Raw genomic sequence first — 111,832 nt, 5'->3', positions numbered from 1 at the left:
CGAACCATAGTGGCCACTGCGGCAGGCAAACGCATGGGCGCCGGCCTCAACGGCACGCCAGTCGTTGCCAGTGGCGACGATCAGCGGGTCGATGCCGTTCATGATGCCCTTGTTGTGGGTGGCCGCGCGGTAGGGGTCGACCGCCGCTAAGGCGTAGGCGTCGAGGATGCCTTCGATCACCGCCTCGCCGCTGAACTCAGCCGTTTTAAATTGTTCCGGGGTGATGCGCACCTGGGCCCGAGCCAGGCGCAGGTCGGCCAGGTTGGACAGAATGCGCAGGCGTACCTGGCCCCCGGTGATCGCTTCCATCAGCGGCGCCACGGCCTCGGCCATGGTGTTGACGGTGTTGGCACCCATGGCATCGCGCACATCGACGATCAGGTGCGCCACCAGCATCGGGCCGCGCGGGGTATCGGCGAAGGTGTGTACTTCGATATCGCGGCAGCCACCGCCGAGGCTGTTGAGCAACTGGTCCTTGCGGTTGGCCAGCTCAATGATTTCGTCCTTGCGCCGCAGCAGGCTCAGGCGTGCATTGAGTGGGTCCTGGATGCCGACGATCTGTACCTGGGCGCGCATCAGCGGGGCGCTGCTGGAGGTGATGAAGCCGCCATTGGCGCGGGCCAACTTGGCCATGTACGAAGCCGCGGCGACGATGGAGGGTTCTTCCACCACCAGCGGCACCAGCACATCATGGCCGTTGACCTGGAAGTTGCTGGCCACGGCAAAGGGCAGCTCGAAGGTGCCGATGACGTTTTCGATCATGCCGTTGGCGATGTCCATCGGCAGGGCGCCGGCGTTGGCCAGCAGGCTGACATCGCCGTGGCTCAGGCCAAGTAGCTGGCCGATATGATCCAGGCGCGCGGCAGGGGACAGGTTGCGGAAAGCGGGCAGGCGGGAGTCGAGGCTCATGAAGGCTCCGTTGGAGTCATTGTTGTTGGGCGGCCGCTTGAGCGCGTCGCCGGCTTGGTGCTAAATGTGCAGCCACTGTGCCCTTGATTAAAGGTACAGTTTTGCCCAACAGTACCCAGACTGTACCCATGGCCGCCCAGGAGCCCGCCGATGCCCCGTGTCACCCTTGCCCAGCAGGTCGCCGATGCGGTTGAGCAGCAGATCCGTACTGGGGTGCTGAAGGTCGGCGATCGCCTGCCATCGCTGCGCGAATACATGCGCTTGCACGGGCATTCGAAGAATACGGTGATAACCGCTTACGAGATCCTCGCCTCCAAGGGGCTGGTGGAGGCGCGCCACGGCCAGGGCTTTTTCGTGGGCGCGCAGGTGCAGGCCGCCGAAGTGGATGAGACGCCGCCTTACACCCGGGCAATGGACACTATCTGGATGATGCGTCAGCAGTTCGTTCGCGAACCCGGGCTGGCGCCGCTGGGTGAAGGTTTTGCGCCGGTGGCCTGGCTGCAGGACATGCGCCTCGACAAATTCACCCGGCAGGCAATGCGCAGTGGCGCTGGCAACCTGTTCCGCTATGGCAACCGCCTGGGCAACCCGGGCCTGCGCCAGAGCCTGGTGCGCAAGCTGGCCAGCTACGCCATCAGTGCCACGCCCCGGCAGATCGTGACCACCCACGGCGCCAACCATGCGCTGGACCTGATCATCCGCCGCTTCGTGGTACCGGGCGACGCGGTGCTGGTGGAAAACCCGGGGTACTACCCGCTGTTCGGCAAGCTGCAACTCCACGGCGCGCGGCTGCTGAGCGTTCCGCGTCTGGCGGATGGGCCGGACATGGACGCGCTGGAGTCCATGCTGCGTGTCGAACGGCCCCGCTTGTTCTTCATCCAGTCGGTGTGCCACAACCCTACCGGCTCGGATATCTCCCCGGCCAAGGCCCACCGCCTGCTGCAACTGGCCGAGCGGCACGACTTGCTGCTGGTCGAAGACGATGCCCTGGCCGACTTCAAGCCCAGCTCTGCGCTCAAGGTGGCGGCGCTCGACCAGTTGCGCCGGTCGCTGTACATCGGCAGTTTTTCCAAATCGGTGTCGGCGGCCTTGCGGGTGGGTTACATCGCGGGCAGCAAGGAGGCCATCGACGAGTTGGCCGACCTGCAGATGATGCTGCACACCAGCTGTTCGGAACTGTGCGAGCGCACGGCGGATGTGATCCTCAGCGAAGGGCACTTCCTGCGGCACCTGATGCGCCTGCAGGACCGGGTGCGGGAAGCCACTGCCGGTGGGTTGCGGGTGCTGGACGAACTAGGGGCCGAAGTGTTCTGCCGACCGGAACAGAGCCTGTACCTGTGGGCGCGTTTCCCCGGGATCGAAGATACTGCCGTGCTCACCCGTGAAGTGCAGGGCAGGGGGGTAATGCTGGCACCAGGGGCGATCTTCCAGACCAACCAGAAGGCCGTGACACCCTGGACCCGGCTGAACGTGGCCTATCTGCAAGAGCCGGTGTTTGCCCAGTGCATCCGCGCCTGACCCAGTCCTTGGGCCTGCACTGGTCGCTCCTACAGGTCAGTGCAGGCTTCTTTCACGAGCCAGTCGATCAACACCTGCAGGCGTTTGGGCATCGGGTCATGGTGCGGGTAGACCAGGTAATAGCCATGGTTGGGGGTGTCGACGAAACCACCGAACGGCAAAACCAGCTCACCTCGTGCAATGCGATCCTTGACCAGCTGTTCGCGGCCAATGGCGATGCCTACGTGATTCAGCGCGGCGAGCGTGCACAGGTCGGAGCGATCGAATGTGAGGAATCGGCGCGGGAGGCTGATACCCGCACCTGTGGTGTTGGCCCAGAGCTGCCATTCTGCATCGAATGCAGCGTTGTCCCAGGCCGCTACGTCATGCAAGGCGGTGCAATGATCCAGCGGGTGCAGGTCACCGGTCAATGCATGGGTTTCTGCGTAACGGGGGGAGCACACCGGGGCGATCCGCTCGTCCATCAAGTGGATGCTCTGCAACCCCGGGTGATGACCATCCGAATAACACAGGACCAGGTCGATCTTGCGGGTGCGGTAATCGATGCTCTCGTTGCCCACCCTGATATCCAGCTGGATATCAGGGTAGCGGGCGGTGAACTGCGCCAGCCGCGGCACCAGCCAGCATTGTGCGACTGACGGGCGCACATACAACGTCAACTGGCCGGCGATTTCGGCGTGAGCACGTTCCTGCACGGCCTCGCTTAACTCATCCATGGTCCGTTGCATGACCGCGAACAGGCGCTCGCCGTCTTCGGTGAGGCTGACCTTGCGCGGCATGCGGTGGAACAGCTTGAGCGCCAGCTCATCTTCCAGGCGATTGATGCGGTGACTCACGGCACTGGCCGTCAGGCACAGCTCATCGGCGGCGCGCGAGAAGCTCAAGTGGCGTGCCGCCACCAGAAAGACATGCAGGCTGCCCAGGTGCGAGCCATTGAGTTTCACGGCGCCGCCGCCGGGCTTTTTCATTGATCAATCCTTCCTGCGCCGTGAGCTGATTGCGGTTACACGTTTGCCTGCAGGCTGCGCCCTTTCGCCAGATAGGCGTTGAATTCATCGTCCGGCACCATGCTGCCACCCGTCCCCCAGACGAGGTGTGTAGCCTGCTGCAGCTGGGTTGGGGTGAAGCCCTGGCGAGCCAGGTACTCGCCTGCTTGCAGCACCCGTAGCATACCGGGTACGCCGGCCAGGGCAGAGGGTTCCAGTTTGACCTTGTCCTGCTCATGGGCGATGACCATCAAGCGGTACAGTTCTTCGTCGGTCACGGTGTAGTAACCATCGATCAGGCGCTGCATGGCTTTGCCGACAAACCCTGATGGGCGCCCGACCGCCAGGCCGTCGGCGGCGGTGATGTTGTCGATGCCGAAGTCCTGCACGCTGGTTTCATCGTGCAGGCCGGTATAGACACCCAGCAGCATGCAGGGGGAATGGGTGGGCTCGGCAAAGATGCAGTGCACCGCATCGCCGAATACCAGTTTCAGCCCGAACGCAACACCGCCTGGGCCGCCCCCTACGCCGCACGGCAGGTACACGAACAATGGATGATCTGCGTTTACCTGGATGCCCGCCTGGTCGAATTGCCGCGCCAACCGTTCGGCGGCCACGGCATAGCCGAGAAACAGCTGCGGGGAGTTTTCGTCGTCGACAAAGTAACAGCTGGGGTCGGATGCCGCCTGCTGGCGGCCTTGCTCGACCGCCACGCTGTAGTCGGAGGCGTGTTCGACCACCGTGACACCGTTGGCCCGCAGCTTGTCCTTCTTCCATTGCCTGGCGTCAGACGACATGTGCACGCTCACCTGGAAGCCCAGCTTGGCGCTCATGATGCCAATCGACAGCCCCAGGTTGCCGGTCGAGCCCACGGCGATCTTGTACTGGCTGAAGAATGCGCGGGCCTGGTCGCTCGCCAGTTTGGTGTAGTCATCCGTTGGCGTGATCAAGCCGGCAGCCAGGGCCAGGTCCTCGGCGTGCTTGAGCACCTCATGGATGCCGCCCCGGGCTTTGATCGAGCCGGAGATAGGCAAGTCGCTGTCCGCCTTGAGCCACAGGCTGCCTGCGTTCTGCAGCGATCCCTCCTCGACAAGCAGCTGGCGCAGCTGAGGCAGCGGGGTGATGTGCGACTCGATGACCCCGCCGGCCGCTGCCGTCTCGGGGAACACGGTGGCCAGGTAAGGCGCGAACCGCTGCAGCCGCGCGCTGGTGACTTGCACGTCGGCCGCCGTCAGGCCCACGTCGTGCAGGGCTTCTGCAGCCTTGGCGATGCCAGGGTTGAACCAGCTGGTTGGCTTCAGGGCCACCAGCTCGGCGATGATCGGGTGGCTTTGTTGCCAGGCTTCCAGGGTTTTTCCGTGAATCATGATTTCACCTGTAGTGCGGTATGTGCAGAGTAGATCAGACAATCTTCGAAAGGAGCAGGGTAAGGCACAAGGCGACTACCGAGGCCAGCACTGTAGCGGCAGTGAACTTCTTCAGTGCATCACTCAGGGAAAGGCCCAGGTACTCCTTCACCACCCAGAACGCCGAGTCGGTGATGTGGGTCCAGCCGATGGCGCCGGCGCCGATGGCGATCACCAGGATTTCCCGGTTGTATTCCGGGTGCTGGCCAAGGATTGGCATTACCATGCCGGCCGCGCTGATCATCGCGACGGTGGCCGAGCCGACGGCAAAGTGCATGATCCCGGCGACCAACCAGGCGAGGATGATCGGGTTGAGCTGCGTCTGGTTCAGCACATCGGCCAGTGCCTTGCCGATGCCGCTGCCCACGAGCATGTCATTGAAGGCACCGCCGGCACCGATGATCAGCAGAATGCCGGCCAGGGGAGGGAAACAGCGCTGGGTCAGGCTCAGCAGGCCTGCCATATCCAGGCCGCGGCGCAAGCCCAGTGCCCAGTAGGCGAACACCACCGACAGCGTCAGGGCAATCAGTGGGCTGCCCAGGAAGGCCACCCACTCGTACAGCGCAGAGCCCTTGTCCAGGACCGTGACGGCCAACGTTTTGCCGACCATCAACACCAGTGGCAGCAGTACGGTGGTGAGTGTGATGCCGAACGCGGGCATTGCCTGCTCTTCTGCTTGAGCCACCGTGCGCGCAGACAGGAAGGCCTGCTGGGATTCGCCGGCTTCACGGTTACAGGTGAAGCGAACCCACACCGGGCCCGCGATGATAGCGGTCGGCAGGCCAACGATCAGGCCGTACAGGATGACCGTACCGATATCCGCATTGAGCATGCCGGTGATGGCTGTGGCGGCCGGGTGTGGCGGGAGAATGCAGTGCACCACCATCAGCGAGGTGGCCAGCGGCACGCCGAGGTACAGCATGCTGATGCGGGTTTGCCGTGCAACCACGTAGATCAACGGAATCAGCAGGACGAAGCCGACTTCGAAGAATACCGGGATGCCGGCGATGAAGCCGACGAGCATCATTGCCCACGAGGCATTGCGTTCCCCCAGCCTGTTCAGCAGTGTGGTGGCGATGCGCCTGGCACCTCCGGATTCCTCCAGCAGTTTGCCGAGGATACTGCCCAGGCCGATGATGCCGGCAAGAAAGCCCAGCGTGCTGCCCATGCCTTTCTCGAATGCCGCCACGATTGCCGTTGGCGCCATGCCGGTGCCGACACCGACCACCAGGCTTGCGGCCATCAAGGCCAGAAACGGGTGTACTTTGAGTTTGCTGATCATGACGACGATCAGGAGTATCGCGGTGCCCAGGACGAGTAATGAGAACGTTGGAGTCATCGTGTGGTTTTCTCTATCGCTGATCGCTTCCGTGCGAGCTTCTTGTTGGTTTGCACCCATTAGATTTCAGCGATTTGATCGACTCAAACGATCACTCCTCACCCCATAGGTGAGCCCATGTCATGCATGGCATGGGGCGGCATTGCGGGAGTCTGGTCGGCGCGGTGGATTGGCACCGGTGTGGCAGCGCACGACATGACAGGCTCGTGACAGGGGGGGAAGGCGCAGGATAAACCACGGAGTTTCGAACATTACACATTGGTTTTACTGAGGTGTTGCCTGTACCGGCCTGCTCGCGGGCTCGCCCGCTCCCACAGGCCATCACAGCCTTCAAGGCTTGCACAGTACCTGTGGGCGCGGGCCAGACCGCGAAGGTGCCTGTCCAGGCACCAAAGGATCTGGACAGTTCGCTTACTCAGCCATAAGGCGGCGCTGGCAGTTCGGCCAGCAGGGTTTTCAAGCCGTCGCTCCACTGCCTGCGAATCTGCTGGTAATAGGCATCGTCGCTGGTAATGCGCTTGCGCGTCATGCTTTCCAGGCTGTTGTTGCGGTACACCAGCAAGTCCAGCGGCATGCCCACCGACAGGTTGCTGCGGATGGTGGAGTCGAACGAAATCAGGCCGCAGCGCAGCGCTTCATCGAGCGGCGTGCGGTAATCCAGGTTGCGGTCGAGTATTGGCCTGCCGTACTTGCTTTCACCCAGTTGCAGAAACGGGGTGTCCGGTGTGGCCTGGAAGAAATTGCCTTGTGCATACACGTTGTAGATGGCCATGGGGCCGCCGGCTATCTGGCCGCCGACGATGAATGAACTGCTAAGGTCGATATCGGCCGTGAGCTTGCTGCGGTCTCTTTTGACCACCTCGCGCAGGGTGTCGGCGACCAGCACCGTTGCATCGTAGAGCGTGGCAACGTTCAGCAGATGGGGGCCGTTGCCCTGGGTGCGTTGCTGCAGCAGGTTTACCACCGACTGCGAGGTCGCCAGATTGCCGGCGGTCTGCAGCACGATCAGCCGCTCGCCCGGGGCGCTGAAGACGAACAACTTGGTGAACGTGGAGATCTGGTCGATGCCGGCGTTGGTGCGTGAGTCGCTGATGAAGACAAGCCCGTCCTCCAGGTGCATGGCGACACAGTAAGTCATGCGGTTTCCCTTGTGTTGCGTGTGGAAGGGTCTTGCCGCACTCGCGCGGCAAGACCGGTCTGACGCCAGCCTGTCACTGGCGATGCACGTGGACGCTGGCCTGCATCGATTCGGCGCCGCCGCCGCGGCGTACGCCCCTGACCGGACAGGCATCGAGGTAGTCCAGGCCCACCGCGAGCTTCAGGTGACGCTCTGGCCGGGTCAGGCGGTTGGTAATGTCGAAGCTGTACCAGGCTTCGTCGACCCAGGCTTCGGCCCAGGCGTGGCTGGCCAGGTGTTGTTCGTCCTCGGTGCACAGGTAGCCGGACACATAGCGTGCCGGCACCCCCAGGCTGCGTGCGCAGGCCAGGAAGGCGTGGGTGTGGTCCTGACACACGCCTGCGCCACCGTTGAAGGCTTCGATGGCCGTGGTGCCCACCGACGTGGCCCCAGGGCTGTAGGGCATGTGCTCGGCCAGGCCTTGCATCAGCCCGATCAGTGCTGCCCGGTCGCGGTGACTGCCACATTGCCGGGCGGCGAAAGCAATCAGGGTGTTGTCGGCCAGCGTCAGGTGGCTACCGCGCAGGAACGGCAGGGGAGACTGGCTCTCGGTTTCGTGTTCGCAATCCGGGTCGATCTCGACCTGGCCGTGTGCGGTAAGCGCCAGATGACCATGGGGTTTGTCCAGCGTCAGCACATGCAGGATGTTGCCGTAAGGGTCGATCTGGCCCTTGACCTTGCAGGGCAGGTCCAGTTGCCATTGATTGATACGCTGGCGTTCGCTGCTGCGCGGCGTCAGGCGCAGGAACTGGATACTGTTGCACACGTCGCTGGCGTAGCTATAGGTCGTGTCGTGGCGAATGGACAGTTTCATACAACCTCCAGGTAGGAGTGATGGACGGCCTGGCCCAGTTGGTTGATGCGGCCGATGAAGTCGCTTAGCCAGGGGTGCAACCCTGCATCAAGGATTTCGTCGATGGCGGTGTAGCGCAGGCGCGCGTTCAGTTCGGCGGCCATGCGCTGGGCGGCACGCCCGGTACTGCCCGGCAGGCCCGCCAGGATCAGGTCCAGTTCCTCGATGCAGGCATGCAGCGAGCGCGGCACGTCCACCCGCAACAGCAGCAGCTCGGACACCGGCCGGGCACTGGGCGCGGCGCGATAGAGCTCGTTGAAGGCCTCATACGAGGTCAGCGCGCGCAGCAGGGCGCTCCATTGGTAATAACCGCGGGCGGAGTCGTCGCTGACCTCTTCGGAGGCCTCGCCGAACATTTCATAGCGCGAATCGAGCAGGCGCAGGGTGTTGTCCGCCCGCTCCAGGAAGGTCCCCAGGCGAATGAAGCTGTAGGCATCGTTGCGCATGATGGTGCCAGAGGTCGCACCGCGGAACAGGTGCGACCGTTCCTTTACCCAGTCGCAGAACTGGCTGATGCCATAGCGACCCAGGCCGTTGCTGGCAATGTTGCGCATTTCGATCCAGGTGGCGTTGATGTTCTCCCACATGTCGGCGGTGATACGGCCGCGCACTGCATGGGCATTGGTCCTGGCGGCCTGCAGGCAGCAATAGATGCTGCTGGGGTTGGTGGCGTCGAGGGCGAAGAAGTGCAGCATGCGCTCGGTGTCGAGTTCATTGTGCCGACGCAGGTAGTCGTCCAGCATGCCCGAGGCCATCAGCGACATTGCCAGTTCGGCATGGCCGTCGCTGCGCCCGGCCTGGGGCATCAGCGACAGCGAGTAGCTGACCTCGAGCATGCGCGCGAGGTTTTCTGCACGCTCCAGGTAGCGGGACATCCAGTACAGGTCGGAAGCGGTTCGCGAAAGCATGGCTCAGTCCTCCACTACCCAGGTGTCCTTGGTACCGCCGCCTTGCGACGAGTTGACCACCAGCGAGCCTTCCTTGAGCGCCACGCGCGTCAGGCCACCGGGCACCAGGCGGGTTTCACTGCCCGACAACACGAACGGGCGCAGGTCGATGTGACGCGGTGCGATGCCGCTGTCGACGAAGGTCGGGCAGGTTGACAGGCACAGCGTCGGTTGAGCGATATAGGCGTGCGGGCGGGCTTTGATGCGCGCGCGGAAGTCCTCGATCTGGGCTTTGGTCGAGGCGGGCCCGACCAACATGCCATAACCGCCGGAGCCCTGGGTTTCCTTGACCACCAGTTCGGGCAGGTGGGCCAGTACATGGGACAGGTCCGCCGGCTTGCGGCACTGCCAGGTCGGCACGTTGTTCAGGATCGGTTCTTCGCTCAGGTAAAAGCGGATCATGTCGTCGACGAAGGGGTAGATGGATTTGTCATCGGCCACGCCAGTGCCGACGGCGTTGGCCAGTACCACATTGCCGGCGCGGTAAACCGAGATCAGCCCCGGCACGCCCAGCATGGAGTCAGGGTTGAAGGACAGCGGGTCGAGGTAGTCGTCGTCCAGGCGACGATAGATCACGTCCACCTGTTGGGGGCCGGCCGTGGTGCGCATGTAGACATGCTCATCACGCACGAACAGGTCGGCGCCTTCGACCAACTCGATGCCCATTTCCCGGGCCAGGAAGGCATGCTCGAAATAGGCGCTGTTGAAACGGCCGGGCGTGAGCAGCACCGCGGTGGGGTTGTCCAGTGGGCTGGCGCTCTTGAGCGTGTCCAGCAGCAGGTTGGGGTAGTGATCGATGGGCGCGATGCGCTGGGCGGCAAACAGTTCGGGGAACAGGCGCATCATCATCTTGCGGTCTTCGAGCATGTAGCTGACGCCGCTGGGGGTGCGCAGGTTGTCTTCCAGCACGAAATAGCTGCCATCGCCGTCACGTACCAGGTCGACACCGGCAATATGCGCATACAGCCCACGGTGAAGGTCCAGGCCCTGCATGGCGATCTGGTAGCCCTCGTTGGCCAGCACTTGCTCTGGCGGGATGATGCCGGCCTTGAGAATGCGCTGGTCGTGGTAGATGTCCTGCAGGAACAGGTTCAGCGCCTGTACCCGTTGAATGCAGCCACGCTCGACCGTGCGCCATTCGCTGGCGCGGATGCTGCGCGGGATGATATCGAAGGGGATCAGGCGCTCGGTATCCTGCTTGTCGCCATACAGGGTGAAGGTGATGCCAGCGCGGTGAAACAGCAGGTCGGCCTCGCGGCGGCGCTGTTCCAGCAACTCCAGCGGGGTGTTGGCCAGCCAGCGGGCGAACTCCTGGTAATGCGGGCGGCAAGTGCCGTCCGCTTCGTACATTTCATTGAAAAAAGCCCGGGACATACCCACTCCTTGCCGCCGTTGCCGGCAGCTTCATTGCGGTTCATCTGCGTCTTTCAGGGTGCTGCCTTGCTGGGGTAAGTGGGAGCTGTGTCTCGCGTTAACCTCGGTTTCGGTAGATTGCCTGTGCGTTGAGTACAACCAGTCTGTGCAATAAAAGTGCCGAATACGCCTGGCGGTTCTGGCGATGCAGGAAATGTGAGGGGCACACCCGATGTGTGCTGCCTGGCCGCAAGGGCCGGCGCATCAAAAAAGGGCGCTTTTGATCCGGGCGCGGGTTTTGAACCGAAATGGGGCGCAGGCCGGTGCCTGGCGGGAGAAAAAGGGAGTATTCCGGGTGCATGACGTGGGGTGGAGGGTGCATGCATCGAGCGCCGCGCGGGCGGCACTCGATTGCGCGAACGCTGAATATCGTGAGACGGGCGCCTTCAGGGCGTCAGAGGCAGGCGTAGACCACCAGCTCCACCAGCATTTCTTCCCGGGCGAGGCCAGCCACCACTACGGCCGCACGGTTGGGGTAGGGTGCCTGGAAATACTCGGCGTACACGGCATTCACAGTCGCCAGATAACGGCGGTCGGTCACGTAGATCAGTACCTGGGTCACGGCATCCAGCGAGCTGCCAGCGGCTTCCAGGGTGTGGCGCAGGTTGTCCAGTGTCTGGCGGGCCTGGGCCTCGATGCCGCCGGCAACCACCTGGCCCTGCGTATCGATTGGGATCTGGGCCGTGTACAACGTACCGTTGCCGACGACCGCCCATTCCAGTGGCGCCCTGGAGGCGAACAGCTCGGTCTTTATCGCATGCTTCATGGGTTTTTTCCTCAGTGGCAAGGGTGTTCAGTCGGCGTCGCTGCCGCCGCCTGCACCGTGGCGGCGTGAGGCATCGGTGCTCTCGACAAGGATGTGTTCGGCCAGCTGCCTGAGCCTTTGCCAGGTATGTTCGTTGACGGTAAAACCTTGCTGCAGTGGGCGCTGCGGGTCGCTTATTGCCTGGGCGGTCTGGCCTGCTCGGGTGAACAGCACCGTTACGTCTTGCGCGGCCGCTTCAATGGCCTGGGGCCGGGTTTCACTGCTCAGTTCCGGGCGCGGCATGCCGGCGGTAAAATCGGCCAGGTGGCATTGGCGGGCGTCCTCCCAGCGGGCTTGCACGTGCAGCCCCTGCACCGCTGCCCGGCTCAGGTAGCCCAGCAACAGCAAACGGTTGTGGCAGTGGCGTATGCGCAGTTCAGCCTGACCACAGCGCATGGCCTTGGCTGCCGCCAGTTCCACCACCGTGGCGGCGCAGCGCAACACGCTCTGGCCCTTGGCGTCGATCACCAGCAGGGCGTTATCCTCATGGCACAAGGCGTATGGCCGTGCAGCTTCGGCTTGCAGATAACGCAACGCCTTTTCCAGTGCACCGACGCCATCGAGCCCCTGCAGTTGCAACCAGCCCACGAGTTCGGCGGCATCCTCGCAGTCGCCCGGGGCGAAGCCCATGCCTTCGAATGCCTTGCGGCACATCACCTGTATTTCGTTAAGCGATACGCGCATGGTCAAAGCTCCCTTTGCGGCATGACTGCGAAATTCCAGTCGTCTGCGAACGGCTGACCGATGTCGCTGACCAGCGGCGCGCCCTGGAACAGCGTGATACGCACCCAGCGGCTTGACTTGGGGTCGAATTTCCCCGCGCCGAAAAATGCCAGTTTGCAGCGCAGCAGGTGAATCGGCAGCATGTCCCGGGCCAGCAGATTGGCACGGATTTCACCGTAGTTTGTTTTTGCCATGCCTTGCAGGCGGCGTACCGCGCCCTTGAACCTCGGTTGGGCGATCAGGAAGTGAGCGGTCAGCGCCTGAGGCTGCCGTTGCAGGTGCTCCAGTAGCGCGCTATGGCACTGCTGGATATTGCGGGCAATACCCAGTTGCATTTCTTTTTCGGCCCCTGGCTCCTCTGCGCGAATGCCCAGGCGCGGCTCTTCTTTTTCAGCTGAGCGGTACCAGAAGAAGTGCTCCGCATCGACAGCACTGAAGTCGTAGCGCAACGCCCAGCCATATTGCTGCTCGATGAGCTGGCGCAGTTGCCCAAGGGGCATCTGGGCGTCCAGCTGCCAGCTTTCGTTGACCCCCATGTGCTCGGCCAGGGGCGTGACCTGCTCGGGGTACAGCTCCAGCAGCAGGCTGACCAGAAGCTCCTGGCAGCCCACCCCCGTGTGTAATTGCGCCCAGGCCAGCAGGCGCGGCCAAAGGCCCGCGCCGTCGGCTTGCGTGCCAAGCCAGGTGGCCAGTAAAGCAAGCTCGGCCAAGGTTTGCAGGTTCTGCTCATGCTGGCGCTGGTCTTCGGTCCGGGACTGGCTCAGGTGCAACTGGGCGCGCGCCAGCAATTGCTGCAGGCGTGCCAATTGGTCGGGCTCCGCCGACTGCGCCAGTACCAGTGCCAGGGCCGTTTCCCGCGTACTGATCCAGTGCTCCACCAGTTGAGGGTGGTTGATCAGAAAAGGGGCCATTCCCAGCCCGGTCGCGTTGCCTACCCCCAGGTAGCGCTGTAGCGCCGGGGCCAGTTGCACTGCCCGCTGCGGGGCGAGTGCCCGGGCCATGTGGTTGATCTGCTCGATGCTGAAGTGACGCAGCAGGTAGACGGTGAACATCTGCGCGCTGAACGGCTGGTTGAAGTCCGGGTTATCTTGCAGGCAACCAAAATCGGCGATGCCGAACTTGCCGTTACCGTAAACCGCGGTGGTGCGATACAGGTAGCCGACTTCAGCCAGTTGCTGTGGATCGGGCTGGCGTCCTTCTGCCAGCGCCGCCAGAAACCGGTCGAAATTGCGCAAGCTACGGTTGGCCCGCGACAACACCAGCACGCGTGCATCGAAGCGGCCGGCTTCCTGCAGCGGCACGTTGCGTTGCAGGTCGGCCAGTTGTGCCGAGTCGACATCGCCGGCCACCAGCACGAAGCTGACGTCCCACTGGTCGGCGATGACCCGATCGCTGCGCTTTTCCGGCGGCAGGTAGGCCGAGAAGATCACGCAGTGGTAATGGCCGTTTGGCGTTTCGATGCGGTAGATCGCAGTGCCGAAGCCTTGGCCATCGAGGTCGAAACAGCTGCGCCGGATTTGCCAGCGCTGTTGCATCATCCGCCGCATGCTGCTGCGCACGAAGCTTAGCGGGCTCTGGAAGTGGCTACCCAGCCGGGCCAGGTCCATGACTTGGCTGGCAGGGCGCAACGCGGGTATTGCAGGCACGCTGTTGGGCATTGTTGTTGTACCTGGATGGATCATGTTCAGACGCCTTGTTCACGGGCCATGTGTCGAGCGATGCGCACGGCATCCCACAGCGCTGGCAGGATCACCAGCGACACCGGCACCGCGGTGATGACAATGAAGGATTGCAGGGCCGTCACCCCGCCTGCGCCAATGGTGATCAGCACCACCGCCGCCAGGCCCATGCCGATTGCCCAGAAACCGCGCAACCACTTCTTCGGTTTATCGTTGCTGGACATCGCCAGCGCCACGGTGAAGGCCATGGCGTCGCCATTGGTGGCCACCGAGATGAAACTCAAGAACAGGAACAGCGCGCTGACAAGGCCACCCAGTGGCAGGTGCTGCGTCACTCCCAGCAACAGGTCTTCAGGCTTGGCGCCATGGGCGGTGACGATGCCTGGCGTTTGCAGCTCCAGGCCGATCCCGGTACCGCCCACCACAGTGAACCAGAACATGGTCACCAGCGGTGCGATGATCGACAGCGTCATGATGATCTCGCGGATGGTGCGGCCCCGCGAGATCCGCGCGACATACAGGGCCACCATGGGCGCGTAGCCGATGAACCAGCCCCAGTAGAACACCGTCCACCAGTCCAGCCATTTGGGGTCGGCGCGGAACATCGTCAGGGGGATGAAGTGCTCCACGTGCAGGGCAAAGGCCGCCGGGAAACCGCCGAGGATGAACAGCGTCGGTCCGAATACCACCATGAACAGGGCCAGGCCGATCATCAACCAGACGTTGATCTCGCTGACAAAGCGGATGCCTTTGAGGCCCACCAGGCACGAGACGGTGTACATCGCGGTCACCAGGACAATGGTCAGCGACTGGGTGACGATAGTGTTGGGCAGCCCCCACACGGCGTGCATGGCGCTGCTGATCTGCAGGCCAAGGAAACCGATCGGACCGATGGTGCCGGCCACTACCGCGATGATCGAGGCAGCGTCGGCCAAGGTGCCGATCGGGCCCTTGAGCGCTCGCTGGCCGAACAGGGGGTAAAGCAGGGTGCGCGGCGCCAGCGGAAGGCCTTTATCGTAATGCAGGTGCATCAGCACGATCGCCAGCAGGCTGCCCAGCACGGCCCAGGCCAGGAAGCCCCAGTGCACGAACGATTGCGCCAGTGCCGCGGTGGCCGCCGCTTCGCTGTGCGGTTGCAGGCCGGCGAAGAAGGGCGGTGGGCTGGCAAAGTGCATCAAGGGTTCGGCAGCGGCCCAGAAGGCGCCACCACCTGCCAGCAGGGCGCACATGATCACGGCGATCCAGTTGAAGGTGCTGACGTCCGGGCGCTGGGTGACCCCGCCCAGGCGTACACGCCCGCACCTGGAAAAACCGATGAACAGGCTGACGGCGAAGGTTGCCAGCATCAGCACTTGCCAATAGAGGCCAAAGGCCTTTGTCGACCAGGCGAACAGGGTATTGACCAGCGCCGACACGGTGTCGATGTCGATCAGCGCCGCCAGCAGGAAGGCGCCGAGGAATCCGCCGCTGATCAGGAACAACGGCCAGTCGATATCGCGTGCCATAGGCAGGCCCATGGCCTGGCCGTCGGCCTGCAAGGTAGTTGGGTTTTTCATGAAACCTCCGGAACCTGCGATTCTTTTTATTGTTGATGCTGTCCGTGCAAGGGGTTCAGGCCTGTGCCGTGGTGGCGGTCTCCAGCAAGCGCAACCAGTTCAGCCCCATGATGTTGCCCACGTCGTGCTCGGCAAAGCCGCGGGCGCGCAGGCCCTGGGCAATGTTGCGGAAGTCGCGGCTGTCGCGGAACCACTGCAAGGGCGCCGGCCAGTTGGCGTTGTCCCTGGAGCCTTCGCCGTAGTCCTTGTCCTTGCTCCAGCGGCCGTTGCGCATCCATTCCAGCACAGACAAGGGTTGCGCCTGGCACAGGTCGGTGCCGATGCCGACGTGCTCCACACCCATCAGGTCGGCGGTGCGCGCGACCATGTCGCAGAAACTTTCCAGGCTACAGTCCGAGGCACCCTTGAGGTGGAACGGATAGGTGCTGAAGCCCAGCAGCCCGCCGGACTCTGCGATCCCGCGTAGCACCGCATCGGATTTGTTGCGCTTGGCGGCGTGGAAGCTGGCAGGGTTGGCGTGGGAGATGATCACCGGTCGGCTGGACAGTTCGATGGCCTCAAGCGTGCTTCGCTCGGCGCTGTGAGACATGTCGATGAGCATGCCGACGCGGTTCATTTCGGCGATCACCTGGCGGCCGAAGCGGCTGATGCCGTTGTCCTCGCGCTCATAGCAACCGCTGGCCAGCAGGCTTTGGTTGTTGTAGGTCAGCTGCATGACGAACACCCCGAGCTGGCGGAAAACCTCCACCAGGGCAATGTCGTCCTCGATCGGCGAGCAGTTCTGGAAGCCGAAGAAGATACCCACCCGGCCCTCCTCGTGGGCCAGGCGGATGTCGCTGGCCGTGCGCACCGGGCGGATCAGCTCGGGCCATGTCTCGAAGCGGCGGTTCCACTCGCCCAGGCGTGACAGGGTTTCGCGGGCGTTTTCGTGGTAGGCGATGGTGGCGTGCACCGCGCTCAGGCCACCGGCCTGCATCTGCTGGAATATTTCCTGGCTCCAGTTGGAGTACTGCAGGCCGTCGATCATCAAAAGGTCGTGCATGGCATGTATTCCTTCAGGGCCGCAGGTAGGTGGTCTTGACCACGGTGTAGAAGTCGCGAGCGTATTGCCCCTGTTCCCGGGGGCCGAAACTCGAGGCTTTGCGGCCCCCGAATGGCACGTGGTAGTCGGTCCCGGCGGTGGGCAGATTGACCATCACGCAACCGGTCTGGGCGCGGCGCTTGAAGTGGCTGGCGTGGCGCAGCGACTGGGTGATGATCCCGGCTGTGAGGCCGTACTCGGTATCATTGAGCGTGGCCAGCGCCTCTTCAAAATCGCGCACGCGGATCACGCAGGCGATGGGGCCGAACACTTCCTCGCGGTTGATGCGCATGTCGTTGCGGCTGTTGATGAACAAGGCCGGGCGCATGTAGTAGCCATCGGAGGCCAATTGCAGGCGCTCGCCGCCTTCTATCAGGGTGGCGCCTTCGGCCTGGGCCAGTTGCAGGTAGGCCAGGTTCTGTTCCAGCTGGCGCGCGTCAGCTACCGGGCCGATCTGGACGCCAGCCTCCAGTGCATGGCCGACCTTGAGCTGGCGCATGCGCAGGCGCAGCGCCTCGACGAAGCGGTCGTGGATGCCGTCGCAGACGATCAGCCGTGATGACGCAGTGCATTTCTGCCCAGTGCCAAAGAAGGCCCCGTTGAGCGCGCATTCCACGGCCAGTTCGAGGTCGGCGTCGTCCATGACCACCAGGGCATTCTTGCTACCCATTTCCAGCTGGCAGCGCACCAGGTTACCGGCGGTGGCCACCGCTACGCGTCGGCCCGTCTGCAGAGAACCGGTGAACGTCAGGGCATCGATCTCGGCGGACTCGATCAGGGCCTCGCCGACGTCGGCACCGCTGCCCATCACCAGGTTGAAGGTACCGCTGGGCAGGCCCTGACGGCTGATGATCTCGGTGAGCGCCCAGGCACTGGCTGGCACCAGGTTGGCCGGCTTGAACACCACGGCGTTGCCAAAGGCCAAGGCCGGGGCGATTTTCCAGGCGGCGGTGGCCATGGGGAAGTTCCATGGGGTAATGATGCCCACCACACCCACCGGTTCGCGATGCACTTCGATGTCGACCCCTGGGCGCACCGAGGCGGCAGTCTCGCCCATCTGACGCAGCACTTCGGCGGCGTAGTAATGGAAGAACTGGCCACTGCGGTTGACCTCGCCGATGCCTTCGGCCAAGGGTTTGCCTTCTTCTCGCGACAGCAGTTCGCCGAGTTCTTCCTTGCGGGCGATCAGCTCGTCGCCGATGGCCATCAGCACTTGTTGGCGGCTTTCCAGGCCACTGGCGGCCCACAGGGGTTGAGCGGCGCGGGCGGCCTGAATGGCCTGGCGGGCCTGTTCGGCGCTGGCCTGATGGTACTGGCCGATCAGGTCGCCAGTGTCCGAGGGGCTGTAGTTGCCCAAAGTGGCGTGGCCTTCACACCACTGGCCATCGATGTAGTTGTTGTAGGTCTTGTGTGACATGGATGAACGCCTCCGTTTGCATGGCATTCATCATGCGAGCAATATGCAGCAAATAAAAATTAATAAAAAAAATGCTTTGATAAGGAATGCTAACCATGTTGCCCGAGCTGAAAATCGCGCAGTTGCGTTACTTCGTACTGGTCGCCGAACACAAGAGTTTCCACGCGGCCGCCCGCCAGGCCTTTCGCACCCAGCCTGCGATATCCCTGGCCCTGCGTGAACTGGAGCAGAAGCTGGGGCAGGCACTGGTCGAAAAGGGCGGTGGCCGGGTAGAGCTGACGCCATATGGCGAGCATTGCCTCCCGTTGTTTCGTGGCTTGATCGAGCACCATGACCGTATTGCGCGTGAAGCCATGCTGTTTGCCCGGCATGAAATCGGCCAGGTCAGCATCGCCACCGTGCCTTCTGTGGCCAGCCGAATGCTGCCAGGGCCGCTGGCCCGCTTTGTGGCCGCGCACCCCAATGTGCAGGTCAGCATTCAGGACGGCACGGCCGAACGTGTGCAGCAGTTGCTCGCTCAAGGGCAGGTTGATTTCGGCATCAGCAGCCTGTGGGTGGACGATGACCAGCTCGAATTCGCCCCCATCGTGAATGATCAGGTTGGCGTGGTGTGCCGCAGCGACCACCCGCTGGCGCAGGCGGGGGGGCAGCTGCATTGGGCGCAGTTGCTGGGCGTGCCGATGATCCGCAACGGTACCTCGCAATTACTGGCGGGTACCGAGGCCGAGGGTTTGCTGGCCGATAGCCGGCTGTTCATTTCCAACATGATTTCGTTGATCGCCATGCTGGAGGAGGGGGTAGGGATCAGTACCTTGCCGTACCTCGCTTTTCCGCAGGAGAACGAAAAACTGGCGTTCGTGCCCCTTGTGGAGCCCAAGGTAGAACGGCACATCGGCATGCTCACCCGCAAAGGGCGCAGCTTGTCACCTGTGGCGGGGGCACTGATGGCGTTTCTGCAAGTGCAGTTGGCGAAGGCTGGCTGATTCCTTGGCCGTAGGGGCATGGCGCGCCATGGCCGGCACTGAGGTTCGCAAACGCACGCCCGGGCTTCAGATAACCGGGCCTGAAGGCACGCTGACACCTGCCAGCGTGGTGAACGAAATATCCTTGGCCGTCAGCAGAAAATCACGCACGTACGGCACCTCCAGCATGTCACTGCGCAGTGCCGCATAGAGGTTTGCCTGCAGGCCGTGTTCGCCAAGGCGCTTGGCGGTTACATAGCCGCGCGAACTGTATTCGTGCACGGCCCAGTTGGGCAGGCAGCAGACGCCGCGCCCGGACGCAACCAGTTGCATCATCATCACGGTAAGTTCTGAGGTGCGGACCTGTGCGGGCTCGACGTCGGCGGGGTCGAGGAAGCGGGTGAAGATGTCCAGGCGGGTGCGTTCGATCGGGTAGCTGATCAGTGTCTGGCTGGCGATATCGGCGGGCTCCAGGTACGGCTTGTGGCGCATGGCGTGGTGGTTGTCGATGGCCAGCAGCGCCTCGTAGCTGAACAGAGGCACGTAGCTGATACCCGGCAATGTCACCGGGTCGGAGGTCACCACCAGGTCCAGGTCGCCGCGCTCCAGGGCTGGCAGTGGCGCGAAGGAAAAACCCGAGGCGAGGTCCAGTTCCACCTCAGGCCAGGCGCCGCGGAACTCATCCACTGAAGGCATCAGCCACTGGTAGCAGCTGTGGCACTCGATGGCGATGTGCAACCGTCCGGCGCAGCCCCCGGCCAGCTTGCCCAGGTCCCGTTCGGTATTGCGGATCTGAGGCAGCACCTGATCGGCCAGCTGCAGCAGCTTCAGCCCGGCGCTGGTGAAGCGCACCGGCCTGGATTTGCGCACGAACAGTGGCATGCCGATGCGCTCTTCCATATCGCGGAACTGGTGCGACAGGGCTGATTGTGTCAGGTGCAGGCGCTCGGCGGCCTCTTGCAGGCTGTCGGTTTCACGCAGCGCGTGGAGGGTTCGCAGGTGGCGTAAATCGATCATGAGTAAAATGGCGGATCAACGCAGTAATGGCGGGTTTTCTTCACTGCTGCGTGATCCTGACAATTCCTTTGCTGGGTTTTCCGTGAGTGGGGTGAGGCTCAAGCCGCGTGAGGCGCGGCGAGGTTGCAGTACTGCCCCTTGAAATACAGCAGCGGCTGCGTGGCAGCAGTGGCCTGCAGGTTCAACGCTTTGACTTCGCCAATCACGATCAGGTGGTCCCCGGCGGCATGTTCGGCGTGAATTTCGCAATCAAGCCAATGCAGGCTGCCGGCAATGATCGGGTTGCCCAACGGCGATGCTTGCCATTCGACGCCCTGCCACTTGTTGGCGCCGCGCCGGGCAAACTGGTTGGAAATGCCGACCTGTTCACCTGACAGGATGTTGACCGTGAAGCGCCCAGCCTGGCGAATTTTCGGGTAGCTGGCCGAACGGGACATCACACTGAATGACACCAGCGGCGGGCTCATCGATACGCTGTAGAACGACTGGCAGGTGAAGCCGATCGGCTCACCTTCGTGGTGCGATGTAATCACCGTGATGCCGGAGGCGTAGTGCCCGAGTGCCTGGCGAAAAGTCGACGGCTCGATCGCCGTACCGGAAAGCAACATGGTAGGTCCTGTGGCTGCATTCATTTCAGCGTGCGTTAGCGAGTTCCTGACGGACGATGGCTGCGCCTGCACTCAACGCCTTGAGCTTGCCGCTGGCTACCTGGCGAGGCAGGGGTGCCATGCCGCAATTGGTGCAAGGGTAGAGCTTGTCGGCATCGACGAATTGCAGTGCCTTGCGCAGGGTGGCGGCGACCTGTTCGGGTGTTTCAATGACATGGGTGGCCACATCGATGGCGCCGACCATGACTTTCTTGCCGCGAATCAGCTCGAGCAGGTCCATCGGAACATGCGAGTTATGGCATTCCAGCGAAATGATATCGATGCTGGACTGCTGCAGTTTGGGGAAGGCCTGTTCGTATTGCCGCCATTCTGAACCGAGGGTCTTTTTCCAGTCGGTGTTGGCTTTGATGCCATAGCCATAGCATATATGGACGGCCGTTTCGCACTTGAGGCCCTCGATGGCCCTTTCCAGGGTAGCCACGCCCCAGTCATTCACATCGTCAAAGAAAACATTGAATGCCGGTTCATCGAACTGAATGATGTCCACGCCCGCGGCTTCCAGTTCTCTGGCTTCCTGGTTGAGAATCTTGGCGAACTCCCAGGCCAGTTTCTCGCGGCTTTTGTAGTGGTTGTCATACAGTGTGTCGATCATGGTCATGGGGCCGGGCAGCGCCCACTTTATCGGCTGTGTGGTGTGCTGGCGCAAGAACTTGGCATCTTCGACAAACACCGGCTTTTGTCGAGCGACAGCACCCATAACCGTCGGTACGCTTGCATCGTAGCGGTCACGGATTCTAACGGTTTTCCGTTGTTCGAAATCAACGCCGCTGAGGTGCTCGATAAACGTGGTGACAAAGTGCTGCCGGGTTTGCTCGCCGTCACTGACGATGTCGATACCGGCGTGTTGTTGTTCTTGCAAGGCCAGGCGCAAGGCATCCTGTTTGCCTTCGATCAGTTGCGCGTCTTGCAACTTCCACGGTGACCAAAGTGTTTCGGGTTGAGCAAGCCAGGCGGGTTTAGGCAGGCTGCCGGCCGTGGAGGTGGGTAGCAATGTGTTCATGAACTGTGACCTTGTGCTTTGAATGTTCAACGTGCGTATTGAGCGGACCATTGCGCCAGCGTGGCCTGGTAGGGTTTGACAAATTGCTCCTCGGCAAACTTGCCCTGCTCGATCGCCAGGCGGCTGCGCTCTTCCCGGTCGTAGACAATGCGCGTGAGCGAGTAATCCTGGTTTTGCAGGCTGGGCTGGTAGGCCTTGCCTGCGGGAGAATTGGCGTTGTAGATCTCGGGTCGGTAGATTTTTTGAAAGGTGTCCATGGTGCTGATGGTGCTGATCAGTTCAAGGTCGGTGTAGTCAGCCAGCAAGTCGCCGGCAAAATAAAACGCCAACGGGGCGACGCTGTTCGGCGGCATGAAATAGCGCACCTTCAAGCCCATTTTCTTGAAGTATTCATCCGTCAGCGAGTACTCATCCTGCTGGTACTCAACCCCTAGCACAGGGTGCTGATTTTCGGTGCGCAGGTAAGTCCTGCTGCTGGATACGCTCAGGCAGATAACCGGTGGTTTGCTGAAATGCTCCTGGTAGGTTTGCGAGTTGACGAAGCATTTGAACAGGTTGCCATGCAGCTCGCCGAAATGATCGGGTGTGCTGAAGGTCGACCGATGCTTGTTATGCTCCAGTAACAGCACGCTGAAGTCGTAATCGCGCACGTACGAAGAGAAGTTGTTGCCTACCATGCCTTCGAGGCGCGTATTGTTTTGGCGGTCGACAATATGGGTTTTCAATATTTCGATCAGCGGCAGTGCATGGCCGTGCTGCGCATTTTCAATATTCATTTCCACCGATATGATGTCCAGCTCTACGCGGTAGCGATCATGTTCGGGGTTGTCCCAGTGCGCCAGCGCATTGAAACGGTTATTGATCATCGTCAAGGTATTGCGCAGGTTTTGCTGGCGGTTTGCACCCCGGGCCAAATTGGCGAAGTTGGTCGTGATGCGAGTGTTTTCGGCGGGGTGATAATGTTCGTCGAACGCAATGCGCTTGACGGTGAATGTTGGCGCTTTATTCATGGTGACGGCTTCCAGATGCCTGAGTGTGAGCAACTCAGTGCTGGTCAGTTGCGTAGGCTGAGTCGTTCACACCGTAATCTTGATGTGTTTGATTGAGGCGTATCCTAGGCGGGGCGCTGCATGAATGATATTGAAGTTATTTCACAGGTTTTTTAGCCCTGCTCATGATGCGTTGCCTGGTCGACTGCGGCATCATGGCCGCCTGGCCCTCACCTCACCCAGGAGACAGCGATGATCAAAACCGGCGATCAACTGCCCGACGTTACCCTTTATCAATACAACAGCGACGCAGGCGCCTGCGCGATCGGCCCGATGGCCTTTTCCATTCGCGAGCGTTGCAAGCACAAGAAGGTGCTGATCTTCGCGTTGCCGGGCGCATTCACGCCGACGTGCTCTGAACGTCACGTTCCCGGTTATGTCGCGGCGGCCCCTGCGTTGTGTGCGGCTGGCATTGACGAAATCCTGTGCGTCTCGGTGAACGATGCCTTTGTCATGAACGCCTGGGGCAACAGCATGCAGGTCGGGGATGCGGTCAAGATGATCGGCGATGGCAATGGCGAATTCAGCGAGGCGCTGGGGCTGACCCAGGACCTTTCGGCACGCGGTTTGGGGCGGCGCTCGCAGCGGTATGCGATGTGGGTCGACGACCAGGTAGTCCAGTACATTGCGGTTGAAAGCCCCGGCAAGTTCGAGGTCAGTGATGCGGCCAGCCTGCTGGCTGTGTTGCGCTAGCCATACCTTTCAGGCCTTGCCGACAACGGCTGTCAGGGCTGCCAGAACACTTTTCGAACCGGCCGCTAACAACAAGGTATAAACGGTTGAAACTTCACCAACTCAGGGCGCTGGTCGCCATTCATAACGCAGGCAGCATCCTCGAAGCCTCCAAGCTCATGCACATTACTCAGCCCGCGCTGAGCCGTTCGATCAAGGAGCTGGAGCGGGAGGTGGGGTTTACCCTGTTGCAGCGGTCGCACAAAGGCATGGCCCTTACCGAGGAAGGCAAGCGTGTCATCCGCCATGCCAACCTCGTGGTAGAGAGCATACGCCGCCTGCAGATCGAAGCGGCGAGCATTCAGGATGCGGCGCTGGGCGCCGTGTCGATCGGGGTTACGTCGTTGACGGCGATGCTCGATGGCGTCGATGAAAGTATCCTGGCCTTTCGGCGCAAGTACCCGCGGGTGAAGATCACCATCACCGACCTGCGTCCCAGCCAGATCCTGCAGCGCTTGCGCGATGGCAGCCTGGACTTTGCCATTACTTCGCAGCAACCGCTGAGTCGGCTGAGCCTGGACTGGGAGGCGCTTGGCAGTATCAAGGGCAGGGTGATTTGCCACGCCTCGAATCGGCAGAAGTTCAGCCAGTCACTGCGCACCCTGCAATACGCCCCCTGGATCAGCCTGGACGAGTTGTCGGACCAGGCTTCGCAGTTTCACCAACTGTTCGAAGCCAATGGCCTTCGGGTGCCACAGAACACCGTTGAATGCACTTCAGTGATGATGGCGCTGAAGCTGTTGAAGAACACGGAATCGTTGATGACCATCAGCGAGCTGGCGGTGGACCAAGGGTCTACCTACGGTATCGATTGCGAGTTCGTAGCCATGGCGGTGCAGGAGTTGATTCCGGATTACCCCATCAACCTGGTCTGCATTGACCGCCACAGCCTCACGGCGCCTGCCCAGGAGCTGTTCCACAGCTTGCGCGGGCAGGTGCTCAAGCAGACCCGCCCCGTGGGGTCAGAAGTGGTAGTACATGCCTAGCGAGACGTTGCTTGGGTTATCGCCCGCCTGGTCCACCGGGGTCCCGGCGTAGGTGACCGACGAGGCGCGCTGGTTGGCGATCATGCCGAGGCGTCCATAGAGGGCCCAGCGGGGGTTGATGAAATGGTCATAGCCGATCATCACACCCCACGCGTCCTTGTCACGGGCGCTGACCTGGCGTTGCATCACCGCCAGGCGCAGCACGTCCAGCTCGCCCACTGGCGCCATCATGCCAAAGGTGTACAGCGTGGTGCTGGGCGTGCCGGCCTGGTCCACGTCCTGACGCTGCCAGGTGAGGCTGGTGGCCAGCGGGCCGAAATCGTAGAACGCCGACAGGCTCTTGAAATCGTTGGCGGTCTGGCGTGAAACGCCGCCGTCGTCCCATGGGTCGCTGTAGTAACGGTTGTAGGAGGCCAGCAACATCACCCGGCTGTTGCGGTACTGCAGCCGGGCGCCACCGCCACGTACGGTGCGCCCAGCGCTGGCGGCATCGTCGAAGCCGAAGCTCAGCGCGGTACCGAGGCTGAAGCCGCTGAAGGTCGGGCTGGTGTAGACCAGGGTGTGCTTGGGGCGCAGGTCAAGGTAGAAGGCGCCCTTGCCGGCGGCAGGCAGGGCCAGGTAGGTGTAGGGCGAGCCATAGGTGGCCAGGAACGGGTCGGCGTAGGTGGGCGTGGCCATGCCGTAGGTCTTGCCGAACTCGAGCTTGCCCAGGGTGCGCGAGCGCAGGGCGACTGTCGCCAGGCGCAGGGTACCGACGGTGTCCCAGGTGCCCTCCAGGGCCTCGCCATTGAGGTTGAAACCCTCCTCGACGTCAAGCTCCACCACGGTATCGGGGTCAAGCGCCTTGCGTGCGTACAGCCCGAGCTTGTTGGTCCAGGCGCCGCCACCGGCCAGCCTGAAACCCGAGTGGTGCTGTGAGTCGTGATAGCTGGCGAATGCATCCACGGTGCCGTACACCTTGAGCGTGTCATCGAAGCCGTAATCCAGCCCGTAATAACCAAAACCCGGCGCAATCCGCGCGAGCGTCGGAAAACCCTCTGCCTGTGCCTGCGCAGCAAGGCAAGCCCCTTGGATCATCAACAGCAACGATGTAATGCGAGTGTTCATTCACGACTCCAGGCCAGCACGGTGATGGGGTGGCTTTAGCGTCGGTGAACAGAACGTTGCAGCGTGATTGCTTATTCGGTCAGGTCATGCCGTTTGGTTAATCAGGGGCTGGCGCGGCGTGTGGATTGGCGAGCGCATCCGCGTTAGACAGGCTTCGTACCTGCGTCAACGCTGCGCTACGGCTGCTGATTTGTGGGCGTTATTGGGGCCGCGCGCGGAGCGAGGGCGGACTGTGCGCCAGCTCAGGGCAATTTGGCCAACGATCGCGCCAGCTAATTAATCATTGGTTATCCCTATGCCGAAACTGCAAGTGTATTGGGTGCCCGATTGGCTGATATTCGCTGCACGCCGCGATTTGCCAACGGAGACAACAATGATCAGACCGCTACCCACATCGCCGAGCCTGCAAAAAGGTGCGCATTCAGCCGCGCAGGTATCGTCCTCCCGTAAAACCTTGGTCGCCTGCTCGTTGGGCAATGCGCTGGAAATGTACGACTTCACGATCTACAGCTTCTTCGCTGTACTGATCGGCAAGCACTTCTTCCCCTCTGACTCGGCCATGGCGTCGTTGTTGATGTCGCTGGCCACCTTTGGCGTCGGTTTCCTGATGCGCCCGGTCGGGGCGATGGTCATCGGCCGCTATGCTGACCGGCATGGACGCAAGGCCGCTTTGAGCCTGACCATCGGGCTGATGACCCTGGGCACCGCAATGATTGCCTTTGCGCCCACGTATTCACAGATCGGGATTTTCGCCACCTTGCTGCTGGTGACCGGCCGGCTCATCCAGGGCATGTCGGCAGGCGGGGAGGTCGGTACCGCGTCGGTGTTCCTGATGGAATCCAGTGCAGTCGGCAATCGCTGCCAGAGCGTCAGCTGGCAGGCCGCCAGCCAAGGCTATGCCGCCTTGGTGGGGGCCGGCTTTGGCCTGGCCCTCAGCCAGTTGCTCGACCCTTCCGCGCTGGAAAGCTGGGGATGGCGCATACCGTTCATTTTTGGCCTGCTGATCGGGCCGGTCGGTTGGTACATACGCACGCGGTTGCCGGAGACCCATGAGGCCGCACCGGCGCAGAAGGCAGAGCAGGGGCTGGATGCCGAACTGCTCAAACGCATCGCCCAAGGCATCGGCCTGATGGCCAGCTCGACCATTGGCATGTACCTGTTCGTGTTCTACATGCCGACCTACCTGACCACCGCCTTGCATTATCCACCCGGCAGCGCGATGGCGATTGCCTGCATCAGTAGCGGTTGCATGGCCGTCATCTGCCCGTTGGCCGGCAAATTCGCCGACAAGTATCAGCTCAGAAAACGCCTGCTGGTGTGGACGGTCGCCGCACCGGTGGTGTTGACCCTGCCCGTGTTCTATCTGCTTGGGCACGTGCAGCACATGGGCCTGGCCATGATGGGCGTGGCGATCCTGATCTTGCCGACCTGTATCGGTGCCGGTGCGTTCTTCGCGCTGATCATGGAGGGCTTCCCGAAGGCCAGGCGCTCGTTCGGCACCTCGGTCAGCTACAGCCTGGGTGTGACCCTGTTCGGTGGTTTTTCGCCGTTGGTGGCCACTTGGCTGATTGCAGCGCTGGGCACGGCGTTGGCGCCAGCTTACTTCTTGCTGGCCGGCGGCATCGTCAGCCTGGCCTGCCTCAGGTACTTCCCCGAAAACAAAGGATGCGAGTGATATGGGTATTTTGCAGAGCAATCAAACACGGGGCTCAGCTGCCGAGCTGGATGAGTTCGTCATGCTGCGCCGGCAGATCCACGCTGCGCCGGAAATTGGCGGCGACACCCCCGATACAGCGGCCCTGGTAGCCGACAAGCTGCAAGCTTTGGGCTATGAAGTGCATCGCAATGTAGGTGGGCATGGTGTGGTCGGCGTGCTGAAAGTGGGGGACAGCCCGCGCAGCATCGGTTTGCGTGCAGACATGGACGCACTGCCGATGGGCGAAAAGAATGCGTTTGCGCATGCCAGCAAGATCCCCGGCCGCATGCATGCCTGTGGCCATGACGGGCATACCGCGATCCTGCTGGCAGCCGCTGCGCAACTGGCGACTACACGCCAGTTCAACGGGACGTTGAACGTGATATTCCAGCCCGACGAGGAGGGCCTGGCAGGGGCCAAGGCGATGATCGACGACGGCCTGTTCGAGCGCTTTCCGTGCGACTCGGTGTATGCGCTGCATAACATGCCCGGCCTGCCGGTGGGCACGTGCGTGGTGCAGGCGGGGCCCACCATGGCGTCCTCCGAACGTGTCAGCATTCGGATTACCGGCAAAGGTGGGCATGGTGCGATGCCGGAACTGTCGGTAGACCCGGTGATGGCGTTGAACAGCCTGATCAGTGGCATCCAGACCATCAAGTCGCGCAATCTGAGCGTCGAGGACTACGCCGTGATCAGCATCGGCATGATCCAGGCCGGCACCGTCTACAACATCATCCCTGACGAGGCCTGCATGTTGCTGAGCGTGCGCACCGACACGGCCCAGACCCAGCAGAAGATCAACAGCCGCATTGACGCCCTGGCCAAGGGGCATGCAGAAAGCTATGGCGTGGAGATCGAGGTGCAATTCACCCAACTGGCGCCCGCCTTGTGCAACAGCGATCACGAAAGCGCGTTGCTGCGTGACAGCCTGAGGCCGTTGTTCACCGACGGCGCGCTGCTGGACAAGATGCCGAAGAAGGTCATGGGCACCGAAGACTTTGCCTACATGTTGCAGGCGCGGCCGGGCTGTTACTTCATGCTGGGCAATGGCACCGGCGAGTTCCATGGGTGCTCGGTGCATAACCCCCACTACGATTTCAATGATGCGTTGGTGAAGATTGGCGCTGATTGTTGGGTGAAGTGGGTTCAGGACTATCTGCGTTGACCCCTTTGTCGGGGCTTGCCGGGGCTTCCACAGCTCCGGCAGGTGCCGCCTTTGCCGTGGAGAATACCCGGCGGTGCATGGCACCGGCTTCGCCGGTGTTCGCGGGCAAGCCCGCGCCTGCAGGCTGGACTGCCTTTTGACCCTGCATCATCTGCGCAGGCCGAGGCAGGGTCAGGTTTGCCTCCTGTCGAGCCAGGCACTGCGTGTCATCTCCCATACCTCTACCCGCATCTGCCCAGCGACAAAATGCCCGTCTCGCGTTGCCACCCTGCGCATGCCCTCATACTCCGAAACCCTGCGTGAAGCATGGTTGGCAACCGCTTTGGGAACCTGCATGACCGGACGCGACAATGTCTCGAACCAGTATGCGTTGATGACCTGACATGCTTCGCGCATATAGCCTTGCCCCCACCACTGCGGTGCAAGCCAGAAGCCTCGGTTGTTTCCAGGCTGTTCATACAGGCTGATGCTGCCAATGGTGTTCTCGGTTGCATCGCGCAGCCGGATCATCCAGTGCCATTCGCGGCCCGCCACCATGGCCGGCAGGGCGATATCACGCACATAGATCAATGCGCCGTCTTCCGGGTAAGGCCACGGCACACGACGGTCCAGATAACGGACGATCTCCCACTGGGGGAACAGTTTCTGAATGGTTGCTGCATCTCCCAACTGAAGGGGTGTGAGAACAAGACGGTCTGTGAACAGCGTTGGAAGGCAATCCATGGCACTCGCTCCTGAGCTTGCGGATAATGCGTCTGAGACTTGTGAAACTTGGTATCCATGCGTCTGAGCCGAAATAGTCTACGCTCTTAGCCGAAGCGCGTCGTGACAGGCTTCATCCCGTTATCGTCGCTCTGGCGATTCACACCGACGGACCAGGCTCGGTCCAAAGAGGGTGCTGCAATGGCGACTATCGACACCGAGAACCTTGCAAAGGGGCTGCAGCAGGTTGAAGCCTGCTGGCAGGCGTATACCTCGTCACAGCGGCTTGTCGAAGGCCTCGCGGGCAGCGACCGGAGCAGTGCCATTGAAACCGCCAACCGCGATTTCACCAGGTTTCAGAACCAGTGCCAGCTGTTTTATGCCGAAGTGCGCAAGAGGGCAGCGGATGCGGACAAGCTGGAGAGCGACATGGCACGGTATCCCCATTACTTTCAGTGACGCCCTGATTGAACGTCGCGCTGTGCCCGGGTTCTGACAAGCAAAGGGTACAGCGAGGACGCTTTCATGAGCATCGAACGCAACATTCCCGAGCTTGAAGCCTGGTACGCCCAGTACGACGACATCAGTTACCGGCGCGCGTCACCGGATGCCTACCACCATGAACTGCTTCGCACAGCCGAGGCCCTGCGCGACGACGGTGCCATCGACTGGGACGACTGGTTGGCGCTCAAGGCGCTGGCCGATGAGGCGCATATCCGCGCGCTGGAAGATGCCGTGCAGGCCCATGTGAGCGACCCGGACGCATGAAAGCGCTGAAGATTGCCACCTTCAACATCAATGGCATCCGCAGCCGTTTGCCGGCGCTGCTGGCCTGGCTGGAGCGGGAGCAGCCCGACATTGCCTGCCTGCAGGAGCTGAAGGCGGCCGATCAGCAGTTCCCTCGCGCGGAGCTGGAGGCAGCAGGCTATGGCAGCCTTCATCATGGGCAACCGTCATGGAACGGCGTGGCCATTCTGGTGCGGGGCAGCGATCCGCTCGAGGTTCGCCGCGGCTTGCCCGGCCTGGAAGAGGACAGCCAGAGCCGCTATCTGGAAGCTGCGGCACACGGGGTGTTGGTCGCTTGCCTCTACCTGCCGAACGGCAACCCGCAGCCCGGGCCCAAGTTCGATTACAAGCTGCACTGGTTCGAATGCCTGATCCAGCATGCGCGCAGCCTCTATGGAAGTGGCCACCCCACGCTGCTGGCAGGGGATTTCAATGTCGTGCCCACCGACATGGACATCTATAACCCGCGTTCCTGGCTGAAGGACGCACTGCTGCAGCCTGAGTCGCGAGCGTGTTACCAACGACTGCTTGATCAGGGCTGGCTCGATGCCATACGCCATCTGTACCCGGACGAGCGTGTCTACACCTTCTGGGACTATTTCCGTAACCACTGGGCCCGCAATGCCGGGTTGCGGATCGATCATCTGTTGCTCAACCTCGAGCTTGCGCCTTATCTGAAGCGGGCGGGTGTCGATGCGTGGGTGCGTAACGAGGCCAAGGCCAGCGACCATGCACCCGTCTGGATCGAGCTGGGCACGCGTCGTGCCCGGTCATAGTCAATTCAGCACATGAACGAGCACCGGGCTGAGGCGCTCCGACAGTAGCCGACTTCAGATTGCATTCAGATTCGGCCCCGATAATTCCCTCCGTCGCACCCAGGCGGGGAAATTTCATGACTCAGACTCATCAATGGCACAGTTTGCTTCCGTTACCCATCGGTAGCCATGCCGATCATCAGGCGCATCTTTCTCTTCACCTCAGCGGCGATCATGGGCGAGGCGAGCTGGAGCACTTCATACACGAGCGCTTTGCCTGCGTGCACCAGGCGGATGTGCAGCATTACCTGCCGGAACTGCTTGCCTTGCAGGGTAGCCACGGTCGCCTGATCGCGGCGGCGGGCATGCGACCGGCCAGCGAAGGGCCGCTCTTTCTTGAGCGGTACCTGGACGAGCCTCTGGAATCCGCTGTTTCACGGGTAACCGGTGCCTCACCGGATCGCAACTGCATGGTAGAAGTAGGCAACCTGGCCTCGCTCAGCGCCGGCAGCGCTCGAATAATGATCATTGCCGTGACGTGGTTGCTGGCCATGCGCGGTTTGGAGTGGGTCGCATTCACGGGCGCCGCGACACTGTTCAACAGTTTCCAGCGACTGGGGCTGGTGCCCACTGTTCTGGCCTCAGCGGATCCTGCGCGCTTGCAGGGCCAAGTGGACCAATGGGGGACCTACTACGACCAGCGACCCCAGGTATTTGCCGGCAACATAGGCTTTGGCTTCGATGCCCTGAAGCAGGCGGGCATGTTCGAGCGGCTTGGGTTTCCCATGCTAACCCTGGAGACCGGCCATGCGGCATGAACTGACTGCCTTTCAGGCACTGTTGCGCCAGCACGCGCTGGAACATCCTGACGCCGTGGCCGTCCAGGGCGATGCGCAGCGTTACACCTACCGGCAACTGCTCGACGAAGTCGAATCTCGTGCGGGCTGCCTGCGTAGCCAACCACCGGGAACCTTCGCCGTGGTGCTGGATAACGGGCCCGAGGCGCTATTCTGGGATTTGGCGGCGCTGTTCGCCGAACGCGCCACTGTGACAGTGCCGTCGTTTTTCAGCGCGACCCAGTTCCAGCACTGCTTGCAGCAAAGCGGAGTCACGGCGGTCGTGTGCGAGGCGCAGTGGGCCGAACAGCTCGTTGCGCTTGGCTTTGCCCGGCAGGCGCCAGCTGGCGTGTGGCAGCGTGACAGTTTTGTCGCCCCGGCGCTGCCTGAGGGCACAGCCAAGATCACTTACACCTCCGGTAGCACCGGCACGCCCAAAGGCGTGTGCCTGAGCGCTGAAACCCTGCTGCGTGTGGCGCATGAGCTGGAGGCCGCCAGCCGCCCAACCGAGCCGCAGCGATACCTGGCGGTACTGCCACTGGGTGTTCTGCTGGAAAACCTGGGCGTCTACGCCGCGCTCATGGCTGGCGCTTGTGTCCAGATCTATCCGCAGCAGCAGTTGGGGATGGGAGGCGCGAGCCAGGTCGATTTCAAGCGCCTGCTGGGCGCAATCGCCCTCAGTGGTGCGCAGAGCCTGATCCTTGTGCCGCAACTGCTGATGGGGTTGGTGACAGCGATCGAACGCGGGCTGATGCGGGTCGGCCCTCTGCGTTTGGTGGCGGTAGGCGGCGCTCGGGTTTCGCCAAGCCTGCTCGCGCGGGCCGAGGCGGTCGGTTTGCCGGTGTTCGAAGGTTACGGCTTGTCTGAGTGCGCCTCGGTAGTGGCGCTCAACCGCACAGGGGCTGTGCGCCCTGGGAGCGTCGGCAAGCCATTGCCGCATGTGCAGGTGCGCATTGCCGACGATGGCGAAGTTTTGGTGGCCGGCTCGATATTGCTGGGCTACCTGGGAGAGCCGCCGGTAACCGGGCAGTGGTGGGCAACAGGCGATGTAGGGCACCTCGATGAGGAGGGCTACCTCTACCTGGATGGCCGCAAGAAGCATCAGTTCATCACCAGCTTCGGGCGCAACGTCAACCCGGAGTGGGTAGAAGCCGAGCTGAGCCAAAGTGGCGTGATCGCCCAGGCTTTCGTGCATGGCGAGGCCTTGCCACGCAACCTTGCCTTGCTCTGGCCGCTGGATCCCGGCATCAGCGACGAGGCCATCGAACAGGCCGTACAGCAATGCAACGCGCGATTGCCCGATTACGCCAGGGTGCACGCCTGGCGCCGCTTGCCAGTGCCTCTGAGCACGCTTGACGAAACCCTGACTGCCAATGGCCGCCCGCGACGTGAGGCGATCTTGCAGCGTTACCACACCCTATTGTCCGACATCTCGTTGTGAGGTTCACAATGTCCTTTTTCGACACCCTGCAAGTACAAACCGCCCAAGAGCGTCAGGCGCTGTTCGCCGTACCGGTGATCCGCGAAGCGCTGGCCGGCCAGGTCAGCCTGGACAGCTACGTCGCCTTCCTGACCCAGGCCTATTACCACGTGCGCCATACCGTGCCACTGATGATGGCCTGTGGGGCTCGATTGCCGCTGCGGCTGGAGTGGCTGCGCGGCGCGGTCTGCGAATACATTGAAGAGGAATACGGCCACGAGCAGTGGATCCTCAATGACATCAAAGCGTGCGGCGGTGACTGGGAGGCCGTGCGCGATGGCCAGCCGGTGCAATCCATCGAGCTGATGGTCGCCTACCTGTACGACCTTATCGCCCGTGGCAACCCGGTTGGGTTGTTCGGCATGGTCAACGTGCTTGAAGGCACCAGCATCGCCCTGGCCACCCAGGCGGCGGGCGTTATCCAGAACACATTGGCACTGCCAGACCAGGCGTTCAGCTACCTCAGCTCGCACGGTGCGCTCGACCAGGAGCACATGGTGACCTACAAACAGTTGATGGACCGCCTCGACGATGCCGGTGACCAGCAGGCCGTCCTCCACGCGGCCAAGGTCGTCTACCGCTTGTACACCGAGATGTTCCAGGGCTTGCCGCGTGCCGGGCAGCAAGAGGTGCACCATGCGTTTGGCTGAGTCCGTGGTGATCCTCACCGGCGCCAGTGGGGGCATAGGCCTGGAATTGGCCGAACAGCTCTGCGCTGCCGGTGCCCAGGTGTTGGCCGTCAGTCGGCATATGGGCAAGCTGGCTGGCCTGATGAACCGGTACCCTGATCGTCTGCGCTGGCAGGAGGCCGACCTGCGCAGCCCGTCAGGGCGCGAACATGTCATCGAGCGGGCACGCGAGATGGGGGCTGTCAATGTGCTGATCAACGCGGCTGGCGTGAATCGCTTCGCTCTGCTCGACCAGCTGGATGAGTATGCGCTGGACGAGCTATTGGACATCAACCTGAAGGCACCCTTGCAACTGACCCGGGCCTGCCTGCCGTTGCTGCGTGCTCAGCCCAAGGCGTTGGTGGTCAATGTCGGGTCGACCTATGGCTCGATCGGCTACCCCGGCTACGCCACCTACTGCGCCAGCAAGTTTGCGCTGCGTGGTTTTTCGGAAGCGCTGCGCCGCGAGTTGGCCGACACCACGGTGAACGTGCTGTATGCCGCCCCCCGGGCGACCCGCACAACGATGAACAGCAGTGCTGCGACTGCGCTCAATCAAGCGCTGAAAGTTGGCATGGACGACCCTGCGGACGTCGCCCGTGCTGTGCTCGAGGCGGTGCAATCCGAGCGCACCGAGCTTTATCTGGGGTGGCCGGAAAAGTTCTTCGTGCGTATCAACGGGATGTTGCCGGGCATAGTCGATCGCGCACTGCGCAAGCAACTGCCAGTCATTCGCCGCTATATCGGTAGCCACTCCAAGGAGTCGAACAAATGAAGCGTCTGTTCATTGCCAGCTTGCTGGCATTTGCACCCTTCACCTGGGCATTGGACCAGGCAGGCAGCCAGCGCCTGAGTGATCTGCAGCAGCGCTGGGCGCAGATTCAGTACCAAATGCCCAAGGACACGCGTGCCGACGCCTTCGAAAAGCTGGCAGGCGATGCAGCAACGTTTGTTCATCAGTATCCGGGCACACCTGAACCCTTGATCTGGGAGGGCATCATCAACAGCAGTTGGGCGGGGGCGACGGGTGGCCTCGGTGCACTGGGCAAGGTCAAGGCGGCGAAAGCCAGCCTGGAGCAGGCCATGAAGCTGGACCCCAACGCCCTGCAAGGTTCGGCCTACACCAGCCTGGGCACGCTGTATGATCAGGTGCCCGGCTGGCCTATCGGTTTCGGTGATGCCGAAATGGCCGACAAAATGCTGCGCAAAGCCTTGCAGATCAACCCCAACGGTATCGACAGCAACTATTTCTGGGCTGATCATCTGTATCGGCAAAAGCGCTACCCTGAAGCTACCGCAGCCCTGCAGAAAGCCTTGCAGGCACCGCCCCGGCCGGGGCGTGAGTTGGCTGACCAGGGCCGGCGTGCCGATATCGATGCTTTACTCAAGGCCATCAAGGACAAACAGGACTGAACATGCGGCTGTTGCTGGTTGAGGATGACATTGCACTGGGGGAAGGGATCTGCGACGGCTTGCGCCAGGAGGGGTACACCCTCGACTGGTTGCGGGACGGTGTCAGTGGCTTGCATGCGCTGCAACACGAGACCTTCGACCTGCTGATCCTGGATCTTGGATTGCCCCGTATGGATGGCCTCGAGCTACTCAGGCGATTACGCGCCGGCGGCGACAGCTTGCCGGTGCTGATCCTCACCGCGCGGGATGCCCTTGATGATCGCATTGCCGGCCTGGATGCCGGCGCCGATGATTACCTGGTCAAGCCTTTCGACCTCAACGAGCTCAAGGCGCGCTTGCGCGCCTTGCTGCGGCGCAGCGTAGGGCGCGCCAAGGTGCTGATCGAGCATGCCGGGGTCAGCCTGGACCCGGCCACCCAGCAAGTGCATTACAACGGCGTTGAAGTTGTGCTCACCCCCAAAGAGTATGTGCTGTTGCATGAGTTGCTGGCACATCCCGGCAAGGTATTCACACGTGAGCGCCTCACTCAACTGCTGTATGGCTGGGATGAAGAACCGGAGAGCAACACGCTGGAGGTGAACATCTACCACCTGCGCAAGAAGCTGTTCAACAGCCTGATTCGCACGGTGCGCGGCATTGGCTATCTGGTCGAGGTCAAGGCATGAGCTCGCTACGCCAGCGTACGCTGTGGCGCGTGATGCTCTTGCTGCTACTGGGCACCGGCCTGCTCGCGCTCTACAACTACCATGACAGCAGCCACGAAATTAACGAGGTGTATGACGCGCACCTGGCCCAGAACGCGCGTTTGCTGCAAGGCGTCATGAGCATGCCGGTACAAGAGGGCTCGCGTGAGGCGCTGTATGAGGCCTTCAACGATGCCTTGGGCAAAGCGGGGCGGCACCAGGTGGGCCACCCTTACGAAAGCAAGCTGGCATTCCAGGTCTGGGGTGAAGGCATGGCGTTGCTGGTGCATACACCCAGTGCGCCGCCCATTGACCCACCACCCACTGCTCCAGGGTTCTACGACTTTTCCAGTGGCGGTGAGCAATGGCGCGGTTTCGTTTTGCCGGTGCCGGAAAAGCACTGGCTTATCTGGGTGGGTGAGCGTGATGATGTGCGCTACGACCTGATCGACCGCATCGTTCGCCACACGCTGTTCCCGTTCCTGCTTGGCAGCCTGGCGTTGGCACTGCTGGTGTGGGCTGCGATCGGCTGGGGGCTACGGCCACTGCAGAACATGGCCAATGTCATCCGCAGGCGCCATGCCGATTCGCTGGAGCCGCTGCAACTGGTACCGCTTCCCACTGAACTGGAGCCCATGCAGGCGGCCATCAATCGCTTGCTGGCGCAGATCGACGATCTGCTGCGGCGTGAGCATCGCTTCATTGCCGATGCTGCCCACGAAATGCGTACGCCTCTGGCCGTACTGCGGCTGCACGCGCAGAACGCGCTGGCCGCCAGCAATGATGCCGAGCGCGAGAAAGCCCTGGGCTTTCTTGTGGGTGGGGTCGATCGGCTGACACGGGTGGTCAACCAGTTGCTGACATTGGCCCGCGTTGAGCCAAAACTGGGGCAGCGAGCCAGCGCCCGTATCGACCTGGCCGAGGTCGTCACCGAAACCCTGGCTGAATTGACCCCATGGATACTGGACCGTGGCCTGGAACCCTCGCTGGACATAGGCGAAGGGGGCCTTCATCTGCAGGTCGACGCTGGCGCGCTGGGCATTGCGCTACAAAATCTTGTGTCCAACGCGGTAGAACATTCACCGCCTGGGGGGCGCATAGCCGTGTCACTGAGGCGCCTGGCCAGCCGTATCGAACTGGTCGTCGAGGATGAAGGGACGGGTATCGACGAGGAGAGCCTATCCCGTGTATTCGAACGCTTCTATAGCCGAAATAGCCCAAATGGTGCTGGCCTCGGGCTCTCCATCGTCGCGACCATCATCGACCGTATGGGGGGGCAGGTACGCCTTGAAAACAGAGCGGGTGGCGGGCTGGCCGCTACCCTGTCGTTTCCACTGTCTTGAATCACGTTTGCGTCAGATGGATCGCTGATTGACCCGCTCAGACAGCTGCTCGGCGCTTTCCTTGCGCTCCGAATAGCGATCCACCAGGAATGCCTGGCGGTCGCGCAGCAGCACGGTGAACTTCACCAGCTCCTCCATGACATCAACCACGCGATCGTAGTACGGCGATGGCTTCATCCGCCCGGTGTCGTCGAACTCCAGATAAGCCTTGGGTACCGAAGACTGGTTCGGGATGGTGAACATCCGCATCCAGCGGCCCAGCACACGCAACTGGTTGACCACGTTGAACGACTGCGATCCGCCGCACACCTGCATCACGGCCAGGGTCTTGCCTTGGGTGGGGCGCAATGCCCCCAGCGCCAACGGAATCCAGTCGATCTGTGCCTTGAACACCGCAGACATCGCCCCATGGCGCTCCGGCGAGCACCACACCTGGCCTTCTGACCATTGCACCAGTTCTCGCAGCTCCTGCACCTTGGGATGCTCCACGGGGACATCGTCAGGCAGCGGCAGGCCCGACGGGTCGAAGGTGCGGGTTTCGGCACCGAAGTGCTCCAGCAGACGCGCGGCTTCTTCTACCAGCAAGCGACTGAAGGAGCGTTCTCGGGTAGACCCGTACAGCAGCAGGATGCGTGGTTTGTGTTCGCTGGTCGGGGTTGCCGAAGGCGGCAGGTCGAACAGCGTGAGGTCGAGGTTAGGCAGTTGCTCGGACATGTATTTTTCCTGTTCAAAGCGAGCCGATGCGATCCAGCGCGTGCTTGAGCTGCTCGCGGTCGAGTTGATCGAACGGCAGTGCGAAGAAGGCCTGGCAGCGAGATCCGATGCGGGCCAGTGTGGCGCGGAACACCGCATCGACCGATGCTTCGTCACCCACGACATCGGAGGGGTCTTCCAGCCCCCAATGCGACTTCAGCGCAGGGCCGAAATACACCGGGCAGGCTTCGCCCGCGGCCTTGTCGCAGACGGTGATGACGATGTCGGGTGGGTTGCCCTCGAATGCATCGTTGCCTTTGCTGCTCAGGCCCTCGGTCGAAATATTGGCCTGCTGCAACGTGCTCAGGCTGCGTGGCAACACCTGGCCCTTGGGGAAACTGCCAGCGCTGACTGCCTCGAAACCGGGCGGTGCCAGGTGGTTGAACATTGCTTCGGACAGGATGCTGCGGCAGCTGTTGGCCGTGCACATGAACAGGACTCGCATGGAGGGCTCCTCCGCTGGGGGGCGAATGTCAGAGGCTCAGGCGCATTGCCAGAGCAGAAAGGGTGATCAGCAAAACCGGTACGGTGAGCAGCAGGCCGACCTTGAAGTAGTAACCCCAGGTGATGCGCATGCCTTTACGCGCCAGCACATGCAGCCAAAGCAGTGTGGCGAGGCTGCCAATCGGGGTGATCTTCGGGCCGAGGTCGCAGCCGATGACGTTGGCGTAGATCATCGCCTCACGTACCACGCCCTCTGCGCCGCTGGCCTGGATCGACAAGGCGCCGATCAGCACGCTGGGCATGTTGTTCATGACTGAGGACAGCAGCGCGGAGATCAACCCGGTGCCAATGGCCGCGCTCCACAGGCCCTGCTCGGCAAGCCTGTCCAGCAGGTGGGTGAGCATGTCCGTGAGGCCGGCGTTCTTCAGGCCGTACACCACCAGATACATGCCCAGAGAAAAAATCACCACCTGCCACGGCGCTTCCCGCAGCACGCGACGGGTTGAGATGCGGTGACCGCGAGCGGCCACGGCAAAGAGGATTGCGGCACAGACGGCGGCCACCGCACTGATCGGGATGCCCAGAGGTTCCAGTACGAACAGGCCTGCAAGCAACACCAGCAGCACCCACCCACCGACTTTGAAGGTGGCGTGGTCATGAATTGCCTCGCTTGGCGCCTTCAGCGCATCGAGCGCGTACTGCCTGGGGATATCACGACGGAAGTACAGAAACAGCACCAGCAGGGTGGCCGCCACGCTGGCGATATTCACCGGCACCATCACCGATGCGTATTCGGCGAAGCCCAGGCCGAAGTAGTCGGCCGAGACGATGTTGACCAGGTTGGAGACCACCAGCGGCAGGCTTGCCGTGTCGGCAATAAAGCCTGCTGCCATGACAAAGGCCAGTGTCGCTGCAGGTGAGAAGCGCAGCGCGAGCAGCATCGACATGACGATGGGGGTGAGGATCAGCGCCGCACCGTCGTTGGCGAACAGCGCCGATACAGCGGCGCCGAGCAGTACGCAGAAGGCGAACAGGCGGTGGCCGCTGCCGTTTGCCCAGCGCGCCACATGCAATGCGGCCCATTCGAAGAAACCCGCCTCATCCAGCAGCAAGCTGATGATGATGACCGCGATGAACGTGGCGGTGGCGTTCCAGACTATGGCCCATACGGCAGGGATGTCATGCAGTGAAACGGCGCCTGTAGCCAGGGCGATGATGGCGCCTAGCGCGGCGCTCCAGCCAACACCGAGCCCCTTGGGCTGCCAGATGACCAGTATGAGGGTGAAGACGAAGACAGCAATGGCGGGCAGCATGAAAATCTCGCTTGGTGATGATCAGCAGCAGACGGAATCACGCACGGGGCGACCGTCCATGTTCTTCAGCCGAAGGGCATTGTCAGCCAGCCATTGCGAATTGGCGTGCAAGGTGACCTGAAGCATTTCGTGAACCCAGGAAGGCAGTTCCGGATTCAGGCGGTAATACACCCATTGGCCCTGACGGCGGTCCAGCAGCATGCCAGTGCTGCGCAGTTGTGCCAGATGGCGACTGATCTTGGGTTGGCTGTCGTCCAGCGCGCACATCAGTTCGCAGACGCACAGTTCGCCCAGGCTGGCGATAAGCAGCGTGGCGCGAGCGCGGGTTTCGTCAGAGAGGCTCTTGAAGACATCGGGCGGTGTGATCATGGGGGTGCCTGTACATGCGGAAAGCCGAATATACGTATTTCCATATGTTCGGGCAAGCATTCCTGGGCTTGTGCGCTTGCAGCTCACCATGGCCACGCCCTTCGGTCGACAAAAGCAGGGTTTTGGCAGGCTTCAGACGCTGATGGCACTGCAGGGTGTATAGTGCCTGCTCGGGTGACTGTCGTTCAGTGGCTCATAACCGAGAGGCCAACATGTCCCAGACGTACCCCAGCGCGGCCCAAAAAGCCCATGTGCGCATCTGCGAGCAGGTCGAAGCTTTCCTTCAGCATGGCGGCCGCATTCAGCAGGTAGCGATCGGTGTCACCGGCTACGCTGATGGTGTCTCCAGGGCGCAGTGGAAAAAAGAGCGAACGGCCAAGCCTTGAGGATGCCGGCAGTGTTTATCTGCCAGTAGGGGCCACACCATCAGAGCGCCGCGCGCGCTTGCTTGCCAGGGGCTCTCCCGTGGACGAAGAACCAAGCGATTTTTCGGTAGCCGTGTGCATCGGTATTTCCGAACAGCAAGTCACGTTGTACCGCCGTGAAACGTTCCATTTAGGTGATGGTTCATGGCTTGTGCATTTCGCGTTCTCCATGCCCAAAGAGCTGCGTCAGCAACTGACCGGCAGCTTCACATTGTTGTTGAAAGCCCCGCGAGCGTTCGGTGACGCTCGTTGGACCGATGAAGCTTGAACAGCGTAGCGGGGTGCCTGCGCGTCTTCACTGCTGAACCCTGGGTGGTCGCGCAGAGCTCTTCCAGCAGTTTCTTGACCAACGCATGGTCTTGAATCAGCAAATCGATAGCATTCATGGTGTCACCTCGTCGCGGGCGAATGAACAATGGCTTGCATGGAATTGAGTGACAGTGGGCGGCAGGGTTCAACGTCGATGATGGCTGGCAAAGCGCGCTTCGAGGTCACGCTGCGATTACGCGCTGCCAGAAGCCCCAAGGCCCGCGTATGCAGGCCTCGGCAGCACATTCAAAGGATAGGTTTGCCCCCCGTCACGGCGTACCGCGAACCCGAGATGTAGCTGGCTTCATCGGACCCCAGCAAGACATAGATTGGCGCCACCTCCACAGGTTGACCCGGCCGCCCCATCGGGTAACCGGAACCGAAGTTCCTCACGGCCTCATCAGGCATGGTGGCCGGGATCAGCGGGGTCCAGATCGGGCCGGGTGCGACGCTGTTGACGCGAATGCCCTGCTTGCCCAGCAATTGCGCAAGGCCTGCAGTGAAATTGGCAATGGCACCTTTGGTCGCGGCATAGGCCAACAGGCTGGGTGACGGGTCGTCCGAGTTGACCGAGCTGGTGTTGATGATCGAACCGCCTTTTGGCATCGAGGGCAGAGCGCGCTGGCAAATGCGGAAAATGGCGGTGATGTTGGTATCGAAGGTCTTCACCCATTCATCGTCGTCAATCTCGTCCAGGCTTTCATGGGCCATCTGGAATGCGGCGTTGTTGACCAGGATATCGATGCGACCAAACTGCGCCACGGTCTTATCGACGATGTCATGGCAGTGCTGTTTCTGTGCCAGGTCGCCGGGCAGCAGCAGGCACTGGCGGCCCGCCGCTTTGACCCAGCGCGCGGTTTCCTGCGCATCGTCGTGTTCATTCAGATAGCCAATGGCAACGTCAGCGCCTTCTCGGGCATAGGCAATCGCCACCGCACGCCCGATGCCGCTGTCAGCACCGGTTATCAAGGCGATCTTGCCTGCGAGGCGATTGTTGCCGGTGTAGCTCTGCTCACCGCAGTCCGGATAAGGATCCATCCTGCGCTGGGAACCGGGAACGCTTTGCGGTTGGGAAGGGAATGGAGGGGTAGGGTAGTCGCTCATGCTGGAAGCTCCTGCAGGTTTGGAACGCTCATTCCCGTTCGAAAGGCGCGCCAGGCCAGTGTTGAAGTGGATCTTCGTGCTGAGCGACGAGCGGTTGATGCACCCATTCCCAGTGAATTTTTACCCACCGCCTAGCTCTACCGCTGACGGGGCTTGCTGGCATGGGTGAGGCCCACGTTATCAAGGAGTCTGCGGTGCCTCGAATCATCACGCCTTCCACGCCGGAACATGAGATCGATCAGACGAACGAGAGGATGTTCGGTACGCCCAAGGAGAGGCTGGATTTCTATCGACGCGAAATTCAGTATGAGACCACCATCCTGGCCAACCGTACCGACGCTTATCTTGCGGCCCAGTCGTTCCTGGTGATCGCCTACGTGTCATCGATGGGTAACCTGAACCAAAGCTGGGGCGAGATGTTCACCTTGATGGTCCCGGCTTTTCTCGCATTGCTCGGCGTGCTCAGTACACTGAATGCCTGGCCTGGCATCCGCGCGGCCTTCCGGATTATCGAGCACTGGCAGATGAAGCAGAGCCACCTGCTGCGCAGCGAGCCGATGATGGGCCTGGCCTATGACGAGTCGCCGCTGTTCTGCGAGGCCGAAACCTCTCAGGCGGGGCACCGCAAATCGCTGCTGTTTTCCTTGCGCACGCCCTGGATTTTCCTGTGCTTCTGGGTGTTGCTGGGCGGCTATTCAGTTTTCATCCAGCTGGCGTGATCAGTGCGTGCTGGTCGGCACCATGGGCGACCAGCACGCGCTGAACAGAAGCAGGGTCAGTCTGCCAGTGCCTCGCTCAGGATATCGACCACCGCGCCGCTGTTTTCCAAGGCATCACGCGGGCCGGTCAGTTCCACCTGTTCAAAGCCATTGGTGACCAGAAAGGCACGCGATTGCCGTTCAATTGTGCACTCATCATTGTGCTCCTCGTACTGACAGGCCTCTCATAAGGGCCTGCAAACAGCAAGCAGAGTTCCTGCTCGATGCTTGGCGGTAGAGGGAAAACAGGCTAACGGTTGCGTACAGTCTCCAATGCAGGCGACCACACCGTATGACCGCAACGTGAACACGCCAGGGTGTCGTGAGGCTCATGGTAGGCCGGACAACCACAGCCCACGCAGCAATGCAAACCTGCGCCGGGCGGCGATGTGTACTCTGGGCGATGCTCGACCGGCAGCACTGACAGGCCGGGGCGTGTGTCTTGCTGGTCATAGAAATACAAACTGAGATCGCCATCGGTTTCCAGAAGGCCCAGTCGAACCTGGCCCAGGTGCTCGACACCTTGCTGGCGTAGCTCCATGAACAGCTCATTCGGTGAAATGTTCATGTGACGCAGCGAATGGACTTCGTACATGCCCTCTTTCACTACCGTAACCGGCAGCCCGTCGATCCAGGCCTCGCAGGTTCTGTTTCGCCTCATGAGGTAGACCGTTCCTCGGTAAAGCATGAACAGCGTGAGGAAAACCAAGGCCACCGGCAGCAGCGGTACATCTTCATAAAAGGTTACATCGCCGGCCGCTGAGCCCAGGGTGAGAATGACCACGAGCTCGAACCGGGACAGCTGTCTGATACCGCGCCGGCCACTGAATTTCAGAAAGAAGAACACGGCCAGGAAGGCCGCTGAAACACGCACAGCAACTTCCAGCAGAAAGGTAAAAGGAAAGTCGCCTATCAGCATCCGTTGCAGATCAAACGAAACCATTCGCTGCACCCTTCCTTCTGCCGTTGTCAGATAAAGGGTTGACCGTTCTCGCTCAGGGCTGGTTCATCGACTTGGCCTGGAGCTCTCCGCCCGCGTCACCAGGGAATCGGCGTGCCATCCCACGCCCAGAACGTTCCGCTCTGCGCCGGGCCGTGACGGCTCACAAGTGCCAGGATGCAGGTGGCGGCAAACGCGGGCGAGAACAGTTTGCCCGGCGGCACATTGCCCTGAAAGGGGCGGGAAAGCTGGGTGTCGGTGGTGCCGGGATGCAATGCAAGTACCGTTGACGCGGGGTTCAGTCGCTTCAGCTCGATACTTGCAGTGCGCAAAAGCTGATTGAGCGCGGCTTTGCTGGCACGGTAGCTGTACCACCCACCCAGGTGATTGTCGCCGATCGACCCAACCCGCGCCGACAAGGCGACGAAGGCCATCGGTTGCCGACGCAGCAGCGGCAGCAAATGCTTGAGCAGCAGAACAGGGGCGAAACAGTTGGTTGTGAAAGTGCTCAGCAACCCCGCCATGTCTAGCTGGGTCAGTGCTTTTTCAGCCCTCGCCGGGCCTTCTTGCAGCACGCCAAGCGTGCTGAAGACCAGGTTCAGTTGGTCGCAGCAGGCGCCCACCTGCGCGGCCAGTGTTTGCAGTGCCTGCTCGGATCGGGCGTCGCAGTCGAGGCGAACCAACCGTCGCGCGTGCTCTGTGAACAAGGTATCCAGCGCAGGGCTGGTGGTGGCGCGTCGCGAAACGGCGAACACCAGCCCGATGTCATCGCGCGCCAGCAACTGCGTGCACAATGCCAGGCCAATCCCTTGGCTGGCCCCGCAGACCAGCACGTTGGCGGGTGTGTGAAGGTCGTTTATCAGGCTCATCGGCGTGTCCTCTTGGCCGGGCGCTGGCGCCTCGTCCTGTGATGCCTGCCAACGTTCTTGCACATGGCAGGGGTGAGCTCACAGCAGGATATAGTCGCTGTACTGCCGTAAGCCGGCATGGGGCCCTTCGATCAAGTGCACGTAACGGCCGTTCACCCAGTCGATCGGCAGGCAATCGTCGACGTCCAGTACCGCATCGGTATGCGGCTTGAGCCAGTCTGCCTGCAGGCGCTGCTTGGCCAGTTGCTTGGCCTCGGCCTTGTCCCTGGCCACCACCAGCAGGTAGCGGTGTGCCTCGCCAAACACCCCGGGCTCGTAGCCGCCCAGGTTGATGAAGAACAACCTGGGATCGTGTGGGCCAGGCGCTACCTGACTGAATTCGAGGCGGTAGTGGTCAATACCGTCGACTTCCATCCATGCGTCGATGTGCAAGCCCGTTCGGCTCCCGAACCAGGCTTGGCGCAAATGTGGGTAGGCCTGTTCAAGTGAGTCCGCCTGGGCGAACAACACATCGTGGACCTCGATATTGGCCCGTGGGTGGCGTCCACCGAGCATGACGACGTACAGCATGAGCAATTCCTTCTATCTCGACTTTCATGGGTGTTCGATAACGGGGCGCGAGGCTTGCAGAAATACGCATGCTGGGCATTAAAAAACTATACATGGCTCGTCAAATATCTGTACAAGCGTCTACTATTGTATAGTATTTAGCAAAGTGCTCGAGGTCAGAATGGCGCACCCTGCACGTTGGACCTGTCTGTGCCTGCTGCTAGCCGCCATGTCGTCGGCGGCAGACTGGCGAGCGGAGCTGCCTGCGGCGCAACGGCTGGGCGCCGGTGATTTCACCTGGTTCGGCCTGCGGCTGTATACCGCCCGGTTATGGGCAGTTGGCCCGGTTCAGGACTGGAGCCAGCCGTTCGCCCTTGAGCTGCTTTATCACCGTTCATTGTCCAGGAACACGCTGGTCAAGGCCAGCCTCGAGGAAATGCAACGCCTGGGTGGCGGCAGCATGACGGCACAGCAACGCGCGGCATGGACCAGGGCGATTGAGCAGGCATTCGTGGACGTGAGCCCTGGCATGCGCATCACGGGCTTGTACCTGCCGGGGCAGGGTTGCCGCTTTTACGTCGACGGCAAACTGAGCCACGCGATCGACGATCCGGTGTTCGCCCGGGCCTTCTTCGCCATCTGGCTTGACCCGCGGGCCAGAGACCCCCAATTGCGTCAGCGGCTGCTTGGGCTGGCTGGCGATGACCGAGGAGCCTGAACATGTACAAAGCGCTGTTGCTGGCTGCCTGCCTGCTTCTGGGCAGTTGTGGCAATGTCGGTGTCGAGCACTATGCCCAGGAGCAGCCGAAGCTGGACCTGGCGGCGTTCTTCTCGCGCCCGGTTCAGGCGTGGGGGATGTTCCAGAAGCGCTCCGGTGAGGTGGTCAAGCGCTTCCATGTGCGCATCGACAGCCGCCGCGAGGGTGAGCGGCTGATCCTCGACGAACATTTTCTTTATAGCGATGGCACACGCCAGCAACGTACCTGGACGCTGGTGCCGGACGGCCCCGGGCGCTGGCGGGGAACCGCGGGGGACGTGATCGGCGAGGCGCGTGGCGAAGTGGCGGGCAACGCGCTGCGATGGCGTTACCAACTGGACCTGCCGGTCGATGGGCGGCACTGGCAGGTAGACCTGGACGACTGGATGTACCTCATGGATGACGACACCCTGATCAACCGCTCGAGCATGAGCAAGCTGGGCGTTGAGATTGGCCAGATCACCTTGTTCTTCCGCCGCCTGCCAGAGGGCACACCATGAACCTGATCGCGCTGACCCAGCTGGTTTCGACCGGCGAAGCCAAGGAACTTGAACTGCTGTCGCTAGAGGGGGGCTTCTACCTCCTGCGCGCCCTGACCGACGCCGGCCCTGTGACATTGAGCGATGCCCAGGGGCAGCCCGTGCGCGTGCGCTCCACGACCGAACTGCGGCAGTTGCTGGCCGACCTGCCGCCGGTGCCCTGCATGCTGGTGCAGCAGGTGGTGCACGATGAGATGTGCGGGCAACGCGACGGCCCCATCGCGCCGCTGCGCGTACCGGTAACGCTCACCAGCCAGTGGTAGCCCGGACGATGCGCCTGGGCCTGGTGCTGGGTGACCAGCTGTCGTTCGACCTGGCAAGTCTGGCGTCCCTTGACCCTGCTCGCGATGCGGTCCTGATGGCGGAAGTGGAGGGGGAGGCCCGATACGTACCGCATCATCCGCTGAAGATCATTCTCATCTTCAGCGCCATGCGGCATTTTGCCCAGGCCCTGCGTGAACGGGGTTGGCAGGTGCACTATGTCGAGCTGGATGCCGAGGGTAACAGCGGCAGCATCGTGGGGGAGTTGCGTCGATGGCAACAAGCCTTGGGCGCTACCCACATTCACTTGACCGAGTGCGGTGAGTGGCGCCTGGAGCAGGCCTTGCGTGATGCCGAGCTGCCGCTTGTATGGTTTCGCGACACGCGTTTTCTGTGCTCCCGTGAAGCCTTCGGGCGCTGGGCCACAGAACGTCGCCAACTGCGTTTGGAGCACTTCTACCGTGGCATGCGCAAGCGAACCGGCCTGCTCATGGAGCCTGACGGCAGCCCGGCAGGTGGGGCCTGGAATTTCGATGGCGACAATCGCAAGCCATTGCCACGGCAGCTGCGTGGCCCGTTCGCTGCGCATTTCGCGCAAGACGACATCACGGCAGCGGTGGTGGCCTTGGTGCGTCAGCGGTTCAGCGACCACTACGGGGGCGTCGACGGTTTCGACTACCCCGTGACCCACGCCGAGGCACAACAGCTGTGGCAGCATTTTCTGGATTTCGGCCTGGCGGCTTTCGGTGACTACCAGGATGCGATGGCCGAAGGCGAGCCGTACCTGTTTCATGCGCGCATCAGTGCGGCGCTCAACATCGGGCTTCTGGATGTGCGTCGTCTGTGCGACGACGTCGACAAAGCCTGGCGCGAGGGGCGGGTGCCGCTCAATGCAGCCGAAGGCTTCATTCGCCAGTTGATCGGCTGGCGTGAGTATGTGCGTGGCATCTATTGGCAGCGCATGCCGGCGTATGCCGGGCTCAATCACCTGAACAACGACCGGGCGCTGCCAGAATTCTACTGGACCGGGCGCACCCGCATGCGCTGCATGGCCCAAGCCATCGGGCAGACCCTGCGGTTGGGCTACGCTCACCATATCCAGCGGTTGATGGTTACCGGCAACTTCGCCTTGCTGGCCGGTATCGTGCCAACCGCGATTTGTGAGTGGTACCTGGCGGTCTACATGGATGCCTTCGAGTGGGTCGAACTGCCCAACACGCTTGGCATGGTGATGCACGCCGATGGCGGCTACCTGGGGTCCAAGCCGTACTGCGCCAGTGGTCGTTATATCCAGCGCATGTCCGATCATTGCAAGGCTTGCAGTTACAGGGTCGACCAGGTGACCGAAGAGGAGGCCTGCCCGTTCAATGCCTTGTATTGGCATTTTCTCATTCGCCATCGCCCCCAGCTCTCGGCTAACCCGCGCCTGGCCCTGGTTTATCGTAGCCTCGATGGCATGCCCGCCGGCCGTCGCGATGCCGTGTGGCAACGTGGCCAGTCATTGCTGGCGCGGCTCGATGCGGGGCAGGCGTTATGAAAAAGAGCCTTCTGCCCAGCAAGGTTTGCGTGGTGTGTGGCCGGCCGTTCACCTGGCGCAAGCGCTGGGCACGCTGTTGGGAGCAGGTGCGTTACTGCTCCGAGCGATGTCGCCGGTCAGCGCCGCGCCGCGATGCGCGCCAGCAGGGGCAGGGCCAACGCCCAAATCGGCATCAGTAGCAGGCCGGTTTCCAGCGCGCCCAAGGGCAAGGCGACACCTGCCAGCCTGGCGCCGCCTACGTAGGCCAGAGGGCCGCCAATCGCCCCCAGCAGTGCGCCGATTCGCCAGTGCCTGCCGGCCCATGCCAGGCTGTGACGCATCCCGCTGGCCAGCACCAACCACAGCAGCGCTAGCCACAGTGGCAGGGGCCAGGCGTCGAAACCGAACACCCCCAGTGCTCCCAGCACGCTGTCGAGCACACAGCCGATAAAGGTGACGCGCACCAGCGCCTTGACCTCGGCATGGATGTCCGGGCACAGGCGCAGGTGCACTGCCACGCCCGGAATCACCAGCAGCAACAGCAAAGGCCGCTCGGCCCCCAGCACGCAGACCCACCAGCCGGCTTGCAGCCAGAGGGCATTGGCGATCAGCCAGCGGCTGCGCATCAGGCACTGCCAGGCAAGGGCGCGCGGCGTGCCTGGGGTGCTGCCCAGAGCAGGTGCGCAACACCGATGGCGCGTTCCTCGAAACCGCCTTGGCAGTAGCAGAGGTAAAACTCCCACAAGCGCTGGAACATGTCATCGTAGCCAAGGTCCGTCAGCGCAGTGCGTGCCTGACGCAGGTTTTCGCGCCAGTGTCGCAGGGTGTGGGCGTAGTCCAGGCCAAAATCTTCCATGTGCACAAGGTTGAGGCCAGTGTGCCGGCTGGCGGTGTCGAGCAACACGCTCAGCGAAGGCAGGGCGCCACCGGGGAAGATGTACCGCTGGATAAAGTCGACCGAGCGCTGCGCCTGGGCATAGCGCTGGTCGCGGATGGTGATCGCCTGCAATAGCATCAGGCCTTCAGGTTTGATGAGCGAAGCACACTGGCGGAAATACACCGGCAGGTAGCGATGGCCAACCGCTTCGATCATCTCGATGGAAACCAGTTTGTCGAACGTGCCTTGAAGGTCGCGGTAGTCTTCGCGGAGCACTTGCACGCGCTGCCCCAGCCCCAAGGCCTTGACGCGCTCCAGGGTATGGCTGTACTGCGCCTCGGAGAGCGTCGTGGTGGTGACCCTGCAGCCGTAACGGGTGGCTGCGTGGATAGCGAGGCTGCCCCAGCCGCTGCCAATTTCCAGCAGGTGATCGTCAGGGCTCAGTTCGAGCTTCTGGCAGATGCGCTCCAGCTTGTGCAACTGGGCCTGCTCCAGTGTTTGCCCCGGGTGTTCGAATTGCGCAGCCGAATACATCATGGTGGGGTCCAGCAGCCGCTCGAACAGGGCATTGCCCAGGTCGTAGTGGGCCAGAATGTTGCGCCGGGCGCCGCGCTTGTCGTTGCGGTTGAGCCGGTGCAGCAGGCGCAGGGCAGGGCGGCCCAGGCGGGCCAGGCCGCCCTCGAGCGCGTCGAGCACTTCAAGGTTGGCGACGAACAGGCGGGTCACCAGCGCCAGGTCGGGGCTGCGCCAATAGCCGTGAATGTAGGCTTCGCCAGCACCGATCGAGCCATTGCCGGCGATCAGGCTCCAGGTGGCGTCATCGAGGATCTCCACCTCGGCCTGCAACGGGCTGTCGGCATCACCGAAACTCCACTGCTGCCCGTGGCTGAGCAGGCGCAGGTGGCCGTGACGCAGCTTGCCCAACTGGGCGAGCACGGCGCTTCGTGCCAGCCCGCCGAGCAGGGGCGCAAGGCCTGCGAACTTGCTAACGCTCAGGGTGGGATTTGACATCATCAAGGTCCTCGCAAGGTTGGCCGAGTGCCAGGTCACCCTGGCAGGTGGTGTGGTCATGCACGGGGGTGCGTTTGAGTAACAGGCGAAGCGCTTGCCAGTAGATGGCCGAGACGGTGCGCAGGCTCATCCATGGGAAGTTCAGGACATACCGACGTAGCGCTGCTCCATCCAGTGGCGTGCGGCGCAGGGCGAGGTCGGCCTCGAACACCTTTGTGCCGTCTTGCCAGTTCTGCATCTGAATGCGTACATGGTCCGTGTCCAGGAAAAAGCGCAGGCGATAGTCCATGTCCAGCGGCATGAACGGTGACACATGGAAGGCCTTGCCTACGCTGAAGGGCCTGGCAAGGTTGCCTTGCACCGGGAGCACGTAATGAAAGCGTTCACGCCAGGGCGTGTTGCGCACTTCCATCAGGATCGCGGTCAGGCACCCGTCGCGGTCATGGCAGAAATAGAAGCTCACCGGGTTGAACGACAGCCCCCAGCACCGCAGTTGCGTGAGCAGCTGTACCCGGCCTTCGGGCAGGTGCCCCGTCGCCTGCCCGACCAGCAAGCGTGCAGCCTGGGCCAGCGATTCGCCTTGGCGGGTCAGGGCGGGCAGGTAGTCGGTTTCGCGCCAGCACAACGGCGCCAGGCGCCAGCGTCCCAGCCAGCGTGACAGGCCCATCAGCCAGGATTGTTCGTCCAGGTCCAGGTAGAACATGCCGATCCGGTAGCGGAACGCGTGGGCCCGCGGCGTCAGCCGACGGTGGCTGATCCAGCCCACGCAGAGGCTGCTGTTCACAGTTGCTCTCCGAAGTGCGCGGCCACCTTCAGTGCGCTGACCACCCCGTCTTCATGAAAGCCATTGCCCCAGTAGGCGCCGCAGAAGTAACTGTGCTGTTGCCCTTGCAGTTGCTCTTGGCACGCTTGCGCGGCGGACGCTGCAACGCTGTACTGCGGATGGGCGTACTGGAAGCGGGCGATGACCTGCGCCGGGTCTATCAGTGCGGTCTGGTTGAGGCTCACACAGAAGGTTGTCGGTGCCTGGATACCCTGCAGAATGTTCATGTTGTAGGTCAGCGCGGCGGGAGCCCGCTCGGGGCCGCCCAGGCGGTAGTTCCAACTGGCCCAGGCGCGCTGGCGGCGTGGCAGCAGACGGGTATCGGTATGCAGCACCACGTCGTTGCTGGCGTAATCGATGGCGCCGAGTACGGCGCGCTCCTGGTTGCTGGGGCTTTCCAGCAGTGCCAGGGCCTGATCGCTGTGGCAAGCGAACACCACATTGTCGAATCGCTCGGTGCCGGCCGCGTTCACGAGGGTCACGCCACCTTCGTCGCGGCTGACCCGGTAAACCTTGCAGTTGAGGCGGATGCGCTCAGCGAACGGTCGGCACAGCGGTGCGACATAGCTGCGCGAGCCGCCTTTGATCACCCGCCACTGTGGACGTTGGTTGACCGACAGCAAGCCGTGGTTGCGGCAGAAGCGCACGAAGAACTCAAGCGGGAAGTGGAGCATGTCTGCGCGAGACATCGACCAGATCGCCGACCCCATCGGCACGATGTAATGATCGATGAAGCGTTGCCCATAGCGGTTCGCTTGAAGGTAGTCGCCCAGCGTGGTGCTGGCATCGATACGCTGGTTGTCCAGGTCGGCCAGTGCCTGACGGTTGAAACGCAGAATGTCCCGGATCATCCCCCAGAACCCTGGGGACACCAGGTTGCTGCGTTGGGCGAACAGGGTGTTCAGGTCGTGGCCGTTATATTCCAGGCCCGTGATCGGGTCATGCACGGAAAAGCTCATCTCGGTCGGCTGCGATGGCACCTGAAGCTGGTCGAGCAAGCGGATGAAGTTCGGGTACGTCCAGTCGTTGAAGACGATGAAACCGGTATCTATTGCATGGCGCTGGCCTTTCCAGACCACATCAAGGGTGTGCGTGTGGCCCCCGACCCATTGCTCGGCCTCGAAAACCGTGACTTCGTGCTTGCGTGACAGCAAATGGGCGCAGGTCAGCCCCGCGATGCCACTGCCGATGATTGCTATACGCATGGATCATCATTCCTGTTCATGACGGGCGAGGCGTTGGCCCAGCGCCAGGCGCAGGCGCGCGGGCAGCGCCCCGAGCAGGCGCAACACCCAGGTGAAAAGACCGGGGAAGTTGATTTCCAGGGGGCGGCCGGGCAGGCGCCTGGCGATATGCCGGGCGGCACGCTGCGCAGACCACAGCTGTGGCATGGGGAAATCGTTGCGACGGGTCAGTGGCGTGTCCACGAAGCCTGGGCTCACCAGGGTGACCGCGATGCCTTCGCGAGCCAGGTCGATTCGCTGTGACTCCACCAGATAGCGCACCGCGGCCTTGGACGCGCCATAGGCGCCAGCGCGGGGCAAGGCCAGCCAGGTCACCGAACTGCCCATGACCACCAGGTGGGGGTGTTGGCCTGCGCGAAGCAAGGGCAGTGCCGCCGCCAGGCAGTAGCTGACGCCCAGCAGGTTGGTGCGCATGACGCGCTCGACCAACGCCGGGTCGAAATGCCCCGGCTCCAGGTATTCGCAGGTGCCGGCATTGAAAATGGCCATGTCCAGGCCCCCCCAGGCCTGCTCGATATGCGCAGCGATGCCGGCGACCTGCTCCGGGTTGTCAAGATCGCCAATGGCCAGCAATACCTGCCCAGGAAACCGTTCGGCCAGCGGGGCAAGGCGGTCGGCGTGGCGCCCGCCCAAGGCGACCTGGTGACCTTGTTCCAGGAGGATTTGCGCGAGCGCGGCACCGATACCGCTGCTGGCGCCGGTCAGCCAACAGCGGCTCATGCCAGCCTGCCTTTGAGCCAGCGGATCGCAGTGCCCATGACGGGAAGGTGCTCATAAAGCAGGGCACCGGCGTCGAAATAGTCCTGGTGAAAATGCACACGGTCGCGCCAATGCAGGCAGCTGCACCCTTGCAACGTGATCGGCTGGCCCCCCGCCAGGCGCGGGTGGCAAAACTGCAGTGTCCAACGCAGGTAACCTTGCCCGGGCTTTACCTCGTCGGCGCTGGTGAAGGCGTAGCGGATATCGGTGGCGTTGGCGTACAACTGCTCGAAGTAGGCGCGCAGGGCCTGCAGCCCCTGTATCTGGTGCAGGGGATCACGGAAGGTGACATCGTCGCTGTACAGTTTATCCAGCGTGTCGAGGCTCGCCCCATCAAGGCGGGCGAAGCGCTCGGCGAACTGCTGTAGGTACGCTGACATACTGGGCTCCAGGCAATCCTGTACAACATTGAATTGTTGTACAGGTATAACTGAAGCCTAAGCTTTTATCTATACAAGTCAACGTCCTTGTATAGGTTTTTTGTCAGCGCTTGGCCTGGCCCTGCTGCCGGCGCAGTTCTGCCACTTCAGCCTCCAGCTCGCGAACCCTTTCCTCGGCGAATATCTGCGCTGTGACATCGCGCTGGATGCCGATGTAGTAGGTTAGCTGGTCCGCCTCGTTGTGCACGGGTGTGATGGACAACTCGTTCCAGAACAGGCTGCCGTCTTTGCGGTAGTTGCGCAGCACCTGGCAGCAGGGGCGGCCTTCGCGGATCGCTTCGCGGATGGTTGCGATGCCCGGCTGGTCGTGATCCTCGCCCTGAAGAAAACGGCAGTCCTGATAGAGGATATCGTCGGCGCAATAGCCGGTCAGGCGCTCGAAGGCCGGGTTGACGTAGATAAGGATGCTCTCATTGCCTTCCTGCTCGGCGACGACGATGCCATCGTTTGAATGTTCGACCATCAGTTGCAGGAGTTTAGCGTTGATCATGGGGCTCACCTACAGACACTTCGTATGCGATGTGCGCCGAAGGCTTCCGTGCAGAAGCTTTTGGCGCCGTTTGTTGCATGATGAACCAAGGAGGCTCGCCGCAGAAGGTGCATCTGGGTTTAGAATGTATCACCCCTTGGATGACACCTCGTTATGACCGACGCCACCCCACCCGAATTGCTACCCATGCGCGATGTGGTCAGCCTGACCGGCATCAATCCGGTGACCTTGCGTGCCTGGGAGCGGCGTCATGGGTTGATACGCCCGCAGCGCACCGAGGGCGGCCATCGCTTGTACACGGCCCAGGATGTGCAGCGCATACGCGACATCTTGCGCTGGACCGCCAACGGCCTGCCCATCAGCAAGGTTAGCGACAGGCTCGCCGGCCAGCCTGAGGTGCCTGTGCAGCAGCCCTCGGCCTTTGACGATTGGCGCGCCGCCGTTGCACGCGCCTCCAGGGCATTCGATGCGCAGGCGCTGGAAGCTATCCATGGGCAGCTGTTCACACTCTTGCCAAAGGCCACGGTGCTGCGGGACGTGCTGATGCCGGTTTGGCATGAGCTGGCTTCAGGCACTGCGCCAGGCCAGCGTAGCCAATGGTTGTTTCTCGATACGTTCTTGCGCGCCCGGCTGTTGCTGCGCTTGCAGATGAACCAGGCCGATGCGCCACGGGTGCTGCTGGCGGGTACCGAGGGGCAAGCCGAGTGCCAGGTATTGTGCGCCGGGCTGCTGTTGAGCAGTGAGCAACAACGCATCGAAGTGCTCGGCTGCGGGCAGCCGCTGGAAGAGCTCCCGCTGCTGTGTGCGGCGATGCAGCCTGCGGCACTGGTGATCGCGCTGCAGCCGCCGGTGAGCCCTGCCTTGGCCAAGCGCCTGCGCTCGCTGCAGATGGACATTGCTTGTCCGCTGGCCTTGACGGGCGAGGGGCTGGCCGGTGTGCAAGCGGCCTTGCACGGGCTGCCGGTGTGCCTGCTGGACGAGCAGGGTGCTGACGTCGCGCGTGTGCTTGACGCCTTGCTCAGGGGGGCGCTGGACGTTTGAGCCTGGCCCTGCGCGATGCTCAGGGTGGTTGGGTCGTTGCTCGGCATGCTTTTGGCCCTTATCGGCGTCGATGAACAAGATCCTCAAGCAGTCGGGGAGCACACGCCGGTCATCGGCTTCCGTCTGCTACGCCGTTTCCAATGTCCTGTTGGCGGTTTGTGGGCCGGTGATCATTGCGCTGACCGGCACCTGAGGCCTCATCGCTCACGCGGTGTTTTCAGGTTTGGACGGGGCCGCGTGCCACTGCTCCTTGGGCACCCATTTGGGTTGCTCGGGATCGCCCAGGTAGTGAGGCGACATGATTTGCACCCCATACTCGTTGAACACGTCCTGGATATTGGCGTGCAACAGGCTCAAAAGCTGCGCGCGTGGCCTGGGCTCTGACGGAATGGCCTGGGCCACTAATCGATACTCGGGGTAGAAGTCCGACAGTGCCGTCTGGAATACCTGGGGCATGGGCGTTTGCAGCACGCCGTCGGTGCGCCGAGCCGCTTCCAGCAACATCGCCTCGACCTGACGCCACGGGGTGTCGTAGCCAATGGTCACCACGGTGTCGACCACATAGCCTGGCCCTTGCACGATTCGTGAGTAGTTCTTGGTCACCGAGCCGGTAATCATCGAGTTGGGAAGTGTCAGCACTTCGCCAAGCCCGGTGCGAATGGTCGTGGTGAACATGCCCACCTCGGTCACCGTGCCCTCGTAATCACCCACACGTACAAATTCACCGACGCGCAGCGTGCGCGTGTAGGTGAGAATCAGTCCGGCGGCGCCTTGGCCGATGACACTGGTCGCCCCCAGTGAAACCATCAGACCGAGCAACACTGACAACCCCTTGAAGGCATCGGTACCCGAGCCGGGTAGATAGGGGTAGGCCATCACCAGGGCAAATAGCCAGATCGCCAGCGACGTCAGGCGCATGGTCGGTTGCAAGGTTTCGGCGGTCAGCCATTTCAATGTGCCTGGGCGTGCCATGCGCCTTAGCACACGTTTGGAGAAAGCGCTGATGCCCCGGGCGATGAAGAAGATCGACAGTGCAACGGCCAGGCCGGGCATGGCACGCAAAATACCGCTGATCAGGTAGTTGAGCAGCGCCATCAGGTGGATATTGAGGCTTTCCCCCCAAGACCTTGTGTAGGGGAACTGAGACAGCACGAAGCCCAGCCACTGGTAGCAGAACAACAACACGAGCAACCAGTACAGCAGCCAGAGAGAGCGGTCGATCAGGTAGTACAGGTTCTGCAGGTCGAACAGTTGCGTGTGGCCGACCTTGAGGCGCTCGGAGTGTTTGCCCATCAGTTTAGGCAGCAGTCCCAGGAGCTTGCGTCGACAGTAGCCTGCGGCCTTTACCAGCATGAAAAAGACCAAGGTTGCAGCAGCGCTGTAGCCTACCGCGGTGAGCAAGAACCGCAGGCTTCGCGCCTGGCGGGTTTCCTCGACGACAAGGCGCAGGTTCTCGGCGGCCTGCTCGGCGGCTTCGCCTGTTGTAATGGTATCGGCCGCAGCATCCAGTGGCGTCACGATGAATGCCCGGCGCCCGCCCAGCAGCACCAGGTAGCTGTGCAGGATAGGGTCGACGCGAACCTCCAGATCGTTTGTTTCCTGAAGCGTATCCTCGATGACCTTCTTGGCGCGCTGGGCACGCACCGTGGGTGTTTCGCCCAGCAGCGTCGCACGAAAGACCAGCACCGTGCGGTTGATGACGGTCAACGGTGCGGGTTCGGCAATCACACCCTCTATCTCTGGCCCAGGCTGAGGGGTGTCGGCATGGAGCAGGGGCGAGAACAGCAAGTGGATCAGTAGCATCAGCCCAGCAGCCCGTCCGAACCTGCGCTTGTTGCCCATTTAACAGCCCCTGTGCCGGCGTGTGGATTGCTACCAGCATAGTCGGCTTCAGCCAGCATTCAGTGGCTTAGTTCGCGGGCACGAGGATCACGAAGTTCTTCTTCATGTCTTCCACTACGGTCCATTTGCCCTTGGCGCCCGGTTCGATAATGAACGTGTCGCCAGCGGCCAGTGTGACCGGGGCGCAACCCTCAAGCTCGATGACGCAGCATCCACTCAGGACATGGCAGAACTCCCAGACTTTGTAGTCAATGCGCCACGCCCCGGTGCTGGCTTCCCATTCTCCGGAAATGCGACCTTGCTGTTCATCGTGATAGTACTTGGACGTCAGCGTGTGAGGGCTGCCTTCCAGGACTTCTTCAAAGAACGGAAGGTCGCGCAGCGGTTGGATATCCAGTTCGCGGAACACGGTCAGTTTCTGGTTCATGGCTGTTTCTCGAGCACGTTATGAGTAGGGCGATACATTAAATAGGCTTCACCGGTGACGCCCAGCATCGGGTGCGGAACGATCTGGCAGGTTTTAACAATTTGAAAACCATGACGTTCGTAGAAGCGGCGTGCACCGTGGTTTTCTGCGTAATCGATCAGGCACAACCCATCAAGGCCCGCGTCGTCAGCGCGCTGCTGGGCGTGGCGAAGAAACTGGGCGCCCAGCCCCTGGCTCCGCCAGTCCTCATCCAGCGCCAGGCTGGATATGTACAAGGTATCGGGTATTTCCATGTCGGAATAAGGCGCGAGGACGGGGTCGGTCTCGACTGGCCTGTCAGGCGTTGCGCGCAAGGCATAGCTATGCATCATGCCGATGACGCGCCCTTCAAAAGTGGCCATCAGGCAGTTCTTGTATGAAAAGTCGCCCTGTTCTCTGGCATAGCGAGACGCACCGACACTCAGCAAGGCTTCTCCAGGTGCGGCGAGCTTGCTCCATATGTAATCGGCCATGCCCTCCGATGTCAGTTGAAAGAAGCGCGCAATATCATGCGCGTCCGAGACTCGAGCGGGTCTGAAGTCGATAGGCATGCACAGTGCTCCCATGGTGCCGGGGGTCAGTTTTCAAGGGCTACGCCTTTGGCAGGGAGGCAGGGTAGACGGTTATAGCGGTTCCCATGATGCTCTGCGCGAACACCATCAGCATGGCCTGCGACACGCCTCGTGGCTCGACCGATTTCAGGAGCAGGGACGCTCCACCGGCGCCACCTGCACTGGGGTCATGCGCCAGTGCCCGGGCGGTTGGCAAGCAACTCGGCGACCAAGGCGCTGGTATCGACGATATCCAGTTGCGCCAGGCATCGCACGGGCAGGCGAAAGGGGGCGATGCTGTCGGCCACCAGTACCCGTTCGAACGCGCCGCTGTCGAACAGCTCGCCACCGGTGGTGAACAGGCCGTGGGTGGCCGCGGCCAGTAGGCGGCTGGCTCCGGCCTGCCGGCAGGCCTGGGCAGCGCGTAGTAGCGTCTGCCCCGTGCTGATCAGGTCGTCGAACACGATGACGGTGCTGCCTGCCACGTTACCGACCAGGTGTTCGCCGCTCAGGCCTGCCTGCTGGCGGTGTTTTTCCATCATGGCCACCGAGACCGGGCGCGCCAGCAGGTGCGCCAGGACCTGGCGAAACTGCTCCGCGCGTTTGACGCCACCGATATCCGGTGACACGACCGTGACCGCCTGCTCACCGAGTAGCGGGGCCAGGCGTTGGGCGAATAGCTGGGTGCATTGCAGGTTCCAGCTCGGGATTCGGTAGGCGTTGTCGAAGGCGCTGGGGTTGTGCACGTCCAGCGCCACAATGCGGTCCACGCCGCAGCTTTCCATCAGCCGAGCCACATGGCGAGTGATGATAGCGTCCTGAAACTCCACCTTGCGGTCCTTGCGACCATAACAGAGGTAAGGCGTGACTGCCGTCACCTGGCGGGCAGCAGCGTCCTTGAGCGCGCCACAGAAGAACAACAACCGGCATAGCTTGTCATGCGCGCTGTGGTGCGCGTCACCATACAGCGAGTGGAAGACGATGACCGATCGACCGTCCACCGATTCGCCGGGCCAGCACTTGTGCTCTCCGTCCTCGTAGTCGCGCTCTTCATGTGCAGACAGTGTCCTGCCCAGGCGTTGCGCCACGGCATTCCCATAGGCCTGGCTGCCTTGCAGGGCGAACAGCAACGGCGGTGTGTCATTCATGCCCTGCGCTCCAGAGGTCGTTCACAGCGACATGAGCTGCATGGCACTGTGCGGTTTGATGAGTATCCAGTCGAGCATAGCCAGTGGGCGACCGTTCAACCGTGAATCGCCAGAATACTGGAGTGAACCTTGTACAGGGTTTGCTCGGTAGTACTGCCGACGACCTTGCTCACCCCCTCGTGGTAGAGCGTGCCCATCACCACCACATCGAAGCCTTGCTGGTTCGCGTACTCGCTGACCACGTTACGGGCAGCGCCCCGCACCAGGTGCAGGTGGTCTGGCTTGATGCCATAGTGGCCGCCGAACGTCGCCATGCGCTCGCGCGCACGACCGGACATTTCCTCGACCAGTTTGTCTGTCCAGGCCACGGGTGCGGCGGCATAGGCGACGAAACTGGCGCTGGGTTCGTAGGCCTGCAGCAAATGCAGCTGCGCCTTGCAGCGTTGTGCCAGTGCCTGTGCCGATTGCAGGATGTGGTCGTTGAGCTTGTCGATCACCGGGTCGTGCTCGACCAGATCAACGGCGACCAGTATGCGCGCTGGCAGCGTCGTTTCAGCCTGGGCTACCAGGTGCAGCGGGATCGGGCAGCGGCGTAGCAATTGCCAGTCCAATGGCGTGAGCAGGGCACGGCTCAAGGCGGTTTCGTGCTGGATGTCCTTGATCACCATCCCGACCCGGTGCAGTTGGGCCAGCCGGATCAAGTCCTTGAGCGGGTCTTGATCGTCCAGTGTCTCGGCGTAGGCGGTAATGCCCAGCTCGCCCAGCGCCTTGACCTGCTCAGCGAGCCAAGCCTTGCGATGCTCGGCGTCCTGCTTGCGGGCGTTTTTGCGTAGCACCTGGTCCAGGGTTGCCAGGCGCGAGGGCAATTGACTGAGCGCCACCAGGTGCAAGGTAGCACCTGTCGCACTGCTCAGCGCTTGAGCACGCGTCAGGGCAGGCGAAGGGTGCAGGTCTGGATGGCAGATCAGCAGCAGTCTTGAGTAAGTATTCATGATGGCCTCCACCGCGGTGGCAGCCTCGATGAAGGCCCACCGGTTCAGGCCAAGCGTGACGCAGTGGGGCTCGATGACCTTGATATTTATCAAGATTGGCTGAATGCGGTGTACTCATGACCGGGTCGCAGAGCTCGGCATGTTTCTCGCTGCGCATCAACACTGTTCGCTGTTGTACAGCTGATCAGCAGTGATGTCGTCCTGCAGGCATTAAAGCTGCTTCGAGTAATCTCTATGTCATTGTAAATAAAGAAAATATTTATTGGCATGGATTGTGTTGATAGAGCATTGAGAGGCGCCGAAACAGGGTGCCGAGCCTATCGATCAGGAGCTCCCATGCCACGTGAAATTCGTTTGAACGCCTTCGAGATGAACTGTGTCGGCCATCAGTCGCCCGGACTCTGGAGGCACCCCAAGGATCGCGCCTGGCAATACAAGGATCTGGAGTACTGGACGGATCTGGCCAAGTTGCTTGAGCGCGGTAAGTTTGACGGCATCTTCATCGCCGACGTGATCGGCATCTACGACGTGCTGGGTGGCAATGGCGATGCGGCCATCCGCCAGGCGACCCAGGTTCCGGTCAATGATCCGCTGGCGCTGATCACCCCGATGGCGCTGGTTACCGAACACCTCGGTTTTGGCCTCACCGCCTCGCTGACGTTCGAGCACCCGTATCCTTTCGCCCGGCGCCTGTCGACCCTGGATCACCTGACCAAGGGGCGCATCGGCTGGAACATCGTTACCTCGTACCTCGACAGCGGCGCGCGCAACCTCGGGCAGAAGGCGCTGAGCGACCACGATGCGCGCTACGACTACGCCGACGAATATCTTGAAGTGCTCTACAAGCTGTTCGAGGGGAGCTGGGAAGAGGGCGCTGTGCTGCGTGATCGCGAGCGCGGCATTTTCAGCGATCCCAGCAAGGTTCATGAGATCCGCCACCAGGGCAAGCACTTCCAGGTGCCCGGCATCCACCTCTGCGAGCCTTCGCCGCAGCGCACGCCGGTGCTCTATCAGGCGGGGGCGTCGAGCCGTGGCAAGGACTTCGCAGCCGGACACGCCGAGTGCGTGTTCGTCGCCGCACCGTCCAAGGTGATCCTGAAGAAAACCGTGGCCGACATCCGCCGTCGCGCTGCCGAGGCCGGGCGTGATCCACGCAAGGTGCTGATCTTCAACCTGCAGACAGTGATCGTCGACGAGACCGACGCCAAGGCTCAGGCCAAGTGGCAGGAGCTCACGTCATATACCAGCTACGAAGGTGCGCTGGCGCTGATCTCGGGATGGACGGGTATCGACTTCGGCCAGTACCGGCCCGACCAGGTGCTCAAGCATATCCATACCAATGCCATTCAGTCGGCAGTGGAAACCTTTTCCACCGCCGACCCCAATAAGCAATGGACGGTGCAGGAACTGGCCGATTGGGTTGGTATTGGCGGCTTCGGCCCGCTGATCGTCGGCAGTGCGCAGACCGTCGCCGACGAGCTGCAAGCCTGGGTCGAGGAAACCGACGTGGACGGCTTCAACCTGGCTTACGTCCTGGCCCACGAAACCTTCCGCGATGTGGTCGAGCTGTTGGTGCCCGAGTTGCAGAAACGCGGTGTGTACAAGACCGAATATCGTTCCGGAACCCTGCGCGAGAAGCTGTTCGGCGATGGCCCGCGACTGCCCGCCAACCATCCTGGCGCCGGCTATCGCGACCTCAGCCAGCAGCGCGAGAACGTCGGTGTCAACCTGGCCGAGCCGGCCTGAATCGGCAGAGGAGTCATTGCATGAGCATTCATGAACGCTATCTGCCGTTGCCCGACGTAGTGGCCGACAGCGCCCTGACGGCGCTGCAGCGTTGGGCCAGAGAACGGCCGACACAAATCGCCCTGCGTCATCGCCGTCTTGGTGTGTGGAAGGCCTGGCGCTGGATCGATGTGCAGCACGAGGTCGAGCGGGTTGCCAACGGCTTGCGCCAGCAGGGGTTCGGCCCCGGGCAGCGCCTGGCATTGAGTGGCGCCTTCGAGCCGAGCCTGCTGATTCTGGCGTTGGCTGCCCACCCGCTTGGCGGCCAGAGTCTGGTGATTGGCCGCGACAGCCGTGGCGATGAGCTGCAACGGCAACTGCGCCAGGCGCGTCCGACGTTCGCCTTCGTCCAACGCCGTGAAGACGTGTCGCACTGGTTGGGTAGCGGCCTTGCCGAGCTGTGGCCACTGCGTTTGTTTTCCGCCCAGGCCAATGTCGTGAGCAACGGCTTGTGGCAGGTGCAGCCGCTGTCGACGTTGTTTGTCGGCGAGGCGCCGGTGGCGCAGCGTCAGGGTTGGACGCAGGTCGCCGAAGATGACGTGCTGTGGGTCGATGAGGGCACCGAATGGCGTGAGGGACTGGGGCATTTGCTGAGCCGTTGGTTGCACCATGGCGAAAGTCTAGCCTTCCCGGAAACGAGCGAGTCTGCTGGTCGCGACCGTCGCGAAATCGCCCCGACCGGGTTGTTGTTGTCCGCTGCGGGGGTCGAGGCGCTGGCGGGCGAAATCGATGCCCGCCTGGCGCCACCAGACAGTTGGCGACGGCGTCTGTGTGACTGGACGCTGGAGAATCCACACCAGGGCTTGCGTCGCTGGCTGAAGCAGCGGGTGCGGCGTCTGCTCGGCTTCCATCGCTTGCGCCGGATCGAGGTGCCAAGTGCGTCCGCCAGCGTGGCGCTACAAGGCCCGGCACGCTTGTCATGGCTGCACGAATATCTGGAGCGCGCGGCATGAGTGCTTTGCTGGAGGTGCGCAACGTGTCGCTGTCGTTCAAGGGCGTGAAGGCGATTTCCGACTTGTCCTTCAGCGTCAGGCGCGGCGAGATCTGCGCCCTGATCGGGCCGAATGGCGCCGGCAAGAGCTCGCTGCTGAACATCCTCAATGGCGTCTACCGGGCCGATGCCGGCCAGCTGTTCTTCGCCACCGAGCCGTTGCGCCGGCCGCACCCGCTGCAGGCGGCGCGGCTGGGGATCGGCCGTACCTTCCAGAACAATGCGCTGTTCAAGAAGATGAGTGTGCTGGACAACCTGCTTACCGGTCTGTCGCGTTTCCAGCGCAGTTTCTTTCTCGAACAGGCACTGGGCCTGCCACGTGCCCGGCGCGAGGCCCGGGCTTTCGCCGAGCGTGCCGAGCAGGTGCTGGAGTTCCTCGAGCTGCAGCCCTGGCGCGACGTTGCCGTGGGCAGCCTGGCCTATGGCCTGCAGAAACGCGTGGAGCTGGGGCGTGCGCTGATCGCGCAGCCGACCCTGCTGCTGCTCGACGAGCCGATGGCGGGGATGAACGCCGAAGAGAAACAGGACATGAGCCGCTTCATCGCCGATATCAACCGTGATCTCGGCACCACGGTGATTCTCATCGAACACGACATTCAGGTGGTCATGGGGCTGTCCAGCCACGTGGTGGTGCTGGACTACGGGCGCAAGGTCGGCGATGGCACACCGGCCGAAGTACAGGCCAATCCCGATGTGATCGCCGCCTACCTGGGAGCGCCACACGGATGAATTTCTTCCTGGAAACCTTGATCGGCGGCTTGCTCGCCGGCACCCTGTATTCGCTGGTGGCCATCGGCTTCGTGCTGATCTACAAGGCCAGCGGCGTGTTCAACTTCGCCCAGGGCGCGATGCTGTTGTTTGCTGCGCTGACCTTCGTCAGCCTGCACGAGCAGGGCCTGCCGTTCGCCCTGGCGTTGGCCCTGACCGTACTGGTGATGATCTTCGGCGCGCTGCTGATCGAGCGCCTGGTGCTGCGGCCCCTGGTCAATCGCTCGCAGATCACCCTGTTCATGGCCACCCTTGGCCTGTCGTTCATCATCGAGGGCCTGGCCCAGGGCTTGATGGGCGCCCAGGTACGCGCGCTGGATCTGGGCATCGAGGACGTCCCGCTGTTCGTCGGCGAACTGATGATCAGCCAGTTCGACCTGGTTGCCTCCGGCGTTTCCGCCTTGTTGGTGGCGGTGCTGGCGCTGCTGTTCAACAAGACCCGCATCGGTGTGGCCTTGCGGGCGGTGGCCGACGATACCCGCGCGGCGCTGTCGCTGGGCATCAACCTCAACCGCATCTGGCAGATCGTCTGGGCCGTGGCCGGAATGGTCGGGCTGGTGGCCGGGCTGCTCTGGGGGGCGCGCCAGGGCGTGCAGTTCTCGCTCTCGCTGGTCGTGCTCAAGGCGCTGCCGGTGCTGATCATCGGCGGCTTCACCTCGATTGGCGGAGCCATCGTCGGCGGGCTGATCGTCGGTGCCGCCGAGAACCTCGCCGAAGCCTACATAGGCCCGCTGATCGGCGGCGGCATCACGCCCTGGTTCGCTTATTTCCTTGCCCTGATCTTCCTCTACATCCGTCCGGCCGGCCTGTTCGGCGACCGGGCCACCGAACGGGTATGACGCAATGACCGCTACCGTTTCACGCTTGGGCGCCGGCTACGACGAGGCGCCGCTGACCCTGGTGCGCCGTCGCTGGCCAGTGGGCCTGCCGTTGTTGCTGCTGGTGGCCTTCGTCGGCTTGCCCTGGCTGGGCAACGACTACTGGCTCAACGCGATCCTGATTCCCTTCCTGGTGCTGTCGCTGGCCGGGCTGGGGCTGAACTTGCTCACCGGCTACACCGGGCAGACCTCGGTCGGTGCCGCCGGCTTTATGGCGGTGGGCGCCTTCGCCACCTACGGCCTGCTGCTGCGTGTGCCTGGGCTCCCTTTGCCGCTGGCGCTGATCGGCGGCGGGCTGATTGCCGGCCTGGTCGGCTTGCTGTTCGGCATACCCAGTTCGCGGATCAAGGGTTTCTACCTGATGGTCACCACGCTGGCTGCGCAGTTCTTCCTCGAATGGGTGTTCGCCAAGTTTCCCTGGTTCTACAACCATGCCTCGTCCGGCACCATCAGCGCACCGCGCCTGGAGTTGTTCGGCCACAGCCTGGCCTCGCCGGTAGGTCGCTACCTGCTGACCCTGAGCTGCGTGGTGCTGCTGACCTGGGTCGCGGTCAACCTGGTGCGCAGCCAGGTCGGGCGCAACTGGATGGCGATCCGCGACATGGACACCGCCGCCTCGGTGATCGGCATTCCGGTGGAGCGCTACAAACGCCTGGCCTTTGCCGTCAGCTCTTTCTACCTGGGCATCGCCGGGGCGCTCTGGGCCTTCGCCTACCTGGGCACGTCCAGTGCCGGCAGCTTCGATATCAACCGCTCGTTCCAGATCCTCTTCATCATCATCATCGGTGGCATGGGCAGCATCGCCGGCAATTTCATCGGCGCGGCTTTCATCAGCCTCACACCGATTCTGCTCAGCCATGCCGGGCAGTGGCTGTTCGGCGGCAACGTCGATGCCGGGCAATTGCAGAACCTGCAGAAGATCCTCTTCGGCAGCCTGATCATCTGGTTCCTGATCAAGGAGCCGGAAGGCCTGGTACGCCTGCTCGGCGACCTGCGCGAACGCATCAGGGTCTGGCCGCTGCGATTCTGAGCACGACCGCCTCTTTCCATGAACCTTGACCCGACCGCGGGAAAGGAGGTTTTCACCCCAGCACAAGAAGTTCACACCATGCGCAAACCCTTGCATCGTCACCTGCTCGTCAGCCTCTTTGTGCTCGGCGCCCAGGCCCTGTCTCCGGTCGTCACCCAGGCCGCCGACAACCAGCAGTTCATTCCCATGGCCACCTACCGGGTCGGCGCCTATGCCTCCAGCGGGATTCCCTGGTGGGCCGGAGAGATCGACTACTTCCGTTACATCAACGAGGTGGAAGGCGGCATCAACGGCGTCAAGCTGGTCTGGCAGGAGTGCGAGACCGAGTGGAACGTCGACCGTATCGTCGAGTGCTACGAGCGCTACAAAGATGGCAAGGATGGCGCGCCGACGGCGTTCTTCTTCACCCACAGCACTCCGGGCTCCTATGCGCTGATGGAGAAGGGCGCGGCCGACCGCATCCCGCTGATCGATGGTGCCGGCGGGCGCACCGAGTCTACCGACGGCAGCGTGTTCCCCTATGCCTTCCCACTGCTGCTGAACTACTACGGGCAGGCCTCGGTGGGCATCAACTACATCGCCGAGCGCGAGGGCGGCTTCGACAAGCTCAAGGGCAAAAAGATCGTCACCGTCTACCACGACTCGGCGTATGGCCGGGAAACCCAAGCGCCGATGAAGCTGCTGGCGGAAACATACGGCTTCGAGAACATCCAGATCCCGGTGGCCGATCCGGGCAATGAGCAGTCGGCGCAGTGGCGCCAGGTGCGGCAGATCAAGCCAGATTGGGTGTTCCTGCGTACCTGGGGGGTGTCCACTCCGGTTGGCATAAAGACGGCCGCACGCTTCGGCATCCCGGTGGAGCGCATCATCGGCGACGTCTGGGCCGGCTCCGAGGCCGACGTGCTCCCTGCCGGCACGGCGGCCAAGGGCTACCAGGCCCTGGCGCCGTTCCCCGGTGGCGACGGTTTCGAGATTCACCAGCGCCTGCGCCAGCACATCCTCGATGCCGGCAAGAGCGACCTGAAGGATAAGCGCTACTTCGGCAAGGTGTACTACAACATCGGCCTGATCAATGCCGCGATTGCCGTCGAGGCGCTGCGCACCGCCCAGGGCAAGTTTGGCAACCGCCCGCTCAATGGTGAGGAAGCGCGCTGGGGCTTCGAGCACCTGAATATCGACGCCGCGCGCCTCAAGGCCAGTGGCTTCGAAGGGCTGCTGCCACCGCTGCAGCTGTCCTGCTCTGATCACGAGGGCGGTGGTGCGGCCCGCGTTCAGCAGTGGGACGGCGAGAAATGGGTGCTGGTGACCGACTGGATCCAGGCTGACCGCGCCACCTTGCGTCCGCTGATCGAGGCCAAGTCCGCCGCCTATGCCCAGGAGAAGGGCATCACCCCGCGTAATTGCGCCAACGAGCAATAAACCCCCATGACCTGCGCCCGGCCACCGTCGCGTGGGCCGGGCGCCTGTGGAGAAAGACCATGCATGCAACGCTGAAACGCGGTGTCGCCGCCTTTGGCCTGGCGCTCGCGAGCTACGCCGCGATGCCGTCGGCGGCCCAGGCGGCCAATGAACAATTCTTCCCGCTAGCCACCTACCGAGTCGGTGCCTATGCCTCCAGCGGCATTCCGGTGTGGGCCGGGATGATCGACTACCTGCGCTACATCAACGACGTCGAAGGCGGCATCAATGGCGTCAAGCTGGTCTGGCAGGAGTGTGAGACCGAGTGGACGGCGGAGAAGGGCATCGAGTGCTACGAGCGCTTCAAGAACGGCCTCAATGGCGCTCCGGTAGCGGTCTACCAGCCCAATGGTGCGCCGGCTGCCTATGCCCTGGCGGACAAGGCCGAGGCCGACCGGATCCCGCTGATCACCCTCGGCTATGGTCGTACCGAGGCCACCGATGGCCGCGTCTTTCCCTACAACTTCCCGGTGATGCTGACCTTCTACAGCGAGGCTTCGGCATTCATCAACTACGTGGCCGAGCGCGAGGGTGGGCTGGACAAGCTCAAGGGCAAGAAGATCGCCACCGTCTACCACGACTCCGCCTATGGCCGGGAAACCCAGGGGCCGCTGAAGCTACTGGCGGAGAAGTACGGCTTCGAGAACATCCAGATTCCCGTCGCCGACCCGGGTAACGAGCAGGCCTCGCAGTGGCGCCAGGTGCGCCAGCTCAAGCCGGACTGGGTATTCCTGCGCACCTGGGGCGTGTCCACACCGGTGGCGATCAAGACTGCGGCGCGCTTCGGCTTTCCGGTCGATCGCATCGTTGGCGACATCTGGGCCAGCTCCAATGAAGACGTGCTGCCGGCCGGCGAGGCGGGCAAGGGTTATCTGGCCCTGACGCCCTATCCGGGCGGTGCCGACTTCGACATCCACCAGCGCATCAAGGCACACATCCTCGACAAGGGCAAGAGCGACCTCAAGGATCCGAAGAGCTTCGGCAGCGTCTACTACAACTCCGGCCTGGTGAATGCCGCCATCGCCGTTGAGGCGATCCGCGCCGCGCAGAAGCACTTCGGAGCGCGGCCGCTCAATGGCGAGGAAGGTCGCTGGGGCTTGGAACACCTCGATCTCGACGATGCGCGGCTCAAGGCGATCGGTTTCCTGGGGCTGATGCAGCCGCTGAAGCTGTCGTGCAGCGACCACGAGGGGGGCGGTGCCGTCAAGGTGCAGCAGTGGGATGGCCAGCAGTGGAAGCTGATCACCGATTGGGTGCAGGCCGATCATGTCACCCTGCGCCCCCTGATTGACGCCAAGGCTGCCGAGTACGCGAAAGAGAAAGGCGTGACCCCCCGTGCGTGTGACGCGCCGTGAGCGCTCGCTTTTCACCTGTGGCAGGGGCTTTAACCGCGACCGGCACGGGCAACGCATTTCAAGGCTTTGGGGCGGCAGGCGCCGCCCGCTGAACGACGACCAGAGGGCAACAATCCATGACCAGTGCGACTCTTCCAGCCGCCGTCAGCAGCGAGCTGCTGGCAGTGGAGGACATCGAAGTGATCTACGACGGCGCAATCCTCGCCGTGGCCGGTGTATCCCTGCGGGTCGGGCAGGGCGATATCGTCGCCTTGCTAGGCGCCAACGGTTCTGGCAAGAGCACCACACTCAAGGCTATTTCCGGCCTGGTGCAGGCCGACCGGGCGCAGGTCAGCCGTGGCCATATCCGCTTCCAGGGACAGGACACCGCCGGTGTCGCGGCCAACCTGCTGGCACGCCAGGGTATCGTCCATGTGTTGGAAGGACGGCATGTGTTCGCCCACCTGACCATCGAGGAAAACCTGCGCAGTGGCGGCTTCCTGCGTAACCCGACGCGGCGCCAACTGGAGCAGGATCTGGAGCGCATCTATGCCTGGTTCCCGCGCTTGAAGACCAAGCGCAAGACTCCGGCTGGGCTGACTTCCGGCGGTGAGCAGCAGATGCTCGCCATCGGCCGCGCGCTGATGACCAAACCGCGCCTGGTGCTGCTCGACGAGCCCTCGATGGGCTTGGCGCCGATCCTCGTCGAGGAGATCTTCGCCATCGTCGCCCAGCTCAATGCGCAGGAGGGCGTGAGCTTTCTGGTGGCCGAGCAGAACATCAACGTTGCCCTGCGCCATGCTAGCCATGCCTACATCCTGGAGAACGGCCGGGTGGTGGGTGAGGGCAGTGCTGCCGAGCTGGCCGCGCGGGAAGATATTCAGCATTTTTACCTGGGCGGCAAGGCTGACTGAGCGGTGGCGACGGCTGTGGAACGCTGTGGTCATACCGCCTTTTACTGAGTAGGTGATGTTCCATTCAACGCGGCCCAGGCCGCGTTTTTTTGTCCTGACGAAAGCGCTGTGGCGCCGGCAACAGCAGTTGTGCAGATTGCTCCGCAGACGGTGCATCATATTGTTGAGTAGATTGTTCAAGTGATTGAATAACAATGATTTTTTCTGTTGGCATGGTTGTTGGAACAACTGGATTTGCAGCGCCTGGAAAGGCGCCTACCTCGTCATTCCAAGGATCACTGCCATGCGCTCTACCGCTTGCTACAGAACAGCTCTTTCTCTGGCCATCCTGCTGGCCAGCCCCGCGTTTGCCGACGGCGTTGATGAAGGCTTCATCGACGGCAGGCAGATCCATGTGCTCAACCGCAACTTCTTCTTCAGCCAGGACTATCGCAACGGCGACTTCACCCTCAACCCCAACAAGGGTGAGCGGCAGAGCCTGCATCGTGAATGGGGCCACGGCATCATCGCCAATCTGCAATCCGGTTTCACCCGTGGCACTGTCGGCTTCGGCGTGGATGTGCAGGGGCTGGTCGGGCTCAAGCTCGATGGCGGCAATGGGGCAGTCGGCAATGGTGTCGGCGTGCCTGGCATCGTGTCGCGCTCGGGGAGCAACTTCGATGGCGAGCCCAAGGACAGCTACGGCAAGGTTGGCGCCGCGCTCAAGGTGCGCGCCTTCGACACCGAGCTGCGCTATGGCGACGTCAGCCCGACCAGCCCGGTGCTGCACGCCAGCGACATTCGCCTGCTGCCGCAGACACTGCGCGGCTTCATCTTCAACAACAACTCGCTGGATGGCCTGAGCCTGCAGGGCGGCAAGCTGGAGTCGAGCAGTGACCGCAACGCCAGCAACCACCGTGGTGATCTCGGCACCGTCTATGCCGGGCGTATCAAGGGCGCCAACGATGTGATGTACCTGGGTGGCGATTACCTGTTCAACGACCAGCTCACCTTGCGCCTGCACAGCAGCCGCCTCGACGACGTATGGAACCAGTCGTTCTTCAGCGTCGACCATGTGCAGCCGCTGGGTAGCGAGCTGAGCCTGAAGACCGGCCTCAATTATTACCGCACCCGTGACAGCGGCCAGGCGCTGGCCGGCCAGATCGACAACGACTCATGGAGCGTGCATGCCGGTCTGGCTGCCGGCGCTCATGGCTTCAAGCTGTCCTACACACGCATCGATGGCGACACGCCGTTCGACTACGTGTGGAACACCTATGACCTGCAACTGGATGCCGCCTCGCAGGTTTCCGACTTCAACAACCCCAATGAGCGAGCCTGGGAAGCCCGTTACGACTATGACTTCGCCACGCTTGGCGTGCCTGGGCTGAGCCTGACGGCCCGCTACGTGCGCGGTACCGACATCGACGGTACGCGCGCGGGGGGCGCTTACAGCTACTTCAATGGTACCGAGGACGGCCGCCACTGGGAGCGCAACCTGTGGCTGAAGTACGTGCTGCAGAGTGGGCCGGCCAAGGACCTCTCGTTCAACCTGATGCAGGCCACCCACCGCGTCGGTGGCGATCACGTCGCCGAGTCCAACGTCGACGAACTGCGCCTGATCGTCCAGTACCCGCTGGATATCAGCCTCTGAGAACCTGCTCACGATCTCGCGAGATAACGCCATGCAACACCGATGGCGGCCCCGCAAAAACAGGCGAGGCGCGGTCGGAGTCGCGCTCGACTTCATCCGCTGTAAATGAGCAGTCCGACCACGCTGGCGCTCCAGCCTTTTTTAACGCAGGAGGGCCGACGCGCAGCAGGTCGTGAACAGGTCTGAGGCAAGTGTCCGCCCGGCAACAGCCAATCCACAGTTTGCCGCCACAGGTGCTTTTCCAATTATCTGGATTGCGCATCAAGTCATTGAATATGAAGGATTTTCCAGGTTGGTACGGGCTGTGCAGTAGCCCTGGAGAATCCATCACGCTTGGAGCAACACATGACTCAGTCACAACCCGCCGATCTGCGCGAGCAGGTCAGCTCGGCGCCTCGGCGCCCGGCACAGATCATCCGTAGCGACGCCGAAGCCATCGAGGTGGCGCAGCGCTTGGCCGAGGATTTTGCCCGTGAGGCAGCCTGGCGTGATCGCGAGCGGCGCCTGCCCTGGGAGGAACTGGATCGCTTCTCCGAAAGCGGTCTGTGGGGAATCAGCGTGCCCAAGGCGCACGGCGGCGCCGGGGTATCTTATGTCACCCTCAGCGAGGTGATCGCGACCATCTCCGCCGCCGATTCATCGCTCGGCCAGTTGCCGCAGAACCACTTTGGTGTGCTCAGCAACCTCGGCCTGACCGGCAGCGAGGCGCAGAAGCGCCGCTACTACGCCAAGGTGCTGCAAGGCTACCGTTTCGGTAACGCCTTTTCCGAAGCGCGCAGCCAGTACGTCACCACCTTCCAGACGCAGATCCGCTTCGACGGCGACAGCGCCGTGCTCGATGGCGAGAAGGCCTACTGCACGGGGGCGCTGTTCGCCCACATCGTCCCGGTCGCGGGTGTCGACGAGGAGGGCCGCCCGCACATCGCCTTCGTGCCACGCGATGCAGCTGGCCTGACGGTGATCGACAGTTGGGATGGCTTCGGCCAGCGCATCACAGCCAGCGGCCAGGTGCGTATCGAAGGCGTGCGGGTGCCAGCGAGCGAGGTGATACCGGCCTGGAAGGCCTACGACCAGCCAACCGCTGATGGCCCGATCTCGCAGATCATCCAGGCCGCCGTGGACACCGGCATCGCCCGTGGCGCCTTTGCCGAAACCCTGCGCGTGGCGCGTCAGGCACGCCCCTGGGTCGACAGCGGCTTGCAGCACGGCTGGCAGGATCCACTTGGCCAGGCGCTAATCGGCGAGCTGGCCTGGCGCCTGCAGGCGGCCGAGGCGATCTTGCAGCGCGCTGCCGAGGCGGTCGATCGCGCCGTCGCCGAGCCTGGCGAAGAGCACGTTGCTGAAGCCTCAGTGGTGGTCGGCCAGGCCAAGGTGCTGTCTACCGAGATTTCCCTTGAGGCGTCCAGTCGCCTGCTGGAGCTGGGCGGCACGCGCAGCGTCTCGGCCAGCCAGGGGCTGGACCGCTTCTGGCGCAATGCGCGCACCCACACGCTGCATGACCCGGTGCGCTGGAAGTACCACCTGGTCGGCAATCAACTGCTCAACGGCATCAAGCCGCAACGTCATTCCTGGAACTGAGGTCACGCCATGTCCAACACCCATTCCCAAGGCCGGGGTGACCTGGCCCACGCCCGTCATGTCGAGGCAGCTCTGCTTGACTACCTGCGCGGGCAGAGTGCTCGCCATGAAGCGCTGGTCATCGCTGCAGTCGGCGAGTTGCGCATCCGTATCGACGCCGCCGACGCGTTGCTGGCACGCGCCGACGCCTCGCAGTCGGCCGCCATCGCTTTTCGTTTGGGCGCCGCCGAGGCCGCGCGCCTGGCCGCGCAGACGCATTTCGAACTGGTGGGCAGTAGTCTGCCGCGTCCGCAGCCGGGCAGCGCCGAACCGGCACTGCCCACTCAACGGCGACTGCTCGGCGACCACTACCTCAACGGCGCCGCCTTGGCAGATCAGCAAAGGGTGCAAGCATGAGTCGAATCCTGACGTTGCTCACCGCCCTGGTGCTGGCATTGGCGGGCGGCCTGACACAAGCCGAGGAGGAGGGCGAGGCCGTGCCGTCGCTGGCCGGCAAGCGCATTGCCGTGAGCATGACTGGCACCAGTCATTACTTCGACATCAAGGCGTTCCAGGCGCAGGTCAATGAGATCAAGCGCCTGGGCGGCACGCCGATCACCCTCGACGCCGGGCGCAACGACCGCAATCTGGTCACACAACTGAACACGGTGGTCACGCAAAAGCCCGATGCGGTGATTCAGACCCTCGGCACCCTGAGCGTGATCGACCCCTGGCTCAAGCGCATCCAGGCAGCAGGCATCCCGCTGTTCACCATTGATGTGCCATCGCAGTACAGCCTCAACAACACCACCTCGGACAACGTTGCGGCCGGCCGCGCGTTGGCCGAACAGCTGGTGCGCGACACCGGCGGCAAGGGCCGCATCCTGGTGTTCAACGGCTTCTACGGGGTGCCGGTCTGTGCGATCCGCTACGACGAGTTGAAGAAGGTACTGGCCGATCATCCGCAATTGCAGATCGTCCAGCCGGAGCTGCGTGACGTGATTCCCAACACCGTGCAGGACGCCCGCAGCCAGATCGCCGCGCTCCTGAACAAGTACCCCAAGGGCGATATCGCCGCCATCTGGTCGGCCTGGGACATCCCTCAGCTCGGCGCCAGCCAGGCGCTGATCGACGCCGGGCGCAGTGAGATCCGCACCTATGGTGTGGACGGCACGCCGGAGGTACTGGAGCTGCTCGCCCATGACAACTCGCCCATCGGCGCGGTGGTTGCGCAGCAGCCCGACCTGATCGGCCGCACCGCCGTGCGCAACGTTGCCCGCTACCTGGCCGGCCAGCGTGATCTGCCGAAGGAAACCCATGTCGCCGCGCTATTGACGACCCGCGACAACCTGGCTCAGGTCAAGCACCTGCGAGGTGACCAATGAGTGACAACGACTGCTCCGGCATTTCCCGGCGCTGCCTGCTCGGCGCGTCTTCGGCGATGCTCGCTCTCGGGCTTGCCGCACCATTGACCCGCACCATGGCGGCTGGAGCCGACAGCGGTGCCGAGGCCAGTGCCACAGTGCCTTCGCTCAAGGGCAAGCGCATCGCCATCAGCACCGTAGGCACCAGCATCTACTTCGACAGCCGGGCCTTCAAGGCGCAGGTCGAGGAGGTACAGCGCCTGGGCGGCACGCCGATCACCCTGGATGCCGGGCGCAACGACAAGGCCATGGTGACCCAGTTGCAGAATCTGGTGACGCAGAAGCCCGATGCAGTGATTCACACCCTCGGCACGCTGAGCATCATCGAGCCCTGGTTCAAGCGCATCAGCGCCGCCGGCATCCCGCTGTTCACCATCGAGGTGCCGTCGCAGTACGCGGTCAATACGATTTCCGCAGACAACTGGAGCACGGGTTTGCTGCTGGCCAAGCAGTTGGTGGCCGATCTGCGCGGCAAGGGCAGGGTGCTGCTGTTCAATGGCTTCTATGGCGTGCCGAGCTGTGGCATTCGCTATGACCAGTTGAAGCTGGTGAGCAAGTTCTACCCGCAGATCGAGTTCATCCAGCCGGAGTTGCGCGACGTGATTCCCAACACCGTTCAGGATGCCCGCAGTCAGGTTGCCGCCTTGCTCAACAAGTACCCCAAGGGTGAGCTCGACGCGATCTGGGCGGCCTGGGATCTGCCGCAGCTCGGTGCCAGCCAGGCGCTGATCGAAGCCGGGCGCAATGAAGTGCGCACCTATGGCGTCGACGGTACGCCCGAGGTGCTGGAATTGCTGCGCCAGCCCGGCAGCCCGGTGGCTGCAGTGGTGGCGCAGCAGCCTGCGTTGATTGGCCGTACGGCGGTGCATAACGTCGCCCGCTACCTGGCCGGCGAGCACGATCTGCCGCCCGAAACCTTCGTCGAGACCCTGCTGACCACGGCAGGCAACGTCGATGACGTCAAACGCATCCGAGGCGACGCATGAGTACGCCGGTGCTGGAGTTGCGTGGCATCGTCAAGACCTTCGGTGCCACCCGGGCGCTCGACGGCGCCAGCCTGCGGGTGGCGGCGGGCAGCGTGCACGGTCTGGTGGGCGAGAACGGCGCCGGCAAGTCTACGCTGATCAAGGTGCTGGCCGGCATCCACCGCCCGGACGCCGGCAGCCTGCTGCTCGACGGCCAGCCGCACGGGCATTTCAGCCCGCGCCAGGTGGAGCGCCTGGGCATTGGCTTCATCCACCAGGAACGCTTGTTGCCGGCCCGTTTCACCGTGGGTGAAGCTTTGTTCTTCGGCCATGAACGGCGATTCGGGCCCTTGCTCGATCGCCGCTCTCAGCAGCGCGAGGCCGCGCGTCTGCTGGACGACTACTTCGGCCTGCGACTGCCGGCGAATGCGCTGATCGGTGAACTGAGCAGCGCCGAGCAACAGATGGTGCAGATCGTCCGCGCGCTGCTGATCAAACCGCGTGTGCTGGTGTTCGACGAACCCAGCGTGGCCCTGGTGCAGCGTGAGGTGGAGCGTTTGCTGCGGATCGTCCAGCGCCTGCGTGACGATGGCCTGGCGATCGTCTACATCTCCCATTACCTGCAGGAAATCGAGGCCCTGTGCGACCGCGTGACGGTACTGCGCAACGGTCGCGATGTCGCTGAAGTCTCCCCGCGCAACACGTCGCTGGAGCAGATCACCCGCCTGATGGTCAACCGCGAAGTCGGCGAGCTGTACCCCAAGGTAGCGGTGCCTGCCGGTGCGCTGTTGCTCGACGTGCGCGGGCTGGGTCGGGCACGGGCATACCAGGGCATCGACCTGCAGGTGCGCCGTGGCGAGATCGTCGGCCTCACCGGGCTGGTGGGCTCGGGCGCCAAGGAGTTGCTACGCAGCCTGTTCGGCCTGGCGCCACCGGACAGCGGCGAGGTGCGCCTGGACGGGCGACCGTTGTCCTTGCGCAGCCCCCGCGAGGCTGTCGCCCAGGGCGTCGCGCTGATGCCCGAGGAGCGCCGTCGGCAAGGCGTGGCGCTCGACCTGAGCGTGCAGGAGAACACCACCCTGGCGGCACTGTCGCGCTTCGTCCGCCTGGGGCTGCTGTCGCCGGCGCGCGAGCGGCATACCACCCTGGAGCTGATCGAGCGCCTGAGGATCAAGGCCCCTGGCGCGCATGCCAAGGTGCGTCAGCTCAGCGGCGGCAATCAGCAAAAGGTGGCGCTGGCCAAGTGGTTCGCGCGGTGTTCCAGCCTGTACCTGCTGGACGAGCCCAGCGTTGGCATCGATGTTGGCGCCAAGGTGGAGATCTATCGGCTGATCGGTGAACTGGTGAAGGAGGGCGCCGGGGTGTTGATCCTCTCGTCCGACCTGCCGGAGTTGATCGGCCTCTGCGACCGCATTCATGTCATGCACCGCGGCGCCATCGCCGCACGTTTCGCCGCTGGCGAGGCGAACAGTGACCGCCTGCTGGCGGTGGCTACCGGCGCGCAACGCGCGCAGAACGAGGAACGACCTTTCTATGCCTATGCCATTGCTATCTGATGCCTTCCACCCGCGATTCGCGCAGTGGCTGCTGCGCCGTGGCGCGCTGCTGGCCTTCGCCGCGATCCTGTTGGCCTTCGCCCTCAGTGCGCCGAACTTCCTCACCCCGAGCAACCTGGTCAATGTGCTGGCCCAGTCGGCGATCCTCGGCAGCCTTGCCTTCGGCCTGACCGCGGTGATCATCGGCGGCGGCTCGAACGTGGTGTCCGGTGGGCTTGATCTGTCGCTGGCGGCCAACCTCGGGTTGTCCGCTGCGGTCTATGCCAGCCTGAACAACGCCGGTTTCGGCGATGTTGTCAGCATCGCCGCGACGCTTGGTACTGGCCTGGCCATCGGCACGCTGAATGCGCTGGTGGTGGTCGGTTTCCGTTTGCCGCCGCTGCTGGCGACCCTGGCCACGATGAACCTGGTGGCCGGGCTGGAACTGGTGCTGACCGAAAACACCGTGCTGCCTAGCTCTTCGCCGTTGCTGGAAGGGCTGGCCTTCGGTAGTTGGCTCGGCGTGCCAGCCCTGGCCTGGGTGCTGCTGGCGGTCGGTGGCGTGCTGATCGTGTTGATGCAGTACACGCCATTCGGCCTGCGTCTGTACGCCATCGGCGAATACCCGGAGGCGGCTAATGCCGCTGGCCTGTCGGTGCGTGGCTACGTGTTCGCCAGCTACCTGATCAGCGGTCTGTGCGGCAGCCTGGCCGCGTTTTGTTCAGCGGCCTGGTTCAGCGGCAGCACCACCGGCTCCGGCGAGATGCTGCTGTCGGTGGTGGCCATCGCTTTTCTTGGGGTGATCTTCTCCCAGCGTCTGCAGCCGAGCATCGGCGGCACGCTGCTGGCAACGATGCTGGTCGGGGTGCTGATCAACGGCTTCCAGCTTCTGAATATTTCCAGCTTCTGGGTCGACGGCGTGCAGGGTGTCCTGATCCTGCTGGTGGTGGCCCTGTCCGGTTTGCGCAACAAGGAGGCCTGAGATGTCCGATTCGTTATCCGCCCCGCAGCCTGCCGGTCTGACCTGGCTCTCTGGCCAGGCGTTGCTGCGCCTGGTCATGCCGACGCTGTTCGCCGCCGTTCTACTGTTCTTCGCGTTGAAGGCACCCGGCTTTCTCACTGTCGGCAACCTGTCCAGCCTGTTATTGAACAATTTTGTGTTGCTGGCCATTGTCGCCATCGGCATGACCTACGCCATCGCCGCGGGTGGCATCGACCTGTCAGTCGGCACTGCGCTGGACTTCTCGGCGCTGACCTTCGTCCTGCTGCTCAATGCCGGCTTCGGGCTCTATGTCGCGATTCCCGGTGGGCTGCTGGCTGGCAGCCTGGCCGGGTTGTTCAATGCCGGGCTGATCGCCGGGCTGCGTATTTCCCCTTTTCTGGCCACCCTTGGCACGCTGTTCATTGGCAGCAGCGTGCAAAAGCTGCTTTCCGATGGCGGACAACCGATCTACCTGGAGGCGCAGGTGCGCAGCGGCTTGGCCAGTGAGCGCTTGCTCGGCGTGCCGCTACCCTTGCTGCTGGTGGCACTGTTGGCGCTTGTGTATGGCGTGGTATTGGCGCGTGGCCGCTTAGGCCGGGAGATCATCGTCCTTGGCAGCCAGCCACTGGTGGCGCGTTATTCGGGCCTGGCGCAGCGACGTATCGCTGCCCTGGTGTTCATCGCCAGTGCCTTTGCCAGCGCGCTGGCGGGCATCCTGCTGCCGGCCACGGTGAACGCCTACGCGCCGATGTCCGGCAATGCCTTCCTGATGAATGCCATCGGTGCGGTCTTCATCGGTGCCACGCTGAGCCTGCACAACCGGGTCAACGTACCCGGTACACTGCTCGGTGTGCTATTTCTCAACGTCACGGCCAACGGTCTGCTGCTGATCGGCTGGAATTTCTTCTGGCAGCAGGTGGCCACCGGCGTTCTGATTCTCTCGGTTCTGCTGTTCAGTTTTGCCAGTCGGCGGCTCGGCGCTGGCTAGTTCTGGCGTTTCGGGCGAAACGCCAGTGCCGTGACGAGGCCTGGGGGTGTGCCCCAGGCCATGCTTTCAGGACTGCTTGGCACCGCCACCGATCTGCCAGACATAGGGCGGTTCGCTGCCATTGACGTGCCAGTCGCCGATGATGCGTTCCTTGTAGATCACCGGGTTGTGCGAGGCGGCAGTACGGGCGTTGCGCCAGTGGCGATCGAGCTGTTTGGTGGTGCTGGTACCGGAGGCGCCGAGGGTGTTGAACAGGTCGCTGGTGGCACGCAGCACCCATTCGATGGCCGCCACCTGGGCCTGGGCCGATTCCAGTTCGGCGGCGATGTTGGCCTTGCGCTCGGCGTTCTCGTCATTGCCGAAACGCGCCAGGTAGGCTTGCTGCGCGGCCTCGCTGGCGCGCAGGGTACCTGCCTCGGCGGCGTAGATCAGGCCGGAGGCCTTGCCGATAACCTGCAATACCTGTGGATCCTCGCTTACCGCTGCGCCATTGCCATGGCTGAACACGCGCGTGCGCTTGCTGGTTTCCTGGCTGAAGTCACGCACGGCGGCGCGGCCGGAACCGACGATGACGGCGAGCAGCACCAGTTGGTAGAAGGCCGTCTGGTATTTGAAGCGGGTGGCGAAGTCGATGATGTTCTCTTCCTCGACCACCGCGTTCTCGAACACCGAGGTGCCGCTGCCGGTGGTGCGCTGGCCAAAACCATCCCAGTCGTCGCTCTGGGTGATGCCGGGTTGGCGGGTACGGATCGCTGCGATCACGTCGCCACCGGTGTCGTCTCGGCGGGCGAACAGGTCGATCCAGTCGGAGAAGAGGCTGCCGGTGCTGTAGTACTTGGTGCCATTGACCACCCACTGATCACCCTGGCGCGACACCCGGGTGCTGACGGCGCCGATCTTCACTGCGCCCACCTCCGTCCAGGCGCAGCCCACCAGATCGCCGTCGACGAAGCGTTTGAACCAGACGTCCTGTGGTGTGCTGGCATGGGCGTTGAGGCGGTCCTCGACGAAAGCAAAATGCCCGCGCAGTGCCTGCGGCACATTGGAGTCGGCTTCGGCCAGTTCGATCAGCAGCTGGAACAACTGTGGCAGGGAAGCGCCGGCACCGCCCTGTTCGACGGGTACACGCACGGCGCCGAAGCCGGCTTCCTTGAGCCACTGGATGGGCTCATGGGGCAGGGTGCGGTTGCGCTCGCGTGCCACGCTGGATTCGGCGATGCGGGCAAAGATGGGGCGGAAGCGGGCGGCAAGGGATTCGTAGTGGGTACCGGTAGACAGGTGGGGCAGTGGGGCTTGGGCGGTCATCGCAGTTCTCCTCGATTGATGCGATTGCTGACGGTGACGCTCTCGCAAACTTCGTGCCTTGCAGTGAATGCCTTTTAAATCAACGGGTTGTGATCATTCTGGTGGGGCGGGCTGTTCGCTCGCCGACAGCTTGCTGAATGACTGTTGGTGGGCGGTCAATTGCGTTTTCCGGGGCAACTGTTGGCCGAGGGTCAGTGGTTCAACAGCTTGTTGGCCAAAAGACAGTTCAGGCTGCTAGCGCTAGCGTTCAAGTACTTGAATTTAAATGTTTTTATTGGTTGGCACGGTTGCTGCTGAAGCTCCCTCAGGTAATGCCCGCTGGGCAAGGAGGGATGAGCATGAACGCACGTGTTATCAGGGTCGTGGTGGTGTCCGGCAGCCTGCGGGCCCCATCACGCACCCATGGTCTGCTGCAGGCCCTGGTGGAGCGGCTGCCGGCCGTGTTGCCGAAGCTGGAGGTGCACTGGGTGCGCATCGCCGAACTGTCCGCCAGCCTGGCCGGTTCGCTGGAGCGCGATAGCGCCTCGGCTGACCTGCAACCGCATTTGCAGGCCATCGAGCAAGCCGACCTGCTACTGGTCGGCAGCCCGGTGTATCGCGCGTCCTACACCGGTTTGTTCAAGCACCTGTTCGACCTGGTCGATCACCAGTCGCTCAAGGGCGTGCCCGTGGTGCTTGCCGCCACCGGTGGTAGCGAACGACATGCCTTGATGATCGATCACCAGTTGCGCCCGCTATTCGCTTTCTTCCAGGCCCACACCCTGCCGTACGGGCTGTACGCCAGTGTCGAGTCTTTCGACGATCAGCGCCTGGCTGACCCTGCGCAGTTCGAACGGATCGAGCGGGTACTCGACACCGTCGGCGCCTTCTTTCATATCCCGGTCGCCCGCGCGGCCTGACTTTCCGAGTTACAGGAGACATCGCCATGAGCCAACCGATCAAATTCGCCTACTGGGTTCCTAACGTCAGCGGTGGCCTCGTTGTCAGCAAGATCGAACAACGCACCAGTTGGGACATCGATTACAACCGCAAGCTGGCGCAGATTGCCGAGCGTTCCGGGTTCGAGTACGCGCTTTCGCAGATCCGCTTCACCGCCGGCTATGGCGCTGACAACCAGCACGAGTCGGTAACCATCAGCCACGCGCTGCTGGCCGCCACCGAAAAACTCAAGGTGATCGCCGCGATCCTGCCCGGACCCTGGACGCCGGTATTGGCAGCCAAGCAATTGGCAAGCATCGACCAGTTCACCGCGGGCCGCATCGCCATCAACGTGGTGTCCGGCTGGTTCAAGGGCGAGTTCCGCGCCATCGGCGAGCCATGGCTGGACCATGACGAGCGCTATCGCCGATCCGAGGAGTTCATTCGTGCCCTGAAGGGCATCTGGACCCAGGACAATTTCAGCTTCCACGGCGATTTCTACCGTTTCAACGACTACACCCTCAAGCCCAAGCCGCTGCAGCACCCGCACCCGGAAATCTTCCAGGGCGGGAGCTCGCGGGCCGCGCGCGACATGGCCTCGAGGGTCTCCGACTGGTACTTCACCAATGGCAACAGTGTCGAGGGCATCAAGACCCAGGTCGACGATATCCGCACCAAGGCAGCGGCCAACGGGCATTCGGTGAAGGTCGGGGTAAACGCTTTCATCATCGCCCGCGACACCGAGGAAGAGGCCCGCGCGGTGCTGGCGGAGATCATCGCCAAGGCCGACCCGGAGGCGGTCAACGGCTTTGGCAGTGAAGTGAAGAACGCCGGTGCGGCCAGCCCGGAAGGCGAGGGCAACTGGGCCAAGTCGACCTTCGAAGACCTGGTGCAGTACAACGACGGCTTCAAGACCAACCTGATCGGTACGCCACGGCAGATCGCCGAGCGCATCGTCGCGCTCAAGGCGGTCGGCGTCGACCTGATCCTCTCCGGCTTCCTGCACTTCCAGGAAGAGGTCGAATACTTCGGCAAGCATGTGTTGCCGCTGGTGCGCGAACTGGAGCAGGAGCAGCATGCCTCCCTCGCTGTGGCCTGAGGTGCGTGGCCATGCATGAGGCGTTCGCGGACAACCTGCCGGCCAGCTTGCTGGCCCGCGCACATCAACGTGGGGCGGACGTTGCGTTGCGCCACAAGCGTCTAGGCCTGTGGCAGGCGCGCAGCTGGGCGCAACTGCTGGCCGAGGTGCAGGGGCTGGCCACCGGGCTGCGCGAGGCCGGCTTCGCGGCCGGCGACAGTCTGCTGATCGTCAGCCGGCCGCGCCCTGAGGCGCTGCTGGCAAGCCTGGCGGCGCAGTGGCTGGGCGGCGTCGCGGCACTGCTCGACCCGCTGATGCCCGACGCGGAGCAACTGACGCTGTTGCGTGAACTGCAGGCCGGGTTCGTCTTTGCCGAAGGTCAGGAGGAGGTCGAGCGGGTGCTCGCGAGCGGTCATGTGCCGGCATTGCTGTTCTACGCCGATGGCCGTGGCCTGGCGGATTCCGGGTTGCCGAATTACGCTCGCCTGGCCGCGCAGTTGCCCGATCCTGCCTTGGCGGTGCAGGCGCAGAGCGAGCGCCCAGCGTTCAGCTTTCACCGGCTGGATGCCGATGGCCAACTTCAGCAGCACGGGCTCAGCCATGCCGAGGTGCTGGGCGAGGGGCGTCGGCTGGTCGAACAGGAGCGCCTGACGGCGGCCGAGGAAGCCTTGGCCTCCCGCAACTTCGCCACCAGCGGCCAGGCCCGCTACCTGCTGGCGCCTTGGCTGCTGGCAGGCTTTCGGATGAATTTTCCGGAGAGCCTGGCGACCCGCGACACCGACCGCCGTGAGCTCGGCCCGACCCTGGTACTCGGCACCCACGACAGCTACGGCCGCCTGTATGCACTGGCGCAGCAGCGTCTACCGCTGCCGGGCAGCCTGCTGCGGCGCTGGCTGGACTGGGCGCTTGACGCGCGCGGTGGGTTGCTGCGCAACGGCCTTGGCCACGTGTTGCTGCGTCGGCCGCTGCGCGATGTGCTGGGCCTGAGCCGCACCCGGGTGCCGCTGCTGGTCGGTGAGGCCCTGCCGGGCGAGGTGCAGGCGTTCTTCGCCGCCCTTGGGGTGGCGCCGCGTATCTGGCGGGAGGCGCCCCGCTGGCAGGCCGTGCGTAGCCCCCGTTCATCCCTCGCTGCTCGGTCGCAAAGCCGGGTTCAGCCCGTCTGAGGAGTGTTCATGTCAAATTCCCCGTTGCTGGAACTGGAGGGCATCAGCCTGTCGTTCAAGGGTGTGAAGGCCATCAGCGACATCGGCTTCAGCGTCGCCGAAGGCGAGATCTGTGCGCTGATCGGGCCCAATGGCGCGGGCAAGAGCTCGCTGCTGAACATCATCAATGGCGTCTACCGGGCGCAGCAGGGGCGTATTCGTTTTGCCGGGCAGCAGCGTCGGGTGATGCACCCACATGCAGCGGCACGCGACGGCATCGCTCGCACCTTCCAGAACATCGCGCTGTTCAAGGGCATGAGCGTGCTCGACAACGTGCTCACCGGGCGCAACCTCAAGCGCCGCAGTTCCTGGCTGGAGCAGGCGTTGCGCATCGGCCGCGCGCCGGGCGAGGACGATCGCCAACGCGCCGCCGCCGAGCGGGTCATCGAGTTTCTGCGCATCCAGCCGTGGCGTGACGAAATCGTTGGCACCTTGCCCTATGGCCTGCAGAAGCGGGTCGAGCTGGCCCGTGCGCTGGCCGCCGAGCCTCGCTTGCTGCTGCTCGACGAGCCGATGGCCGGGATGAATGCCGAGGAGAAGCGCGAAATGAGCCGCTTCATCGTCGAGATCAACCGCGAGTTCGGCACGACGGTGGTGCTGATCGAGCACGACATCGGCGTGGTCATGGGCATTTCCCACCATGTGGTGGTGCTCGATTACGGCCGCAAGATCGGCGACGGCTCCCCGGAGCAGGTTCGCCGCAACCCCGACGTGATCGCGGCCTATCTGGGTGTCCGCCCGGCGGCGGCTTCGGGGCTGTTCCCACACAGGAGCGCGACATGGCATTTTTTTTCGAAGTGCTGATCGGTGGCCTGCTGGCCGGGGTGATGTACTCCCTGGTGGCCATCGGTTTCGTACTGATCTACAAAGCCAGCGGTGTGTTCAACTTCGCCCAGGGGGCGATGGTACTGTTCGCCGCGCTGACCTTCGTCAGCCTGCTGGAGCGCGGCGTGCCGTTCTGGCTGTCCTTTCTCGTCACCCTGGCGACGATGATCGCCCTGGCGCTGCTGATCGAACGGGCGGTACTGCGGCCATTGGTCGGGCGTTCGCCGATTACCCTGTTCATGGCCACGCTCGGCCTGGCCTACATCATCGAGGGCGCCGCCCAGGCCCTGTGGGGCGCCCAGGTTCACGGCCTGGAGCTGGCCATCAGCGACGCGCCGCTGGAACTGGGTGGCTTGCTGCTGTCGCAGTTCGACCTGTTCGCCGCCGCAACGGCGGCGGCCCTGGTGGTGCTACTGTCCTTGCTGTTCAACCGCACGCGCATCGGCCTGGCGCTGCGTGCGGTGGCCGACGATCCCCGCGCGGCGATGAGCGTCGGTATCCGCCTGCCGAGGGTGTGGGCGGTGGTCTGGGCGGTGGCCGGGTTCGTCGGGCTGGTCGCCGGGCTGCTCTGGGGCGCGCGCCTGGGGGTGCAGTTCTCGCTCTCGCTGGTGGTGCTCAAGGCCCTGCCGGTGCTGATCATCGGCGGCTTCACCTCGATCAGCGGGGCGATCGTCGGCGGCCTGATCATCGGCGCTTCGGAGAAGCTCGCCGAGGTGTACCTCGGGCCGCTCATCGGCGGCGGCATCGAAAACTGGTTTCCCTATGTGCTGGCCCTGCTGTTCCTGCTGGTGCGTCCGGCTGGGCTGTTCGGCGAGCGCGCCATCGAGCGAGTCTGAGGAGCGTCGATCATGCTGTATCGAGAAGCGGGTCAGTTCAGCGTGCGTTACGCCGACGACCGACGATTCTTCCGCCTGCGCCAGGATCGGCTGGGCCTGGCGGCCTTGGTCCTGTTCGCCTTCATCGGCGTGCCACTGCTGGGCAACGATTACTGGTTCAGTGCCATCCTGATCCCATTTCTACTGCTGTCGCTGGCCGGCCTAGGGCTGAACCTGCTGACCGGTTATGCCGGGCAACTGTCCCTGGGTTCGGCGGCGTTCATGGCAGTAGGTGCCTTCGCGGCCTATAATTTCGAGCTGCGCGTGGCGTGGCTGCCGCTGCTGGCCAGCCTGCTGCTCGGCGGCCTGGTGGCGGCGCTGGTGGCTGTGGTGTTCGGCCTGCCAAGCCTGCGCATCAAGGGCTTCTATCTGCTGGTGTCGACACTGGCGGCGCAGTTCTTCGTGCCATGGGCGCTGACCCGCTTCAGTTGGTTCAGCAACGACAGTGCCTCGGGGGTGATCAGCGCGCCGCCGCTGCTGATGGCCGGGTATGACTTTTCGTCGCCGGCCGGGCGCTACCTGCTGACCCTGGCGGTGGTCAGCGCGCTGTTCTGGCTGGGCGCCAACCTGGTGCGCAGCGAGCTGGGGCGCAACTGGATGGCGGTGCGCGACATGGACACCGCCGCCGCAGTGATCGGCATCCCCCTGTTGAAGACCAAACTGCTGGCTTTTGCCATCAGCGGCTTCTACCTCGGCGTGGCCGGTTCGCTCTGGGCCTTCACCTACCTGGGCACGGTGGAGCCACACGGCTTCGACCTGAACCGCTCGTTCCAGATCCTGTTCATCATCATTATCGGCGGCCTGGGCAGCATCCTCGGGAACTTCCTCGGCGCCGCCTTCATCGTGCTGTTCCCGGTGCTGCTGTCGAACCTGGCCGGGTTGCTGCCGACCGGGCTGATCGATGCAGGACAGATAGAGAACCTGCAGAAGATGGCCTTCGGCACGCTGATCATCATCTTCCTGATCAAGGAACCGGAGGGCCTGGCGCGCCTCTGGCAACGCTTTCGCGAGCGCACTCGGCGTTGGCCGTTGCGCCACTGAGCGAACCTTCGCACCGGGCTTCGCCCGCCTTATGTCACTGCCCACTGATTTGTAAAGGATAACCACGATGTCGACCCGATCCGTCCTCGGCCGCCTGGCGCTGGCCGTGAGCCTGGCGGCCGGTGCACTCAACGTGCACGCGGCCAACGAACAGTATTTCCCCCTGCAGAGCTACCGCGTTGGCCCCTATGCCGCAGGTGGCACCGGTTTCTTCGGTGGTTTTATCGATTACCTCAAGTACGTCAACGCCCAAGGCGGCGTGAATGGTGTCAAGCTGACCTGGAGCGAGTGCGAGACTGAATACGTCGTGGAGAAGGGGGTGGAGTGCTACGAGCGTCTCAAGGGTGGGCTCAACGGCGCACCGGCTGCCGCCACCAATCCGCTGTCGGTGGGTATCGCGTATGCCACCCTGGAACGCTCCACGGCCGACAAGCTGCCGCTGATCACCATCAACCATGGGCGTACCGACTCCACCGATGGCAGCGTGTTCCCTTACGTCTTCCCGCTGCAGCTCAATCCCTATTCCGAGGTATCGGCCATCGTCAACTGGATCGCACAGCAGGCAGGCGGCGAGCAGGGCCTCAAGGGTAAGAAGATCGTCACGCTTTTTCACGGTTCGCCCTATGGCAAGGAAACCAACGGGGTGCTGCAGGCCCTGGCGGACAAGTACGGGTTCGAGTTGACCCTGCTGGAGGTGCCGCACCCCGGCAACGAGCAACAATCGCAGTGGCTGAACATCCGCCGCCTGAAGCCGGACTGGGTCATCCTGCGCGGCTGGGGCGTGATGAACCCGGTGGCGCTGAAGACTGCGCAGAAGGTCGGTTTCCCTGCCGACCGTATCATCGGCAATATCTGGAGCAACTCCGAGGAAGACGCGGCGCCTGCCGGTGCCGCGGCCAAGGGCTTCATCGCCATCACCACGCATCCGTCCGGTACCGAGTTCCCGGTGCTGCAGGGCATCGAACAGGCGGTGGTGGACAAGGGCCAAGGCGACCTGGCCGATCCGAAGCGCTTTGGCACCGTGTACTACAACCTCGGCGTGGTCAACGGCATCCTCAACGTCGAGGCATTGCGTCTGGCTCAGGAGAAGTTCGGCAGGCAACCGCTGAGTGGCGAGCAGGTGCGTTGGGGCTTCGAACACCTGAACCTGGACGATACCCGCCTGCAGGCACTCGGTGCCAAGGGGCTGGTGCAGCCGCTGAAACTGTCCTGCTCCGACCATGAAGGCGGTGGTGCGGTGCGCTTCCAGCAGTGGGACGGGCAGAAGTGGAAACTGATCAGCGACTGGGTACAGGCCGACCGCGCGTTTTTGCGGCCGATCATCGAGGCCTCGTCGCATCAATATGCCAAAGAGAAGGGTATCACCCCGCGTGATTGCAGCCAGGAAGGCTGATCGCGCGGGCAGGGCCGGTGGCGTCCCTCCGGCCTGTCTTCAGCCCTGCGCAGTTCGGGCGCCGCCGCGCACCAGGCCCACACCGGCTCAAAGGTTGGGGGCTGCTTCCAGTCTGTTGCGATTGCCGCCATTTGTCGCGGCCATGCGCTTCTGTCCTTCGCAACCCTCCTCGCGCAGTTGGCAAGGGGGGCGCAATCGTTCGTGGCGGCCTCTCAGATTGATAGTTGTATCGCCCGCTCAGGGCGCATCTGGGGCTCTGGCCGGCGCCGATTGACCACCAGTTCGCCGATGGCGATCAGTCGGGCGCGGGTGATGTTGCGGCTCAGACCCAGCAGGCTGGCCGTGTGCACCTGGTTGCAGTGGCAGAAACGATAGGCACTGCGTAGCAGGGTGTCCTCGACCTTCTCGTGCAGGCTGCCGGCCTGCTCCTCGAACAGGCGCTGAAAGGCACGCAGCAACTGCTCTTCGGCGCTTTCGGCGGTGCTCACCGGCGACTTGTCCTGGCGCTCGATGCGCAGGTGCGACAGGCGCAGGTCGTCGTCCTGCACCAGGCCATTGCGGCACACCAGCAGGGTGTGGTGGATGACGTTTTCCAGCTCGCGGATGTTGCCGGGCCAGTCGTAGCTCACCAGCTTGCGTTCGGCCTCGGGGGACAGGCGCACTTCGCCGTAACCCAGGCGGTTGCAGTAGGTCTTGATGAAGTGTCGGGTCAGCGGCAGGATGTCGCCCGGGCGTTCTCGCAGCGGGTAGAGTTGCAGGCTGACCACGTTGAGGCGGTAGTACAGGTCTTCGCGGAAGTTGCCGGCAGCGATGGCCTTGTCCAGTTGCACGTTGGTGGCGGCGACCACGCGCACGTCGATGGGGATGCTCTTGCGCGAGCCCAGGCGCACCACTTCACGCTCTTGCAGCACGCGCAACAGCTTGACCTGGATGGCCATGGGCAGGTCGCCGATTTCGTCGAGGAACAGCGTGCCACCGTTGCCCTCCTCGAACCAGCCGGCCTTGGCCGCCAGGGCGCCGGTGAAGGCGCCTTTCTCGTGGCCGAACAGCTCGGCTTCCACCAGCGACTCCGAAAAGGCGCCACAGTTCACCGCGACGAAGGGGCCGTTGCGCCGTCCGCTGAGGTTGTGTATGTGGCGTGCGACCAGCTCCTTGCCCGTGCCGGTCTCGCCGATGATCAGGACGCTGGCCTCGCTGGGGGCGACCTGTTGCAGGTGGGCGAGCAGCGCCTGCGATCTAGCGTCTTCGAAGACCTGTGCGGTCGCCCGGATCGAGGTGGCCAGTGACGGCGAAGGGGGGAGGGTCAGCAACTGCATGGCGATTCCTATGAGTAGAAAGATGGGGTGGGTCGCGTCTGGCTCAGTGCCCACTCACCCAGCTCGTGGAGTTTGTAGTCCAGCGGGTCGTGCAGGCTCTGGGTACGCAGGTTGCGCCAGTAGCGATCGAGGCGTAGCGAGGCGTGGGTCGCGCGTGCGCCAGTGACCTCGAACAGGCGGTTGCAGATGTCCAGGCCAGTGCGTGCCGCCGCCACCTTGGCCGTGGCGATGGCCAGCGCCAGTTGCGCACGCTCTTCGGCGCCGAGCGCGTGCTCCTTGTGCCAGGCCGCGTCGAGTTGCGTAGCGGCGCGCTCCACCAGCAGGCGCACGCCTTCCAGACCGACCCAGAACTCGCCGTAGTGGCGCAGGATGTAAGGGTCTTCGCTGACATGTCGGGCTTTGGAGCGGAACCACGGGCGGCCTTCCTTCAACGTGTAATGGCGAGCCTCTTCCAGAGCGCCTTCGGTGATACCAAGGAATACGTTGGCGAAATGCAACTGGGCGATCAGCGGGCGCAGGCTGGCGAAGGGTGTGCTCAGCGGGCCGGGGTCGAGAAGCATCTCGTTCTCTTCGACGCGCACGCGCTCGAAAGTAGCGCTGCCGCTGTCGGTCTGGCGCTGGCCCATGTTGTTCCAGTCATCATGCAGTGTGATACCGGTCCGGCCGCTGGGGATGGCAGCGATCAGCAGCTTGCCGCCAGCACTTTCATCGACCGCCGAGGCAATCAGCATTTCCGAGTCGCTGGCGCCTGAGCAGAAACTCTTCTTGCCGGAAAACTCGTACCAACCGTCGAAGCGTGTGAGCACGGTGCGGCTGTCCAGGGGGTTGAGCGCATTGCCCCAGAACCAGTTCTTGCGCGCGGTCTGCTCGAACCAGGGTTGCCACTGATCGCGGCGGGAGAACAGGCGTACGGTAGCCAGCATCAGGTGCTGAAAGCCGAAGACGTGGGCGATGGAACTGTCGACCCGGGCGAATTCGCGCACCACCTCCAGGGTTTCGCTCCAGCTAGCGCCGAGGCCGCCGAACTGGGTGGGTATGCTCAGCGCCAACAAGCCGCTCTGGCGGATAGCGTCGCGCTGGGCCTTGGGTGTGCCGCCGGCCTCGTCGCGCTCGACGGCGGTTTCGGCGAACGCCGTCGCTAGGCGACGTGCAGTCTGCAAGGGGCTGAGCACGGCAGGTCGTAGAGGGGTTGTCACTCGGCATTCCTCGCTGGCGGGTGGGGAGGGCGGATTGGGGGGCGTTTCATAGCGGCTCCTCAGGCAATTTGCTCAGCACATGCGCTTGGCGGTGGAAGAGGGCTGCGGTGCGTTCTGCGGCTAGCGGGATGCGGGCCTGCAGAGGCTGGAAGAAACTGAACAGCGGGTGCAGTTGCAACAGCACCTGGGATTGGCCGGAGGTAGGCAATGATGTTGGCATCAGAAACTTCAACCCTCCAGCACGGTTACCCCGATTCATCGCGGGTCTGATGAAAGTATAAAAGTCGATTCATATCTCTAAAAATAATAAAAAATAATATTTATATTCCCACATGGAATACTTAGTCATTGCAAATGCAATGGCAGCACAAGGCAGCCAAAGCTTTCGTTCAACTAAGACCGCAGGCGTGTTCATCGCTGTTTCCCACACAACAGCAGCCATGCAACGTTGCTGCCTCTTCAACACCATGCCGGCATGACAAAAACCCGTCTCGCGCTTGAGTACGCGGGGTTTGGCCGATTGGCATGGCGTCTGCGTCGTTGCCCTGGAATCCACTGAACTCCAGGGGGCGACGTGATCGCTGATAAATATCCACTGATTGCCAACGACCCTTTGGAAACCCCTGCGCGGATCAGCGCAGACTCCCTTGGCTCTGCATCGATTCCTGCTGTCGCGCTGGAATTTCGCGCGGTCACCAAACGCTACGAGGGGAGCCGGTCAGGCTCCAGCAACGCGGTTGAGCAAGTGAACCTCGCGGTGCGGCGTGGCGAAGTGCTTTGCTTGATGGGTACATCCGGCAGCGGCAAGTCGACTTTGCTGCGCCACGTCAACCGGTTGATAGAACCGAGCAGCGGCGAGGTGCTCATCGACGGTGAGGCCCTGAGCGACTTGACGCAGCCTGCGCTGCGCCAACTGCGGTCGCAGCGCATCGGCATGGTGTTCCAGCATTTCGGTTTGCTGCCGCATCGAAGCGTGCTCGACAACGTGGCCTTGCCCCTGGGGTTGCGCGGTGAGCCGGAGCGTACACGACGCGCAGCGGCACAACGGCAGTTGCAGGCGGTGGGGCTGAAAGCGTGGGGCGAGTGTTTTCCCCACGAGTTGTCTGGTGGCATGCAGCAACGTGTCGGGCTTGCGCGGGCAACCACCCACCGCTGGGTCATCTGGCTGTTGCCTATGGCCGGCTTTGCGGCGGGGCTGGTTTATCACCTGATCGGCAAGCCGGTGAACGCGGCAATAACCTACTGATCAACGAGATTCACGGCCCGACGAAAACCGTTCCGCTGCGCAGGGTACCTCTGGTGCTTGCGGGTACGGTGACACCCCATTTCTGGAACTCTCGTGCTGTTTCAAGCCATCGATTTTGTCATCTTACGATTCCTCTCCAAGCCCCATTGAGCGGCATAAATCAAAGGTTTCAGGGTGCGTCGGGATTTCCCACAAAAAGCACTGATGGCACGTTGACTCTCCCCTTAGGGGGAGACTTTAGACTCCCGGCCCTCGATAGATCTGGCCTGAAAACAGCTTTTTTGGCCCGATGACTTTATTCATTCAATGCGGCTTTTGTAGGGAAACAATCAATGAATAATCCGTTGGAACTGGACAGCGTTATCAGCAGTACACAGGAGATTCTTGCGCAGTTGCTGGTGTTGGACAGGGGCGACGTGACAGAGCACAGCAGTATCGTTGACGACCTCAGCGCCGACTCGCTGGACATCGTCGACCTGAGCTTCCAGCTGGGCCGTCAGTACGGTTGCACCTTGCCGAAAACCAGCGTGCTGGATCACGCGGTAGCGGTGTTTGGCGACGCCACCCGGTTTATCGAAAAAGGCCGAATCACGCAGGACGGCGTGGCCTTGCTGGAGCAGAGCCTCAGCGCTTATGCGCCGGGCCAGCTGCACGTGGGCATGCAGCCGGGCGATGTCTTCTCGGCCACCACCGTGCGGAACTGGGCGCAGCAATGCCATAACGTGTTCAACCACCTCCCCGAAACCTGCCCTGAGTGTGGCGCGGCTCATGCCCAACTCAATGAACGCCAACAAGTGGTGTGTGGCGGTTGCAGTGCTCGCCTGACCCCTCTGGACGGTGACTCGATCTCGCGTCTGCTGGTTGAGCAGTACGCGGCCGCCCAGTTGAAGGCTTCGGCGTAGGGGGTGCCTTGATGCAGGCCCGAGAGGTTCTGGTCACCGGCTATGGACTGGTGGCTCCCACGGCACTGGATGCGGCCTCGCTGTTCACGACGATCAGCGAAAACCGTTCCTGCATTGGCCAGCACCCGGCGTTTGTCGAACTGGGGTTTGCGAACCCGGCGGCCGGATTTATCGATGAGCAACAATGGCAGGTCATCGCGGCGGCCTTTCCGGGCGACCTGCAGACCACCTCCCGCCAGGAATGGCTGGCGCATTACGTGGCCCGTCAGGCGCTGGCCCATGCCGGGTTGGCCGACGGCGCATTTGCCCGAGTCGCCAGCGGTGTTTTCGTCGGGGCCAACAAACATTGCGTGAGCGGTGATTTGCGGGACGCCAGCCGTTACATGGACGATCAGGGGCGGGTCGATCTCGACCAGTTCCTGGATAACCACACCCTCAGCGGTGGGGCGTTTGCCCGGCGGGTTGATCAGCAAACCCGCCATCTCGCCGAATGGCTGGGTGTCCGTGACCATATCTCCACACATTCCGATGCCTGTGCCGCCGGCACCATGGCCATCGGCAGCGCCTATCGAGCGATCGCCCGTGGCGAGATCGACCTGGCGTTATGTGGCGCGGTGGAGTTGATGGCCCATGAATTGTCCTACTACAGCTTTGATGGGCTGGGCGCACTCTGCCAGCGCGTGGACTTTTCCCCACAAGAACAGAGCCGGCCGTTCATGCCGGACCGCTGCGGCTTTGTGCTGAGTGAAGGGGCGGCGCTGTTGGTGCTGGAATCCCGCGAGCATGCCGAGCGTCGTCAGGCCTGTTCGCTGGGCCGGGTGCTGGGTTACGCGAATCTGTGCGAGGCAGAGAAAATTACCTCCAGCAGCCGCGACGGCAGCAAGTATGCCGCCTGCATGACGGCCGCCCTGGCCGATGCCGAACTGACCAGTGCGGCTGTGGACCATGTGAATGTTCACGGTACGTCGACACAGGCCAATGACCGTTGTGAGGCCCTGGGCCTGGCGCAGGTCTTCGGCGAAACCCTGGAGCAGATGACGTTCACCGCCAACAAGTCTGCCGTAGGGCATTCGTTGGCCGGCAGCGGTGCCATTGAGGCGGTGCTGTCGTTGATGAGCATTCAGTTGGGCGTGGCCTTGCCGACCCTCAATTTTCAGCCGGAAAAATCCGAATTTCCGGCGTTGAAATTCCTTTGCGAACCGTTGCAGCAACCGATCAATGTCGTGCTCTCCAACTCCTTCGGGTTTGGTGGCGTGAACAGTTCGTTGGTGCTGGGCAGGGCATGACATGACCAGATCCAATTCAACCGCTGTTTATATCACTGCGGCGTCGGTACTCAACGCTGCCGGTACTGAATGTGCGCCTCGTGACAGTCAACCTCAGGCCGCGCAACCGCTGGATTTCGACCCGGCACGTCTGGCCCATTGTGTGGCAGCGCCCGCCTTGCCGGCGGGTGTGTACGACCGCAGACTGTCCCGCAGCCTCGAGCCTCAGGGCGCGCGCCTGCTGTATTGCGCCGGCCGTCTCGCCGAGACCTTGCGTGGGCTGGAACTGCCCGACGAGCGGATCGCATTGACCGCTGCCATTCCGGAAGTGGATGGCCCCAGCTCGTGCTGGGATGCAGTGCAGGCCATTGGCGCACAACCGGCCGATCTGTTGGCGCAATTCTTTGCCCACACACCGCCGCTGCATGCGCTGATGATGCTCAACAGCAGCGTCATGGCCCACGCGGCTGAGGCCTTGCGTTGCAAGGGGCCCATGGGCGGTTTTTGCTCCCAGGGCAATGCGGGGCTGGATGCTTTGATGGAGGCCGCTGCCCATCTGAGCGAAGGCCGTGCCGATGCTGCCGTCGTCGTCAGCAGCAGTCCGAACATCACCCCCGCGTTGTACCTGCGTGACGCTACTCACCCACCTGTGAACCCCGGCCCGTGGGTTTTCGGCGAAGGTGCTGCGGCACTGTTGCTGACGACCAACCCGGGCAGCGGTGCTCAATCTGCGTTGCGTATTGCCGGGTTTGCCCGTGGTTACAGCGCGCAACCCGAGCGTGGACTGGCGGTTGGGCGCGACGTCATCGAGCGTGCTTTGAGCAACGAAAAACTGTGCCTCAGCGATGTCGGGCAAGTCGTCGCCGATGCACAGGATCCGCAGATTGCCGCGTTGTTTACCCTATCGGGGCACACCCTCGAACACTCCAAGGCGTTGCTAGGTGACTTGGGCGCCAGCGCCTTGCTCAGCGAAATCGCTGTGACCTGGGCACTGGATTGCAGCCGTTACACGCTGTTGCTCGAACATAGCCGAGGCGGGCATTGGGGCGCGGTGCTGCTGGCCAGAACGTCGTCGGACACCCAGACAATGGAGAATTACCCATGAGCCCCACACGGATCGTGATCACGGGCATGGGCGCCGTCACCGGCTTCGGTTTCGAGTGGCAGTCCATGTGGCAAAGCATGTTGGCCGGCGAGCATTGCATTCGGCCATGGCAACCGGAAGGCGTCGAAGCGGGTGCGTTCCCCGTGCGTTACGCAGCGCCCGTGGATATGGGCTTGATGCCGGCACACTTGAAAAACCATCCGGCCTGGGGATTGTCGCTGGAAAAACGCACCCGCTTGGGTTGGGTCGCGGCCACCCAAGCCATTGCCGATAGTGGTCTGAGCCCCGAACAGTTGCGTGGCGCGGCGGTATTGTCAGCGTCCGGCGCACCTGCTCATCGTTTGCAGGACATGCTGCTCAGCCTGGCGGATAACCCGGCGCAGGCGCCGTCCTGGGCTCAATTGATGGCGCGACAGGCGCAGGTCGATCCTGACAGTTCACTGTGTCAGAGCAACGACCGCCTTGCGCGGGTGATTGCCGATGGCATCGGCAGTGAAGGCCCGGTGATCAATATCAGCAGCGCCTGCGCGGGAGCGTCCCAGGCCATCGGCAATGCATTCCAGATGATCCGTCGCGGCGAGGTCGAGCTGGCCATTGCCGGGGGCGCCGATTCGGTGCTGAGCCTGGACACCATGACCGCGCTGTATCTGCTCGGCGCCGCCAGCAGCGAACAGCGTTGGGGCACCGAACTGTGTCGGCCGTTCGACCGCCATCGCAGTGGCTTGATTGCGGGTGAAGGCGGCGGTTTTGTCGTGCTCGAAACCCTCGAACGGGCGCTCGCCCGAGGGGCCACGCCGTACGCCGAAGTGCTGGGTTTCGGCAGCAGCCTGGATGCCTACAAAATCACCGCACCCGACCCGCAGGGCCGGGGCGCGGTGCTGGCGATGCAGGCGGCCCTGACGGATGCCGGGCTGGCGCCGCAACAGGTCGATCTGATCAATGCCCACGGTACCTCGACACCCCTCAACGATGCCGCCGAAACCCTGGCGATCAAGACCCTGTTCGCCGAGCGCGAACATTATCGGCGGTTGCTGGTGACGGCCAACAAATCCCAGTTCGGCCACCTGATTGCGGCCGCCGGAGCACCGGAGTTCATGCTCACGGCCCTGGCCTGCCGGGAGGATCGGGTCACGCCGACCCTGAACCTGCAGGATGCCGACGAACAATGCGACCTTGACTACTGCGCCCATCAAGCGGTCAAGCGCAAGGTTGACGTTGCCCTGAGCAACTCCTTCGGTTTCGGCGGCCTCAACACTTCACTGGCGCTGGGCAAGTACCGGGAGGCGCCGCGATGAAACAGGCGGTCGCGATTGCCGGTGCGGGTTGCGTGTTGCCCAGCGGTTGGGGTGTCGAGCCTTTCTGGGCGGCCGCAACCGAAGGGCGCAGTGCAATTACGGCGCTGAACGCCCGACGGTTCAGCAGCGAACGCGTGGTGGCGTTCGGGCAAATTCAGGATCAGGACCACCAACGCAGCCGACAAGACCTTGCGCAAAACCTTCAGCGTTACTGCACACCGGCAGTGATCTGGGGTGTCAGCGCGGTACGTCAGGCGTTGGAAGAAGCCGGCCTGGCCGATGAGCCGCCGGATGTCCGTTTCGGTTTGTATTGCTGTCAGGGCGGCTACACCCATCCGTCTCTGGAATCCTATGCCGAGTTGTTGCTCGGCTGTCGGCAGGACGGCGTCGCCGACATGGCGGCGTTCGCCAAACGGATCCTGCAAGACCGTGCCCAGGACCCTTTTCTGGTGCTCAAAGGCTTGAGCAACTGCTTGCTGGGTGTCACCAGCCTGGCGCTGAAACTGGTGGGTGAGTGCAACGCCTATATGCAAGGTGTCGCCGGCAACCTGGCAGCCTTGCGTGAGGCTACGGCCGCTTTGCAGGCTGGCCGAATTGACGCGGCAATCGTTGTCGGTGCGGGCAGCGAGCTGGATGCCCTGGCGCTGTCCGGGTTGGTCCAGGCGGGTGTCATCAGCGCCAATGGCTCTAACACGCTGCTGCCGTTTGACCTTCGGGGCACCGGCGGCATTGCCGGGGAGGGCGCGGCAGCATTGGTGCTGCGCCGTCGTGAAGACCTGCCGGCCGGTCCTCAGGCGTGCCTCGCCGACATGACGGCCCATGCCACCCTCGGTCGCTTGAGCCTGCCCGACAGCCCAACCGATGTGTTGGTGTGCAGCGGCACCGGCGATGCGCACAAAGACCGCGTGTTGTGCCAGACGCTGGCCCTTGCGCGCGCCTCGCACATCACCAGCGGGTTGGCGATCAACGGCATTCTCAGCGCGGCGCCGAGCCTGGTGGATCTGATGCTTGCGCGTTGCGCATTGCAGGCCCAAAGCGTGCCGCCGATTGCCGGTTTGCAGCAACCAGTGGCGAACCTGCCGTTCATTCAGGGCGCGCCCCACGCCGCGAGCCTTGCGCATTGCCTGGTGCTGAACCGCGACGACAACGGATTCAGCGCCGCCTATCAAGTGCTCTACAGCGCAAAGGCCACTCAGGACTGCCGCTGACTACCGCCTCTTTTTTACTTTCAAGGGATATGACTGTCATGGATTATCGCGATTTCGTTCGGCCCAAATTCGTCGGCCTGCTCCAGGCACTGGGCCTTGAGTGTCAATTTGAGCGCGCCCTCGGTAGCCAGTTGTTCTACCGCAACCCCAAGGGCGACATGGTCGCGGTCACCGACTTTCTCGGCGGTTACGGTGCGGCACTGTTCGGCCACAACGACCCACAGTTTGTCGACCAGCTATGTGCGCTGCTGCGCAGCGACGTGCCGTTCAACGCACAAATGTCGATCCGCGGTGCGGCCGGGCAATTGGGGCGAGCGCTCAGCGACGCCTTCAATCGCGAACTGAAGAACACCGAACGTTATGTTTCGACTTTCTCCAACAGTGGCGCGGAGGCGGTGGAAATCGCCGTCAAGCACGCGGAGTTCCGTCGCCAGAAGAGCCTGCAAAAGCAGTTCGACGACATCGATTTCACCCTGGCCAGCCTGACCGCCAGCGAACACGCTTACCGCGAACTGGATGTGGCCGACCTCGACCTGCCTGCAGGTGTCCTGCCGACCACCCTGAACAGCGTGACCTTGCGTCAGGTGGTTGAAGCCGTTCGCCAACACAACCTGGCGCAGTTGCACATCGAACCGGTATTCGTCGCCCTGCGCGGCAGCTTCCACGGCAAATTGGTCAATACCGTGCAACTGACCTATGGCCGTCAGTACCGCGCACCGTTTGCCCGTTTTGGGCTGAACGTCGAGTTCATCGACCCACAGCAGCCCCATCAGTTGCAGGCATTGCCGGCCCGGCACACGCACCATTGGTTGAGCCTGCAATGGGACGGCGAACACCTGCACGTGCTGCAACTGCCGTTCAGTGCGATTACCGCCGTGTTGATGGAACCGATTCAGGGCGAAGGCGGTATCAACGAGTTCGCGGCCGAGTTCTATCTGGGGCTGCGCAAGCTGTGTAACGAGCAACAATGCCCGCTGGTGGTCGATGAAGTGCAGTCGGGTTTTGGTCGCGCCGGGACGTTTCTTGCCAGCAGCCAGTTCAACCTGCAAGGCGACTATTACTGCCTGTCCAAGGCCCTCGGCGGCGGCTTGATGAAAATCGCCGCGACGGTGATCCGCAGCAGCCACTACGAAGGCGAGTTCAGCTACATCCACAGCTCGACCTTCGCCGAGGACGATCCGTCCTGCCATATCGCGCTGTCGGCATTGCGCCGGTTGTTCGCCAATGACGACGCGATGCTCAAAGACATACGCACCAAGGGCGCCTACCTCAAAGCCTCGCTCAATGAGCTGAAGATAGCCTATCCGGATGTGATCGCCGATGTGCGCGGGCGTGGCTTGCTGGTGGGGCTGGAATTGCACGACTTGAGTGTCAGCAGCTCGCTGGTACAGGCGTCGGCCCAGTACAACGATGCCTTGGGTTACTTGATCGCCGGTTACCTCTTGCAATTCGAAGCGTTGCGGGTAGCACCGTCGGGCAGCAACTCCAACGTGATTCGCCTGGAGCCGCCAGCCTGTATCACCCTGGGCGAAATCGACGGGCTGATCGCTGCCCTGCAACGGGTCTGCGACATGCTGCGACGTGGCGATGCGTTGCCGTTGGCGGCGGGTATCTGCGCGGACTCGATGCCCACCGTGCCAGCCCGTCAGGACGATTTTCGGGTGACCGAGCCCGTTGAAAACAGGGATGCCAAGGTCGAAGTCGTCGCTCGGGTAGCGTTCATCAACCACCTGATCGATGCCGATATCCTCGGTGACGTCGATCCCTCGCTGGCAGCCCTGAGCCCGGAACAAAAACGCACGTTCATCAATCGCACCAAGCCTGAACGCCGCGCTGTGCCAGTCGGCCCGGTGATCATTCGGTCGCGCCTCGGCATGGCGGTGGAGTTCACGTTATACCCGCTGTGCATGGATTCGGATGCCATGGCCGAGTACATCCGCAGCGGTGACCTGGACAGCATTCGCGAAGAAGTCGGCAGGCGTGTCACCGATGCCCGCGCCGATGGCTGCAGCATCGCCGGCCTCGGGATGTACACCTCGATCGTCACCAACAATTGTCAGGCGCTGAAGATTGCCGACATGGCGCTGACGTCCGGCAACGCCCTGACCATCGGCATGGGGCTCGAAGCCATCGAGCAAGGCTGTGTACAGCAAGGTCTGGCACTTTGCGAGCAAACCGCTGCCGTTGTCGGTGCCGCCGGTAACGTTGCGTCGACCTATGCCTCGGTGCTGTCCGCCACCGTCGATCACCTGATTCTGATTGGCAGCGGTCGTGACGGCTCGGTTCGGCGCCTGGAGAAAACCGCGCAACAGATCTACGCCGACGCGGCCCGTTCGACCCTCAAAGGCACGGCCGAACACGACCGGTTGGCGCAGCGACTGCTGACCCTTGATGGTTTTCGTGGCGTGTTGCACTCACATGGCCAAAAAGCCGACCTCGGTTTGCACATCGCCCGTCTTGTGGATGAGCGCCTTGGCGCGAACGCCTTCATCACGGTCACCAACGATCTCGACGCCATCAAGGGCGCACGGATTGTCCTGTGCGCTGCCAATGCGCCTCAGCCGTTCCTCGGTGCCGAACATTTCGCCGAGCGCAGCGTGATTTGCGATATCGCCGTGCCGCTGAACGTCCATCAAGACCTGCCGAGCCAACGCGAAGACGTGCTCTACATGCACGGCGGCATCGTCCAGACGCCGTTCGACGATGGCCTGGCGCCCAACGTGCGGGCCTATCTGAAAAAAGGTCAGCTGTATGCGTGCATGGCCGAGTCGGTGTTGATGGGCTTGTCTGGCATGAGCCAGCACGGCTCCTACGGCGATATCAGCCGTGAGCAAGTGCAGCAGGTCCGCGCACTGGCCGCGACCCACGGTTTCACCCTCGCGCAATTCAAAACTCAAAACTCACTGTAAGGAGCGGTCATGACTCAGAAAATAGCTGTCGTGACCGGCGGCAGTCGCGGCATTGGCAAGTCCATCGTGCTGGCCCTGGCCGGCGCGGGTTATCAGGTTGCCTTCAGTTATGTCCGTGACGAGGCGTCAGCCGCTGCCTTGCAGGCGCAGGTCGAAGGGCTCGGCCGGGACTGCCTGGCCGTGCAGTGTGATGTCAAGGATGCGCAGAGCATTCAGGCGTTTTTTGAACGGGTCGAGCAACGTTTCGAGCGTATCGACTTGTTGGTCAACAACGCCGGTATTACCCGTGACGGTTTGCTCGCCACGCAATCGTTGAGCGACATCACCGAGGTCATCCAGACCAACCTGGTCGGCACGTTGTTGTGCTGTCAGCAGGTGCTGCCCTGCATGATGCGCCAACGCAGCGGGTGCATCGTCAACCTCAGTTCGGTGGCCGCGCAAAAGCCCGGCAAGGGCCAGAGCAACTACGCCGCCGCCAAAGGCGGGGTAGAAGCATTGACACGCGCACTGGCGGTGGAGTTGGCGCCGCGCAACATCCGGGTCAACGCGGTGGCGCCCGGCATCGTCAGCACCGACATGAGCCAAGCCCTGGTCGGCGCCCATGAGCAGGAAATCCAGTCGCGGCTGTTGATCAAACGGTTCGCCCGGCCTGAAGAAATTGCCGACGCGGTGCTGTATCTGGCCGAGCGCGGCCTGTACGTCACGGGCGAAGTCTTGTCCGTCAACGGCGGATTGAAAATGCCATGAGCCAGGTACGCACGATTGTGATTACCGGCGCGGCCAATGGTATTGGCCGCGCCGTCGCGGAAAATTTTGCAGCCCAGGCCGAGCACCTTTTGATCTTGCTTGATCAGGATCTGGCAACCTTGCAGAGCTGGGTCACCGAGGGCGAATTTGCCGCTCGCATCGAAACCCATCAAGCGGACATCGCCGATCTCGCCAGCCTGCAACTTCTGTTCAAGGGCCTGGCCAACCGGGTCGGCTTTGTCGATGTGCTGGTCAACAGCGCCGGGGTCTGCGACGAGAACGAACCCGAAGACCTCGACAACTGGCACAAGGTCATTTCGATCAACCTCAACGGCACCTTTTACGTCACCTCGTTGTGCCTGCCACTGATGGCGGAGGGTGGGCGGATCGTCAACATGTCGTCGATCCTCGGCCGAGCGGGCAAGGTTCGCAACACCGCTTACTGCGCCTCCAAGCACGGCATCATCGGCATGACCAAAGCCTTGGCGCTGGACCTGGCGCCACGGCGAATCACCGTCAATGCCATCCTGCCCGCCTGGATCGACACACCGATGCTGCAAGGCGAATTGGCGGCTCAAGCGCGCATCGCCGGGATCAGCCACGAGCAAATCCTGCGCAATGCCAAGAAGAAGTTGCCGCTACGGCGCTTCATTCAGGGCGACGAAGTGGCGGCCATGGTTCGTTATCTGGCGAGCCCGCAGGCAAGTGGTGTCACGGCGCAAAGCCTGATGATCGACGGCGGTGCCGGGTTGGGAATGTAGCCATGGCTCGACTGGGATTGAACCGCGGCCTTTTGGCCGCGCTGGTCAGCCTCGGCTCGCCAGTGGCGATCGCCGAGTGGTTGCCGGAGCACCATGAAGCGGAGATCGGCGTTGCCACGGCCGTGCGTCTGCACGGTGACGACCGGGTCACGCAGAAGGCCGTGTACCTCAAGTTCAGCCTGGAGGATGCCTGGGACAGCGGCTACTACAAGGCCAAGGGCCGAGCCCGTTACGACTTCCGTTATGACGGCAACAACCCATACAGCGCGCAAGCCCGGGACGATTACCGGGCCACTGCCGATTGGCGGCACCTTTACTGGGGGCTCTACGTCGATGACGGCGAGCTGACGGTGGGCTGGCAGCAGGTGGTGTGGGGGCGTGCAGATGAATTACGGGTGCTCGATCAGATCAACCCGCTGGATTATCGCGAGGGTGTGATCGGTCTGTTGGAAGACAGCCGCATCGCCGTGCCGATGATTCGCCTGGTGCAGCCGGTCGCCGAGTGGGAGCTGGAAGCGCTGGTGATCACTGATTTCGTGAAGAACCAGGCGCCGGCCGTCGGCAGCGAGTTCGATGCACCGATCTTTGCCACACCCGATCCGCAGATGTTCGTGGTCGATTCGCGGCCCGGGTATGACGGTCACAGTGGCTTCGGTTACGGCGCCAGTGCCAACGGCCGGGTCGGCACGGTGGATGTCAGCTTCGTTGCCCTCAACGCCCGCCAACAGGACCCGGTTTACGCCGTTGAAGGCCAGACCGAAGAGGGCCTGATTCGCCTCGAGCGGCAATTCCCGCGCTATTCCATGGGCGGCGCCGGTGTGGCCATCGATGCCGGCCACAGCATCGTGGTACGCAGTGAAGTCGCCTACTTCGACAATTGGCGCATCACCAATCCTTACCGCGCTTACGGCAGCGACCAGACGGCGATGACCAAGTCGCTGCTGGGCGTCGATTACCTCTTGCGGGACTGGCTGATCTCGACGCAGTGGCAACATCAGCGGCTGCTCGACTGGCAGCCCGGCATGGTCCAGGACAAACGCGACGACCTGTTCACCGTGTCTGCCGAAGGCTCGCAGTTCCAGGATCGCCTTAAGACCCGTCTGGTATTCGGCATGTCGCCGCCAGCGCAGGACGACAGTTTCGTTCAGGGGATCTTCACCTACAAACCGGTGGACTGGCTCAAGTTGGGGCTCGAAGTCGACGTGTTCTTCGGCAAGCCCGACCGCCAGTTCGGTGCGTACGACAACCGCGACCAGGTGCGCTTGTCCGCCGGTTATCTGTTCTGACCACACCGGTGCGGTGTGCGAACCACTCAAACAATGAAAAGGAAATCGCCATGTTGCCCATCTTCAAGACCCTGACTGTAAGCGCACTGCTGCTGAGCGCCGCTGCCGCCATGGCAGCTGAAACACGCACGGCCGACGACATCATTCGCCAGGCCCGGGACCGCGACGACGGCAAGAGCTTCATGTCCCAGGTGTCCCTGATCCTGATCGACAAGCAAGGTAACAGCCGCATCCGCGAGTTCAGCTACCTGCAAAAGGATTACCCGGACAGCGACAAATTCACCATGTATTTCTCCGCGCCGAGTGATGTGCGTGACGTCGCCTTCCACATCGAAAACCCGCGCGAGGCCCTGGGCCTCGAAGACAGCCAATGGATGTATTTGCCGGTCAGCCGACAGACCCGAAGGATTTCCACCACCGACAAACGCGGGGCGTTCATGGGTAGCGACTACTCCTATGCCGACCTCGACAAGATTCGCGCCGAAGACTATCGCCAAACGCTGGTTGGCGAAGAGCAGTTGCAGGGCCGCGATTGCTACGTGATCGAGCGTGAGCCGGCGACGCCTGCCGTGCTGGCCAAGACCGGCTACAACAAGCTCAAGGTCTGGGTTGACAAGAAGAACTCACTGGTGCTGCGCCAGGACTTCTTCGATGTAAAAGGTGTGATGTTCAAGCAGATGCGCACCCTGAAGACTGAAACCATCGACCAGATCGACAGCATTACCTTCAGCGAAACCGAGGACTTCATCGCCGGTACGCGCTCTCAGCTGCGCTTCAACCAGTTGCAGTACAACGTCGCGCTGGACGACCGCCTGTTCACGCAGACCGCGATCAAGCGCGGGCTGAAAGCCGGCGACTTGCCGGAATACGCCGTGTCTGCCCGCTAAGCGCCGCTCTCGATTCATCTGGAACCCTCATTCATGGAAAGATACCTGAACTTCGTCGAGCGCTATGCGCGGGCAATTGTGTTCGTGTTGGTGGCGATCACCGCCTACTTCACCTACACCCTCGGCGCGCTGATGTCGGACACCAATCCGTATCTGCTCAAGGACACTCACCCGGCGCGCAAGACGATCATTGATCTGCAGCGCGAGTTCACCGGCACGTATGACTCGGTCATGGTGGCGCTGAACAACCCCGTGAGTGTCTTCAACACCACGTCGCTGAACGCCCAGTTCGAGCTGTCCCAGGCCATACGCCAGTTGATGCTGGCGAACGATGAGGACCGTGTCGAACTGCAGCGCATCGTCGGCCTGCACAGTGGCGACCCTGATGCCCAGGGTTTGCTGGTGCAGATCCTCGCCGAGGGTTTTTCGCAGAACGATTACGCTGCCGCCAAAGCGCTGCGCGACCATGGGATTGCCCGGCACTGGGACAGCCATGACCTGCAGTTTTTGAGCTTTCTTGCCGAGCGGCTCAACCCGATCCAGGAAATGGCCTCGATGGCTGACCTGGAAAACATCAGCTTGAGTGCCGATGGCGAGTTATGGATCCACAAGACCCTGCACGCCCTGGATATGGACCCGATCAAGGTCGAAGCGCAGATCATGGGCAACGAGCAGATGGTCGGTGGCGTCGTCTCGGCGGACAAGAAAGTCGCCATGGTCGTCGCCGAACTGGGCACCAAACAGGACGACGCTCAGGCCCAGTTGCGTGCTTATCACCAGGTCCGCGAGATCATCGCGAAGTACCAGGCCGCCCACCCGGAGTTCACCGATGAGGTGTTCATCGCCGGCATGCCGATCTTCATTGCGGCCCAGCAGGAAATCATCGATCACGACCTGGCGATGCTGTTCCCGATCGTGTTCCTGCTGGTGACCTCTCTGCTGGTTTTCTTCTTTCGCAAACCACTGGGCGTGGTGCTGCCGCTGTTCAATATCCTGTTCTGCACCATCTGGACCCTTGGCCTGATGGCGCTGCTGCGGGTGCCGATGGACTTGCTCACCAGTGTCTTGCCGGTGTTCCTGTTCACCATCTGTTGTGCCGACGCGATCCACGTCATGGCCGAGTATTACGAACAGCTCAATTCGGGTAAGTCTTTCCGCGAAGCCAACCGGGAAACCCAGCGCCTGATGGTCACGCCCGTAGTTTTGACAACGGTCACGACTATTGCGACGTTCCTGATTTCCACCACCAACAACATTGTCAGCATCCGCAACTTTGGCGTGTTCATGTCCATCGGCCTGACGGCGGCGCTGATCATCTCGTTGCTACTGATTCCGGCGTGGATTTCGATCTGGGGCAAAGATGCCGTCCCGCGCAAAGTGCAACTGAAAGCGTCGCTGATCTCCCACTATCTGGTGGTGTTCTGTGCCTGGCTGATTCGCTGGCGCAAGCCGGTATTGCTGGTGACCCTGCCGTTGTTGGCGATGATGACGGTGTTCACGTTCAAGGTGGATATCGAAGACTCGGGCATTGCCTACTTCAAGAAGGACAGCCCGGTGCGGATGTCCGACGAATTCATCAACCGGGCCGGAGTCGCCGGTACATCGCCGGGCTGGATCGCTTTCGACACCAAGACTCCGCGTGGCGCGCTGACCACTGAAACCGTGCAGTTCCTCGAACGTCTGGACCAGTTCATCAAGGCCCAGCCGAACGTGAGTTACACCTATTCGGTGGCGACCTACATCAAGCGCATGAACCTCGTGCTCAACGACATGAACCCTGCTTTCCTGCGGGTGCCGCAGGCGGTGGAGCAGGTGACGGTGGTCGATGATGACGGGAAACCGGAGACCTTCGATGTCGATGGCAACTCGCTCATCGAACAACACATCATGATGTTCGAGAACGGTGGCGGCACTGACTTGCAGAACGTGCTCAATGCCGATTACTCGAAGGCGGTGACGCTGTTCACCATGACCTCCTCTGTGGCGGGCGATTACCAGGCGATGCTCGATAAACTGGACGCCTGGCTGGCCATCAACAAACCGGCCAACCTGCAGGTCACCCATGCCGGTACGCCGTACATATGGACCGGGGTGTTGCAGGAAATCACCCAGGGTCAGGTGCTGAGCTTCTCGCTGGCGTTGCTGGCCGTGACCTTGATGATGATGTTCTGGCTCAAGTCAGTACGCCTGGGCATCCTCGGCATGCTGACGTTGCTGACCACGTCGGTGACGGTTTACGGCAGCATGTACCTGTTGGATATCGAGTTGAACATCGGTACCACACTGGTGACGTTCCTGGTGGTGGGCGTCGTGGATTACGCCGTTCACCTGCTGTCACGGATCAAGATGCTGGTGCAGAAGGGCATCGAGATCGACGAGGCCATCCTGGCGGCCATGCAGGGCGTCGGGCGCTCGACGGTGGTCAACGTCGTGATCTTCTCGATGGGCTTTGTCGCGCTGCTGTTCTCCGCCTACAAACCCGTCATTGACCTGGGTGTATTGGTGATACTGGCGCTGTCATCCAGCGGCTTCATGACCATTTTGTTGGTCACGCTGATTTCGCCGTGGTTCTTTGCCTCGATTGTGCCGCAGCCAGCCGTGCAAGAGGGCGAGCAGCCGGGGGGTGGGGCTGTGCCAGGCTAAATCGCCGGGGCGCCTGCGTGCTGAAAACGGCACGGGGCGCCATGGCCGGTCAGGGGCGGCGGAGCGGATTCAGCGGGCCTTTTCCAGGTGTTCGAACTGGCATTGCATCTGAGCATCTTTGAGGCTCAGCTCAAACTCAACCAAGCCGTCATGCACTTGCTGCAAGGCCTGGATCTGCCCCATCAATTCCTGCTTTTTGTTATCGATGGCCTGCATGGCCAGATCCCAGGGCAGCTCCTGGCCGCGATGATCCTGCAGAATGGCCTGCATTTCCTTGAGCTTGAAGCCGAGTTGCTGAGCGCATTTGATGAAGGTCAGCAGCTCTACGCTTTGCTGGCTGTAGATGCGGTACTTGCCTTCGCGTTGCGGGGGTGGCAACAGGCCGATTTCTTCGTAATGTCGAATGCTTTTGACGGTGGTGCCCGACAGCTGGGCAGCTTTGCCGATGTACATGAAAATCCCTTTTTATGACGCATCAGAAGCAAAAAGATGTCGCGTGCTCGTACAGGCGCGCGACATCTTTGCACAAGCGTCAGGGTGTGGGAAGCCAAGTTGGACAAGGTGTCACAGCAGGGAGGCCCGGCTGGGCGGCGCAGGGGCACGGCCCGACCGGGGCCGATCAGCGGCTGGCGACTGCCTGGACTTGTTTGAGCCAGGCTTCACGCTGTTCCGGCTTGGAGCCCAATACCGGACCGAAGGTCAGGGTTTTCAGGGGTTTTATGCCGCAGAACTCCAGGGTGGTCTTGCGCATCTGGTGCAGGCCCGGCATGCGATACACCCACCGGTAGTACCACGGCGGCGTGTCCATGGTCACCAAAAGGTGAGCCGTGCGGCCCTTGAGCAGCTTATCCGGGAAGGGCGAGCCCTTGCGGTACTTGAAGGCAAAACCGGGCAGAAACACGCGGTCGAAGAACCCCTTGAGCAACGCCGGAATGCCGCCCCACCAGATCGGGTACACCAATGTCAGGTGTTCGGCCCAGGTAATGTCGTTCTGTGCGTTGATCAAGTCGGGCTCAAGCAACTGGATCTGGTTATAGCCATCGTGCAAGACCGGATCGAAATCCAGGGTGTCCAGGCGCAGCAGGCGCACCTCATGGCCTGCTTGCGTGGCAGCCTCGACATAACGTTCGGACACAGCGCCGCAAAAGCTGTCGTTCGAAGGGTGGCCGAGGATTACGAGCATGCGTTTGCGCTTCATGACAAACTCCAGGTAATGAAGTGCCAAGGGTAAAGTCTGCCCCTTACGGTAGAGTCAAGCCTTGCCGGTTAGCGGTAGAGACAAACAGTCCAGCAGCGCTCGGCTGGAGCCCGGCAAACCGTCGAATGAGCGGGCGCAGAAACGCAATGTGCGTTGAGCCAGCACTCGCACTTGCAAGCGCCAACCGGCTTGAAGGGCTTGCGCCTCCAGATAGACGGCGAGGGCACTGTTGGCGTTGAGGGCGACATAAGCGTGGCTGAGGGTGTCGTTGAACGTCAGGGGGGGCGAGCCCTGTCAAGGCATGATCGACCGGCATCACCAACACTGACGGGTCGCGATCGCGCTGGGGGCGTACCGACCTACAGCCAAAGCGTCTATGAAGCCTTACCGGCGCGAGATGAGCCGGCCGCACAGGTTCCGTTGAGGGTGTGCGTTTAGAGGCCTCGTACCTCATACCGGTCGTGCAGACCTTTTTTTTTGGGGTTCTTCACGGATTGCCGGGAAAGTCATTCAAGGCCAGATTTGAGACCAGAATGGGATAGACCCCAGTTCGGTTTTTCGATGGAGCGGGATCGTGGACGAGATGAGTATTTGGCTTCTGGCAGGTTCAGGAGGTCACCATGGCTCTTTCGGAAACAGCGATGGGCTTACTCGAATCACCGGTCAGGACTACCCGCCCGCCGACTAATGAAGGGCTGACTCTGCACGTCACTGCCCAAGGCGCAAAACTCTGACATTTGCCAGGCGTTTGCACACAACCCTCTACGTTGTCACCGCTCGATCTTGCCGCGTGAACAGTGTTTTCAAAGTTATAGCCGGCACCTGTCAAAACTCGCAGTGTGAATCTTCCCAGCTAGGAAAGTCAGTACCGCTTGGAGAGTATACCCAGGCCACGTGCAGCCAGCAGTCTTGATCTCTGGCTCAACGGACCTGGATATAACCAAGAGGGATTTGCGTGTGAAGGATAAAGTCGAGGGCATCATTTTTGCTGCGGTAGATGGGCTGAGCCATGTACTGGCGCAACCGGTCGACTGTACTGCAGGGTCTGAAACTGCGCTGTTCGGCGCAGAAGGGCAATTGGACTCCATGTCGTTGGTGTCACTGATCGTTTCGGTAGAGGAAGCGGTCGAAGAGGCGTTTGGAGTGGCGATCGTGCTTGCCAGCGAGAAAGCGATGTCAGCCCGGCGCAGCCCGTTTGCCAGCGTGGCATCACTGACTGAACATGTCGTGACTCTGATTGGAGAGCACGCTCATGCATGAAGCTCCAGTGACCTTGATCACGGGTACACGCAAAGGCATCGGCAAGTTTTTGGTCGAGCATTATGTCGCCCGCGGCCATCAGGTAGTTGGCTGCAGTCGAAGTGACATCGACTGGGAACTGCCTGGCTACCGGCACTTCGTCGCTGACGTCATTGACGAGGCGACGGCCAAAACGATCTTTTCGCATATACGTCGGGACTATGGACGGCTAGATAACCTGATCAACAATGCCGGTATCGCCAGTATGAACCACACGATGCTGACACCGCTGGCAACCGTGGAACAGATTCTCGATACCAACGTGGTCGGCAGCTTTCTATTTGCGCGTGAAGCGGCCAAGCTGATGTCTACCCGCAAATATGGTCGCATCGTCAATTTCACCACGGTGGCCACGCCACTAAAGCTGGAGGGTGAAGCGATCTATGCCGCGTCAAAGGCCGCCGTGAAGTCACTGACCGAAGTGATGGCCCGGGAGTTGGCTGCTTTTGGTATCACCGTCAATGCTGTTGGCCCGACACCGATCGAGACTGATTTGATTCGATCAGTTCCGCAGGACAAGATGCAGCGTCTGCTGGCGCGCCAGGCCATTGCCCGTTTCGGTGAAATGGCTGATGTGGCCAATGTGGTCGACTTCTTTATCAGCGAGCACAGTGGGTTCGTCACGGGGCAGAACATTTACCTGGGTGGCGTATGAACGCACTCCAGACGCTGTTGAAGCGGTTTGCCGAGCATCCACATGCCCCAGCGGTAATCTATCATAACCGTCCAACCTGCTATGACCAGTTGCTTGAGAGCGTGCACCACGCCAAGTCAGTGTTGCTTGAGCGGGTTGAACCGGGGAGTACGGTATCCCTGGTGACAGATTTTTGTCCCGATGCGATCGCCGTTCTCATTGCGCTTTGGCTCAACCGTTGTACCGTCGCCCTGATCACGCCTCGTCCCAGCGCACAGCTGCAGGTCCTGCATGACATCTGCCAGGCGCAGTGGGTCGCTAACTTCGATGAGCGGGGGCAGTTGTGCGTGACGCCACATACCCGCAGCATCGAGCCGGCCTTGATCAGGCAACTGCGCGATCAAGATACCCCAGGTGTGATCATTTTTACCTCGGGCTCCTCAGGTACGCCCAAGGCCAGCGTACACAAGGCACTGGCGTTGCTTGAGCGGCATCAGCAGCGCAAGCGGCGGCTCACCAGTATTGCGTTCTTGTTGTTCGATCACATCGGTGGGCTTAATGCGCTTTTCTATACGCTGTTCAACGGTGGCTGCTTGGTTATCCCGGCGTCTCGCCAGCCTGCGCCGGTGGCAAAGGCCATCGAGCAGCATCGGGTACAGGCACTGACCACATCGCCAACCTTCCTCAACCTATTGTTGCTCAGTGGTGCTTTCGAAGATCACGATCTCGGTTCACTGGAAGTCATCAATTACAGTGCCGAGCCGATGCCTGAGCAGGTCTTGCACCGATTGCACAAGCTTCTGCCGCATGCGCGCCTGTCGCAAAGCTATGGGTTGACCGAGACCGGTGTGGTACCGGCGCGCTCTGAATCATCCCGTTCAGGTTGGATGAAACTGGGCGATGAGGCATGCCAAGTACGGGTCGTCGACGGGCTGCTGGAAATTCGCAACAACAGCACGATGCTGGGCTATCTGAATGCTCCAAGTCCCTTTACCGAAGATGGCTTCTACCGTACTGGCGACGCGGTGGTGCAGCGGGGCGACTGGATGAAAGTGCTGGGCCGTGCCACAGAGATGATCAACGTGGGCGGTGAGAAGGTGTTCCCCAGTGAAATTGAGAACGTGCTCAAGGGCTTGCCCAGGATCTTGGATGTGATGGTTAGCCATGAGCGGCATGCCATTGCAGGCAGCCTGATCACGGCGACCTTTTCGCTTCCTGAAGATGAGTCTCTTGCCGACTTCAAGGCCCGGCTCTACGCATTTTGCAAAGATCGACTCCCGGCTTTCCAACTACCCCGCAAAGTGATCCTCACCCAGGACAGCTTGCATACCGCGCGTTTCAAGAAGAATCGCAACCCACTCAAGGATATGAGATGAACGAACAAGCTTTCGCCAATGAGCTGGCCAAGCTGCTGGAGGTCACTGTCGATCAACTTCACGTCGACGCAGCGCTTGGACACTTCGATAACTGGGACTCACTGACGCAGATTTCCGTGTTGGCACTCGTGCGTGACCAGTATCAGCGCACGCTGAGCAATGATGTCTTCGACAAAATTGCCACGTACGGTGAGTTGCTGGCCTCCATCAATGAGGCTGGCAGTGAGGGTCAGCGAAAATGAAGGTGGGATTGGCGGGGGTGCGCATCGCAGCGTTGACCGCGGCTCTACCGGAGCAACGATTGGCGTTGACGGAGCTGGCGGGTGAGTTCGGCGCCCAGGAAGTCAAACGCATCATCCATAGCACGGGTATCGAAACAGTCAGGATTGCAGGCAGCCTGACTACCGGCGCGCTTTGCGAGGCGGCAGCACGGCACTTGCTGGCGTGCAGCGGCAAGGCTGCAGCTGATATCGATGCCGTCGTGGTCGTGACGCAAACACCGGATGACCTCATGCCAGGCGTGGCTGTGCAGTTGCAGCAGCGCTTGGGGTTGAGTGAGCACTGTGTGGCGTTCGATATCAACTATGGCTGTTCGGGCTACATCTATGGTCTCTATCAGGCAGCCATGCTGATTCGTGCTGGGGGGTGTCGACAGGTCTTGCTCTGTACCGGTGATGTCACCAGTACATTACTTGACCCGGCGGATCGGCAAGTCAGGATGGTGTTCGGTGATGCGGCAAGTGCGACCTTACTGGAGGCGGGTGAGGGCGGGATCGACCTGCTGATACGTTCCCAAGGGGGCAGGGAGCATCTTTATACGCCTTGGCGCTCTCCACCGCCAGAAGGGGGCAGTCGACAAGCTGGTTACCTGCACATGAACGGCACGGCAATCATGAACTTTGCATTGAACGGTGTCCCGCCGGCAATCGAGGAGCTCTTGCTTCACTGCGGCCTGACGTTGGAAGACGTGCCCATACTGGCGCTGCATCAGGCCAACGGCTTCATGCTCAATTATCTGCGCAAGTTGCTGGGCGTCGAACGCGCCAAAGTGCCGATCAATATGCGCGAGGTAGGTAACACCGGCCCGTCGTCGATCCCGCTGTTGCTCGCATCCTTACCAGCGGCTGACTGGCCGCAGCGCGAGCACGTAGTGTTATGTGGCTTTGGCGTCGGCTTGTCGCTGGGCGCCGCTCGGGTCGACCTCAGCAGTACACACTTCTACGAACCGGTCGAGGTGCCTCAGGTCGCTGCCTGAGTCGCATCTGACAGCGGTACTTCAAAGACCTTTTGCCCCCGGAGAGGGGGCTGGGAATCAGGGTAATGAATGGATTTCAACGGCGCGCAGACATCGATGGGCTGCGCGCGCTGGCAATTCTCTCGGTCATGGCATTTCACTTCAACGCGGCCTGGTTGCCGGGCGGTTTTGCTGGAGTGGATGTGTTTTTCGTCATATCTGCCTATCTGATCACCCGCATCATCACATCGGCGATCAACGACGGCACCTTCACATTCACAGGTTTCTATGCCCGCCGCGTCAAGCGGATTTTCCCGGCGGCTTTTCTGGTATTTCTGGTCAGCGTACTGGCTGCCAGCCAACTGAACAGCATGTTGCTGCCTGCAGCGAAGTTCGTGCTCTTGTCGCTGTTCAACCATTTCACGAGTGATTATTTCACTCAGGATACTCAGCAGAATTTCTTCTTGCACTATTGGTCGCTGTCGATTGAGGAGCAGTTCTACTTCATTTGGCCAGCTTTGCTGGTGGCTGGCAGCTGGGTGGCCGGCCGCTGGCTGGCGCCGGCTCAGCGCACGCGGGCGTTGATGGTCGGGTGCATGGTGATCGGCGTACTGTGTTTTGCCCTGGGTGAATACTGGGTGCGTGACGCTGGGCAGCAAGCGGGCGTGTACTTTTTCTCGATCCCACGCTTCGGTGAAATGGCGTTGGGCGCATTCATCGCCTTGGCGCCGACATCTAAGGTCCAGGCGCGTTCACGCCTTGAGGTTTTGTCCTTGCTCGGCGGGCTGTTGCTGGGTTGCAGTTTCCTGTGGTTGGCAGAGCAGCCATACCCCGGCTTGCACGCACTGGCTCCGTGCTTAGGTACGCTGCTGCTGATCCGATATGGGCGAACCACCGACGGCGAGCTTTCGACGATTGCCCGGGTCTTGGCCTGGCGCCCGCTGGTGGGCATCGGCCTGATCTCATACTCACTGTACCTGTGGCATTGGCCTGTGCTGG

110 protein-coding genes and 6 pseudogenes (2 of these 116 running past the window's edge) are annotated in these 111,832 nt (G+C 62.3%); 66 read left to right on the top strand and 50 right to left on the bottom strand.

Annotation, left to right across the window (positions count from 1 at the left end; all coding sequences use genetic code 11):
- Window positions 1-918 (bottom strand): annotated as a pseudogene (locus V6093_RS06475) (hydroxymethylglutaryl-CoA reductase, degradative); its annotated part reaches 378 nt to the left of the window's first position; the annotation flags it as partial.
- A 141-nt stretch (window positions 919-1,059) separates the two neighbouring features.
- Between V6093_RS06475 and V6093_RS06470 the strand changes: the two are divergent.
- A complete protein-coding gene (locus tag V6093_RS06470; protein WP_012052770.1) occupies window positions 1,060-2,427 on the top strand; it encodes a PLP-dependent aminotransferase family protein in 1,368 nt (455 codons plus the stop codon).
- A 29-nt stretch (window positions 2,428-2,456) separates the two neighbouring features.
- On the opposite strand, the gene dsdC is transcribed toward V6093_RS06470, so the two are convergent.
- The 13 genes from dsdC to V6093_RS06405 all read right to left on the bottom strand — a co-directional run bounded on the left by dsdC (window position 2,457) and on the right by V6093_RS06405 (window position 17,809).
- Entirely contained in the window at window positions 2,457-3,395 is a 939-nt protein-coding gene (dsdC, locus tag V6093_RS06465; protein ID WP_047602999.1) for a DNA-binding transcriptional regulator DsdC, read from the bottom strand.
- 35 nt (window positions 3,396-3,430) lie between these two features.
- The gene (locus V6093_RS06460) at window positions 3,431-4,780 is read right to left on the bottom strand and encodes a D-serine ammonia-lyase (RefSeq protein WP_276217215.1); all 1,350 of its coding nucleotides are present in this window, start codon (window positions 4,778-4,780) and stop codon (window positions 3,431-3,433) included.
- A 34-nt stretch (window positions 4,781-4,814) separates the two neighbouring features.
- Complete coding sequence (locus V6093_RS06455; protein WP_070095504.1) at window positions 4,815-6,158, bottom strand: gluconate:H+ symporter; 1,344 nt, start codon at window positions 6,156-6,158, stop codon at window positions 4,815-4,817.
- 415 nt (window positions 6,159-6,573) lie between these two features.
- On the bottom strand, window positions 6,574-7,296 hold the full coding sequence (locus V6093_RS06450; protein ID WP_054888213.1) for a proteasome-type protease: 723 nt from the start codon (window positions 7,294-7,296) through the stop codon (window positions 6,574-6,576).
- A gap of 73 nt (window positions 7,297-7,369) precedes the next feature.
- Entirely contained in the window at window positions 7,370-8,149 is a 780-nt protein-coding gene (locus tag V6093_RS06445) for a transglutaminase family protein (protein WP_047602997.1), read from the bottom strand.
- Complete coding sequence (locus V6093_RS06440) at window positions 8,146-9,096, bottom strand: alpha-E domain-containing protein (protein WP_012052764.1); 951 nt, start codon at window positions 9,094-9,096, stop codon at window positions 8,146-8,148. Before V6093_RS06440 ends, V6093_RS06445 begins: the two co-directional genes overlap by 4 nt.
- Before the next feature lie 3 nt (window positions 9,097-9,099).
- Window positions 9,100-10,509 carry a circularly permuted type 2 ATP-grasp protein gene (locus V6093_RS06435; RefSeq protein ID WP_406669746.1) on the bottom strand — a complete coding sequence of 470 codons (1,410 nt, stop codon included), beginning with the start codon at window positions 10,507-10,509 and terminating at the stop codon, window positions 9,100-9,102.
- A 433-nt stretch (window positions 10,510-10,942) separates the two neighbouring features.
- Window positions 10,943-11,314 carry a RidA family protein gene (locus tag V6093_RS06430; protein ID WP_003254071.1) on the bottom strand — a complete coding sequence of 124 codons (372 nt, stop codon included), beginning with the start codon at window positions 11,312-11,314 and terminating at the stop codon, window positions 10,943-10,945.
- Between the two features lie 27 nt (window positions 11,315-11,341).
- Complete coding sequence (locus tag V6093_RS06425) at window positions 11,342-12,037, bottom strand: DUF3726 domain-containing protein (protein ID WP_014860455.1); 696 nt, start codon at window positions 12,035-12,037, stop codon at window positions 11,342-11,344.
- A 2-nt stretch (window positions 12,038-12,039) separates the two neighbouring features.
- Window positions 12,040-13,734, bottom strand: a complete 1,695-nt coding sequence (locus V6093_RS06420; protein ID WP_406669745.1) for a hypothetical protein — start codon at window positions 13,732-13,734, stop codon at window positions 12,040-12,042.
- Between the two features lie 26 nt (window positions 13,735-13,760).
- Window positions 13,761-15,311, bottom strand: coding sequence for a BCCT family transporter (locus V6093_RS06415; RefSeq protein WP_004576485.1), 1,551 nt, complete (start codon window positions 15,309-15,311; stop codon window positions 13,761-13,763).
- Window positions 15,312-15,366: 55 nt separating this feature from the next.
- Window positions 15,367-16,353 (bottom strand): dipeptidase, encoded by a 987-nt coding sequence (locus tag V6093_RS06410; RefSeq protein ID WP_406669744.1) that lies wholly within the window; start codon window positions 16,351-16,353, stop codon window positions 15,367-15,369.
- Window positions 16,354-16,366: 13 nt separating this feature from the next.
- Complete coding sequence (locus tag V6093_RS06405) at window positions 16,367-17,809, bottom strand: aldehyde dehydrogenase family protein (protein WP_003254061.1); 1,443 nt, start codon at window positions 17,807-17,809, stop codon at window positions 16,367-16,369.
- A 95-nt stretch (window positions 17,810-17,904) separates the two neighbouring features.
- Here V6093_RS06405 and V6093_RS06400 point away from each other — a divergent pair, with 95 nt between their 5' ends.
- Window positions 17,905-18,792, top strand: coding sequence for a LysR family transcriptional regulator (locus V6093_RS06400; RefSeq protein ID WP_014860458.1), 888 nt, complete (start codon window positions 17,905-17,907; stop codon window positions 18,790-18,792).
- A gap of 66 nt (window positions 18,793-18,858) precedes the next feature.
- On the opposite strand, the gene V6093_RS06395 is transcribed toward V6093_RS06400, so the two are convergent.
- The 4 genes from V6093_RS06395 to V6093_RS06380 all read right to left on the bottom strand — a co-directional run bounded on the left by V6093_RS06395 (window position 18,859) and on the right by V6093_RS06380 (window position 22,466).
- Complete coding sequence (locus V6093_RS06395; RefSeq protein WP_406669743.1) at window positions 18,859-19,788, bottom strand: LysR family transcriptional regulator; 930 nt, start codon at window positions 19,786-19,788, stop codon at window positions 18,859-18,861.
- Between the two features lie 98 nt (window positions 19,789-19,886).
- Window positions 19,887-20,396, bottom strand: coding sequence for a flavin reductase family protein (locus tag V6093_RS06390; RefSeq protein ID WP_004576490.1), 510 nt, complete (start codon window positions 20,394-20,396; stop codon window positions 19,887-19,889).
- A 25-nt stretch (window positions 20,397-20,421) separates the two neighbouring features.
- On the bottom strand, window positions 20,422-21,456 hold the full coding sequence (locus V6093_RS06385) for a methionine synthase (RefSeq protein ID WP_047602993.1): 1,035 nt from the start codon (window positions 21,454-21,456) through the stop codon (window positions 20,422-20,424).
- A gap of 26 nt (window positions 21,457-21,482) precedes the next feature.
- On the bottom strand, window positions 21,483-22,466 hold the full coding sequence (locus V6093_RS06380; RefSeq protein WP_004576492.1) for a DUF1852 domain-containing protein: 984 nt from the start codon (window positions 22,464-22,466) through the stop codon (window positions 21,483-21,485).
- Window positions 22,467-22,697: 231 nt separating this feature from the next.
- On the opposite strand from V6093_RS06380, the gene V6093_RS06375 reads away from it, so the two are divergent.
- Both V6093_RS06375 and V6093_RS06370 read left to right on the top strand, forming a co-directional pair.
- On the top strand, window positions 22,698-23,198 hold the full coding sequence (locus V6093_RS06375) for a peroxiredoxin (RefSeq protein WP_274082860.1): 501 nt from the start codon (window positions 22,698-22,700) through the stop codon (window positions 23,196-23,198).
- Between the two features lie 86 nt (window positions 23,199-23,284).
- Complete coding sequence (locus V6093_RS06370) at window positions 23,285-24,223, top strand: LysR family transcriptional regulator (RefSeq protein ID WP_004576494.1); 939 nt, start codon at window positions 23,285-23,287, stop codon at window positions 24,221-24,223.
- Here V6093_RS06370 and V6093_RS06365 read toward each other — a convergent pair.
- Entirely contained in the window at window positions 24,200-25,330 is a 1,131-nt protein-coding gene (locus V6093_RS06365) for a porin (RefSeq protein WP_047602991.1), read from the bottom strand. The two genes, V6093_RS06370 and V6093_RS06365, sit on opposite strands and share 24 nt — an antisense overlap.
- A gap of 373 nt (window positions 25,331-25,703) precedes the next feature.
- On the opposite strand from V6093_RS06365, the gene V6093_RS06360 reads away from it, so the two are divergent.
- Complete coding sequence (locus V6093_RS06360; protein WP_047602990.1) at window positions 25,704-27,005, top strand: MFS transporter; 1,302 nt, start codon at window positions 25,704-25,706, stop codon at window positions 27,003-27,005.
- Between the two features lies 1 nt (window position 27,006).
- Window positions 27,007-28,191 carry a M20 aminoacylase family protein gene (locus tag V6093_RS06355; RefSeq protein WP_019436683.1) on the top strand — a complete coding sequence of 395 codons (1,185 nt, stop codon included), beginning with the start codon at window positions 27,007-27,009 and terminating at the stop codon, window positions 28,189-28,191.
- 171 nt (window positions 28,192-28,362) lie between these two features.
- On the opposite strand, the gene V6093_RS06350 is transcribed toward V6093_RS06355, so the two are convergent.
- Window positions 28,363-28,914: a GNAT family N-acetyltransferase gene (locus V6093_RS06350; RefSeq protein ID WP_047602989.1), complete on the bottom strand. Its 552-nt coding sequence runs from the start codon at window positions 28,912-28,914 to the stop codon at window positions 28,363-28,365.
- Window positions 28,915-29,094: 180 nt separating this feature from the next.
- On the opposite strand from V6093_RS06350, the gene V6093_RS06345 reads away from it, so the two are divergent.
- The 10 genes from V6093_RS06345 to V6093_RS06300 all read left to right on the top strand — a co-directional run bounded on the left by V6093_RS06345 (window position 29,095) and on the right by V6093_RS06300 (window position 36,857).
- Window positions 29,095-29,352 carry a hypothetical protein gene (locus tag V6093_RS06345; RefSeq protein ID WP_003254043.1) on the top strand — a complete coding sequence of 86 codons (258 nt, stop codon included), beginning with the start codon at window positions 29,095-29,097 and terminating at the stop codon, window positions 29,350-29,352.
- A 66-nt stretch (window positions 29,353-29,418) separates the two neighbouring features.
- The gene (locus tag V6093_RS06340; RefSeq protein WP_003254042.1) at window positions 29,419-29,661 is read left to right on the top strand and encodes a hypothetical protein; all 243 of its coding nucleotides are present in this window, start codon (window positions 29,419-29,421) and stop codon (window positions 29,659-29,661) included.
- Complete coding sequence (xth, locus tag V6093_RS06335; RefSeq protein WP_003254040.1) at window positions 29,658-30,455, top strand: exodeoxyribonuclease III; 798 nt, start codon at window positions 29,658-29,660, stop codon at window positions 30,453-30,455. The genes V6093_RS06340 and xth overlap by 4 nt, the downstream gene beginning before the upstream one ends.
- A 116-nt stretch (window positions 30,456-30,571) precedes the next feature.
- Window positions 30,572-31,252, top strand: coding sequence for a thermostable hemolysin (locus V6093_RS06330; RefSeq protein WP_033725924.1), 681 nt, complete (start codon window positions 30,572-30,574; stop codon window positions 31,250-31,252).
- Window positions 31,242-32,711 (top strand): AMP-binding protein, encoded by a 1,470-nt coding sequence (locus V6093_RS06325; RefSeq protein ID WP_047602988.1) that lies wholly within the window; start codon window positions 31,242-31,244, stop codon window positions 32,709-32,711. The genes V6093_RS06330 and V6093_RS06325 overlap by 11 nt, the downstream gene beginning before the upstream one ends.
- Before the next feature lie 8 nt (window positions 32,712-32,719).
- Entirely contained in the window at window positions 32,720-33,400 is a 681-nt protein-coding gene (locus V6093_RS06320; RefSeq protein WP_003254035.1) for a TenA family transcriptional regulator, read from the top strand.
- Window positions 33,387-34,193: an SDR family oxidoreductase gene (locus V6093_RS06315; RefSeq protein WP_003254034.1), complete on the top strand. Its 807-nt coding sequence runs from the start codon at window positions 33,387-33,389 to the stop codon at window positions 34,191-34,193. The genes V6093_RS06320 and V6093_RS06315 overlap by 14 nt, the downstream gene beginning before the upstream one ends.
- Window positions 34,190-34,831 (top strand): hypothetical protein, encoded by a 642-nt coding sequence (locus V6093_RS06310; protein WP_003254032.1) that lies wholly within the window; start codon window positions 34,190-34,192, stop codon window positions 34,829-34,831. Before V6093_RS06315 ends, V6093_RS06310 begins: the two co-directional genes overlap by 4 nt.
- A gap of 2 nt (window positions 34,832-34,833) precedes the next feature.
- Complete coding sequence (locus V6093_RS06305) at window positions 34,834-35,496, top strand: response regulator (protein WP_003254030.1); 663 nt, start codon at window positions 34,834-34,836, stop codon at window positions 35,494-35,496.
- Window positions 35,493-36,857, top strand: a complete 1,365-nt coding sequence (locus V6093_RS06300; RefSeq protein WP_047602987.1) for a HAMP domain-containing sensor histidine kinase — start codon at window positions 35,493-35,495, stop codon at window positions 36,855-36,857. The genes V6093_RS06305 and V6093_RS06300 overlap by 4 nt, the downstream gene beginning before the upstream one ends.
- A 12-nt stretch (window positions 36,858-36,869) precedes the next feature.
- Here the strand turns inward: V6093_RS06300 and arsH are convergent, their stop codons facing one another.
- From arsH to V6093_RS06280, 4 genes are read right to left on the bottom strand one after another with little or no spacing between them, the layout of a single operon-like run.
- Window positions 36,870-37,571, bottom strand: a complete 702-nt coding sequence (gene arsH / locus V6093_RS06295; protein WP_003254027.1) for an arsenical resistance protein ArsH — start codon at window positions 37,569-37,571, stop codon at window positions 36,870-36,872.
- Window positions 37,572-37,584: 13 nt separating this feature from the next.
- Window positions 37,585-38,055, bottom strand: a complete 471-nt coding sequence (locus V6093_RS06290) for an arsenate reductase ArsC (RefSeq protein ID WP_406669742.1) — start codon at window positions 38,053-38,055, stop codon at window positions 37,585-37,587.
- Window positions 38,056-38,083: 28 nt separating this feature from the next.
- The gene (locus tag V6093_RS06285; RefSeq protein WP_143999986.1) at window positions 38,084-39,367 is read right to left on the bottom strand and encodes an arsenic transporter; all 1,284 of its coding nucleotides are present in this window, start codon (window positions 39,365-39,367) and stop codon (window positions 38,084-38,086) included.
- A gap of 21 nt (window positions 39,368-39,388) precedes the next feature.
- Window positions 39,389-39,736, bottom strand: a complete 348-nt coding sequence (locus V6093_RS06280) for a metalloregulator ArsR/SmtB family transcription factor (RefSeq protein ID WP_003254021.1) — start codon at window positions 39,734-39,736, stop codon at window positions 39,389-39,391.
- Between the two features lie 212 nt (window positions 39,737-39,948).
- On the opposite strand from V6093_RS06280, the gene V6093_RS06275 reads away from it, so the two are divergent.
- A complete protein-coding gene (locus V6093_RS06275) occupies window positions 39,949-40,122 on the top strand; it encodes a hypothetical protein (protein ID WP_019751183.1) in 174 nt (57 codons plus the stop codon).
- A 79-nt stretch (window positions 40,123-40,201) separates the two neighbouring features.
- Window positions 40,202-40,429 carry a hypothetical protein gene (locus tag V6093_RS06270; protein WP_003254020.1) on the top strand — a complete coding sequence of 76 codons (228 nt, stop codon included), beginning with the start codon at window positions 40,202-40,204 and terminating at the stop codon, window positions 40,427-40,429.
- Window positions 40,430-40,448: 19 nt separating this feature from the next.
- Here the strand turns inward: V6093_RS06270 and V6093_RS06265 are convergent.
- Window positions 40,449-40,547, bottom strand: a pseudogene (locus V6093_RS06265) (hemerythrin domain-containing protein); the annotation flags it as partial.
- Window positions 40,548-40,716: 169 nt separating this feature from the next.
- Window positions 40,717-41,574 carry a glucose 1-dehydrogenase gene (locus tag V6093_RS06260; RefSeq protein ID WP_047602984.1) on the bottom strand — a complete coding sequence of 286 codons (858 nt, stop codon included), beginning with the start codon at window positions 41,572-41,574 and terminating at the stop codon, window positions 40,717-40,719.
- Between the two features lie 194 nt (window positions 41,575-41,768).
- Here V6093_RS06260 and V6093_RS06255 point away from each other — a divergent pair, with 194 nt between their 5' ends.
- Entirely contained in the window at window positions 41,769-42,293 is a 525-nt protein-coding gene (locus V6093_RS06255) for a hypothetical protein (RefSeq protein WP_047602983.1), read from the top strand.
- Between the two features lie 71 nt (window positions 42,294-42,364).
- Here V6093_RS06255 and V6093_RS06250 read toward each other — a convergent pair.
- The 4 genes and pseudogenes from V6093_RS06250 to V6093_RS06235 form a co-directional block, all read right to left on the bottom strand.
- Window positions 42,365-42,489, bottom strand: a pseudogene (locus V6093_RS06250) (protease); the annotation flags it as partial.
- Between the two features lie 93 nt (window positions 42,490-42,582).
- The gene (locus V6093_RS06245) at window positions 42,583-43,275 is read right to left on the bottom strand and encodes a DUF421 domain-containing protein (RefSeq protein WP_014860475.1); all 693 of its coding nucleotides are present in this window, start codon (window positions 43,273-43,275) and stop codon (window positions 42,583-42,585) included.
- Between the two features lie 95 nt (window positions 43,276-43,370).
- Window positions 43,371-44,141, bottom strand: a complete 771-nt coding sequence (locus V6093_RS06240; RefSeq protein WP_003254013.1) for an SDR family NAD(P)-dependent oxidoreductase — start codon at window positions 44,139-44,141, stop codon at window positions 43,371-43,373.
- 78 nt (window positions 44,142-44,219) lie between these two features.
- Entirely contained in the window at window positions 44,220-44,711 is a 492-nt protein-coding gene (locus tag V6093_RS06235) for a DUF1543 domain-containing protein (protein ID WP_003254012.1), read from the bottom strand.
- Between the two features lie 160 nt (window positions 44,712-44,871).
- Between V6093_RS06235 and V6093_RS06230 the strand changes: the two genes are divergently transcribed.
- Genes V6093_RS06230 through V6093_RS06210 form a run of 5 tightly spaced genes read left to right on the top strand, consistent with a single transcriptional unit; the run spans window position 44,872 to window position 47,963 of the window.
- Window positions 44,872-45,408: a chalcone isomerase family protein gene (locus tag V6093_RS06230; protein ID WP_047602981.1), complete on the top strand. Its 537-nt coding sequence runs from the start codon at window positions 44,872-44,874 to the stop codon at window positions 45,406-45,408.
- A gap of 2 nt (window positions 45,409-45,410) precedes the next feature.
- The gene (locus V6093_RS06225; RefSeq protein WP_019751189.1) at window positions 45,411-45,947 is read left to right on the top strand and encodes a DUF3833 domain-containing protein; all 537 of its coding nucleotides are present in this window, start codon (window positions 45,411-45,413) and stop codon (window positions 45,945-45,947) included.
- The gene (locus V6093_RS06220; protein WP_003254009.1) at window positions 45,944-46,249 is read left to right on the top strand and encodes a DUF6482 family protein; all 306 of its coding nucleotides are present in this window, start codon (window positions 45,944-45,946) and stop codon (window positions 46,247-46,249) included. The genes V6093_RS06225 and V6093_RS06220 overlap by 4 nt, the downstream gene beginning before the upstream one ends.
- An 8-nt stretch (window positions 46,250-46,257) precedes the next feature.
- Window positions 46,258-47,784, top strand: coding sequence for a cryptochrome/photolyase family protein (locus V6093_RS06215; protein ID WP_406669741.1), 1,527 nt, complete (start codon window positions 46,258-46,260; stop codon window positions 47,782-47,784).
- Window positions 47,781-47,963, top strand: coding sequence for a DUF2256 domain-containing protein (locus V6093_RS06210; RefSeq protein WP_004576510.1), 183 nt, complete (start codon window positions 47,781-47,783; stop codon window positions 47,961-47,963). Before V6093_RS06215 ends, V6093_RS06210 begins: the two co-directional genes overlap by 4 nt.
- On the opposite strand, the gene V6093_RS06205 is transcribed toward V6093_RS06210, so the two are convergent.
- From V6093_RS06205 to V6093_RS06175, 7 genes are all read right to left on the bottom strand, one after another.
- On the bottom strand, window positions 47,901-48,389 hold the full coding sequence (locus tag V6093_RS06205) for a DUF2878 domain-containing protein (RefSeq protein ID WP_047602974.1): 489 nt from the start codon (window positions 48,387-48,389) through the stop codon (window positions 47,901-47,903). The two genes, V6093_RS06210 and V6093_RS06205, sit on opposite strands and share 63 nt — an antisense overlap.
- Window positions 48,389-49,651 (bottom strand): cyclopropane-fatty-acyl-phospholipid synthase family protein, encoded by a 1,263-nt coding sequence (locus tag V6093_RS06200; RefSeq protein ID WP_003254005.1) that lies wholly within the window; start codon window positions 49,649-49,651, stop codon window positions 48,389-48,391. The genes V6093_RS06205 and V6093_RS06200 overlap by 1 nt, the downstream gene beginning before the upstream one ends.
- A complete protein-coding gene (locus V6093_RS06195) occupies window positions 49,626-50,435 on the bottom strand; it encodes a DUF1365 domain-containing protein (protein WP_047602973.1) in 810 nt (269 codons plus the stop codon). Before V6093_RS06195 ends, V6093_RS06200 begins: the two co-directional genes overlap by 26 nt.
- Window positions 50,432-51,679 carry an NAD(P)/FAD-dependent oxidoreductase gene (locus tag V6093_RS06190; protein ID WP_047602972.1) on the bottom strand — a complete coding sequence of 416 codons (1,248 nt, stop codon included), beginning with the start codon at window positions 51,677-51,679 and terminating at the stop codon, window positions 50,432-50,434. The genes V6093_RS06195 and V6093_RS06190 overlap by 4 nt, the downstream gene beginning before the upstream one ends.
- Before the next feature lie 6 nt (window positions 51,680-51,685).
- Window positions 51,686-52,438, bottom strand: coding sequence for an SDR family oxidoreductase (locus V6093_RS06185; RefSeq protein WP_004576513.1), 753 nt, complete (start codon window positions 52,436-52,438; stop codon window positions 51,686-51,688).
- On the bottom strand, window positions 52,435-52,857 hold the full coding sequence (locus V6093_RS06180) for a nuclear transport factor 2 family protein (RefSeq protein WP_003254001.1): 423 nt from the start codon (window positions 52,855-52,857) through the stop codon (window positions 52,435-52,437). The genes V6093_RS06185 and V6093_RS06180 overlap by 4 nt, the downstream gene beginning before the upstream one ends.
- A gap of 103 nt (window positions 52,858-52,960) precedes the next feature.
- Window positions 52,961-53,407, bottom strand: a complete 447-nt coding sequence (locus tag V6093_RS06175; protein ID WP_003254000.1) for a PAS domain-containing protein — start codon at window positions 53,405-53,407, stop codon at window positions 52,961-52,963.
- Window positions 53,408-53,560: 153 nt separating this feature from the next.
- Here V6093_RS06175 and V6093_RS06170 point away from each other — a divergent pair, with 153 nt between their 5' ends.
- Window positions 53,561-54,448 (top strand): MerR family transcriptional regulator, encoded by an 888-nt coding sequence (locus tag V6093_RS06170; RefSeq protein ID WP_047602970.1) that lies wholly within the window; start codon window positions 53,561-53,563, stop codon window positions 54,446-54,448.
- 204 nt (window positions 54,449-54,652) lie between these two features.
- Here V6093_RS06170 and V6093_RS06165 read toward each other — a convergent pair whose 3' ends face one another.
- The 5 genes from V6093_RS06165 to V6093_RS06145 all read right to left on the bottom strand — a co-directional run bounded on the left by V6093_RS06165 (window position 54,653) and on the right by V6093_RS06145 (window position 59,540).
- The gene (locus tag V6093_RS06165; protein ID WP_047602968.1) at window positions 54,653-56,290 is read right to left on the bottom strand and encodes a mechanosensitive ion channel family protein; all 1,638 of its coding nucleotides are present in this window, start codon (window positions 56,288-56,290) and stop codon (window positions 54,653-54,655) included.
- Between the two features lie 67 nt (window positions 56,291-56,357).
- Complete coding sequence (locus V6093_RS06160; RefSeq protein ID WP_014860486.1) at window positions 56,358-56,717, bottom strand: cupin domain-containing protein; 360 nt, start codon at window positions 56,715-56,717, stop codon at window positions 56,358-56,360.
- Complete coding sequence (locus V6093_RS06155; RefSeq protein WP_234410154.1) at window positions 56,714-57,307, bottom strand: GNAT family N-acetyltransferase; 594 nt, start codon at window positions 57,305-57,307, stop codon at window positions 56,714-56,716. Before V6093_RS06155 ends, V6093_RS06160 begins: the two co-directional genes overlap by 4 nt.
- Window positions 57,308-57,495: 188 nt before the next feature.
- Window positions 57,496-58,455 (bottom strand): ribose-phosphate pyrophosphokinase, encoded by a 960-nt coding sequence (locus V6093_RS06150; RefSeq protein ID WP_047602966.1) that lies wholly within the window; start codon window positions 58,453-58,455, stop codon window positions 57,496-57,498.
- Between the two features lie 95 nt (window positions 58,456-58,550).
- On the bottom strand, window positions 58,551-59,540 hold the full coding sequence (locus V6093_RS06145) for a universal stress protein (protein ID WP_003253994.1): 990 nt from the start codon (window positions 59,538-59,540) through the stop codon (window positions 58,551-58,553).
- A 243-nt stretch (window positions 59,541-59,783) separates the two neighbouring features.
- Here V6093_RS06145 and V6093_RS06140 point away from each other — a divergent pair, with 243 nt between their 5' ends.
- The 16 genes from V6093_RS06140 to V6093_RS06065 all read left to right on the top strand — a co-directional run bounded on the left by V6093_RS06140 (window position 59,784) and on the right by V6093_RS06065 (window position 77,689).
- Entirely contained in the window at window positions 59,784-61,193 is a 1,410-nt protein-coding gene (locus V6093_RS06140) for an LLM class flavin-dependent oxidoreductase (RefSeq protein ID WP_004576517.1), read from the top strand.
- A gap of 20 nt (window positions 61,194-61,213) precedes the next feature.
- The gene (locus V6093_RS06135) at window positions 61,214-62,185 is read left to right on the top strand and encodes an AMP-binding protein (RefSeq protein ID WP_047602964.1); all 972 of its coding nucleotides are present in this window, start codon (window positions 61,214-61,216) and stop codon (window positions 62,183-62,185) included.
- Window positions 62,182-62,952 carry an ABC transporter ATP-binding protein gene (locus V6093_RS06130; RefSeq protein WP_003253991.1) on the top strand — a complete coding sequence of 257 codons (771 nt, stop codon included), beginning with the start codon at window positions 62,182-62,184 and terminating at the stop codon, window positions 62,950-62,952. The genes V6093_RS06135 and V6093_RS06130 overlap by 4 nt, the downstream gene beginning before the upstream one ends.
- Window positions 62,949-63,830 carry a branched-chain amino acid ABC transporter permease gene (locus V6093_RS06125; RefSeq protein WP_047602963.1) on the top strand — a complete coding sequence of 294 codons (882 nt, stop codon included), beginning with the start codon at window positions 62,949-62,951 and terminating at the stop codon, window positions 63,828-63,830. The genes V6093_RS06130 and V6093_RS06125 overlap by 4 nt, the downstream gene beginning before the upstream one ends.
- A 4-nt stretch (window positions 63,831-63,834) precedes the next feature.
- Window positions 63,835-64,899, top strand: coding sequence for a branched-chain amino acid ABC transporter permease (locus V6093_RS06120; RefSeq protein ID WP_047602962.1), 1,065 nt, complete (start codon window positions 63,835-63,837; stop codon window positions 64,897-64,899).
- A 78-nt stretch (window positions 64,900-64,977) separates the two neighbouring features.
- Window positions 64,978-66,318, top strand: a complete 1,341-nt coding sequence (locus V6093_RS06115; protein ID WP_265977584.1) for an ABC transporter substrate-binding protein — start codon at window positions 64,978-64,980, stop codon at window positions 66,316-66,318.
- 59 nt (window positions 66,319-66,377) lie between these two features.
- Complete coding sequence (locus V6093_RS06110) at window positions 66,378-67,712, top strand: ABC transporter substrate-binding protein (RefSeq protein WP_003253987.1); 1,335 nt, start codon at window positions 66,378-66,380, stop codon at window positions 67,710-67,712.
- Between the two features lie 116 nt (window positions 67,713-67,828).
- On the top strand, window positions 67,829-68,605 hold the full coding sequence (locus tag V6093_RS06105) for an ABC transporter ATP-binding protein (RefSeq protein ID WP_406669740.1): 777 nt from the start codon (window positions 67,829-67,831) through the stop codon (window positions 68,603-68,605).
- Window positions 68,606-68,888: 283 nt separating this feature from the next.
- Window positions 68,889-70,238, top strand: coding sequence for an OprD family porin (locus V6093_RS06100; protein WP_265977580.1), 1,350 nt, complete (start codon window positions 68,889-68,891; stop codon window positions 70,236-70,238).
- A gap of 345 nt (window positions 70,239-70,583) precedes the next feature.
- Window positions 70,584-71,816, top strand: a complete 1,233-nt coding sequence (locus V6093_RS06095; protein WP_406669739.1) for an SfnB family sulfur acquisition oxidoreductase — start codon at window positions 70,584-70,586, stop codon at window positions 71,814-71,816.
- Window positions 71,817-71,825: 9 nt separating this feature from the next.
- Entirely contained in the window at window positions 71,826-72,212 is a 387-nt protein-coding gene (locus V6093_RS06090) for a hypothetical protein (RefSeq protein WP_003253982.1), read from the top strand.
- The gene (locus tag V6093_RS06085) at window positions 72,209-73,180 is read left to right on the top strand and encodes a sugar ABC transporter substrate-binding protein (RefSeq protein ID WP_054888234.1); all 972 of its coding nucleotides are present in this window, start codon (window positions 72,209-72,211) and stop codon (window positions 73,178-73,180) included. The genes V6093_RS06090 and V6093_RS06085 overlap by 4 nt, the downstream gene beginning before the upstream one ends.
- The gene (locus tag V6093_RS06080) at window positions 73,177-74,205 is read left to right on the top strand and encodes a sugar ABC transporter substrate-binding protein (RefSeq protein WP_012052704.1); all 1,029 of its coding nucleotides are present in this window, start codon (window positions 73,177-73,179) and stop codon (window positions 74,203-74,205) included. The genes V6093_RS06085 and V6093_RS06080 overlap by 4 nt, the downstream gene beginning before the upstream one ends.
- Entirely contained in the window at window positions 74,202-75,740 is a 1,539-nt protein-coding gene (locus tag V6093_RS06075) for a sugar ABC transporter ATP-binding protein (RefSeq protein WP_047602959.1), read from the top strand. The genes V6093_RS06080 and V6093_RS06075 overlap by 4 nt, the downstream gene beginning before the upstream one ends.
- Window positions 75,724-76,701, top strand: coding sequence for an ABC transporter permease (locus V6093_RS06070; protein WP_346641277.1), 978 nt, complete (start codon window positions 75,724-75,726; stop codon window positions 76,699-76,701). Before V6093_RS06075 ends, V6093_RS06070 begins: the two co-directional genes overlap by 17 nt.
- 1 nt (window position 76,702) lies before the next feature.
- A complete protein-coding gene (locus V6093_RS06065) occupies window positions 76,703-77,689 on the top strand; it encodes an ABC transporter permease (RefSeq protein WP_047602957.1) in 987 nt (328 codons plus the stop codon).
- 66 nt (window positions 77,690-77,755) lie between these two features.
- Here V6093_RS06065 and V6093_RS06060 read toward each other — a convergent pair whose 3' ends face one another.
- The gene (locus tag V6093_RS06060; RefSeq protein WP_406669738.1) at window positions 77,756-78,994 is read right to left on the bottom strand and encodes an acyl-CoA dehydrogenase family protein; all 1,239 of its coding nucleotides are present in this window, start codon (window positions 78,992-78,994) and stop codon (window positions 77,756-77,758) included.
- 338 nt (window positions 78,995-79,332) lie between these two features.
- Between V6093_RS06060 and msuE the strand changes: the two genes are divergently transcribed.
- The 7 genes from msuE to V6093_RS06025 all read left to right on the top strand — a co-directional run bounded on the left by msuE (window position 79,333) and on the right by V6093_RS06025 (window position 86,326).
- Window positions 79,333-79,893, top strand: a complete 561-nt coding sequence (gene msuE, locus V6093_RS06055; RefSeq protein ID WP_004576525.1) for an FMN reductase — start codon at window positions 79,333-79,335, stop codon at window positions 79,891-79,893.
- Window positions 79,894-79,919: 26 nt separating this feature from the next.
- Window positions 79,920-81,011, top strand: a complete 1,092-nt coding sequence (gene sfnG / locus V6093_RS06050) for a dimethylsulfone monooxygenase SfnG (protein WP_003253974.1) — start codon at window positions 79,920-79,922, stop codon at window positions 81,009-81,011.
- A gap of 11 nt (window positions 81,012-81,022) precedes the next feature.
- On the top strand, window positions 81,023-82,153 hold the full coding sequence (locus V6093_RS06045; protein ID WP_406669737.1) for an AMP-binding protein: 1,131 nt from the start codon (window positions 81,023-81,025) through the stop codon (window positions 82,151-82,153).
- A gap of 9 nt (window positions 82,154-82,162) precedes the next feature.
- Window positions 82,163-82,996 carry an ABC transporter ATP-binding protein gene (locus V6093_RS06040; RefSeq protein ID WP_047602954.1) on the top strand — a complete coding sequence of 278 codons (834 nt, stop codon included), beginning with the start codon at window positions 82,163-82,165 and terminating at the stop codon, window positions 82,994-82,996.
- Entirely contained in the window at window positions 82,972-83,853 is an 882-nt protein-coding gene (locus V6093_RS06035; RefSeq protein WP_012052698.1) for a branched-chain amino acid ABC transporter permease, read from the top strand. Before V6093_RS06040 ends, V6093_RS06035 begins: the two co-directional genes overlap by 25 nt.
- Window positions 83,854-83,865: 12 nt before the next feature.
- Window positions 83,866-84,933 carry a branched-chain amino acid ABC transporter permease gene (locus tag V6093_RS06030; protein WP_003253970.1) on the top strand — a complete coding sequence of 356 codons (1,068 nt, stop codon included), beginning with the start codon at window positions 83,866-83,868 and terminating at the stop codon, window positions 84,931-84,933.
- 67 nt (window positions 84,934-85,000) lie between these two features.
- Window positions 85,001-86,326 carry an ABC transporter substrate-binding protein gene (locus tag V6093_RS06025; RefSeq protein ID WP_004576529.1) on the top strand — a complete coding sequence of 442 codons (1,326 nt, stop codon included), beginning with the start codon at window positions 85,001-85,003 and terminating at the stop codon, window positions 86,324-86,326.
- Between the two features lie 90 nt (window positions 86,327-86,416).
- Here the strand turns inward: V6093_RS06025 and V6093_RS06020 are convergent.
- From V6093_RS06020 to V6093_RS06005, 4 genes and pseudogenes are all read right to left on the bottom strand, one after another.
- A pseudogene (locus V6093_RS06020) lies at window positions 86,417-86,485 on the bottom strand (hypothetical protein); the annotation flags it as partial.
- Window positions 86,486-86,538: 53 nt separating this feature from the next.
- On the bottom strand, window positions 86,539-87,642 hold the full coding sequence (locus tag V6093_RS06015; RefSeq protein WP_003253968.1) for a sigma-54-dependent Fis family transcriptional regulator: 1,104 nt from the start codon (window positions 87,640-87,642) through the stop codon (window positions 86,539-86,541).
- An 8-nt stretch (window positions 87,643-87,650) separates the two neighbouring features.
- Window positions 87,651-88,838: an acyl-CoA dehydrogenase family protein gene (locus V6093_RS06010; RefSeq protein WP_004576530.1), complete on the bottom strand. Its 1,188-nt coding sequence runs from the start codon at window positions 88,836-88,838 to the stop codon at window positions 87,651-87,653.
- A 46-nt stretch (window positions 88,839-88,884) separates the two neighbouring features.
- Window positions 88,885-89,058 (bottom strand): hypothetical protein, encoded by a 174-nt coding sequence (locus V6093_RS06005; RefSeq protein ID WP_003253966.1) that lies wholly within the window; start codon window positions 89,056-89,058, stop codon window positions 88,885-88,887.
- A 411-nt stretch (window positions 89,059-89,469) separates the two neighbouring features.
- On the opposite strand from V6093_RS06005, the pseudogene V6093_RS06000 reads away from it, so the two are divergent.
- From V6093_RS06000 to V6093_RS05945, 12 genes and pseudogenes are all read left to right on the top strand, one after another.
- A pseudogene (locus V6093_RS06000) lies at window positions 89,470-89,979 on the top strand (ATP-binding cassette domain-containing protein); the annotation flags it as partial.
- 437 nt (window positions 89,980-90,416) lie between these two features.
- Entirely contained in the window at window positions 90,417-90,986 is a 570-nt protein-coding gene (locus V6093_RS05995; protein WP_033726736.1) for an acyl carrier protein, read from the top strand.
- 11 nt (window positions 90,987-90,997) lie between these two features.
- Complete coding sequence (locus V6093_RS05990) at window positions 90,998-92,272, top strand: beta-ketoacyl-[acyl-carrier-protein] synthase family protein (protein WP_108078383.1); 1,275 nt, start codon at window positions 90,998-91,000, stop codon at window positions 92,270-92,272.
- A 169-nt stretch (window positions 92,273-92,441) separates the two neighbouring features.
- Entirely contained in the window at window positions 92,442-93,356 is a 915-nt protein-coding gene (locus V6093_RS05985; RefSeq protein ID WP_332730000.1) for a beta-ketoacyl synthase, read from the top strand.
- A complete protein-coding gene (locus V6093_RS05980) occupies window positions 93,353-94,651 on the top strand; it encodes a beta-ketoacyl synthase (RefSeq protein WP_143999996.1) in 1,299 nt (432 codons plus the stop codon). The genes V6093_RS05985 and V6093_RS05980 overlap by 4 nt, the downstream gene beginning before the upstream one ends.
- Window positions 94,648-95,859, top strand: coding sequence for a beta-ketoacyl synthase N-terminal-like domain-containing protein (locus V6093_RS05975; RefSeq protein ID WP_003253961.1), 1,212 nt, complete (start codon window positions 94,648-94,650; stop codon window positions 95,857-95,859). Before V6093_RS05980 ends, V6093_RS05975 begins: the two co-directional genes overlap by 4 nt.
- 38 nt (window positions 95,860-95,897) lie before the next feature.
- Window positions 95,898-98,768: an aminotransferase class III-fold pyridoxal phosphate-dependent enzyme gene (locus V6093_RS05970; protein ID WP_143999997.1), complete on the top strand. Its 2,871-nt coding sequence runs from the start codon at window positions 95,898-95,900 to the stop codon at window positions 98,766-98,768.
- Window positions 98,769-98,777: 9 nt separating this feature from the next.
- Entirely contained in the window at window positions 98,778-99,515 is a 738-nt protein-coding gene (locus tag V6093_RS05965; RefSeq protein ID WP_047602939.1) for a 3-oxoacyl-ACP reductase family protein, read from the top strand.
- Complete coding sequence (locus V6093_RS05960) at window positions 99,512-100,276, top strand: SDR family NAD(P)-dependent oxidoreductase (RefSeq protein ID WP_047602938.1); 765 nt, start codon at window positions 99,512-99,514, stop codon at window positions 100,274-100,276. Before V6093_RS05965 ends, V6093_RS05960 begins: the two co-directional genes overlap by 4 nt.
- 2 nt (window positions 100,277-100,278) lie before the next feature.
- Window positions 100,279-101,562 (top strand): DUF1302 family protein, encoded by a 1,284-nt coding sequence (locus V6093_RS05955; protein ID WP_143999998.1) that lies wholly within the window; start codon window positions 100,279-100,281, stop codon window positions 101,560-101,562.
- Between the two features lie 50 nt (window positions 101,563-101,612).
- Window positions 101,613-102,449, top strand: a complete 837-nt coding sequence (locus V6093_RS05950; protein WP_003253956.1) for an outer membrane lipoprotein-sorting protein — start codon at window positions 101,613-101,615, stop codon at window positions 102,447-102,449.
- A gap of 33 nt (window positions 102,450-102,482) precedes the next feature.
- On the top strand, window positions 102,483-105,092 hold the full coding sequence (locus V6093_RS05945) for an RND family transporter (RefSeq protein WP_143999999.1): 2,610 nt from the start codon (window positions 102,483-102,485) through the stop codon (window positions 105,090-105,092).
- Window positions 105,093-105,161: 69 nt separating this feature from the next.
- Here V6093_RS05945 and V6093_RS05940 read toward each other — a convergent pair whose 3' ends face one another.
- The 3 genes and pseudogenes from V6093_RS05940 to V6093_RS05930 form a co-directional block, all read right to left on the bottom strand.
- Entirely contained in the window at window positions 105,162-105,545 is a 384-nt protein-coding gene (locus tag V6093_RS05940) for a MerR family transcriptional regulator (RefSeq protein ID WP_003253954.1), read from the bottom strand.
- 166 nt (window positions 105,546-105,711) lie between these two features.
- Window positions 105,712-106,290 (bottom strand): NAD(P)H-dependent oxidoreductase, encoded by a 579-nt coding sequence (locus V6093_RS05935; protein ID WP_003253953.1) that lies wholly within the window; start codon window positions 106,288-106,290, stop codon window positions 105,712-105,714.
- 54 nt (window positions 106,291-106,344) lie between these two features.
- Window positions 106,345-106,642 (bottom strand): annotated as a pseudogene (locus V6093_RS05930) (LysR family transcriptional regulator); the annotation flags it as partial.
- Between the two features lie 605 nt (window positions 106,643-107,247).
- Here V6093_RS05930 and V6093_RS05925 point away from each other — a divergent pair.
- From V6093_RS05925 to V6093_RS05900, 6 genes are all read left to right on the top strand, one after another.
- Window positions 107,248-107,550: an acyl carrier protein gene (locus tag V6093_RS05925; protein WP_108078388.1), complete on the top strand. Its 303-nt coding sequence runs from the start codon at window positions 107,248-107,250 to the stop codon at window positions 107,548-107,550.
- Window positions 107,543-108,244, top strand: a complete 702-nt coding sequence (locus V6093_RS05920) for an SDR family NAD(P)-dependent oxidoreductase (protein ID WP_047602933.1) — start codon at window positions 107,543-107,545, stop codon at window positions 108,242-108,244. The genes V6093_RS05925 and V6093_RS05920 overlap by 8 nt, the downstream gene beginning before the upstream one ends.
- Window positions 108,241-109,599, top strand: a complete 1,359-nt coding sequence (locus tag V6093_RS05915) for a class I adenylate-forming enzyme family protein (RefSeq protein ID WP_047602932.1) — start codon at window positions 108,241-108,243, stop codon at window positions 109,597-109,599. The genes V6093_RS05920 and V6093_RS05915 overlap by 4 nt, the downstream gene beginning before the upstream one ends.
- Window positions 109,596-109,841 (top strand): acyl carrier protein, encoded by a 246-nt coding sequence (locus V6093_RS05910; RefSeq protein ID WP_047602931.1) that lies wholly within the window; start codon window positions 109,596-109,598, stop codon window positions 109,839-109,841. The genes V6093_RS05915 and V6093_RS05910 overlap by 4 nt, the downstream gene beginning before the upstream one ends.
- Window positions 109,838-110,854, top strand: a complete 1,017-nt coding sequence (locus V6093_RS05905) for a ketoacyl-ACP synthase III (protein WP_047602930.1) — start codon at window positions 109,838-109,840, stop codon at window positions 110,852-110,854. The genes V6093_RS05910 and V6093_RS05905 overlap by 4 nt, the downstream gene beginning before the upstream one ends.
- Before the next feature lie 65 nt (window positions 110,855-110,919).
- Window positions 110,920-111,832, top strand: partial view of an acyltransferase family protein gene (locus V6093_RS05900; RefSeq protein ID WP_108078389.1) — the start only. 1,097 nt of this gene lie beyond the right edge of the window; the window shows 913 of its 2,010 coding nt (coding positions 1-913); the start codon lies at window positions 110,920-110,922; its stop codon lies beyond the right edge, outside the window.

The organism is Pseudomonas putida group bacterium ESBL64, from assembly GCF_045277175.1.
Classification (GTDB): Bacteria; Pseudomonadota; Gammaproteobacteria; order Pseudomonadales; family Pseudomonadaceae; genus Aquipseudomonas; species Aquipseudomonas alloputida.
Note: the sequence above shows the minus strand (reverse complement) of the source record. Positions and strands in the feature narration are given on the sequence as shown.

Coding starts and splice junctions, on each gene's coding strand:
- V6093_RS06215 (WP_406669741.1), top strand. CDS start 46,258: ATGCGCCTGGGCCTGGTGCTGGGTGACCAGCTGTCGTTCGACCTGGCA.
- V6093_RS06040 (WP_047602954.1), top strand. CDS start 82,163: ATGTCAAATTCCCCGTTGCTGGAACTGGAGGGCATCAGCCTGTCGTTC.
- V6093_RS05910 (WP_047602931.1), top strand. CDS start 109,596: ATGAACGAACAAGCTTTCGCCAATGAGCTGGCCAAGCTGCTGGAGGTC.
- V6093_RS06155 (WP_234410154.1), bottom strand. CDS start 57,307: ATGCCTATCGACTTCAGACCCGCTCGAGTCTCGGACGCGCATGATATT.
- V6093_RS06280 (WP_003254021.1), bottom strand. CDS start 39,736: ATGATCACACCGCCCGATGTCTTCAAGAGCCTCTCTGACGAAACCCGC.
- V6093_RS06125 (WP_047602963.1), top strand. CDS start 62,949: ATGAATTTCTTCCTGGAAACCTTGATCGGCGGCTTGCTCGCCGGCACC.
- V6093_RS06455 (WP_070095504.1), bottom strand. CDS start 6,158: ATGACTCCAACGTTCTCATTACTCGTCCTGGGCACCGCGATACTCCTG.
- V6093_RS06185 (WP_004576513.1), bottom strand. CDS start 52,438: ATGAGCCGCTGTTGGCTGACCGGCGCCAGCAGCGGTATCGGTGCCGCG.
- sfnG (WP_003253974.1), top strand. CDS start 79,920: ATGAGCCAACCGATCAAATTCGCCTACTGGGTTCCTAACGTCAGCGGT.
- V6093_RS06310 (WP_003254032.1), top strand. CDS start 34,190: ATGAAGCGTCTGTTCATTGCCAGCTTGCTGGCATTTGCACCCTTCACC.
- V6093_RS06410 (WP_406669744.1), bottom strand. CDS start 16,353: ATGCACGACCTTTTGATGATCGACGGCCTGCAGTACTCCAACTGGAGC.
- V6093_RS06025 (WP_004576529.1), top strand. CDS start 85,001: ATGTCGACCCGATCCGTCCTCGGCCGCCTGGCGCTGGCCGTGAGCCTG.
- dsdC (WP_047602999.1), bottom strand. CDS start 3,395: ATGAAAAAGCCCGGCGGCGGCGCCGTGAAACTCAATGGCTCGCACCTG.
- V6093_RS06285 (WP_143999986.1), bottom strand. CDS start 39,367: ATGCTGCCCGCCATTGCTGTCTTCGTCTTCACCCTCATACTGGTCATC.
- V6093_RS06095 (WP_406669739.1), top strand. CDS start 70,584: ATGACTCAGTCACAACCCGCCGATCTGCGCGAGCAGGTCAGCTCGGCG.
- msuE (WP_004576525.1), top strand. CDS start 79,333: ATGAACGCACGTGTTATCAGGGTCGTGGTGGTGTCCGGCAGCCTGCGG.
- V6093_RS06045 (WP_406669737.1), top strand. CDS start 81,023: ATGCATGAGGCGTTCGCGGACAACCTGCCGGCCAGCTTGCTGGCCCGC.
- V6093_RS06085 (WP_054888234.1), top strand. CDS start 72,209: ATGAGTCGAATCCTGACGTTGCTCACCGCCCTGGTGCTGGCATTGGCG.
- V6093_RS06220 (WP_003254009.1), top strand. CDS start 45,944: ATGAACCTGATCGCGCTGACCCAGCTGGTTTCGACCGGCGAAGCCAAG.
- V6093_RS06440 (WP_012052764.1), bottom strand. CDS start 9,096: ATGCTTTCGCGAACCGCTTCCGACCTGTACTGGATGTCCCGCTACCTG.
- V6093_RS06445 (WP_047602997.1), bottom strand. CDS start 8,149: ATGAAACTGTCCATTCGCCACGACACGACCTATAGCTACGCCAGCGAC.
- V6093_RS06165 (WP_047602968.1), bottom strand. CDS start 56,290: ATGGGCAACAAGCGCAGGTTCGGACGGGCTGCTGGGCTGATGCTACTG.
- V6093_RS06235 (WP_003254012.1), bottom strand. CDS start 44,711: ATGCTGTACGTCGTCATGCTCGGTGGACGCCACCCACGGGCCAATATC.
- V6093_RS06450 (WP_054888213.1), bottom strand. CDS start 7,296: ATGACTTACTGTGTCGCCATGCACCTGGAGGACGGGCTTGTCTTCATC.
- V6093_RS06120 (WP_047602962.1), top strand. CDS start 63,835: ATGACCGCTACCGTTTCACGCTTGGGCGCCGGCTACGACGAGGCGCCG.
- V6093_RS06355 (WP_019436683.1), top strand. CDS start 27,007: ATGGGTATTTTGCAGAGCAATCAAACACGGGGCTCAGCTGCCGAGCTG.
- xth (WP_003254040.1), top strand. CDS start 29,658: ATGAAAGCGCTGAAGATTGCCACCTTCAACATCAATGGCATCCGCAGC.
- V6093_RS06315 (WP_003254034.1), top strand. CDS start 33,387: ATGCGTTTGGCTGAGTCCGTGGTGATCCTCACCGGCGCCAGTGGGGGC.
- V6093_RS06330 (WP_033725924.1), top strand. CDS start 30,572: ATGACTCAGACTCATCAATGGCACAGTTTGCTTCCGTTACCCATCGGT.
- V6093_RS05960 (WP_047602938.1), top strand. CDS start 99,512: ATGAGCCAGGTACGCACGATTGTGATTACCGGCGCGGCCAATGGTATT.
- V6093_RS06180 (WP_003254001.1), bottom strand. CDS start 52,857: ATGTCAGCGTACCTACAGCAGTTCGCCGAGCGCTTCGCCCGCCTTGAT.
- V6093_RS06070 (WP_346641277.1), top strand. CDS start 75,724: ATGCCATTGCTATCTGATGCCTTCCACCCGCGATTCGCGCAGTGGCTG.
- V6093_RS06135 (WP_047602964.1), top strand. CDS start 61,214: ATGAGCATTCATGAACGCTATCTGCCGTTGCCCGACGTAGTGGCCGAC.
- V6093_RS06240 (WP_003254013.1), bottom strand. CDS start 44,141: ATGAGCCTGATAAACGACCTTCACACACCCGCCAACGTGCTGGTCTGC.
- V6093_RS06190 (WP_047602972.1), bottom strand. CDS start 51,679: ATGCGTATAGCAATCATCGGCAGTGGCATCGCGGGGCTGACCTGCGCC.
- V6093_RS05950 (WP_003253956.1), top strand. CDS start 101,613: ATGTTGCCCATCTTCAAGACCCTGACTGTAAGCGCACTGCTGCTGAGC.
- V6093_RS06230 (WP_047602981.1), top strand. CDS start 44,872: ATGGCGCACCCTGCACGTTGGACCTGTCTGTGCCTGCTGCTAGCCGCC.
- V6093_RS06300 (WP_047602987.1), top strand. CDS start 35,493: ATGAGCTCGCTACGCCAGCGTACGCTGTGGCGCGTGATGCTCTTGCTG.
- V6093_RS05905 (WP_047602930.1), top strand. CDS start 109,838: ATGAAGGTGGGATTGGCGGGGGTGCGCATCGCAGCGTTGACCGCGGCT.
- V6093_RS06365 (WP_047602991.1), bottom strand. CDS start 25,330: ATGAACACTCGCATTACATCGTTGCTGTTGATGATCCAAGGGGCTTGC.
- V6093_RS06200 (WP_003254005.1), bottom strand. CDS start 49,651: ATGTCAAATCCCACCCTGAGCGTTAGCAAGTTCGCAGGCCTTGCGCCC.
- V6093_RS05965 (WP_047602939.1), top strand. CDS start 98,778: ATGACTCAGAAAATAGCTGTCGTGACCGGCGGCAGTCGCGGCATTGGC.
- V6093_RS06175 (WP_003254000.1), bottom strand. CDS start 53,407: ATGATCAACGCTAAACTCCTGCAACTGATGGTCGAACATTCAAACGAT.
- V6093_RS06275 (WP_019751183.1), top strand. CDS start 39,949: ATGTCCCAGACGTACCCCAGCGCGGCCCAAAAAGCCCATGTGCGCATC.
- V6093_RS06415 (WP_004576485.1), bottom strand. CDS start 15,311: ATGAAAAACCCAACTACCTTGCAGGCCGACGGCCAGGCCATGGGCCTG.
- V6093_RS06030 (WP_003253970.1), top strand. CDS start 83,866: ATGCTGTATCGAGAAGCGGGTCAGTTCAGCGTGCGTTACGCCGACGAC.
- V6093_RS06385 (WP_047602993.1), bottom strand. CDS start 21,456: ATGAACACATTGCTACCCACCTCCACGGCCGGCAGCCTGCCTAAACCC.
- V6093_RS06130 (WP_003253991.1), top strand. CDS start 62,182: ATGAGTGCTTTGCTGGAGGTGCGCAACGTGTCGCTGTCGTTCAAGGGC.
- V6093_RS05975 (WP_003253961.1), top strand. CDS start 94,648: ATGAAACAGGCGGTCGCGATTGCCGGTGCGGGTTGCGTGTTGCCCAGC.
- V6093_RS06395 (WP_406669743.1), bottom strand. CDS start 19,788: ATGATCGATTTACGCCACCTGCGAACCCTCCACGCGCTGCGTGAAACC.
- V6093_RS06110 (WP_003253987.1), top strand. CDS start 66,378: ATGCATGCAACGCTGAAACGCGGTGTCGCCGCCTTTGGCCTGGCGCTC.
- V6093_RS06320 (WP_003254035.1), top strand. CDS start 32,720: ATGTCCTTTTTCGACACCCTGCAAGTACAAACCGCCCAAGAGCGTCAG.
- V6093_RS05935 (WP_003253953.1), bottom strand. CDS start 106,290: ATGAAGCGCAAACGCATGCTCGTAATCCTCGGCCACCCTTCGAACGAC.
- V6093_RS05980 (WP_143999996.1), top strand. CDS start 93,353: ATGAGCCCCACACGGATCGTGATCACGGGCATGGGCGCCGTCACCGGC.
- arsH (WP_003254027.1), bottom strand. CDS start 37,571: ATGTCCGAGCAACTGCCTAACCTCGACCTCACGCTGTTCGACCTGCCG.
- V6093_RS06075 (WP_047602959.1), top strand. CDS start 74,202: ATGAGTACGCCGGTGCTGGAGTTGCGTGGCATCGTCAAGACCTTCGGT.
- V6093_RS06060 (WP_406669738.1), bottom strand. CDS start 78,994: ATGACCGCCCAAGCCCCACTGCCCCACCTGTCTACCGGTACCCACTAC.
- V6093_RS06015 (WP_003253968.1), bottom strand. CDS start 87,642: ATGCAGTTGCTGACCCTCCCCCCTTCGCCGTCACTGGCCACCTCGATC.
- V6093_RS06005 (WP_003253966.1), bottom strand. CDS start 89,058: ATGCCAACATCATTGCCTACCTCCGGCCAATCCCAGGTGCTGTTGCAA.
- V6093_RS05955 (WP_143999998.1), top strand. CDS start 100,279: ATGGCTCGACTGGGATTGAACCGCGGCCTTTTGGCCGCGCTGGTCAGC.
- V6093_RS06035 (WP_012052698.1), top strand. CDS start 82,972: ATGGCATTTTTTTTCGAAGTGCTGATCGGTGGCCTGCTGGCCGGGGTG.
- V6093_RS05990 (WP_108078383.1), top strand. CDS start 90,998: ATGCAGGCCCGAGAGGTTCTGGTCACCGGCTATGGACTGGTGGCTCCC.
- V6093_RS06170 (WP_047602970.1), top strand. CDS start 53,561: ATGACCGACGCCACCCCACCCGAATTGCTACCCATGCGCGATGTGGTC.
- V6093_RS06350 (WP_047602989.1), bottom strand. CDS start 28,914: ATGGATTGCCTTCCAACGCTGTTCACAGACCGTCTTGTTCTCACACCC.
- V6093_RS06405 (WP_003254061.1), bottom strand. CDS start 17,809: ATGTCACACAAGACCTACAACAACTACATCGATGGCCAGTGGTGTGAA.
- V6093_RS06225 (WP_019751189.1), top strand. CDS start 45,411: ATGTACAAAGCGCTGTTGCTGGCTGCCTGCCTGCTTCTGGGCAGTTGT.
- V6093_RS06140 (WP_004576517.1), top strand. CDS start 59,784: ATGCCACGTGAAATTCGTTTGAACGCCTTCGAGATGAACTGTGTCGGC.
- V6093_RS06380 (WP_004576492.1), bottom strand. CDS start 22,466: ATGAATAAAGCGCCAACATTCACCGTCAAGCGCATTGCGTTCGACGAA.
- V6093_RS06425 (WP_014860455.1), bottom strand. CDS start 12,037: ATGCGCGTATCGCTTAACGAAATACAGGTGATGTGCCGCAAGGCATTC.
- V6093_RS06080 (WP_012052704.1), top strand. CDS start 73,177: ATGAGTGACAACGACTGCTCCGGCATTTCCCGGCGCTGCCTGCTCGGC.
- V6093_RS05940 (WP_003253954.1), bottom strand. CDS start 105,545: ATGTACATCGGCAAAGCTGCCCAGCTGTCGGGCACCACCGTCAAAAGC.
- V6093_RS06375 (WP_274082860.1), top strand. CDS start 22,698: ATGATCAAAACCGGCGATCAACTGCCCGACGTTACCCTTTATCAATAC.
- V6093_RS06420 (WP_406669745.1), bottom strand. CDS start 13,734: ATGCCCAACAGCGTGCCTGCAATACCCGCGTTGCGCCCTGCCAGCCAA.
- V6093_RS06435 (WP_406669746.1), bottom strand. CDS start 10,509: ATGTCCCGGGCTTTTTTCAATGAAATGTACGAAGCGGACGGCACTTGC.
- V6093_RS06090 (WP_003253982.1), top strand. CDS start 71,826: ATGTCCAACACCCATTCCCAAGGCCGGGGTGACCTGGCCCACGCCCGT.
- V6093_RS06470 (WP_012052770.1), top strand. CDS start 1,060: ATGCCCCGTGTCACCCTTGCCCAGCAGGTCGCCGATGCGGTTGAGCAG.
- V6093_RS06340 (WP_003254042.1), top strand. CDS start 29,419: ATGAGCATCGAACGCAACATTCCCGAGCTTGAAGCCTGGTACGCCCAG.
- V6093_RS05945 (WP_143999999.1), top strand. CDS start 102,483: ATGGAAAGATACCTGAACTTCGTCGAGCGCTATGCGCGGGCAATTGTG.
- V6093_RS06360 (WP_047602990.1), top strand. CDS start 25,704: ATGATCAGACCGCTACCCACATCGCCGAGCCTGCAAAAAGGTGCGCAT.
- V6093_RS06305 (WP_003254030.1), top strand. CDS start 34,834: ATGCGGCTGTTGCTGGTTGAGGATGACATTGCACTGGGGGAAGGGATC.
- V6093_RS05915 (WP_047602932.1), top strand. CDS start 108,241: ATGAACGCACTCCAGACGCTGTTGAAGCGGTTTGCCGAGCATCCACAT.
- V6093_RS06115 (WP_265977584.1), top strand. CDS start 64,978: ATGCGCAAACCCTTGCATCGTCACCTGCTCGTCAGCCTCTTTGTGCTC.
- V6093_RS06430 (WP_003254071.1), bottom strand. CDS start 11,314: ATGAAGCATGCGATAAAGACCGAGCTGTTCGCCTCCAGGGCGCCACTG.
- V6093_RS06150 (WP_047602966.1), bottom strand. CDS start 58,455: ATGAATGACACACCGCCGTTGCTGTTCGCCCTGCAAGGCAGCCAGGCC.
- V6093_RS06400 (WP_014860458.1), top strand. CDS start 17,905: ATGTTGCCCGAGCTGAAAATCGCGCAGTTGCGTTACTTCGTACTGGTC.
- V6093_RS06290 (WP_406669742.1), bottom strand. CDS start 38,055: ATGCGAGTCCTGTTCATGTGCACGGCCAACAGCTGCCGCAGCATCCTG.
- V6093_RS06205 (WP_047602974.1), bottom strand. CDS start 48,389: ATGCGCAGCCGCTGGCTGATCGCCAATGCCCTCTGGCTGCAAGCCGGC.
- V6093_RS06065 (WP_047602957.1), top strand. CDS start 76,703: ATGTCCGATTCGTTATCCGCCCCGCAGCCTGCCGGTCTGACCTGGCTC.
- V6093_RS06460 (WP_276217215.1), bottom strand. CDS start 4,780: ATGATTCACGGAAAAACCCTGGAAGCCTGGCAACAAAGCCACCCGATC.
- V6093_RS06210 (WP_004576510.1), top strand. CDS start 47,781: ATGAAAAAGAGCCTTCTGCCCAGCAAGGTTTGCGTGGTGTGTGGCCGG.
- V6093_RS05970 (WP_143999997.1), top strand. CDS start 95,898: ATGGATTATCGCGATTTCGTTCGGCCCAAATTCGTCGGCCTGCTCCAG.
- V6093_RS06100 (WP_265977580.1), top strand. CDS start 68,889: ATGCGCTCTACCGCTTGCTACAGAACAGCTCTTTCTCTGGCCATCCTG.
- V6093_RS06105 (WP_406669740.1), top strand. CDS start 67,829: ATGACCAGTGCGACTCTTCCAGCCGCCGTCAGCAGCGAGCTGCTGGCA.
- V6093_RS05995 (WP_033726736.1), top strand. CDS start 90,417: ATGAATAATCCGTTGGAACTGGACAGCGTTATCAGCAGTACACAGGAG.
- V6093_RS05920 (WP_047602933.1), top strand. CDS start 107,543: ATGCATGAAGCTCCAGTGACCTTGATCACGGGTACACGCAAAGGCATC.
- V6093_RS06325 (WP_047602988.1), top strand. CDS start 31,242: ATGCGGCATGAACTGACTGCCTTTCAGGCACTGTTGCGCCAGCACGCG.
- V6093_RS06390 (WP_004576490.1), bottom strand. CDS start 20,396: ATGTTGCTTTCCGGTACGGCGATCGAGCCGTCGACTTTTCGCCAGGCA.
- V6093_RS06160 (WP_014860486.1), bottom strand. CDS start 56,717: ATGAACCAGAAACTGACCGTGTTCCGCGAACTGGATATCCAACCGCTG.
- V6093_RS06245 (WP_014860475.1), bottom strand. CDS start 43,275: ATGGTTTCGTTTGATCTGCAACGGATGCTGATAGGCGACTTTCCTTTT.
- V6093_RS06345 (WP_003254043.1), top strand. CDS start 29,095: ATGGCGACTATCGACACCGAGAACCTTGCAAAGGGGCTGCAGCAGGTT.
- V6093_RS06260 (WP_047602984.1), bottom strand. CDS start 41,574: ATGAGCGACTACCCTACCCCTCCATTCCCTTCCCAACCGCAAAGCGTT.